At 36.6% G+C, this 111,223-nt stretch carries 132 protein-coding genes, 6 pseudogenes, 1 riboswitch and 1 other annotated feature (2 of these 140 running past the window's edge); of the genes and pseudogenes, 103 read left to right on the top strand and 35 right to left on the bottom strand.

The features are described 5' to 3' along the window. From comGA to ACIQ7L_RS07625, 9 genes and pseudogenes are all read left to right on the top strand, one after another. Positions 1 to 709, top strand: the 3' portion of a protein-coding gene (gene comGA, locus ACIQ7L_RS07665; RefSeq protein ID WP_097896886.1) for a competence type IV pilus ATPase ComGA. The gene continues 335 nt to the left of window position 1, outside the view; the window shows 709 of its 1,044 coding nt (coding positions 336-1,044); its start codon lies beyond the left edge, outside the window; it ends in the stop codon at positions 707 to 709. Then, on the top strand, positions 702 to 1,736 hold the full coding sequence (gene comGB / locus ACIQ7L_RS07660; RefSeq protein WP_400567931.1) for a competence type IV pilus assembly protein ComGB: 1,035 nt from the start codon (positions 702 to 704) through the stop codon (positions 1,734 to 1,736). The genes comGA and comGB overlap by 8 nt, the downstream gene beginning before the upstream one ends. 11 nt (positions 1,737 to 1,747) lie before the next feature. Beyond that, on the top strand, positions 1,748 to 2,050 hold the full coding sequence (gene comGC / locus ACIQ7L_RS07655; RefSeq protein ID WP_097896884.1) for a competence type IV pilus major pilin ComGC: 303 nt from the start codon (positions 1,748 to 1,750) through the stop codon (positions 2,048 to 2,050). Beyond that, positions 2,047 to 2,490: pseudogene (gene comGD, locus ACIQ7L_RS07650) on the top strand (competence type IV pilus minor pilin ComGD); the annotation flags it as partial. The gene comGC and the pseudogene comGD, both read left to right, overlap by 4 nt. Further along, positions 2,471 to 2,788, top strand: a complete 318-nt coding sequence (gene comGE / locus ACIQ7L_RS07645) for a competence type IV pilus minor pilin ComGE (protein ID WP_400567929.1) — start codon at positions 2,471 to 2,473, stop codon at positions 2,786 to 2,788. The pseudogene comGD and the gene comGE, both read left to right, overlap by 20 nt. Then, a complete protein-coding gene (gene comGF, locus ACIQ7L_RS07640) occupies positions 2,775 to 3,236 on the top strand; it encodes a competence type IV pilus minor pilin ComGF (RefSeq protein WP_400567927.1) in 462 nt (153 codons plus the stop codon). The genes comGE and comGF overlap by 14 nt, the downstream gene beginning before the upstream one ends. Beyond that, a complete protein-coding gene (gene comGG, locus ACIQ7L_RS07635; RefSeq protein ID WP_400567925.1) occupies positions 3,233 to 3,607 on the top strand; it encodes a competence type IV pilus minor pilin ComGG in 375 nt (124 codons plus the stop codon). The genes comGF and comGG overlap by 4 nt, the downstream gene beginning before the upstream one ends. Positions 3,608 to 3,754: 147 nt before the next feature. Continuing rightward, a complete protein-coding gene (locus tag ACIQ7L_RS07630; protein ID WP_400567924.1) occupies positions 3,755 to 4,252 on the top strand; it encodes a shikimate kinase in 498 nt (165 codons plus the stop codon). Between the two features lie 38 nt (positions 4,253 to 4,290). Then, complete coding sequence (locus tag ACIQ7L_RS07625) at positions 4,291 to 4,491, top strand: YqzE family protein (protein ID WP_097896878.1); 201 nt, start codon at positions 4,291 to 4,293, stop codon at positions 4,489 to 4,491. Between the two features lie 372 nt (positions 4,492 to 4,863). Here ACIQ7L_RS07625 and ACIQ7L_RS07620 read toward each other — a convergent pair whose 3' ends face one another. Continuing rightward, positions 4,864 to 5,496: a VC0807 family protein gene (locus ACIQ7L_RS07620; protein WP_400567922.1), complete on the bottom strand. Its 633-nt coding sequence runs from the start codon at positions 5,494 to 5,496 to the stop codon at positions 4,864 to 4,866. A 57-nt stretch (positions 5,497 to 5,553) separates the two neighbouring features. Between ACIQ7L_RS07620 and ACIQ7L_RS07615 the strand changes: the two are divergent. The 3 genes and pseudogenes from ACIQ7L_RS07615 to ACIQ7L_RS07605 form a co-directional block, all read left to right on the top strand. After that, positions 5,554 to 5,718: pseudogene (locus tag ACIQ7L_RS07615) on the top strand (TlpA family protein disulfide reductase); the annotation flags it as partial. A 249-nt stretch (positions 5,719 to 5,967) separates the two neighbouring features. Next, a complete protein-coding gene (locus ACIQ7L_RS07610) occupies positions 5,968 to 6,195 on the top strand; it encodes a hypothetical protein (protein WP_016116307.1) in 228 nt (75 codons plus the stop codon). A gap of 91 nt (positions 6,196 to 6,286) precedes the next feature. Beyond that, positions 6,287 to 6,433 (top strand): hypothetical protein, encoded by a 147-nt coding sequence (locus tag ACIQ7L_RS07605; RefSeq protein WP_000064866.1) that lies wholly within the window; start codon positions 6,287 to 6,289, stop codon positions 6,431 to 6,433. 32 nt (positions 6,434 to 6,465) lie between these two features. On the opposite strand, the gene ACIQ7L_RS07600 is transcribed toward ACIQ7L_RS07605, so the two are convergent. Together ACIQ7L_RS07600 and ACIQ7L_RS07595 are read right to left on the bottom strand one after the other, a co-directional pair. Continuing rightward, a complete protein-coding gene (locus ACIQ7L_RS07600) occupies positions 6,466 to 7,260 on the bottom strand; it encodes a YqhG family protein (RefSeq protein ID WP_400567920.1) in 795 nt (264 codons plus the stop codon). Further along, positions 7,247 to 8,929 carry a DEAD/DEAH box helicase gene (locus ACIQ7L_RS07595; RefSeq protein WP_400567918.1) on the bottom strand — a complete coding sequence of 561 codons (1,683 nt, stop codon included), beginning with the start codon at positions 8,927 to 8,929 and terminating at the stop codon, positions 7,247 to 7,249. Before ACIQ7L_RS07595 ends, ACIQ7L_RS07600 begins: the two co-directional genes overlap by 14 nt. 348 nt (positions 8,930 to 9,277) lie before the next feature. Here ACIQ7L_RS07595 and gcvT point away from each other — a divergent pair, with 348 nt between their 5' ends. From gcvT to ACIQ7L_RS07535, 12 genes are all read left to right on the top strand, one after another. Further along, on the top strand, positions 9,278 to 10,378 hold the full coding sequence (gene gcvT / locus ACIQ7L_RS07590) for a glycine cleavage system aminomethyltransferase GcvT (protein ID WP_400567916.1): 1,101 nt from the start codon (positions 9,278 to 9,280) through the stop codon (positions 10,376 to 10,378). A gap of 20 nt (positions 10,379 to 10,398) precedes the next feature. Further along, positions 10,399 to 11,742 (top strand): aminomethyl-transferring glycine dehydrogenase subunit 1, encoded by a 1,344-nt coding sequence (gcvPA, locus tag ACIQ7L_RS07585; RefSeq protein WP_400567914.1) that lies wholly within the window; start codon positions 10,399 to 10,401, stop codon positions 11,740 to 11,742. Then, the gene (gene gcvPB / locus ACIQ7L_RS07580; protein WP_097896870.1) at positions 11,739 to 13,214 is read left to right on the top strand and encodes an aminomethyl-transferring glycine dehydrogenase subunit 2; all 1,476 of its coding nucleotides are present in this window, start codon (positions 11,739 to 11,741) and stop codon (positions 13,212 to 13,214) included. Before gcvPA ends, gcvPB begins: the two co-directional genes overlap by 4 nt. A 269-nt stretch (positions 13,215 to 13,483) precedes the next feature. Next, on the top strand, positions 13,484 to 13,708 hold the full coding sequence (locus ACIQ7L_RS07575) for a DUF3929 family protein (protein WP_400567912.1): 225 nt from the start codon (positions 13,484 to 13,486) through the stop codon (positions 13,706 to 13,708). A 70-nt stretch (positions 13,709 to 13,778) separates the two neighbouring features. Further along, positions 13,779 to 13,970, top strand: coding sequence for a hypothetical protein (locus ACIQ7L_RS07570; RefSeq protein ID WP_400567911.1), 192 nt, complete (start codon positions 13,779 to 13,781; stop codon positions 13,968 to 13,970). A gap of 116 nt (positions 13,971 to 14,086) precedes the next feature. Beyond that, a complete protein-coding gene (locus tag ACIQ7L_RS07565) occupies positions 14,087 to 14,461 on the top strand; it encodes a GntR family transcriptional regulator (protein WP_097896867.1) in 375 nt (124 codons plus the stop codon). A gap of 5 nt (positions 14,462 to 14,466) precedes the next feature. Beyond that, positions 14,467 to 15,339: an ABC transporter ATP-binding protein gene (locus ACIQ7L_RS07560; protein WP_400567909.1), complete on the top strand. Its 873-nt coding sequence runs from the start codon at positions 14,467 to 14,469 to the stop codon at positions 15,337 to 15,339. Further along, positions 15,320 to 15,988 (top strand): ABC-2 transporter permease, encoded by a 669-nt coding sequence (locus ACIQ7L_RS07555; RefSeq protein WP_400567907.1) that lies wholly within the window; start codon positions 15,320 to 15,322, stop codon positions 15,986 to 15,988. The genes ACIQ7L_RS07560 and ACIQ7L_RS07555 overlap by 20 nt, the downstream gene beginning before the upstream one ends. A gap of 18 nt (positions 15,989 to 16,006) precedes the next feature. Further along, complete coding sequence (locus ACIQ7L_RS07550) at positions 16,007 to 16,678, top strand: ABC-2 transporter permease (protein ID WP_400567905.1); 672 nt, start codon at positions 16,007 to 16,009, stop codon at positions 16,676 to 16,678. A 29-nt stretch (positions 16,679 to 16,707) separates the two neighbouring features. Further along, on the top strand, positions 16,708 to 17,304 hold the full coding sequence (locus tag ACIQ7L_RS07545; RefSeq protein WP_400567904.1) for an ABC-2 transporter permease: 597 nt from the start codon (positions 16,708 to 16,710) through the stop codon (positions 17,302 to 17,304). A gap of 14 nt (positions 17,305 to 17,318) precedes the next feature. Further along, positions 17,319 to 17,447 carry a hypothetical protein gene (locus ACIQ7L_RS07540; protein WP_400567902.1) on the top strand — a complete coding sequence of 43 codons (129 nt, stop codon included), beginning with the start codon at positions 17,319 to 17,321 and terminating at the stop codon, positions 17,445 to 17,447. Between the two features lie 248 nt (positions 17,448 to 17,695). Continuing rightward, positions 17,696 to 17,893 (top strand): hypothetical protein, encoded by a 198-nt coding sequence (locus ACIQ7L_RS07535; RefSeq protein WP_400567900.1) that lies wholly within the window; start codon positions 17,696 to 17,698, stop codon positions 17,891 to 17,893. A 20-nt stretch (positions 17,894 to 17,913) separates the two neighbouring features. Here the strand turns inward: ACIQ7L_RS07535 and ACIQ7L_RS07530 are convergent, their stop codons facing one another. From ACIQ7L_RS07530 to ACIQ7L_RS07510, 5 genes are all read right to left on the bottom strand, one after another. After that, positions 17,914 to 18,171, bottom strand: a complete 258-nt coding sequence (locus ACIQ7L_RS07530) for a DUF3975 family protein (RefSeq protein WP_400567898.1) — start codon at positions 18,169 to 18,171, stop codon at positions 17,914 to 17,916. A gap of 15 nt (positions 18,172 to 18,186) precedes the next feature. Next, positions 18,187 to 18,501 carry a DMT family transporter gene (locus ACIQ7L_RS07525; RefSeq protein WP_400567896.1) on the bottom strand — a complete coding sequence of 105 codons (315 nt, stop codon included), beginning with the start codon at positions 18,499 to 18,501 and terminating at the stop codon, positions 18,187 to 18,189. 1 nt (position 18,502) lies between these two features. Next, positions 18,503 to 18,835, bottom strand: a complete 333-nt coding sequence (locus tag ACIQ7L_RS07520) for a DMT family transporter (RefSeq protein WP_400567894.1) — start codon at positions 18,833 to 18,835, stop codon at positions 18,503 to 18,505. A gap of 72 nt (positions 18,836 to 18,907) precedes the next feature. Then, the gene (locus ACIQ7L_RS07515) at positions 18,908 to 19,489 is read right to left on the bottom strand and encodes a TetR/AcrR family transcriptional regulator (RefSeq protein ID WP_400567892.1); all 582 of its coding nucleotides are present in this window, start codon (positions 19,487 to 19,489) and stop codon (positions 18,908 to 18,910) included. A gap of 95 nt (positions 19,490 to 19,584) precedes the next feature. Next, the gene (locus ACIQ7L_RS07510; protein WP_400567891.1) at positions 19,585 to 20,562 is read right to left on the bottom strand and encodes a LacI family DNA-binding transcriptional regulator; all 978 of its coding nucleotides are present in this window, start codon (positions 20,560 to 20,562) and stop codon (positions 19,585 to 19,587) included. A 335-nt stretch (positions 20,563 to 20,897) separates the two neighbouring features. On the opposite strand from ACIQ7L_RS07510, the gene ACIQ7L_RS07505 reads away from it, so the two are divergent. After that, a complete protein-coding gene (locus ACIQ7L_RS07505; RefSeq protein ID WP_400568176.1) occupies positions 20,898 to 21,443 on the top strand; it encodes a DNA polymerase III subunit delta in 546 nt (181 codons plus the stop codon). Between the two features lie 29 nt (positions 21,444 to 21,472). Here the strand turns inward: ACIQ7L_RS07505 and ACIQ7L_RS07500 are convergent, their stop codons facing one another. Further along, on the bottom strand, positions 21,473 to 21,856 hold the full coding sequence (locus ACIQ7L_RS07500; protein ID WP_335360088.1) for a rhodanese-like domain-containing protein: 384 nt from the start codon (positions 21,854 to 21,856) through the stop codon (positions 21,473 to 21,475). A gap of 171 nt (positions 21,857 to 22,027) precedes the next feature. On the opposite strand from ACIQ7L_RS07500, the gene ACIQ7L_RS07495 reads away from it, so the two are divergent. Beyond that, a complete protein-coding gene (locus ACIQ7L_RS07495) occupies positions 22,028 to 22,864 on the top strand; it encodes a lipoate--protein ligase family protein (RefSeq protein WP_400567889.1) in 837 nt (278 codons plus the stop codon). Positions 22,865 to 22,894: 30 nt separating this feature from the next. Here ACIQ7L_RS07495 and ACIQ7L_RS07490 read toward each other — a convergent pair whose 3' ends face one another. The 3 genes from ACIQ7L_RS07490 to ACIQ7L_RS07480 form a co-directional block, all read right to left on the bottom strand. Further along, complete coding sequence (locus ACIQ7L_RS07490; RefSeq protein WP_400567887.1) at positions 22,895 to 23,737, bottom strand: hypothetical protein; 843 nt, start codon at positions 23,735 to 23,737, stop codon at positions 22,895 to 22,897. A gap of 200 nt (positions 23,738 to 23,937) precedes the next feature. Further along, positions 23,938 to 24,609: a DUF1129 family protein gene (locus ACIQ7L_RS07485; RefSeq protein ID WP_400568174.1), complete on the bottom strand. Its 672-nt coding sequence runs from the start codon at positions 24,607 to 24,609 to the stop codon at positions 23,938 to 23,940. Continuing rightward, positions 24,609 to 24,932, bottom strand: coding sequence for a PadR family transcriptional regulator (locus tag ACIQ7L_RS07480; RefSeq protein WP_097896852.1), 324 nt, complete (start codon positions 24,930 to 24,932; stop codon positions 24,609 to 24,611). The genes ACIQ7L_RS07485 and ACIQ7L_RS07480 overlap by 1 nt, the downstream gene beginning before the upstream one ends. Before the next feature lie 239 nt (positions 24,933 to 25,171). On the opposite strand from ACIQ7L_RS07480, the pseudogene ACIQ7L_RS07475 reads away from it, so the two are divergent. Beyond that, positions 25,172 to 25,318 (top strand): annotated as a pseudogene (locus ACIQ7L_RS07475) (spore photoproduct lyase family protein); the annotation flags it as partial. 144 nt (positions 25,319 to 25,462) lie between these two features. Continuing rightward, complete coding sequence (gene mntR, locus ACIQ7L_RS07470; protein WP_097897058.1) at positions 25,463 to 25,891, top strand: transcriptional regulator MntR; 429 nt, start codon at positions 25,463 to 25,465, stop codon at positions 25,889 to 25,891. A gap of 52 nt (positions 25,892 to 25,943) precedes the next feature. On the opposite strand, the gene ACIQ7L_RS07465 is transcribed toward mntR, so the two are convergent. Both ACIQ7L_RS07465 and ACIQ7L_RS07460 read right to left on the bottom strand, forming a co-directional pair. Beyond that, the gene (locus ACIQ7L_RS07465; protein WP_097896849.1) at positions 25,944 to 26,345 is read right to left on the bottom strand and encodes an SA1362 family protein; all 402 of its coding nucleotides are present in this window, start codon (positions 26,343 to 26,345) and stop codon (positions 25,944 to 25,946) included. A 79-nt stretch (positions 26,346 to 26,424) separates the two neighbouring features. Next, complete coding sequence (locus tag ACIQ7L_RS07460) at positions 26,425 to 27,348, bottom strand: DUF1385 domain-containing protein (RefSeq protein WP_400567885.1); 924 nt, start codon at positions 27,346 to 27,348, stop codon at positions 26,425 to 26,427. Between the two features lie 244 nt (positions 27,349 to 27,592). Here ACIQ7L_RS07460 and ACIQ7L_RS07455 point away from each other — a divergent pair, with 244 nt between their 5' ends. Genes ACIQ7L_RS07455 through efp form a run of 4 tightly spaced genes read left to right on the top strand, consistent with a single transcriptional unit; the run spans position 27,593 to position 30,217 of the window. Beyond that, the gene (locus ACIQ7L_RS07455; protein ID WP_400567884.1) at positions 27,593 to 28,078 is read left to right on the top strand and encodes a YqhR family membrane protein; all 486 of its coding nucleotides are present in this window, start codon (positions 27,593 to 27,595) and stop codon (positions 28,076 to 28,078) included. A 53-nt stretch (positions 28,079 to 28,131) separates the two neighbouring features. Then, positions 28,132 to 28,572, top strand: coding sequence for a type II 3-dehydroquinate dehydratase (aroQ, locus tag ACIQ7L_RS07450; RefSeq protein WP_400567883.1), 441 nt, complete (start codon positions 28,132 to 28,134; stop codon positions 28,570 to 28,572). 4 nt (positions 28,573 to 28,576) lie between these two features. Beyond that, positions 28,577 to 29,638, top strand: a complete 1,062-nt coding sequence (pepQ, locus tag ACIQ7L_RS07445) for a Xaa-Pro dipeptidase (protein WP_400567881.1) — start codon at positions 28,577 to 28,579, stop codon at positions 29,636 to 29,638. A gap of 21 nt (positions 29,639 to 29,659) precedes the next feature. Next, positions 29,660 to 30,217 carry an elongation factor P gene (efp, locus tag ACIQ7L_RS07440; RefSeq protein WP_400567879.1) on the top strand — a complete coding sequence of 186 codons (558 nt, stop codon included), beginning with the start codon at positions 29,660 to 29,662 and terminating at the stop codon, positions 30,215 to 30,217. Positions 30,218 to 30,252: 35 nt separating this feature from the next. Here efp and ACIQ7L_RS07435 read toward each other — a convergent pair whose 3' ends face one another. Then, positions 30,253 to 30,573 carry a hypothetical protein gene (locus tag ACIQ7L_RS07435; RefSeq protein ID WP_400567878.1) on the bottom strand — a complete coding sequence of 107 codons (321 nt, stop codon included), beginning with the start codon at positions 30,571 to 30,573 and terminating at the stop codon, positions 30,253 to 30,255. After that, entirely contained in the window at positions 30,570 to 31,133 is a 564-nt protein-coding gene (locus tag ACIQ7L_RS07430) for a GNAT family N-acetyltransferase (RefSeq protein WP_400567876.1), read from the bottom strand. Before ACIQ7L_RS07430 ends, ACIQ7L_RS07435 begins: the two co-directional genes overlap by 4 nt. 206 nt (positions 31,134 to 31,339) lie before the next feature. Between ACIQ7L_RS07430 and ACIQ7L_RS07425 the strand changes: the two genes are divergently transcribed. The 9 genes from ACIQ7L_RS07425 to ACIQ7L_RS07385 are packed head-to-tail and all read left to right on the top strand — an operon-like array spanning position 31,340 to position 36,864. Further along, complete coding sequence (locus ACIQ7L_RS07425; RefSeq protein ID WP_400567875.1) at positions 31,340 to 31,621, top strand: YqhV family protein; 282 nt, start codon at positions 31,340 to 31,342, stop codon at positions 31,619 to 31,621. Positions 31,622 to 31,648: 27 nt separating this feature from the next. Then, on the top strand, positions 31,649 to 32,575 hold the full coding sequence (gene spoIIIAA / locus ACIQ7L_RS07420) for a stage III sporulation protein AA (RefSeq protein WP_097896840.1): 927 nt from the start codon (positions 31,649 to 31,651) through the stop codon (positions 32,573 to 32,575). After that, the gene (gene spoIIIAB, locus ACIQ7L_RS07415; protein ID WP_400567874.1) at positions 32,569 to 33,084 is read left to right on the top strand and encodes a stage III sporulation protein SpoIIIAB; all 516 of its coding nucleotides are present in this window, start codon (positions 32,569 to 32,571) and stop codon (positions 33,082 to 33,084) included. The genes spoIIIAA and spoIIIAB overlap by 7 nt, the downstream gene beginning before the upstream one ends. Positions 33,085 to 33,098: 14 nt before the next feature. After that, entirely contained in the window at positions 33,099 to 33,302 is a 204-nt protein-coding gene (spoIIIAC, locus tag ACIQ7L_RS07410) for a stage III sporulation protein AC (protein WP_098562477.1), read from the top strand. 23 nt (positions 33,303 to 33,325) lie between these two features. Beyond that, positions 33,326 to 33,709: a stage III sporulation protein AD gene (spoIIIAD, locus tag ACIQ7L_RS07405; protein ID WP_097896838.1), complete on the top strand. Its 384-nt coding sequence runs from the start codon at positions 33,326 to 33,328 to the stop codon at positions 33,707 to 33,709. Between the two features lie 10 nt (positions 33,710 to 33,719). Beyond that, positions 33,720 to 34,892, top strand: coding sequence for a stage III sporulation protein AE (spoIIIAE, locus tag ACIQ7L_RS07400; protein ID WP_400567871.1), 1,173 nt, complete (start codon positions 33,720 to 33,722; stop codon positions 34,890 to 34,892). Positions 34,893 to 34,904: 12 nt separating this feature from the next. Next, a complete protein-coding gene (gene spoIIIAF / locus ACIQ7L_RS07395; protein ID WP_097896836.1) occupies positions 34,905 to 35,537 on the top strand; it encodes a stage III sporulation protein AF in 633 nt (210 codons plus the stop codon). After that, positions 35,527 to 36,192, top strand: a complete 666-nt coding sequence (gene spoIIIAG / locus ACIQ7L_RS07390) for a stage III sporulation protein AG (RefSeq protein ID WP_400567869.1) — start codon at positions 35,527 to 35,529, stop codon at positions 36,190 to 36,192. The genes spoIIIAF and spoIIIAG overlap by 11 nt, the downstream gene beginning before the upstream one ends. 12 nt (positions 36,193 to 36,204) lie before the next feature. Beyond that, positions 36,205 to 36,864, top strand: a complete 660-nt coding sequence (locus ACIQ7L_RS07385; protein ID WP_400567867.1) for a SpoIIIAH-like family protein — start codon at positions 36,205 to 36,207, stop codon at positions 36,862 to 36,864. A gap of 38 nt (positions 36,865 to 36,902) precedes the next feature. On the opposite strand, the gene ACIQ7L_RS07380 is transcribed toward ACIQ7L_RS07385, so the two are convergent. Further along, entirely contained in the window at positions 36,903 to 37,100 is a 198-nt protein-coding gene (locus ACIQ7L_RS07380; RefSeq protein ID WP_097896833.1) for a DNA recombination protein RecO, read from the bottom strand. 482 nt (positions 37,101 to 37,582) lie between these two features. On the opposite strand from ACIQ7L_RS07380, the gene accB reads away from it, so the two are divergent. From accB to spo0A, 14 genes are all read left to right on the top strand, one after another. Further along, on the top strand, positions 37,583 to 38,068 hold the full coding sequence (gene accB / locus ACIQ7L_RS07375; protein WP_400567866.1) for an acetyl-CoA carboxylase biotin carboxyl carrier protein: 486 nt from the start codon (positions 37,583 to 37,585) through the stop codon (positions 38,066 to 38,068). Positions 38,069 to 38,084: 16 nt separating this feature from the next. Continuing rightward, on the top strand, positions 38,085 to 39,437 hold the full coding sequence (accC, locus tag ACIQ7L_RS07370) for an acetyl-CoA carboxylase biotin carboxylase subunit (protein WP_400567864.1): 1,353 nt from the start codon (positions 38,085 to 38,087) through the stop codon (positions 39,435 to 39,437). 23 nt (positions 39,438 to 39,460) lie between these two features. Beyond that, positions 39,461 to 39,853 carry an Asp23/Gls24 family envelope stress response protein gene (locus ACIQ7L_RS07365; protein WP_097896830.1) on the top strand — a complete coding sequence of 131 codons (393 nt, stop codon included), beginning with the start codon at positions 39,461 to 39,463 and terminating at the stop codon, positions 39,851 to 39,853. Positions 39,854 to 40,197: 344 nt separating this feature from the next. After that, the gene (gene nusB, locus ACIQ7L_RS07360; RefSeq protein ID WP_400567862.1) at positions 40,198 to 40,590 is read left to right on the top strand and encodes a transcription antitermination factor NusB; all 393 of its coding nucleotides are present in this window, start codon (positions 40,198 to 40,200) and stop codon (positions 40,588 to 40,590) included. A gap of 23 nt (positions 40,591 to 40,613) precedes the next feature. Then, positions 40,614 to 41,474: a bifunctional methylenetetrahydrofolate dehydrogenase/methenyltetrahydrofolate cyclohydrolase FolD gene (folD, locus tag ACIQ7L_RS07355; protein WP_400567860.1), complete on the top strand. Its 861-nt coding sequence runs from the start codon at positions 40,614 to 40,616 to the stop codon at positions 41,472 to 41,474. Between the two features lie 26 nt (positions 41,475 to 41,500). Beyond that, positions 41,501 to 42,859, top strand: a complete 1,359-nt coding sequence (gene xseA, locus ACIQ7L_RS07350; protein WP_400567858.1) for an exodeoxyribonuclease VII large subunit — start codon at positions 41,501 to 41,503, stop codon at positions 42,857 to 42,859. Further along, positions 42,849 to 43,079, top strand: coding sequence for an exodeoxyribonuclease VII small subunit (xseB, locus tag ACIQ7L_RS07345; protein WP_097896826.1), 231 nt, complete (start codon positions 42,849 to 42,851; stop codon positions 43,077 to 43,079). Before xseA ends, xseB begins: the two co-directional genes overlap by 11 nt. Then, the gene (locus ACIQ7L_RS07340; RefSeq protein WP_400567856.1) at positions 43,079 to 43,972 is read left to right on the top strand and encodes a polyprenyl synthetase family protein; all 894 of its coding nucleotides are present in this window, start codon (positions 43,079 to 43,081) and stop codon (positions 43,970 to 43,972) included. The genes xseB and ACIQ7L_RS07340 overlap by 1 nt, the downstream gene beginning before the upstream one ends. Positions 43,973 to 44,320: 348 nt before the next feature. Next, entirely contained in the window at positions 44,321 to 46,213 is a 1,893-nt protein-coding gene (gene dxs, locus ACIQ7L_RS07335) for a 1-deoxy-D-xylulose-5-phosphate synthase (protein WP_400567854.1), read from the top strand. 3 nt (positions 46,214 to 46,216) lie between these two features. Then, the gene (locus ACIQ7L_RS07330) at positions 46,217 to 47,056 is read left to right on the top strand and encodes a TlyA family RNA methyltransferase (RefSeq protein WP_097896823.1); all 840 of its coding nucleotides are present in this window, start codon (positions 46,217 to 46,219) and stop codon (positions 47,054 to 47,056) included. A gap of 142 nt (positions 47,057 to 47,198) precedes the next feature. Further along, entirely contained in the window at positions 47,199 to 47,648 is a 450-nt protein-coding gene (gene argR, locus ACIQ7L_RS07325; protein ID WP_001032579.1) for an arginine repressor ArgR, read from the top strand. A 250-nt stretch (positions 47,649 to 47,898) separates the two neighbouring features. Next, on the top strand, positions 47,899 to 49,638 hold the full coding sequence (gene recN / locus ACIQ7L_RS07320; protein ID WP_400568172.1) for a DNA repair protein RecN: 1,740 nt from the start codon (positions 47,899 to 47,901) through the stop codon (positions 49,636 to 49,638). 121 nt (positions 49,639 to 49,759) lie between these two features. Then, entirely contained in the window at positions 49,760 to 51,058 is a 1,299-nt protein-coding gene (spoIVB, locus tag ACIQ7L_RS07315) for a SpoIVB peptidase (RefSeq protein ID WP_400567852.1), read from the top strand. A gap of 287 nt (positions 51,059 to 51,345) precedes the next feature. Further along, positions 51,346 to 52,140 (top strand): sporulation transcription factor Spo0A, encoded by a 795-nt coding sequence (spo0A, locus tag ACIQ7L_RS07310; protein ID WP_097896821.1) that lies wholly within the window; start codon positions 51,346 to 51,348, stop codon positions 52,138 to 52,140. 341 nt (positions 52,141 to 52,481) lie between these two features. Here spo0A and ACIQ7L_RS07305 read toward each other — a convergent pair whose 3' ends face one another. Beyond that, positions 52,482 to 52,628, bottom strand: coding sequence for a YycC family protein (locus ACIQ7L_RS07305; protein ID WP_042979757.1), 147 nt, complete (start codon positions 52,626 to 52,628; stop codon positions 52,482 to 52,484). 50 nt (positions 52,629 to 52,678) lie between these two features. Between ACIQ7L_RS07305 and ACIQ7L_RS07300 the strand changes: the two genes are divergently transcribed. Then, complete coding sequence (locus tag ACIQ7L_RS07300) at positions 52,679 to 53,407, top strand: glycerophosphodiester phosphodiesterase (RefSeq protein ID WP_400567850.1); 729 nt, start codon at positions 52,679 to 52,681, stop codon at positions 53,405 to 53,407. 34 nt (positions 53,408 to 53,441) lie between these two features. Here ACIQ7L_RS07300 and ACIQ7L_RS07295 read toward each other — a convergent pair whose 3' ends face one another. Beyond that, entirely contained in the window at positions 53,442 to 53,675 is a 234-nt protein-coding gene (locus ACIQ7L_RS07295; RefSeq protein ID WP_097896819.1) for a DUF2627 domain-containing protein, read from the bottom strand. 138 nt (positions 53,676 to 53,813) lie between these two features. Here ACIQ7L_RS07295 and ACIQ7L_RS07290 point away from each other — a divergent pair, with 138 nt between their 5' ends. The 19 genes and pseudogenes from ACIQ7L_RS07290 (at position 53,814) to ACIQ7L_RS07200 (ending at position 72,349) form a co-directional block, all read left to right on the top strand. Further along, a complete protein-coding gene (locus ACIQ7L_RS07290) occupies positions 53,814 to 55,886 on the top strand; it encodes a sigma 54-interacting transcriptional regulator (protein ID WP_400567848.1) in 2,073 nt (690 codons plus the stop codon). A gap of 196 nt (positions 55,887 to 56,082) precedes the next feature. After that, positions 56,083 to 56,982: a phosphate butyryltransferase gene (gene yqiS, locus ACIQ7L_RS07285; RefSeq protein ID WP_400567847.1), complete on the top strand. Its 900-nt coding sequence runs from the start codon at positions 56,083 to 56,085 to the stop codon at positions 56,980 to 56,982. Between the two features lie 35 nt (positions 56,983 to 57,017). Continuing rightward, positions 57,018 to 58,118 carry a leucine dehydrogenase gene (locus ACIQ7L_RS07280; protein ID WP_400567845.1) on the top strand — a complete coding sequence of 367 codons (1,101 nt, stop codon included), beginning with the start codon at positions 57,018 to 57,020 and terminating at the stop codon, positions 58,116 to 58,118. Positions 58,119 to 58,206: 88 nt separating this feature from the next. Continuing rightward, positions 58,207 to 59,310 carry a butyrate kinase gene (buk, locus tag ACIQ7L_RS07275; protein ID WP_400567843.1) on the top strand — a complete coding sequence of 368 codons (1,104 nt, stop codon included), beginning with the start codon at positions 58,207 to 58,209 and terminating at the stop codon, positions 59,308 to 59,310. A 4-nt stretch (positions 59,311 to 59,314) separates the two neighbouring features. Further along, positions 59,315 to 60,736, top strand: coding sequence for a dihydrolipoyl dehydrogenase (gene lpdA, locus ACIQ7L_RS07270; RefSeq protein ID WP_400567841.1), 1,422 nt, complete (start codon positions 59,315 to 59,317; stop codon positions 60,734 to 60,736). Between the two features lie 27 nt (positions 60,737 to 60,763). Further along, complete coding sequence (gene bfmBAA / locus ACIQ7L_RS07265; protein ID WP_400567839.1) at positions 60,764 to 61,765, top strand: 3-methyl-2-oxobutanoate dehydrogenase subunit alpha; 1,002 nt, start codon at positions 60,764 to 60,766, stop codon at positions 61,763 to 61,765. 13 nt (positions 61,766 to 61,778) lie between these two features. Continuing rightward, the gene (bfmBAB, locus tag ACIQ7L_RS07260; RefSeq protein WP_097896812.1) at positions 61,779 to 62,762 is read left to right on the top strand and encodes a 3-methyl-2-oxobutanoate dehydrogenase subunit beta; all 984 of its coding nucleotides are present in this window, start codon (positions 61,779 to 61,781) and stop codon (positions 62,760 to 62,762) included. Positions 62,763 to 62,777: 15 nt separating this feature from the next. Next, positions 62,778 to 64,100, top strand: a complete 1,323-nt coding sequence (locus ACIQ7L_RS07255) for a dihydrolipoamide acetyltransferase family protein (protein ID WP_400567838.1) — start codon at positions 62,778 to 62,780, stop codon at positions 64,098 to 64,100. 545 nt (positions 64,101 to 64,645) lie between these two features. Further along, positions 64,646 to 65,824 carry an FtsW/RodA/SpoVE family cell cycle protein gene (locus ACIQ7L_RS07250; RefSeq protein WP_400567836.1) on the top strand — a complete coding sequence of 393 codons (1,179 nt, stop codon included), beginning with the start codon at positions 64,646 to 64,648 and terminating at the stop codon, positions 65,822 to 65,824. 121 nt (positions 65,825 to 65,945) lie between these two features. Then, the gene (locus ACIQ7L_RS07245) at positions 65,946 to 66,650 is read left to right on the top strand and encodes a DUF421 domain-containing protein (protein WP_400567834.1); all 705 of its coding nucleotides are present in this window, start codon (positions 65,946 to 65,948) and stop codon (positions 66,648 to 66,650) included. A 79-nt stretch (positions 66,651 to 66,729) separates the two neighbouring features. Beyond that, positions 66,730 to 67,203, top strand: a complete 474-nt coding sequence (locus tag ACIQ7L_RS07240; protein WP_400567832.1) for an NUDIX hydrolase — start codon at positions 66,730 to 66,732, stop codon at positions 67,201 to 67,203. Between the two features lie 38 nt (positions 67,204 to 67,241). Continuing rightward, positions 67,242 to 67,373: pseudogene (locus tag ACIQ7L_RS07235) on the top strand (DUF2992 family protein); the annotation flags it as partial. A gap of 152 nt (positions 67,374 to 67,525) precedes the next feature. Further along, positions 67,526 to 67,939, top strand: coding sequence for a BrxA/BrxB family bacilliredoxin (locus tag ACIQ7L_RS07230; protein ID WP_335360372.1), 414 nt, complete (start codon positions 67,526 to 67,528; stop codon positions 67,937 to 67,939). A gap of 273 nt (positions 67,940 to 68,212) precedes the next feature. Next, positions 68,213 to 68,992: a transporter substrate-binding domain-containing protein gene (locus ACIQ7L_RS07225; RefSeq protein ID WP_097896805.1), complete on the top strand. Its 780-nt coding sequence runs from the start codon at positions 68,213 to 68,215 to the stop codon at positions 68,990 to 68,992. Positions 68,993 to 69,029: 37 nt separating this feature from the next. Continuing rightward, entirely contained in the window at positions 69,030 to 69,689 is a 660-nt protein-coding gene (locus ACIQ7L_RS07220; protein ID WP_097896804.1) for an amino acid ABC transporter permease, read from the top strand. Next, complete coding sequence (locus ACIQ7L_RS07215) at positions 69,682 to 70,404, top strand: amino acid ABC transporter ATP-binding protein (protein WP_400567829.1); 723 nt, start codon at positions 69,682 to 69,684, stop codon at positions 70,402 to 70,404. Before ACIQ7L_RS07220 ends, ACIQ7L_RS07215 begins: the two co-directional genes overlap by 8 nt. Positions 70,405 to 70,504: 100 nt before the next feature. Then, complete coding sequence (locus ACIQ7L_RS07210) at positions 70,505 to 71,473, top strand: aromatic acid exporter family protein (protein WP_400567827.1); 969 nt, start codon at positions 70,505 to 70,507, stop codon at positions 71,471 to 71,473. A 16-nt stretch (positions 71,474 to 71,489) separates the two neighbouring features. Next, complete coding sequence (locus tag ACIQ7L_RS07205; protein WP_400567825.1) at positions 71,490 to 72,047, top strand: L,D-transpeptidase; 558 nt, start codon at positions 71,490 to 71,492, stop codon at positions 72,045 to 72,047. Between the two features lie 62 nt (positions 72,048 to 72,109). Continuing rightward, the gene (locus ACIQ7L_RS07200) at positions 72,110 to 72,349 is read left to right on the top strand and encodes a DUF3894 domain-containing protein (protein ID WP_400567823.1); all 240 of its coding nucleotides are present in this window, start codon (positions 72,110 to 72,112) and stop codon (positions 72,347 to 72,349) included. Positions 72,350 to 72,466: 117 nt separating this feature from the next. On the opposite strand, the gene prli42 is transcribed toward ACIQ7L_RS07200, so the two are convergent. After that, positions 72,467 to 72,559 (bottom strand): stressosome-associated protein Prli42, encoded by a 93-nt coding sequence (gene prli42 / locus ACIQ7L_RS07195; protein ID WP_154724613.1) that lies wholly within the window; start codon positions 72,557 to 72,559, stop codon positions 72,467 to 72,469. A 201-nt stretch (positions 72,560 to 72,760) separates the two neighbouring features. Here prli42 and ACIQ7L_RS07190 point away from each other — a divergent pair, with 201 nt between their 5' ends. Next, positions 72,761 to 73,303: a GNAT family N-acetyltransferase gene (locus ACIQ7L_RS07190; RefSeq protein ID WP_400567821.1), complete on the top strand. Its 543-nt coding sequence runs from the start codon at positions 72,761 to 72,763 to the stop codon at positions 73,301 to 73,303. A 126-nt stretch (positions 73,304 to 73,429) separates the two neighbouring features. Beyond that, the gene (locus tag ACIQ7L_RS07185; protein ID WP_097896799.1) at positions 73,430 to 74,548 is read left to right on the top strand and encodes a tripeptidase T; all 1,119 of its coding nucleotides are present in this window, start codon (positions 73,430 to 73,432) and stop codon (positions 74,546 to 74,548) included. A 54-nt stretch (positions 74,549 to 74,602) separates the two neighbouring features. Here ACIQ7L_RS07185 and ACIQ7L_RS07180 read toward each other — a convergent pair whose 3' ends face one another. After that, complete coding sequence (locus ACIQ7L_RS07180; RefSeq protein ID WP_400567819.1) at positions 74,603 to 74,803, bottom strand: hypothetical protein; 201 nt, start codon at positions 74,801 to 74,803, stop codon at positions 74,603 to 74,605. A gap of 162 nt (positions 74,804 to 74,965) precedes the next feature. Here ACIQ7L_RS07180 and ACIQ7L_RS07175 point away from each other — a divergent pair, with 162 nt between their 5' ends. Then, positions 74,966 to 76,204 carry a DNA polymerase IV gene (locus ACIQ7L_RS07175; RefSeq protein WP_400567817.1) on the top strand — a complete coding sequence of 413 codons (1,239 nt, stop codon included), beginning with the start codon at positions 74,966 to 74,968 and terminating at the stop codon, positions 76,202 to 76,204. A 73-nt stretch (positions 76,205 to 76,277) separates the two neighbouring features. Here ACIQ7L_RS07175 and ACIQ7L_RS07170 read toward each other — a convergent pair whose 3' ends face one another. Next, a complete protein-coding gene (locus tag ACIQ7L_RS07170) occupies positions 76,278 to 76,802 on the bottom strand; it encodes a YhcN/YlaJ family sporulation lipoprotein (protein WP_400567815.1) in 525 nt (174 codons plus the stop codon). A gap of 255 nt (positions 76,803 to 77,057) precedes the next feature. Continuing rightward, on the bottom strand, positions 77,058 to 77,309 hold the full coding sequence (locus tag ACIQ7L_RS07165; protein ID WP_400567814.1) for a DUF3932 family protein: 252 nt from the start codon (positions 77,307 to 77,309) through the stop codon (positions 77,058 to 77,060). Between the two features lie 189 nt (positions 77,310 to 77,498). Here ACIQ7L_RS07165 and rnz point away from each other — a divergent pair, with 189 nt between their 5' ends. The 4 genes and pseudogenes from rnz (at position 77,499) to sdaAA (ending at position 80,881) form a co-directional block, all read left to right on the top strand. After that, positions 77,499 to 78,422 (top strand): ribonuclease Z, encoded by a 924-nt coding sequence (rnz, locus tag ACIQ7L_RS07160; RefSeq protein WP_400567812.1) that lies wholly within the window; start codon positions 77,499 to 77,501, stop codon positions 78,420 to 78,422. A gap of 376 nt (positions 78,423 to 78,798) precedes the next feature. Further along, positions 78,799 to 79,175, top strand: a pseudogene (locus ACIQ7L_RS07155) (PTS sugar transporter subunit IIC); the annotation flags it as partial. A 149-nt stretch (positions 79,176 to 79,324) separates the two neighbouring features. Further along, positions 79,325 to 79,984, top strand: a complete 660-nt coding sequence (gene sdaAB / locus ACIQ7L_RS07150) for an L-serine ammonia-lyase, iron-sulfur-dependent subunit beta (RefSeq protein WP_400567811.1) — start codon at positions 79,325 to 79,327, stop codon at positions 79,982 to 79,984. 18 nt (positions 79,985 to 80,002) lie between these two features. After that, on the top strand, positions 80,003 to 80,881 hold the full coding sequence (gene sdaAA / locus ACIQ7L_RS07145) for an L-serine ammonia-lyase, iron-sulfur-dependent, subunit alpha (RefSeq protein ID WP_400567809.1): 879 nt from the start codon (positions 80,003 to 80,005) through the stop codon (positions 80,879 to 80,881). A 56-nt stretch (positions 80,882 to 80,937) separates the two neighbouring features. Here sdaAA and proI read toward each other — a convergent pair whose 3' ends face one another. Next, entirely contained in the window at positions 80,938 to 81,777 is an 840-nt protein-coding gene (proI, locus tag ACIQ7L_RS07140) for a pyrroline-5-carboxylate reductase ProI (RefSeq protein WP_400567807.1), read from the bottom strand. A gap of 168 nt (positions 81,778 to 81,945) precedes the next feature. On the opposite strand from proI, the gene ACIQ7L_RS07135 reads away from it, so the two are divergent. Together ACIQ7L_RS07135 and ACIQ7L_RS07130 are read left to right on the top strand one after the other, a co-directional pair. Next, positions 81,946 to 82,899, top strand: a complete 954-nt coding sequence (locus ACIQ7L_RS07135; protein ID WP_400567805.1) for an MBL fold metallo-hydrolase — start codon at positions 81,946 to 81,948, stop codon at positions 82,897 to 82,899. A 9-nt stretch (positions 82,900 to 82,908) separates the two neighbouring features. Beyond that, the gene (locus ACIQ7L_RS07130; protein ID WP_400567804.1) at positions 82,909 to 83,703 is read left to right on the top strand and encodes an SDR family NAD(P)-dependent oxidoreductase; all 795 of its coding nucleotides are present in this window, start codon (positions 82,909 to 82,911) and stop codon (positions 83,701 to 83,703) included. A gap of 29 nt (positions 83,704 to 83,732) precedes the next feature. On the opposite strand, the gene ACIQ7L_RS07125 is transcribed toward ACIQ7L_RS07130, so the two are convergent. Beyond that, positions 83,733 to 83,918 carry a YqzH family protein gene (locus tag ACIQ7L_RS07125; RefSeq protein ID WP_097896788.1) on the bottom strand — a complete coding sequence of 62 codons (186 nt, stop codon included), beginning with the start codon at positions 83,916 to 83,918 and terminating at the stop codon, positions 83,733 to 83,735. Positions 83,919 to 84,144: 226 nt separating this feature from the next. On the opposite strand from ACIQ7L_RS07125, the gene argC reads away from it, so the two are divergent. The 7 genes from argC to ACIQ7L_RS07090 all read left to right on the top strand — a co-directional run bounded on the left by argC (position 84,145) and on the right by ACIQ7L_RS07090 (position 90,256). Continuing rightward, entirely contained in the window at positions 84,145 to 85,182 is a 1,038-nt protein-coding gene (gene argC, locus ACIQ7L_RS07120; RefSeq protein ID WP_400567803.1) for an N-acetyl-gamma-glutamyl-phosphate reductase, read from the top strand. 13 nt (positions 85,183 to 85,195) lie between these two features. After that, complete coding sequence (gene argJ, locus ACIQ7L_RS07115) at positions 85,196 to 86,419, top strand: bifunctional glutamate N-acetyltransferase/amino-acid acetyltransferase ArgJ (RefSeq protein WP_400567801.1); 1,224 nt, start codon at positions 85,196 to 85,198, stop codon at positions 86,417 to 86,419. Positions 86,420 to 86,431: 12 nt separating this feature from the next. Next, positions 86,432 to 87,199, top strand: a complete 768-nt coding sequence (gene argB, locus ACIQ7L_RS07110) for an acetylglutamate kinase (protein WP_400567799.1) — start codon at positions 86,432 to 86,434, stop codon at positions 87,197 to 87,199. Continuing rightward, positions 87,196 to 88,356 (top strand): acetylornithine transaminase, encoded by a 1,161-nt coding sequence (locus tag ACIQ7L_RS07105; protein WP_400567797.1) that lies wholly within the window; start codon positions 87,196 to 87,198, stop codon positions 88,354 to 88,356. Before argB ends, ACIQ7L_RS07105 begins: the two co-directional genes overlap by 4 nt. Before the next feature lie 12 nt (positions 88,357 to 88,368). Beyond that, positions 88,369 to 89,319, top strand: coding sequence for an ornithine carbamoyltransferase (gene argF, locus ACIQ7L_RS07100; protein WP_400567795.1), 951 nt, complete (start codon positions 88,369 to 88,371; stop codon positions 89,317 to 89,319). A 152-nt stretch (positions 89,320 to 89,471) separates the two neighbouring features. Next, entirely contained in the window at positions 89,472 to 90,023 is a 552-nt protein-coding gene (locus ACIQ7L_RS07095; protein WP_400567793.1) for a DUF2062 domain-containing protein, read from the top strand. 59 nt (positions 90,024 to 90,082) lie between these two features. Continuing rightward, positions 90,083 to 90,256 carry a hypothetical protein gene (locus ACIQ7L_RS07090; RefSeq protein WP_170958150.1) on the top strand — a complete coding sequence of 58 codons (174 nt, stop codon included), beginning with the start codon at positions 90,083 to 90,085 and terminating at the stop codon, positions 90,254 to 90,256. A 23-nt stretch (positions 90,257 to 90,279) separates the two neighbouring features. Here ACIQ7L_RS07090 and ACIQ7L_RS07085 read toward each other — a convergent pair whose 3' ends face one another. Further along, positions 90,280 to 90,726: a MarR family winged helix-turn-helix transcriptional regulator gene (locus tag ACIQ7L_RS07085; protein ID WP_400567790.1), complete on the bottom strand. Its 447-nt coding sequence runs from the start codon at positions 90,724 to 90,726 to the stop codon at positions 90,280 to 90,282. A 140-nt stretch (positions 90,727 to 90,866) separates the two neighbouring features. Beyond that, complete coding sequence (locus ACIQ7L_RS07080) at positions 90,867 to 91,652, bottom strand: GDSL-type esterase/lipase family protein (RefSeq protein WP_400567788.1); 786 nt, start codon at positions 91,650 to 91,652, stop codon at positions 90,867 to 90,869. Between the two features lie 287 nt (positions 91,653 to 91,939). Here ACIQ7L_RS07080 and cpdB point away from each other — a divergent pair, with 287 nt between their 5' ends. After that, entirely contained in the window at positions 91,940 to 94,195 is a 2,256-nt protein-coding gene (gene cpdB / locus ACIQ7L_RS07075) for a bifunctional 2',3'-cyclic-nucleotide 2'-phosphodiesterase/3'-nucleotidase (RefSeq protein WP_400567786.1), read from the top strand. Between the two features lie 133 nt (positions 94,196 to 94,328). Here the strand turns inward: cpdB and nhaC are convergent, their stop codons facing one another. Continuing rightward, complete coding sequence (nhaC, locus tag ACIQ7L_RS07070; protein WP_400567784.1) at positions 94,329 to 95,702, bottom strand: Na+/H+ antiporter NhaC; 1,374 nt, start codon at positions 95,700 to 95,702, stop codon at positions 94,329 to 94,331. Between the two features lie 260 nt (positions 95,703 to 95,962). Then, positions 95,963 to 96,183: a binding site (T-box leader), on the bottom strand. 144 nt (positions 96,184 to 96,327) lie between these two features. On the opposite strand from nhaC, the gene ACIQ7L_RS07065 reads away from it, so the two are divergent. The 8 genes from ACIQ7L_RS07065 (at position 96,328) to ACIQ7L_RS07030 (ending at position 103,085) form a co-directional block, all read left to right on the top strand. Beyond that, entirely contained in the window at positions 96,328 to 96,684 is a 357-nt protein-coding gene (locus ACIQ7L_RS07065) for a hypothetical protein (RefSeq protein WP_400567783.1), read from the top strand. Positions 96,685 to 96,760: 76 nt separating this feature from the next. Continuing rightward, the gene (gene bioA, locus ACIQ7L_RS07060; protein ID WP_400567781.1) at positions 96,761 to 98,194 is read left to right on the top strand and encodes an adenosylmethionine--8-amino-7-oxononanoate transaminase; all 1,434 of its coding nucleotides are present in this window, start codon (positions 96,761 to 96,763) and stop codon (positions 98,192 to 98,194) included. Further along, positions 98,194 to 98,922, top strand: a complete 729-nt coding sequence (gene bioD / locus ACIQ7L_RS07055; protein ID WP_400567779.1) for a dethiobiotin synthase — start codon at positions 98,194 to 98,196, stop codon at positions 98,920 to 98,922. The genes bioA and bioD overlap by 1 nt, the downstream gene beginning before the upstream one ends. After that, positions 98,888 to 100,075: an 8-amino-7-oxononanoate synthase gene (gene bioF, locus ACIQ7L_RS07050; RefSeq protein ID WP_400567777.1), complete on the top strand. Its 1,188-nt coding sequence runs from the start codon at positions 98,888 to 98,890 to the stop codon at positions 100,073 to 100,075. The genes bioD and bioF overlap by 35 nt, the downstream gene beginning before the upstream one ends. Next, positions 100,072 to 100,812 (top strand): alpha/beta fold hydrolase, encoded by a 741-nt coding sequence (locus ACIQ7L_RS07045; RefSeq protein WP_400567775.1) that lies wholly within the window; start codon positions 100,072 to 100,074, stop codon positions 100,810 to 100,812. Before bioF ends, ACIQ7L_RS07045 begins: the two co-directional genes overlap by 4 nt. Further along, a complete protein-coding gene (gene bioC, locus ACIQ7L_RS07040; protein WP_400567774.1) occupies positions 100,778 to 101,635 on the top strand; it encodes a malonyl-ACP O-methyltransferase BioC in 858 nt (285 codons plus the stop codon). The genes ACIQ7L_RS07045 and bioC overlap by 35 nt, the downstream gene beginning before the upstream one ends. Next, positions 101,589 to 102,587 carry a biotin synthase BioB gene (gene bioB, locus ACIQ7L_RS07035; protein ID WP_400567772.1) on the top strand — a complete coding sequence of 333 codons (999 nt, stop codon included), beginning with the start codon at positions 101,589 to 101,591 and terminating at the stop codon, positions 102,585 to 102,587. Before bioC ends, bioB begins: the two co-directional genes overlap by 47 nt. Positions 102,588 to 102,764: 177 nt before the next feature. Then, positions 102,765 to 103,085 (top strand): hypothetical protein, encoded by a 321-nt coding sequence (locus ACIQ7L_RS07030; RefSeq protein ID WP_097896770.1) that lies wholly within the window; start codon positions 102,765 to 102,767, stop codon positions 103,083 to 103,085. 141 nt (positions 103,086 to 103,226) lie between these two features. On the opposite strand, the gene ribH is transcribed toward ACIQ7L_RS07030, so the two are convergent. From ribH to ACIQ7L_RS07005, 5 genes and pseudogenes are all read right to left on the bottom strand, one after another. After that, on the bottom strand, positions 103,227 to 103,688 hold the full coding sequence (gene ribH, locus ACIQ7L_RS07025) for a 6,7-dimethyl-8-ribityllumazine synthase (RefSeq protein ID WP_400567770.1): 462 nt from the start codon (positions 103,686 to 103,688) through the stop codon (positions 103,227 to 103,229). A 32-nt stretch (positions 103,689 to 103,720) separates the two neighbouring features. After that, positions 103,721 to 104,914, bottom strand: coding sequence for a bifunctional 3,4-dihydroxy-2-butanone-4-phosphate synthase/GTP cyclohydrolase II (locus tag ACIQ7L_RS07020; protein ID WP_400567768.1), 1,194 nt, complete (start codon positions 104,912 to 104,914; stop codon positions 103,721 to 103,723). A 12-nt stretch (positions 104,915 to 104,926) separates the two neighbouring features. Continuing rightward, positions 104,927 to 105,571 (bottom strand): riboflavin synthase, encoded by a 645-nt coding sequence (gene ribE / locus ACIQ7L_RS07015; RefSeq protein ID WP_400567767.1) that lies wholly within the window; start codon positions 105,569 to 105,571, stop codon positions 104,927 to 104,929. Next, positions 105,553 to 106,665: a bifunctional diaminohydroxyphosphoribosylaminopyrimidine deaminase/5-amino-6-(5-phosphoribosylamino)uracil reductase RibD gene (ribD, locus tag ACIQ7L_RS07010; protein WP_400567766.1), complete on the bottom strand. Its 1,113-nt coding sequence runs from the start codon at positions 106,663 to 106,665 to the stop codon at positions 105,553 to 105,555. The genes ribE and ribD overlap by 19 nt, the downstream gene beginning before the upstream one ends. A 311-nt stretch (positions 106,666 to 106,976) precedes the next feature. Then, a riboswitch (FMN riboswitch) is annotated at positions 106,977 to 107,121 on the bottom strand. Positions 107,122 to 107,314: 193 nt separating this feature from the next. Further along, positions 107,315 to 107,556: pseudogene (locus ACIQ7L_RS07005) on the bottom strand (CDGSH iron-sulfur domain-containing protein). A 103-nt stretch (positions 107,557 to 107,659) separates the two neighbouring features. On the opposite strand from ACIQ7L_RS07005, the gene ACIQ7L_RS07000 reads away from it, so the two are divergent. After that, on the top strand, positions 107,660 to 107,905 hold the full coding sequence (locus tag ACIQ7L_RS07000; RefSeq protein WP_097896765.1) for a DUF2552 family protein: 246 nt from the start codon (positions 107,660 to 107,662) through the stop codon (positions 107,903 to 107,905). A 16-nt stretch (positions 107,906 to 107,921) separates the two neighbouring features. Here ACIQ7L_RS07000 and ACIQ7L_RS06995 read toward each other — a convergent pair whose 3' ends face one another. Beyond that, positions 107,922 to 108,845, bottom strand: a complete 924-nt coding sequence (locus ACIQ7L_RS06995) for an alpha/beta hydrolase (protein WP_400567765.1) — start codon at positions 108,843 to 108,845, stop codon at positions 107,922 to 107,924. A gap of 86 nt (positions 108,846 to 108,931) precedes the next feature. On the opposite strand from ACIQ7L_RS06995, the gene ACIQ7L_RS06990 reads away from it, so the two are divergent. Continuing rightward, positions 108,932 to 109,408: a GNAT family N-acetyltransferase gene (locus ACIQ7L_RS06990; RefSeq protein ID WP_400567764.1), complete on the top strand. Its 477-nt coding sequence runs from the start codon at positions 108,932 to 108,934 to the stop codon at positions 109,406 to 109,408. 112 nt (positions 109,409 to 109,520) lie between these two features. After that, on the top strand, positions 109,521 to 110,447 hold the full coding sequence (locus ACIQ7L_RS06985; protein ID WP_400567762.1) for a LacI family DNA-binding transcriptional regulator: 927 nt from the start codon (positions 109,521 to 109,523) through the stop codon (positions 110,445 to 110,447). 210 nt (positions 110,448 to 110,657) lie between these two features. On the opposite strand, the gene ACIQ7L_RS06980 is transcribed toward ACIQ7L_RS06985, so the two are convergent. Continuing rightward, positions 110,658 to 111,223, bottom strand: the 3' portion of a protein-coding gene (locus ACIQ7L_RS06980) for an alpha/beta fold hydrolase (protein ID WP_400567761.1). Its footprint extends 436 nt past the window's final position; the window shows 566 of its 1,002 coding nt (coding positions 437-1,002); its start codon lies off the right edge, out of view; the stop codon is at positions 110,658 to 110,660.

The raw sequence follows: 111,223 nt of genomic DNA, 5'->3' as shown, positions 1-111,223 counted from the left end.
TATCCAACCGCTTTCTCACCTCTCTTTATTTCCAAGTTCAGCAAAAAAATTACTCTCTTTTTTACATCATTCTCATGGATTACTGGTTTTTACTGGACCGACTGGATCAGGAAAGACAACAACGATGTATGCTCTTTTAGAAGTGGCTAAAAAAGGACAAACGCGCCGAATTGTTACACTTGAGGACCCGGTTGAGAAAAGAAAGGATGGTCTGTTACAAATTCAAATTAATGAAAAGGCAGGTATCACATATACAACAGGTTTAAAAGCGATTTTACGACATGACCCCGACATTATTTTAGTTGGTGAAATTCGTGACGAAGAGACGGCAAAAGTAGCGGTGCGTGCAAGTTTGACGGGGCATTTAGTGATGACAACACTGCATACGAATGATGCAAAAGGGGCTGTATTACGTTTTATGGATTATGGGATTACAAGACAAGAAATTGAGCAGTCGCTATTAGCTGTAGCAGCTCAGCGGCTTGTTGAGCTGAAATGTCCATTTTGTAAAGGGAAGTGCTCGCCTTTATGTAAAGCAATGCGTCAAGTACGGCAAGCAAGCATTTATGAGCTATTATATGGACATGAATTGAAACAAGCTATTCGCGAGGCGAATGGAGAACAGGTAACCTATCGTTATGAAACATTACAATCGTCAGTGAAAAAGGGCTATGCTTTAGGTTTTTTAGAAGAGGACGTTCATGTTTGAGAGAAAAGGATGGCGATTATATGAACAAGTTTTACTATTAAAAAGACTTGGAGAACTATTAGAAAAAGGATATTCGCTTTTACAAGCGTTGGAATTTTTGCAATTTCAATTATCACCTCAAAAGCGGTTGCAACTACAACATATTACGGAAGAATTAAAAAATGGAAAGAGTTTACATGATGCTTTTCATCAACTCATGTTTCATCCGGATATACTAAGCTATTTGTTTTATGCGCAACGGCACGGTGATATTTCGTTTGCGTTGCAGCAAGGGAGTGTACTTCTTCATCGGAAGGATAAGTATCAAAAGGATATGATGAAAGTGCTCCGTTATCCGATTTTTTTATCTCTTTTTTTAATAGGGATTCTTGCAGTATTTAACCTTGTTTTACTTCCACAGTTTGAAATGTTATATAGCTCTTTACAGGCTTCCTCAGCTTCTTTTACGGATCAGATTATGTCTTTTATTCGAATGCTTCCATATATCATTAGTGGATTTTTTCTCGTTATTATATGTGGAGCCTGTATATACGTATTTTATCTACGAAAACTTCCTCCCGTTCAAAGAGTAAATATTATAATTCGTATTCCTCTTGTCAAAACATTTCTCATCTTAAACAATTCTCATTATTTTTCTGTTCAATTGAGCGGATTACTACAAGGTGGATTGTCGGTACTTGAAGCCTTGAAGTTAATGATCGAACAAAAACATCATCTGTTTTTTCAGCATGAAGCAGCTCGAATTGAAGAACGATTAATTGCAGGAGAACAGTTAGATTCCATTATTATGAAGAGCGGTTACTATGAAAGCGAACTGTCCTATGTAATCGCTCATGGACAAATAAACGGGAGTTTAGCGACAGAACTTGGAGATTATAGTGAATTGATAATTGAAAAGATGGAAGGGAAAATTAACCGTATTTTGGTCATCATTCAACCGTTGTTATTTACATGTATTGGTATAATCGTTGTCCTTATGTATTTAGCGATGATTATGCCGATGTTTCAAATGATGAATTCTATTTAGGAGGCATTTGCATGAAGAATGAAAAAGGATTCACTCTTTTAGAAATGTTATTGGTCATGGTTGTTATCTCGGTGTTGCTGCTATTAATTATTCCGAACGTTATTAAGCAGCGTTCTGCTGTACAAGGAAAAGGGTGTGATGCGTACGTGAAATCTGTAGAAGCACAAGTACAAGCCTATCAATTACAAAACAATAAAATACCAACGGTAGATGATCTTGTGAAAGAAAAATATATTACCTCTGCAACATGTCCAAAAGGTGAACCGATTAATATTTCAAGTGATGATGGTGCGGTATCCGTTGGTAAATCGTGAAACAACATGGGTTTACATTATTAGAAATGCTTCTCGTTTTATTTATCATTTCTTTATTAAGTGTGATCACATACTTTAATGTTGCGCCGCTATATGAAAAGCAAAAGGTAGAGCAATTTCTAAAACAATTTTCACAAGATATTTTGTATATGCAGCAGTTGGCGATAAGTCGCCAGAGTCATTATACATTACGATGGTTCAAGGAAAGACATTTATATAGCATTGGAGAGTCTGGAGCAGAAAAACTCCTCCTCATTCGGGAGTATGACAGTGATATAAAGATTGATTTAAACACTTTTCCGAATCCAATGACTTATAACGCCAGAGGAAATATAAATCAAGGTGGTACAATTTTACTTTCTTATCGTACGCATACTTATGAAATTGTATTTCAACTTGGAAGAGGGAGATTTACGTATCGTGAAGTGCCAAAAAGGATCGGTCATGCTCGAAATGCTCGTAGCGTTAAGTTTGTTAATGATGGCAGTGTCATTGTTGCTTCCACAAACATTACTCGTTATGCAAGAAAGAAAAAATATACAACTCCGTTATAAAGCGCAATTATTGCTGAAGAAGGAATCAGCATTATATATGTATCAAAATGAGCAGATGAGTTCAAAGGAAGAGAAGGTAGATAGCACCGTATATCACACGTATTGGAAAGGAGAAGAAGTTTGTACAACTTGGAGGGATGTCAAACAAAGAAGGATGGAGCAATGTCGTCATGCAAAAAAATAAAAAGCAAGAAGCAGGATTTACATTATTAGAGATGATTTTATGTTTATTGTTCCTCTCTCTTTACTTTCTTCTGGTGCCACGTCTGCATAGTTTATTTATTGAGAAGCCGTATTCGAAGGAATTGAATTACTGGGAATGGGATGTGTTCATGGAACAAGTACAATTAGAATTTCGTGAAGTTCAACGAGGGAAAGTTGTATTACTGGAGAATGAAGTAAATGTTCTGCTGTTTCAACTAGGGAATGGTGATGTTGTAACGTATGAAGGATTAGATCATAATGTCGTGAGAAAAGTAAATAAGTTAGGAAGGGAAATTGCCTTACAAAAGGTAAGTTCAATTTCTTATGAATTGACGCCTTATACGCTATCCATCCATGTGCAAGATATAAGTGGTAAAATGTACCATGGTGTAGCGACGCGTTATATGGCAATTGAGATGACAATATGAGAAAACAAGATGGTTTCGCCATGCCAGGAACATTGATTCTTCTTTTCTTACTATTTTCATTCTTTATATATGAAACGAATATGCTTCTATCCGATAAGAAATTTTACATTGAAGCAGAACAGAAATTTTTTCTTGCAGAGATTGCTGATCAAGCGGTTTTAGATATTAAAAAAGACGTACAGCAAAAAGACAAAAATGATACATTTTCATTTCTATATGAAAACGGAGAAGCAAGGGGGCAATATGTATTTGAAAATGAAGCTGTTTTTGTTTCGCTACAATGTGTGACGAAACAAAAACAGTCTTATAAAGTGAGCTTTCAGTATAATAAAATAAATAAAAGTATTGTAAATTGGGCAGAAGGACGATGAAGTGTTACATTACGTTTTGTTCTGAATCATAGTTGCAGAGCAAAACGTTTTTTCTTATTTTGCCGAGAAAGATACAAAATAAACAACATCTTTCGTTATAATACAAATAATAAATCATGATCTATCTAATAGAAGAGAGGAAACAAGATGAAATCCATTTACATAACAGGTTATATGGGGGCAGGAAAAACAACAATTGGAAAAGCATTAAGTAAAGAACTTGATATTGCTGTTGTAGATACAGATCAAAAAATTGAAGAGAAGCAAGGGAAGTTAATTCGCGATATTTTTGCAGAGGAAGGGGAAAATATATTCCGTCAATATGAAAGTGAAATGCTGCGCTCATTATCAACGAGTAATATGATTATTACAACGGGTGGTGGTATCGTTGAACGTGCAGAGAATCGTCAGTGGATGAAAGAGAATGGAACAGTTGTGTATTTATATTGTGATCCATATGTGATTGCAGAGCGCCTTCGTGAAGATACAACACGTCCTTTATTTCAAAAAGAAAATATAGAAGCATTTGTAAAGAAGTTTGAAAACCGCCGTGCATATTATGAAGAGGCGGATATACATATTGATACAACAAATAAGAGTGTAGAAGAGATTATGGAAGAATTAGAGGGAAAGATTAATGAATAAAAAAGTGGGCATACTAATCAAGTAGGGGTGATGATAATATGTCTACTAATGATTATGTGCGTTTTGTGACGCAACAATTTGTATCATATATGGATGCTCCAAAAGAGGATCGCAAGCAGAAGAAAGCACAGCGCCGTGCTGAAAAAGCGCCATTTTTAAACAGATGGTTTGGTATGATGCCACTTAGCGCTGCTTTATTTTACCAAAATGTAAAGAAGAGAAGAAAAAAATCAAGTTAATACAAATTGGAATGATTTACCGCTAGTAATGATGCTAGGCGGTATAGTACAATTTTTTCGATGAGTGTATACTTGTCATCGATTCGACAGATCAACCTATAAAAAATCCCCTTGTACAATACATGTACAAGGGGATTTTTTATTACTGTTTGTAACTTAGTAATATTCCCATCTCAAAATTTGGCGAAAGCATTGTCCAGCTCTAGCGGCTAGAATCTCCGGTCGTTTCGCCCCCTCGGACGAGGCAAAAAGCGCCTCGTCCGAGGGGGGGCTCCAACGTCCTGCGATTCTGAGCAAGCCGCTTCCGCTTTTCTAAAGAAGTTAAGCGGGAGATGAACTGTCTGTAAAAGACCGATTGATGGAAGTTTCACTTTATTGTGCGGGTTCTTCCTTTTCTGTTACCAGATTTATTTTATTACTAACCCAAACAAATCCTACCCCGAGACAAATGGAAATGCCCCAACCAACTGCGGTCATAATAACTCTCATTTCGCCATATCCATCTACTCCAAAAACAGAAATAAAATAGATTTTTAAAAAGCTTTTTGCAATGAACTGGAGACCGAAAAATAATGTTAAATATTGCAAGGCTGGGTATATGCGTTTATCACGATAAAGAGTACGGCTTTCATTTCGGTCATGTCCTTGCAGTGCCGCGATATCGGCTGCGAAGTATAACATGAGTGGTTTTTTAATAAAGATCGTACAGATGACAATTAATCCGAGAACGATATGATAATATACGTCGTTCCAAAGCATTCGCTCAGCAGAACCAGATAGTAAGTCAACTGTCGTGTTTGCGATAAGGGTAATGAGAATAAAGAACCCTGTCACATGGAATTGCTTTTCTTTTTTAAAGCAGTAAAGTGTATAAAGAATTCCCGGTACCGAGGAAATAAGCATTGCATAATAAGGATCAATATGTGTTTTTGCGAATTTCCAAATGAGAAAAGGGAAGACGAGATAAAAGACAATATCGAATATAGCTTTTTTGTTTTGATTCATTGTAATCCTCCTTAAGTAATAGGTATATTTTACAATAGAATTTCTGAATATTGTACAATTTTAGTTGATAGTAAACATGTAATTACAGATGCCTTTGAAAATAAATATGTTTCTGCTTACTATATATTTGATAAAGAAGGTAAACTTCGTCATTTCCAAGCAGGTGGAAGCGGTATGCCAATGCTTCGCAAACGCCTTGAGCGTGTGCTGAATGAAGCGTAAATGATTGCTTAGTGGAATGAAAATAAAAAAGATTGCCCCTAGCGTGGTAATTTTTTTTAGTATATAATAATTAAAACGCTTTCATTTTTGGAAAAATGTTCACAAAATTGACGAAAACATAAGTTATTCCTATTGTCATGTTGTTTTATAATGAAACTAATCACCTATACATGCATACAATATTGTGAAATAAATAACATAGATAATTTATATAAATGTAAACGTTATCAAAAAAGGGAGGTGGAGACCATGAGTAAATTTTTCTTTAATCATAATCCAGCAACATTAGAAGACGGAAGACTTGTAGAATATGCTGAAATTATTTATGGAGAAGGTGGCCGTTCAGTACTAGAAAATTTAATGGTGAAAGCATCTATCAGATTGCGTGATCGTTATCCGCACAAATCTGACGAACAGATCTCGCACCTCGTAAATCAAGGCTTACATGATATGTTTCAGAAATATGTGAAGGAATAAGAGGAGCGAAAAGCTTCTCTTATTTTTGTATAAGGATCGCTTCTCTAGCTGAAAATAAGAGTGACTTTGAAAAGCGTAAGGGGTGAAAGAGATGAGTAATGGGGTAGGACGTTCGAAAAAGAATCTTCCAACAGACGCAAACCATGTGAGTGCAAAAGATCGAGAATATCAAAAGCGCATGACAGAAAAGCAGCAACAAGAGCACAATGATGGCAGAAAGTATAATGGGAAAATATAAGAAAAGCTCCTTCTCAAATGAAGGGGCTTTTCTTACGAAAGAAAATGATTAGCCGTAACATAGAAGAGACCACCATTTATAATTTGCATTGTAATACGAGGTTCATATTGCTCTTGTAATGCTTGTTTTTCTATTTCATAGCTTTCGGGAAGCTCTTCACTTTCTTCGTAAAATCGATTTAGAAGCGCTAAATCATGATTCCAGCGTACCCGTGCTTCTTCAGCCCATGTATGATCATCTGCTACGATGAGATTTTTTAATGCATCTTCTACTCGCTGCAATCCACTTTGTGGCTTAATAATTGGAGTAAGTGTAAAACTGAAATCTGGTATTTTTGGCGTGAGTCGGATTTTTGCTAGTGTTTCATGAAAATTTGTAATCATCGTTCCAGAAATAAGATGAATCCCAATGGAATGAAGCATGTCTTTCTTTCGATCGCATTGATAACATACTTTTATGTTAATACCAAGCCATGGGTGAAGTGGTGTATGAGTTGTGCCACCTGGATTCACTTCTTCAAATAAACGTATGTAGGAGCCGAGTTCTTTTGTTGTTTGAAAGATTTGATGCAGACGTGGAGAGCCGTAGTGAATCAGCTCACCTTCCTCTTCCTCACTCTCTGAATTTGTAATGAGAGTCAGGCGCATTGGGTTTGGTATGCCCCCAGTTTGCTCAAGATAATGCCAATAAAAAGGGCGATTCATTAATAATTTATCCATTTCAATTGTTAACTGTACATCTAATAAATGCGGGGAACGCCGCAAAATCTCGCAGTCGTTTGCTTCAAAAAAATTTTGTAAGTAATGATGAATTTCATGTTGCTGCATAGCCTTGCACCTCAGCTTCGTTTCGCTTTGCAAAGTCGATGATAGATGTTAAATTTTCCATCTTAATCCGAATCTCTCCTTCACTTTTTGACCCTGCGAAAATCTCTTGAATATGCTCATCGATATTTTTCATATTGATTCGCGTTAAAATTTCATCTAACTCACCGATGACTCGCTCAAATAAATTGATTTTTTCATACAGAAGTTTCAAAATATGTTCTTCTACTGTATATTTTGTTGCTAAGTTATAAATGTGAACATCATTTTTTTGTCCAAGGCGATGAATACGTCCAATTCGTTGTTCGAGACGCATTGGATTCCAAGGTAAATCATAGTTAATCATATGACTACAAAATTGTAAGTTAATCCCTTCGCCGCCAGCTTCGGTTGCAATTAATACTTGTGCATGTTGTTGGAACAATTCTTTCATCCAATCTTTTTTTCCGCGTTTAAATCCACCGCGAAACGGGACAGACGAAATGCCATGTTGTTTTAAAAACCATTGTAAATACATTTGCGAAGCTCTGTATTCTGTAAAGATGACGACTTTATCATCAATTTCTTTTATAAGCTGTAATGCTTGATTTGCTTTTGAATTAAAAGGAATATGATTAATTTTATCCATTAAAACATCGATATATGGATCTGCTATGTAATTTTCGTTATCTTTTTGCCTTTTTTCCACATGTTTTTTGAGTGAGTAGTAAACAGCTTCTCGGCTACTACATACTTCACGTTTTAAAGTTAAGGATGAAAAGGCAGAGGTAAAAGCATCTTGTCCTTTCCAATGTTCAATTGCGTTGTATAAAGCTCTTTCTTCCTCATTAAAATCAACAAATATGGTTCGAACATGCCTTTTAGGCCACTCAATCCCTGTACCATTTCTCCGATTTCTTACCATTACTTTGTTAATAAGTGCTTTTAAATCCTCATCGGACTCTGCTGAACGATTTTTAGAAGCATAATATTCTTCGAAGTTAGATTGATTTCCTAAATGTCCTGGTTTTAATAAGGAAACAAGATTAAAGATTTCATCGATTTTGTTTTGGACAGGTGTTGCAGTTAGTAATAAACAAAACCTCTTTTTTAAACGCTGTGCAAATTCATAGTTTTTTGTTTTATTATTTTTGAGTTTATGTGCCTCATCAATAATGATGAGATCATATTCTAAGTTTAAAACGATATCACGGTGCGGAGAACGCTTCGCTGTATCAATGGATGAAACAATGACGTCAGCTTGTTCCCATGAGTAGCTTTTTCTCTGGGCAACAGCAGGAATAAAAAACTTTGTATTGAGTTCATATGCCCACTGTGAAACGAGGGAAGCTGGAACGAGTATAAGCACTTTTTTCACAAGACCGCGCACCATGTATTCTTTTAAAATAAGGCCCGCTTCAATTGTTTTTCCAAGTCCAACTTCATCTGCTAGTATCGCTTTTCCATTCATTTGTTCAATAACAGTTTGGGCTACTTCTAACTGATGAGGAAGCGGTGTGAAATGGGATAAATGTTTCGGGGCTTGTAAGCCATCAAATGTAGGGACAAGTAATGATTTTTCTGTTTTATAAGCTAAATCATATAGTTCCCAATTTGTCCAAGGGCCGTCTTCATCAATTCTTTTTAAAAAATTATTTTGCCATGTTCGATCTACGGAAATATCGACATTCATTGAAACTTTCCCCCTTCTGTAAACGAAAATGCTTATTGGTATATCCCTCGCCCAAAACTTTCATTTCTAGCATTTTAAGGTAAAGTTTTTTTGGCAAGTGTGAGAATGAAAAATTCTAAATTATTTTTTATGCTAGAATATTGATGAAATAGATCGAAAAATGTTAGGATAATGGTGTGAAATGTGTGGAATCTTTCGTATTTTATCCAAGAAAGTACTTTTTTATTTACGCTTTCATAAAAAAATATATTGAGATTCCGTATATCCTATCTTTTCAGAATAAAAATGTTTAGATACGGGAAGCCAACTTTTATTGATTTGTCACAGACAGCATAAGGGGGAAAGAACATGATTACATTACAACGTACACCGCTATTTGATGTATACGCGAAGTATGGTGGAAAAACAATCGATTTTGGTGGTTGGGAATTACCAGTTCAATTCTCAAGCATTAAAGAAGAACATGAAGCTGTTCGCACAGCTGCAGGCCTGTTTGATGTATCTCATATGGGAGAAGTAGAAGTAACGGGTGCAGATAGTTTAGCATTTTTACAACGTGTTGTTACAAATGACGTATCTACCTTAAAGGTAGGGGGCGCACAATATACAGCAATGTGTTACGAAAATGGCGGTACAGTAGATGATTTATTAATCTATAAACGCGGTGAAGAAGACTACTTATTAGTAATCAATGCATCGAATATCGAAAAAGATTACGAGTGGTTAGCAAGTCATGTTATTGGCGATACGAAAGTAGTCAATGTTTCTAGTGAAATTGCACAGCTTGCAATTCAAGGACCAAAAGCAGAAGGCATTTTACAAAAAGTTGTGTCAGAAGATTTGAAAGAAATTAAGTTCTTTAAATTTAAAAACGATGTTCTTGTAGATGGTATTCCTGCACTTGTATCTCGTACAGGTTACACAGGTGAAGACGGGTTTGAAATTTATTGCAAGCGTGAAGCTGCTACAAAACTTTGGGAGAAACTTCTTGAAGTTGGAGCAGAAGACGGCTTAAAACCATGTGGTTTAGGAGCACGTGATACACTTCGTTTTGAAGCAACACTTCCACTTTATGGTCAAGAACTATCGAAAGATATTACACCAATTGAAGCTGGAATTGGTTTTGCTGTAAAAACAAATAAAGAGGCAGATTTCTTTGGAAAAGAAACATTAAAAGAATACAAAGAAAACGGTGCACCTCGTAAATTAGTCGGCATCGAAGTAATTGAACGCGGTATTCCTCGTACACACTATCCTGTATATGTAGGAGAAGAAAAAATCGGGGAAGTAACAAGTGGTACACAATCTCCAACGTTAAAGAAAAGTATTGGTTTAGCATTAGTTGATGTAAAATACGCAGCAGTTGATACAGAAGTAGAAATTGAGATTCGTAATAAACGCGTCAAAGCAGTAGTTGTTCCAACACCATTTTACAAACGTTCAAAGTAACGGGGAGAGGGGTAGATTTCATGTTGCATCGTTATCTTCCAATGACAGAAGAAGACAAAAAAGAAATGTTACAAACGATCGGCGTTCAAACGATCGATGAATTATTTTCTGATATTCCAGAAAGTGTTCGTTTCAAAGGGGAATTAAACATTAAACAAGCGAAATCAGAACCAGAACTTTTAAAAGAACTGTCTGAGCTTGCTAGTAAAAATGCAAATTTAAAAGAATACGCTTCATTCTTAGGAGCAGGTGTATACGATCATTATGCACCAGTAATTGTTGATCATGTTCTTTCTCGTTCAGAATTTTATACAGCTTATACACCATACCAACCTGAAATTTCACAAGGGGAATTACAAGCAATCTTTGAATTCCAAACAATGATTTGTGAATTGACAGGAATGGATGTAGCAAACTCCTCTATGTATGACGGAGGTACAGCGTTAGCAGAGGCGGCAATGCTAGCAGCAGGTCATACTCGTAAAAAGAAAATTCTTGTTTCTAAAGCAGTTCATCCGGAATCAAGAGCAGTGCTTGAAACATATGCAAAAGGTCAACATCTTGAAGTTGTTGAAATTGATCATAAAGACGGTGTAACAGATTTAAATGTATTACAAAGTGAAGTAGATGATACTGTCGCTTGCGTAATCGTTCAATATCCAAACTTCTTTGGACAAGTGGAGAAATTAGCTGATATTGAGAAAATCGTTCATCAGCAAAAATCATTGTTTATCGTTTCTTCCAATCCGTTATCATTAGGTGCATTAACACCACCAGGTAAATTAGGTGCTGATATTGTAATCGGTGATGCACAACCATTTGGTATCCCAACACAGTTTGGTGGACCACACTGCGGTTATTTTGCAACAACGAAAGCATTTATGCGTAAAATCCCAGGACGTCTTGTTGGACAAACTGTGGATTCAGATGGCAAACGCGGCTTCGTTTTAACATTACAAGCTCGTGAACAACACATTCGTCGTGATAAAGCGACATCTAACATTTGTTCAAACCAAGCATTAAATGCATTAGCAGCGTCTGTTGCAATGACAGCACTTGGTAGACAAGGTGTGAAAGAAATGGCACGTCAAAACATTTCTAAAGCACAATATGCAAAACGTCAATTTGAAGCAAAAGGTTTCAAAGTAACATTTGCTGGACCATTCTTCAATGAGTTTGTTGTCGATTGCAAACGTCCAGTACAAGAAGTAAATGATGCATTAATTCAAAAGAATATAATTGGTGGTTATGACTTAGGTCGTGATTATAAAGAATTAACAAATCATATGCTTTTAGCGGTAACAGAACTTCGCACAAAAGAAGAAATTGACACACTTGTAAACGAAATGGGGGCTATCCAATGAAGAACCAAGACCAAGCACTTATTTTTGAAATGAGTAGAGAAGGACGCGTAGGATATAGCTTACCCCAATTAGATGTAGAAGAAGTAAAGTTAGAGGATGTGTTTGAGAGCGATTATATTCGTACTGAAGATGCAGAGCTTCCAGAAGTGTCTGAACTCGATATTATGCGCCATTACACAGCGCTTTCAAATCGTAACCACGGCGTTGATTCTGGATTCTATCCACTAGGATCTTGTACGATGAAGTACAATCCAAAGATCAATGAAAACGTGGCACGTTTCCCAGGCTTTGCACACATTCATCCACTTCAAGATGAAAAGACAGTGCAAGGTGCAATGGAATTAATGTACGATTTACAAGAACATTTAATCGAAATTACAGGTATGGATACTGTTACACTTCAACCAGCTGCTGGTGCACATGGAGAATGGACAGGATTAATGTTAATCCGTGCATACCATGAAGCAAATGGTGACCATAACCGTACAAAAGTTATTGTTCCTGACTCTGCGCATGGAACAAATCCAGCATCTGCAACAGTAGCAGGATTTGAAACAATTACGGTAAAATCAAATGAAAATGGTCTTGTTGACTTAGAAGATTTAAAACGTGTTGTGAATGAAGAAACAGCAGCGCTTATGTTAACAAATCCAAATACACTTGGTTTATTTGAAGAAAACATTTTAGAAATGGCGGAAATCGTTCATAATGCAGGTGGTAAATTGTATTATGATGGCGCAAACTTAAATGCAGTATTAAGTCAAGCACGCCCAGGAGATATGGGATTTGACGTTGTACATTTAAATCTTCATAAAACATTTACAGGTCCGCACGGCGGCGGTGGTCCAGGTTCTGGTCCAGTAGGTGTGAAAGCTGATTTAATTCCATTTTTACCAAAACCAGTTTTAGAGAAAACAGAAAATGGCTATCACTTTAACTACGATCGTCCACAAGCAATTGGACGCGTGAAACCATTCTATGGAAACTTTGGTATCAATGTTCGTGCTTATACGTATATTCGTTCCATGGGTCCAGATGGACTGCGCGCAGTAACAGAATATGCTGTATTAAATGCCAACTATATGATGAGAAGATTAGCACCGTTCTATGATCTTCCATTTGATAGACATTGTAAGCATGAATTTGTATTATCAGGTCGTCGTCAAAAGAAACTTGGTGTACGTACACTAGATATTGCAAAACGCCTGCTTGATTTTGGCTACCATCCACCAACAATTTACTTCCCATTAAATGTGGAAGAGTGTATCATGATTGAGCCAACAGAAACAGAGTCAAAAGAAACATTAGACGGTTTCATTGATAAGATGATTCAAATTGCAAAAGAAGCAGAAGAAAATCCAGAAGTTGTACAAGAGGCACCACATACGACGGTAATTAAACGTCTAGATGAAACAATGGCTGCTCGTAAACCAGTTTTACGTTATCAAAAGCCAGCTCCTGTACAAGTTTGATTGAATAGGAAAAAGAACTCGCGCTATGAGCGGGTTCTTTTTTTTTATGGAGAAATGGTGCAGAAGTTATGAAAATAATGTTGAAGATTTATATTTTTTGTGCGACATTGCAGTAAAAAGGGAGTTTCTTAGGCGTTTTTGTTGAAAAAATCGGTTTGATAAAATTGTGTATTTTTGTTAGAATTTTATTGAAATTAAGAGGGTGTAATGAGGCAGAAATAACTCATTTTTACGTATATGTGAAAAAACAAACAAGGTGGGGTGAAAGCATGGGCTATAAGTGTTATAGGATGGTATACTATTTGGAAAATGGAGAGATGATTAAAGACATAAAAGAATTTTGTTATCGAGATCATGGGAAAATGTTAGAACGTGTAGCACATCGTGTGATGGACAATGAAGAGGTAACAGCGATTGATAAACAAGGAACGATCATTTCAATAGCTTGTGATGACATCATAAAGGTAGAACTTGATTACATACAAGAAAGTTAGCCTTGAGTCATATCGAATTATTCGATAAAATATACTGTTGAATGGTGAAGTGAGAAGAGAGGAGTTTATCATGGGTAGTACAAGACACTTTTATATGTTTATTTTGGCATTTGTACTTGTTGTGGCGTTAACGATATATTTAATTATTGATAGCAGCTGGTACAATGCGGTGCATCCGGCATTTCTTATTTTTATGTATGTAGGAATTGCGGTTGTTAGCTTTGGGATGAGAGATGAAATGCTAGATCGCTTTGAAAAGTGATACATATATAGAAGACCAACAGGAAAATGTTGGTCTTTTTTTCTTGCAAAAAATAGGGTACTGTGTATATACTGTGTATATAAAGTATGTACAGTATATACACAGTGGAGGAAAACATGAATATTATTATTTCAAATTCTTCCCCAGACCCTATTTATGAGCAAATTAGTAAGCAATTGCGGCAGCTTATTTTAAATGGTGGTTTAAAGGGTGGAGATCAATTGCCGTCTATCCGCAGCTTAGCGAAAGAACTACAAATTAGTGTAATTACGACGAAACGAGCATATGAAGAGCTTGAAAAAGAAGGTTATATTGAAACTGTTGCGGGAAAAGGGACGTATGTCTCCGTGCAAAATAACGAGCTGATACGCGAACAAAGATTGCGCTTATTAGAAAGTAAAGCGGAAGAAATCGTGAATGAAAGTAAATTTTTGCAGCTTTCACTGGAAGAATTACAACAGATGATTGCGTTTCTATATAAGGGGGAATAAGAGCCATGTTAGAGTTAAAAAACGTTTGTAAAAACTATCAAGATTTTTCAGTGAGAAATGTAAGTTTTACATTGCCACGTGGATATATTATGGGATTTGTCGGGCCAAATGGTGCCGGGAAAAGTACGACCATTAAAATGATTATGAATTTAGTAAGACGAAATAGTGGGGAGATTATCATTTTCGGTAAGGACAATCAAAAAGCAGAAAAAGAAATTAAGCAAAATATCGGATTTGTATACGATGAAAATCACTACTACGAAGATTTAACATGTGAACAAATGAAGAAGATTATTGCACCTTTATATAAGAATTGGGATGAAGCGCAATATCAAACATATATGGAGAGATTACAAGTTCCAAAAAGCAAAAAGATTAAGCAACTATCAAAAGGGATGAAAATGAAATTTGCGATTGCGATGGCATTATCACATCATGCGAAGCTCATCATTATGGATGAACCAACATCAGGATTAGATCCTGTTGTCCGTAGTGAACTGCTCGATATGCTGCAAGAAATTGTAATGGAAGAAGAAATATCTGTATTATTTTCGACGCATATCACAACAGACTTAGAGCGTATTGCGGATTACATTACGTTCATAAACGAAGGAGAAATCGTCTTTACAGGAGAGAAAGATGAGATATTAGAAAATCATGTAATCGTAAAAGGAAGCAATGATTTATTAGATCCAGAAGGGAAAGAACTCTTTATCGGATTACGTAAAAACAAATTTGGATTTGAAGGATTAGCTAAGGATAAACAAGCGATTGAAAATTGGTTTGGGAGTGAAGTTGTACTGGAGAAACCGACTTTAGATGATGTTGTTGTATATACGGCGAAGGGGAGAAGAGTTAATGCGTCAGCTCATATTTAAAGAGTTATATATGCAGCGATTCCTGTTTGTTGCATATATTATTTTATCAGGATTTGCTTTCGGTTTTGATATGAAATCACAAAATGGTTTTTTAATAAGTTGTATACTGCTTTCTATCTTTGCAATGTTTACATCATTACATATTGATGAGAGAAACAATAGTGATCGTATATTGAACAGCCTACCTTTATTACGTAAACATGTAGTAATTGCAAAATATATTTCATTTGTTTTGTTTATATTAATAAGTGTATGTATAACTGTTTTTGTTTCATTCGGTTTCTATGTAATTGGTCAATTCGATAGAGCAGTAGCGGAGTATTATCCTCTTTTTGGTGGTGCGATACCATGGAATTTAGCGGTAGTAGGTCTCGGAGTAACTTTATTGTACGCAATTTTACTACTACCTATTGTATTTACATTTGGAGGGAAGATAGCTGCTTATGCTTCGATGATATTGCCAATCATTATAATGATATTTAATAGACACATATTACCTCAAATTTTAAATGTATTAATGTTTGTAGAACATGTACTTGGGAACATACCGAAATGGACTTTATGGGGAATAGGAATTTTCTTATTCGGTTTGTTAACTAGTGCGTCAATCAGTGTATCTATTCAATGCTATCAAAGACGTGATTTGTAGTGAGGAGGAAGAGAACATATGGGACAGCTCATATTGAAAGATATTTTTTTGCAAAGATACATGTTCATTCTTTATTTTGTTACTTCTGTACTTATATTTATTTCAATGGCACCAGAGCAAAATGGATTTGTTAGTAGTTGTATGACATTGGGGGTTATGGGGGTTAGTGTTTCTATGTATATAGAAGAGCGAAATAAGAGTGAAAGTGTACTTATTAGTTTGCCTCTTTTACGTAGAGATATTGTTATAGCGAAGTATATATCCACTTTAATTTTTCTTATCGTTTCCATTGCTATTACATATTTTATCGTTTTTTGTATAGGTCAATTCAATAATTGGAAGGAAGGGACGATTTTTAAATCCATTACTGTAGATATTCCGTGGCATGTTGTTCTTACTGGTATACTTTGTCCTATTATTTTTAGCGCTTTTAGGCTCCCTGTGCAATACCTAGCTAAGTATCAAGTTGTCAGGGCATTATCTATACTTGTTATATTTCCAATCGTTATGCTATGTGGGATATTCGGAAATATCCCAGCTGAAAAAGTAGGGCCGCTATCAGAATGGATAACAAATTTAGATCGACTAATTAGTTTGCTTGTTATTATAGTTGGCGTAATAAGTTTATATGTGTGTTCTTTGTTTTTTTCGATTAAGCTATTTCAGGATAAAGATTTATATAATGAGTGAATCATTTAAACTAGGGGGTAAATAGTACGATGAAACAACTCATACTAAAAGACTTTGTTGTACAATGGAAATTTTTGATTTGGTATTTACTGTATCCTCTTTTACTATATGCAATCAGTCAAGATAGTCGAAGTGTATTCACTGCTATCATCATAATTATCCCATTCTTGGCTACAATGACTACGTTTCATAATGATGAGAAAAATAGTAGTGGGAAAATATTAAATAGCTTACCAGTGACGCGGAAACAGATTGTGTTAGCAAAGTATGTATTTACATTTTCAATTCTTAGTATGAGCGTTATCATTGCTAGTTCTATAATCAGTATTGAGTTTGGAGTAGGAGCGATAAAATTCATAAAAGAAACGGTTGTTAGCAGCATTGATCTTGTTGTGATTTATTTAAGTATTGTGATTCCAATCTATTTTGTATTCGGATATCAAAAAGCTAGATTCATCGCATTTATTATATTACTAGCACCAGTAGTGATCGGAGAAGTTTTCTTAAAAGTAAATGTTGAACAAATAGTATTTCAATCTAGTGTCTTATTGTCAATATGTGCAATATGCGTACTAGCTATATCCATTTTTGTTTGTACAAAATTATATGAGCGAAGAGATATATAAAGGGAGATGTAATGATGAAAATTATAGGGCACCTTTTTATAATCGTCGGTTGTCTCCTTATCATTGGAACTGGTATATTGTTCGGAACAGTTTTTGTAACATCAGGAAGTATCATACGTAAAAAAGAAGATCAAAAGTTATGAGAAGGTGTCTTATCAAAAGACACCTTCTTCAAGAGGAGAAATAATACAAGAGTAACTGATAAACAGAAACGGTGCTCGGCATATCTTTTGGTGTATGTAATATAAGGCTGAAACATATAACAACGAAAAGAAATAAGAAAAATAACAATAGGATATGTTTATGTATAGAATTTTGCATATAATCAGCTCCTTTATATGTAGTATGTCCAAAAGAAGGATGGATATGAAATTTTCTAGGGGGAAATATGATGGTACAACAAAAGCTAAAAAGAAAAATGTTATTAGGAATCGGATCAATATTATTCTCTCTTGGACTTATATTGTCAAATGTTTACTCGGACATTCAAGTGTTGCCAAATATGAACAAAGGTATCGGTATTAGCGTTTTGATTGTTGGGATACTATACCTTATCGCATCAAATTTTTATAGAAAATCTAATCACTAGGTAAACGCGAAAAAGGACAGTTACTTCTTTTCAGAAGAACTGTCCTTTTTCAATAGTTTGTTCCAAAGCTTGGCGATACTCCAAATAATAATGATTATAATGGATGCAATAATTGACCAGGCAAGGGATGCAACTTCAAGTGCCATGTTGGGAAGGAATGTAAGAATAGCGATTACTTTATGGAATAGCCATTCTATAATATGAAAGCCTACTTGTAGTAGAATAACGATTCCAATTATAATCCCTGTTAGGATTTGTTTCCCTTTTTCTTTCCACATGACATTCACCTCACGTTAGCTCATTAATTTTAGGCCAACTGCACCGCATAAAATGCAGCTTAAAAAGGCAAGGCGACGCCAATCAGCTGATTCGCCGAAAACCAAGATGCCGAGAAGCGCACTTCCGGCAGTTCCAATTCCAGTCCAAATCGCGTAAGCTGTTCCCATCGGCAATGAGTTCATTGCAAGTGATAAGAAGAAGAAGCTTACACCGAAGTTGGCAATCAAAATAAGTTTTGGTGCCCAGCCTTTCTTTTTCGTGGCTACTTTCATAAACAGTACACCAACAATCTCACAAATACCAGCAATAATTAAAAATACCCATGCCATTTTATGCAGCCTCCTTCTCTTCTTGTTCACCCGTTACTCGTTTTAAACCAATTACACCAAAGAAAATTAAAGCGATAAATAGAATTTTTACAATGGAAAAAGGTTCGCCGAAGATGAAAATCTCTGTAAGAACGATTCCGCCAGCTCCAATTCCTGTGAACACAGCATATACAGTTCCAACAGGTAAATCTTTATAAGCTTTAAACAATAGGATAAAACTAATTGCGATTATAAGAGCGACACCGATCCATTCAATTGGTGTTTTTGCGTGTTTGAGTCCAATCACCCAAAAAATTTCAATAATACCAGCTAAAATTACATAAATCCATGCCATATGTTATTTCTCCTTCCTACCAGTCGTTAGGTAAAGGGCTGAAAAACGACGCATTGCTAAATAAGCAATCCGTCATTTTGAAAGGCCGTTCCAAAATACTTTCCAAGAGGCGTTTAAGCGGGTCTTAAAGCGATTTAAACCTGCGAATAATAGTTCAACCATAAGACCGTCAATTAAGCATAAATAAGCCTCTAAAGCGTCTTTTATTTCAATGTTATGCAGTTCACCTTGCTCATTTGCTCGTTTGAATACAGGAAATAAAAGTTCTCTAATGTTTTCAATGTGAGCATTTGCTTTTTCAATAATTTGCTCACGAAATGCATCGGGCGGAAAATAAGAAGTGCGTAGCCAAAACATTGATTCTTCACTTTCACCAAATCGCTTTGCGTAACCCTTTAATAAGTTTACAAGCAATACCTCAGTAGATGATTCTGAAAATTTTTTTATATCATCTGTAAAGCATTGTAAATCTTTGTGCAGGGCTGATTCTAAGCAGATAAAATATAATTCTTCTTTTCCCTTAAAGTGTGCGTAAATCGATGGTTTTTTAATCCCGACCTCTTGAGCAATATTTGCTAATGAAGTCCCTTCATAGCCGTAGCGTGCGAAATGAGAAAGTGCTACAGCTTTAATGCGGTTTGCTGTCATTTTCATCCCCTACCTACCGTTCGTTAGGTTGATTATAAAAGAGAATAAACATAAAGTCAATGAGTCGAATGATTGAAAAAGAGTACCTGAATTGGCACTCTTTATACAGTTTTTCGTTCAATTAAATGGAAAGGGAGTTCCTCTGAGCTACCTATAATTTGTTCGGCCTGTATTTGCTTATGAAATAAAGAAAAGGCGCGAGCACCCATTGTTAGACCAGGATGTTCAATTGTTGTAATCTCTAATGCTTTCGAGATTTCATGGTTATCAAAGCCGAGAATGGCGAGATCTTCTGGTACACGTAGGCCGTGTTTTCTTGCTTCAGTTATTAAACCAGCGGCTACTTGATCATTGGCGGCAAAAATAGCAGTTGGACGCTCTTCCATGTTTAAAATACTGTGCAGAACTTTTGCCCCATCTTGCATATTGTAACATTGGTAAAACATCCAATCGGGTTGTATTCTTTTTTTGGCAGTATGAAGAGCGTCGGAAAAGGCTTTTTCACGCTGCTTTGTATTTACGCTATTCTGCCTTGCTAAACAAAAACCAATCTTCTCATGACCTTTACGCAATAAATATTCTGTACCAATCCGAAATCCTTCATAATGATCAACATAGACGGATGAAATGAGGGGATGTATCATTTTTTCACATGAGATGATAGGAGCAAATTTTGCGAATGGTTCAATTTGCTCCCAAGAGCTTGTTCGAGAGCATATAATCATGCCGTCGAATTGTTTCATTTTCATCATTTCAAGAACTCGAATTTCTTCGATACTATCGTAATTTGTTTGGCATAAATTAATGTGGTAACCAGCAGCTAATGCCTCGTTTCCAATCCCCTCAATAATCGTGCTGAAGTAGGGTAAATTGATAAAAGGAAGCATGACACCAATTGTAAATGTTTTTCCTTTTATTAAGTGAACCGCATTTATATTTTTTGCATAATTTAATTGTTCAACAGCGTCTAAAACGCGTTCGCGCTTTTCTTCACTTACATAGGGATGATCATTTAATACGCGTGAAACCGTTGTTATGGATACGCCAGCGGTTTTTGCAATTTGTTTTATATTTACCATATGTATCACCTCTTAGCTTATATTATAAAGGCAAATAGATAAAAATGGAAAGAAAGTGAAAAAAGCTTGACCTGAAAAGCTTTTCACAATCTATGTTATAAAAGGGCTTTCTGCTATTCGCGTAACCTTTTCGTTTGGGCGTAAGAATAGTGGAAAGTCTTTTTTTGTCTAAAAAGATACGATATCCTATGTCAAAAAGTGTGAGAATAACGAGGAAAGTTTTCAAAGGGAGAGTGAGAACAAGAAGCGAATATGAACAACATATAAACGCTTCGTTCGTTAAGAGAGCGATATGAAAGGGCGGAAACAAATTGAAAAAAGGGCTCATTTGTTTCGTGTTTTCGAGTGTGTTACTTAGCTCATGTTCGTTTCAGCAAACGATGAAGGAAGAAAAGCAATTTGTGGAAAGTGCAGGAGGGGCTGTAGATCGTATACCTGGTCCTATTGTATTACAGGATGTTTCTAAATATTTTCCAGCACGTTTTAAAGTTCCAACGTTTTTACCGTATGACATTACAAGTGATGTCAAAGGAGAAGTAAGAACGATTGGGAAGAAAAACGCTGTCTTAACGATTAAATATAAGCAACAAGAGAAAGGGCGCAAAGATTATGTAGAATTAACAGTTGCGAACTTTTCCTACAGTTTTCCTTATATTGTGGAACAAAATCGATTTCAGGAACAAATGAAGTTAAATAATGGAGCAGCTGCCTATTTTAAAAATAGAGATGACGGTGAACGAGGAGAAGAATTTGCAACGCTGATATGGAAAGAGAAAGGACTAGAATATCAGTTGTTGTATCGAAATGCGACAGTACAAAATGAAGAAGTAATCAAACAGAACTTATTATATATTGCCAACAATATGGAAGAAAAGAACTAGCTGAGATTTTCAGCTAGTTCTTTCGCATATTATTTCTTTTTAACTTTTCCAGTCCAAGATTTAAATCCGCCCTGTAGTTGGTAAAAATCTTTGTAACCTTGTTTTTTTAGATATTGAGCTGCACGGCCTGTACGGAAGCCATTTTGGCAATATAAATAAACTGGTTGATCTTTGCGAAGCTCTTTGTAACGAAGGCGAATTTGTGATAATGGAATGTTACGAGCACCTAAAATATGCCCTGCGTTAAATTCATCTGCTTCACGAATATCGATAAGCTGTGCTTTGCGGTAGCCAGCGCGAAATTCTTCTTCTGAAAGTGTTTTAATTAATTTTTTCTGATAGAAAAACATCCATACAGAGTAGCCGATGATTCCTACGATCACCGACAATATAATAATCAAATTTGTTGACACGATTCTATCGCTCCCTTTTTTCTTATCCTACTTTCAATATTATAATGCCCATATGTATTTATGCAACAGATTCATGTGGGTATAAGAAGAAATTTCGTATTCTTTCACAAATTTTGTCGAATTTGATAGACTAGAGATTGTGAAAAAATAATTGGTTATATGAGGTGCAGGATGGGAAAAGAAAAATGGTGTTATATTAACTCTGGTCAATGTTCGCCGGCATTTAATATGGCGTTAGATGAATGTTTATTAAATTGGCAAAGCGAAAAGAAAATGCCTCCAACCATTCGTTTTTATGAATGGGAAGTGCCAACATTAACAGTGGGGTATTTTCAGCGTGTAGAAAAAGATATCAATATGGATGTAGTAAATGAAAAGAAATATGGCTTTGTTCGCCGACAAACAGGTGGTAGGGGCGTATTGCATGATAAGGAATTGACGTACAGTGTGATCGTCTCTGAAGATCATCCCGATATGCCTAAAACAGTTACAGAAGCGTATCGCGTCATTTCGCAAGGGCTGCTAGAAGGTTTTAAGGCGCTAGGATTAGAAGCGTATTATGCGGTTCCAAAAACAGAAGCGGATCGTGAAAATTTAAAAAATCCACGTTCAGGTGTATGTTTTGATGCACCGTCCTGGTATGAAATTGTCGTTGAAGGTAGAAAAATTGCAGGAAGCGCTCAAACGCGTCAAAAAGGTGTAATTTTACAACACGGATCGATTCCATTAGAAATCGACTTAGATGAGCTGTATGATTTATTCTTATTCCCAAATGAGCGAGTGAAAGAGCGTATGAAGAGCATGTTTTCTTCTAAAGCTGTCGCAATCAATGAATTAACAGATCGTACGTTTACAATCGAACAGTTGATTGAAGCGTTCCAAGCTGGATTTGAAAAAGGCTTACATGTAGAACTTGTACCGTATGAATTAACAGAAGAGCAGCTTCATGAAGTAGAAACATTAGCAAAAGAAAAGTATGAAAGTGATGAATGGAATTATAAAAAATAAGGAGATGGCAATTGCCACCTCCTTATTTTTTTATAATAAATTAAATACTTTTTCTACTTTGATTCCTTTTTCTTGTAAAGAACGAAGACGATTTACAACATCCATAATTTCTTTATCGAATGTAACACTAATTCCTTGGCTCTGTAATTCTTCTTTTAAAGTTTCAATAGAATCATCTATATCGATGCCAAGCTCATAATCTTGACACACTTCAATTGTCTTTTTTACAAGCTTTACATAATTTTCTTGTAATTTTGAATTGGTCTCAGTTGTAGCTGTTTGCTTCGGTTTTGTAGGTATAGCTGCAACCGTTTCTTGCTTTGTAACAGGAGTCGGTACTTCCTTTTTTACAGGTGCTGGAGTAGGTGGTTCTACAACCGTTTCTGAACGCACTGGCTTCGGCGCTGGTGCCGGAGTAGGTTTAGGAGCTACAGCAGGTTGTTCAACGCGTGTAACAGGTTTTGGAGTAGCTGGGACTACTTTAGGAGCCTCTACGACTACTTCTTGTTTGGGAGCTGTTTCTACAGGTGTTACGTCCTGTTCAGCAGCTTCTTTATTTTCTTTACTCCACATAACGCGTTCAATTTCTAGGGAAACATTGTTTTTGTTCATTGCTGTTAATGTAACTTTACCAACTTCAGCGTTACCTGTGAAATCGACAATTTTATAAATTACACTTTTGTTCCAATCCACATTTCCGCTCAAAAATAATTCTTCGTTACATTTCGGCGTTAAGCCCTCGATTTTAATTTCTGCGTTTACACCGTTTTCACTATATACCATAATTAGCGAAGCACTTATATCTTCATCTGCTAACATTAGTTCACGTACCATTTTGCCGGTGCGTACTTGCGTTTTCTTCTTAAGTGACATCAAATTTCCCCTCTCAAAAATTCAGTAATAATAAAAAAATCGTATAACGAAAAATAATTGCTCACGAAGAAATATGATACCGATAATAAAAGCATCACGTCAACAATTTACGTTAATTATTTTGCATTTTTCTTTTTTTCTTTATGAAATTTTTCAATTTGTAAAATTATACAGAAGAAAAACAGCCTTTCAAAAGGCTGTTAAAAGTTTGATTTTTTATATAGCAGTTTATATACAATATAAAAGAAAATAGCGATTAAAGCATTTTGCCAAGTTGTTAAATGATAAGAAAGATAAGGTTGTTTTTTAAAGTAAATGTTTATAAATACCGCTGAGCAAAATGGAATAGAAAATGCGAGTCCGAACAGAATTCTTCTTTTCCAATTCATTGTTTGATTAAAGGAATAGCGCTTTAGTAAATATAAAATGAAAAGTATGCCTAATATAATAATTAAAATGGAAAAAGTAGTTCCAGGAATACTAAATGATGGGCCTGTCAATTGAGTTGTTTTTTCAAAAAGTAAAATAAAAAATGAAACAATTGTATCCATCCCAAATTGTATAGCAAGTAACAAACTAATAGCAAAACCAATCATGGATGTTTTTGCTAATTTTGTTTGGTTAGGTAAAGCTAGTATGAGCTCATCACAATAAGATTGCAAGTTATCACCAAAAATATCATAAGCATTCTTACCATCTTTTTGAGCTTCAATAAGATGGTCTAAAATTTCTAGTAATAGCTCCTCTACTTGTTGCTCTGGAACATTAGCTAATCGTAGGTATACCAACATGTCCCCATAAGCAACTTCATTTTCAGGTGTTAGAAGCTCACGTTTTTTGTTATTAAGTTCTACCAATTCGTTTGCGTTCATCATTCAGACTCTCCCCGCAATAAATTATTTACCGTTGTTGAAACCATCCCCCAGCTCTTTTTAAACTCTTCTAGCTGTTCGAATCCTTTATCCGTTACATGGTAATATTTTCGCTTTGGACCAAGGCTTGAAGCTTTTAATGTACCAGCAATGAGTTTTTCTTTTTGCATTCGTAATAAAAGGGGATAAATGCTACCTTCGCTTACGAATGTAAAACCATGTTGGTTTAATTTCGTACTTAGTTCGTACCCATACACCTCTTCTTGGGAGATGATGTATAAAATGCATCCTTCGAGCACACCTTTTAGCATTTGACTATGCATGAGTTCACCACTTCCTAGTAACTTGTTGTGCAAGGTAGCTGTTATTTGAATTATAGCACTTCAGTAACTTGCTACGCAAGTTACTGAAGTGCTAAACTTTAAAAAGTGGTAATCTTTCTCTGCTATCCATACTAAAAAAGGGGGATTGTATGAAGCTGTTTATGCCAAATCTCGTTTATTTCGAACCAAAGGCGTTTGAATACCCGTTTGGAAAAGAGCTATATGAGAAATTTACAAAGGATGAAGAAAAACGAAAATATAAGTGGGAACGGTGTGGAATCGGAAAATATGTGTATCAAAAAGATGATGCGGTGAGGCTAGAAGAAAAGATTAGAGGTTATATTCATAAATCTTTCCCTAATGCGGAAATTCAATATTTTACATGAGAGAATCTGTAGATGAATACAGATTCTTTTTTGTTTTATATATTTAGGCTTGTTTCCACCCTTGTCACGTTATTCTTTCTGGTGTATCATTTTATTGATTGCTTAGTGCGGAATACACAAAATGAAATTGGATGGTGGAAACCGATGCCTACCCCTAGTATGGAAGATTATATTGAACAAATTTATTTGTTGATTGATGAAAAGGGATATGCCCGCGTATCTGATATTGCTGAAGCGCTTAGTGTGCATCCATCCTCTGTAACAAAAATGGTACAAAAATTAGATAAAGATGAATATCTAATTTATGAAAAATATAGAGGGCTTGTATTAACAACAAAGGGTAAAAAAATCGGAGAACGTCTTGTATATCGTCATGAATTACTAGAGCAATTTATGCGTATTATCGGTGTGGATGAAGGCAAGATTTATAATGATGTAGAGGGAATTGAGCATCATTTAAGCTGGGAAGCAATCGATCGTATTGGTGATTTAGTACAATATTTTGAGCAAGATGAGCTTCGAATTGAAACACTTCGCGGTGTTCAAAAAGCAAATGAAGAGCAGGGGAAGTAAAGGGAACGAAATGCGTTTCCTTTTTTGTTTGAAAAAAGAAAGACCGTATTTCCTAAAAGGAAGCACGGTCTTTCTTTTTATTTTTTTTACCTTCAATTACGGTTAAATGAGATTGCTTTCGTTTCCGTTTTAACGAAGTTGGATTTCCTTTCTTCCCTTTGTCATCGGAAGCGTTTCGTTTTAAGAAAGAATTGCTTAGGGGTGCTACATTTTGTTTTCCATATTTGCGGTTCGATTGTTTCGCAGCACGCTTATAGGAGTTTTGCGAATTGGCTGAACCACTGGAGTTTGTGAACATTTTGTATAGCAAGTAAAAAATACCAACAACAAGTAACATAATACCAATGTTTTGTAACATTCCTTTCGGATCTGTAATTGCAGATGAAACGAGACCAAATATTGCTAAACCAATAATAAGCACAAATATAGCGAACATAAACGAACGACCGTTCATAAGGAACACCTCCTAAAAACATATATTAAAATTAGTATATTAGCGATGAGGAAAGGAGTTGAACATCATTTTTAAATAATTATTGTTGTTTATTTTCTAAACGTAATAATTCTTCAAATGATGCGATTGCAACTTCAACTTGATCATCTGCAGGTTCTTTTGTTGTTAATAGTTGAAGCCATAACCCAGGGTATCCTAATAGGCGTAAAACCGGAATATCTCGCAAACGATTTGTAAACTGCAAGACTTCAAAAGAAATACCAAGAACAACTGGAATCAATAAAATACGGTTTACAACTCGGATCCAAAGAGGATCAGTTGGAACAAGAAAGTAGATGAACATTCCGATAATGACTGTAAATATAATAAAACTACTTCCGCAGCGATAATGGAGGCGGGTTTGTTTTTGAACATTTTCTACAGTCAGTGGCAGGTTATTTTCATAAGCATTAATTACTTTATGTTCCGCACCGTGATATTGAAATACCCGCTTAATAAGTGGGGTTAGTGAAACAAAGTATATATAGCTCAGTAATAGAACGAGCTTAATGATGCTTTCGACAATGATTTGCCCAGTATGAGATGGGAAAATCGGCCTTGTCAATTCCGCTAAAAGTGCCGGAACCGCCGTGAAAATGACTTTACCGAATATAAATGATAACACCCCGACTGCTGCTACTCCTAATATCATCGTTAATTTTGACTGTTCTTCTTTTTGGTGTGCAAGTTGTTCATCATTTTCTGGATGAACGTCGAATCGTTCAGAAGCAAAGTTTAAATGCTTTGCTCCATTGGCACTTGCATCAATAATAGCGGCGATGCCTCGTAAAAAGGGAACTTTCTTTAGTACGGTTAATACCTTATTACGAACGCGTGGCAATCGATAAAATTCGATTGATTCATCTTTACGACGAACCGCTGTAACAGTATATTCTCTACCGCCAAACATAACTCCTTCTATGACCGCTTGCCCACCATATATTTGTTTTGACTCTTCTGCCATGTTAACACCAACCTGTATTTGTTTCTCTCTTATTATAGAAAAGAGGTAATTGTCATACTTGGTTCTGTCATTGTGAGATTTGACAATCACCGAGTTTCCTATATTTTATCGAGAAATACAAGCGGATGACAAGAAAAAATATTACGAGAGTAGGACATTTCTTATTCTTTTTATAGACAAATTTCGCATGATTTAAACATGCTTCAAAATAGTTTCGGGCATACTAGTAAGCGGAGGTGGCAACGTGAAGCAAGAGCAATCAGGAATAAATAAATTTGTACAGATTGGTTTATTTGGTGGTGTTTTTTGGGGAAGTATATGGTATTTTCTTCATTTTTTTTCATTTACAGAAGCTGGACCAAACTATTTGCTTTTACCATTTGCCCTTGGGAATTGGAAAGAAGGAGCTTGGGGAAATGTATCGGGTATAGCCTGTATGGGGCTTCTTTCTATTTTAGTGGCGTTTCTCTATAAGGCTCTTTTCAAAAGATTTGAAGGGGTACTACCTGGAATGTTGTATGGACTTTTTTGGTGGAGCATTTTATTTTTCGGGCTTGGTTCTATTGCACCTGTTATTAAAAATGCACTTCATTTACCGAAAGAAACAATTGTTACAACGATATGTATTTTTATTTTATATGGTGTATTTATTTCATATTCTGTTTCGTTTGAAGCGAATAATGAGAATCGAGGAGAAGGTACAGAGAAGACAAACTATTCAAATAAGTGATTCCTGTGTTAGAATGTTGTATAGACATTCTTTATATTAAGGAGTTTAAGAAGATGAAAAAATTACTCCTCGTAAACGGTCCTAATCTAAATCGCCTCGGTGTTCGAGAGGTGAATGTATATGGAAAAGGAACGTTAGCGACGCTTGAAACAGAGATAAAGCAAGAAGCAGAGAAATTGGGAGTGGAGTTAGAGTGTTTCCAATCGAATCATGAAGGTGCTCTTATTGATATCATTCATGAGGCTGATGATATATATGAAGGAATCATTTTAAATCCAGGAGCATTTACGCATTATAGCTACGCGATCCGAGATGCGATTGCGAGTATTTCGATTCCCGTTATTGAGGTACATATTTCTAACATCCACCAGAGAGAATCGTTTCGTCATGAATCGGTGACGGCAGCTGCCACGGCAGGACAAATTGTTGGATTTGGTTTTTATGGCTACAAGTTAGCGTTATTTGCATTATTGGAGAAACTTAGGGAGGCATAAACTGATGGAAAAAATCACGAAATTAAGAAGTGCATTTAATGAAGCTGGTATTGATGGTATTTTATTAACGAATGAGTATAGCCGTAGATACATGACGAATTTCACAGGGACAGCTGGTGTCGTACTTATTTCTAATGAGCGTGCGCTGTTTATTACAGATTTCCGCTACGTAGAGCAAGCTGGTAAACAAGCTGTTGGCTATGAAATTGTACAGCATACAGGACTAATTCTTGATGAAGTTGCCAAACAAGTGAAAGAATTAGGAATTCAAAAGCTTGGCTTTGAGCAAGATACTCTTACATATAGCTCTTATACAGCACATAAAGAAGCCGTTGAAGCGGAATTTGTTCCAACTTCTGGGCTTGTAGAAAAGTTACGCTTGATTAAGACGGATTCAGAGATTAAGATATTAAAGGAAGCTGCACAGATTGCAGATGCTGCCTTTGAACATATTCTATCATTCATTCGCCCAGGAGTATCTGAAATTGAAGTGTCAAATGAACTTGAATTTTTCATGAGAAAACAAGGAGCAACATCTTCTTCGTTTGATATTATCGTTGCTTCAGGTCTTCGTTCGGCATTACCGCACGGCGTGGCATCTGAAAAAGTGATAGAAACAGGAGATTTCGTTACATTAGACTTCGGCGCTTATTACAAAGGATATTGCTCTGATATTACTCGTACGATTGCAGTCGGTGAACCATCTGATAAATTAAAAGAAATTTACAGTGTCGTTTTAGAAGCGCAGCTGCGTGGTGTGAACGGCATTAAAGCTGGTTTAACTGGCCGTGAAGCTGATGCATTAACACGTGATTACATAACGGAAAAAGGATACGGTGAATATTTCGGTCACTCTACTGGTCATGGAGTGGGTCTTGAGATTCATGAAGCACCAGGCTTAGCATCTCGCTCTGAAACGGTACTTGAGCCAGGCATGGTTGTGACAGTAGAGCCGGGTATTTATATTCCAGGTGTTGGTGGTGTACGTATTGAAGACGATATCATCGTAACAAGTGAAGGTAATGAAGTAATTACGAAATCACCAAAAGAACTTATTATTTTGTAATACACAGGAGGATTTTTTTACATGATTTCAGTAAACGATTTTCGTACAGGTTTAACAATCTCAGTGGACAATGCCCTTTGGCAAGTAATGGATTTCCAACACGTAAAGCCAGGTAAAGGTGCTGCATTCGTTCGCTCTAAACTACGTAACCTTCGCACAGGATCTGTTCAAGAGAAAACATTCCGTGCTGGTGAGAAAGTAGAAAAAGCACACATCGAAAACCGTCGTATGCAATACTTATACGCGAGTGGTGAGTCTCACGTATTTATGGATAACGGAACTTATGAGCAAATCGAACTTGGTCAAGCTCAAATCGAGCACGAACTAAAATTCTTAAAAGAAAACATGGAAGTATCTATTATGACATACCAAGACGAAGTACTTGGTGTTGAACTTCCAAATACTGTTGAGTTAAAAGTTGCAGAAACAGAACCAGGTATTAAAGGTGATACAGCTTCTAACGTAACAAAACCAGCTACATTAGAAACTGGTCTTGTTGTACAAGTACCAATCTTCATTAACGAAGGCGAAATGCTTATCATCAACACAGGTGAAGGTAAATACGTTTCTCGTGCATAGTTAGAAAAAGCACTCGTGATTATCACGAGTGCTTTTTACATGTAATAAGGTAAATAATAAATAATGGTCGCAATAAGACTAATGACGACAAGAGACAGAGTACCAGTTATGTATGGATTTAAATTGATTTGAAATGGCTTTATCTCTCCCGTTTCAACACCCGTCAAGCCTTTATATACAGCATGATCCATATTGGCATTCCTTGATGTACTCATGATAATGAACCATATAACCGCAAATATACCTAAACTTCCTAGAAAAAAGGTCTCTATAAATGACCAACCAACTAGTTTTGAAAAGAGGTAGATACCAACAAGCTCTAATACAATTGTCATAAAGAATTTAACTTTCTTCATTTTGATACCTCCTCGTTCTTTCCTTTCATCCAATTTAAAAAGTTTTCTCGAGAGACAACGTGTAGTGTACAAGGAGACTTTGTTTCCTTTTCTAATGCAGCGTGTTCATCTGGAAATTGCTGTTCTACGTGTAGTGACATATAAGGTAATTTCTCCTGCGCTTTTAAAGAACGGATATTCGTAGTTTTGGCACCAGCAAATACATGTTTTAGATGTAATTCTTCAAATGCGATTTTTAAAATCTCCTTTTTAGCAGCCTCATTATATCCTTGTCCCCAATAAGGATAACCTAGCCAACTACCGATATGAGATTGTCTTTTTTCATAATTGATGTGCTTGAGGGTAGTGATGCCAATTACTTCTTCTTTTTCATTTACAATCACTCTTGATAGAGAATGCTTTTTCTGTTCTTCTGCCATTGTAAAACGAATAAATGCTTTCGTGTCTTCGATAGTCTCCACTTTTAGACCTAGGCTGTCTTTTACATGTGGATCGCTTGATAATGTAAAAATGATTTCTGCATATTGTAAATCGAGTGGCAATAATAGGATATGTTTCATAAACTATCTCCTTTCTTTTAAATATAGCATAACTAGTGTGAATTTTCGGATTTTAACGATAATTAAAGTAGAAAAATTATGTTTTTACTTCTGAAATAGACAACCTCTGCATATGGTTGTACAAATCTATTCTTTTTGAAATACGGCTTTTTCAGTAAGTTTAAGAAGCTGCTTGAAACGTAATTGTTAGGGGAGAAGGTGGAAGAATGAAACAGTGGCTGGCGGCAATGGAAACATCCGTGCTTGTCATGGGATTGCTTCGGCTGTTTTCAGGTAGTGCGGAGATATTCGCCGCTTTGCTTATGCTCTATGTGAATGATGTGAAAAAGGCATTGTTTATAAACGGTATGTTGGCATTTGTTGGACCGACTGTATTAATCATAACGATGTCAATCGGCATTGCGAGCGTCGCAAGTGAAATTTCTTTTTTGAAACTTTTTTTTCTAACTCTTGGAATTGGCTGCATTTTTATTGCAGTGTTGAAATAGTAAGTCAATTATGGTGGGGAGAAGCCGATGAAGGAAGTATTAGAGGTTTTACCAAAAACGATGAAACAGTTCATCGAAGGCTGTAAACAATATCATGAATTAGAGGAAATCCGGGTTCGAATTGGAAGGCCGCTCGAATGTATCGCATACGGAGAGGTGTTTTTTTATGATTATATCGTCACAGCAGAGGATGCCATTTATTTATTAAATAAGCTGAGTCAATATTCAATTTATACGATGGAAGAAGAGTTAAAACGCGGGTATGTTACGCTGCGTGGTGGTCATCGGATTGGTTTGGCGGGAAAAGTAATTACAGAGAAAAGTGCAGTGAAGATGATCCGAGATGTTTCATCATTTAATATTCGGATTGCTCGTCAAAAAATGGGAATTGCCGAACCTCTTCTTTCCTATTTGTATGAATCACGTTGGTTAAATACGATGGTAATTGGACCGCCACAAACAGGGAAAACAACACTTCTCAGGGATGTGGCACGTTGTATGAGTCAAGGGGTCCGTCCTCATGAAATTCCTTCTTGTAAAGTGGGAATTGTTGATGAACGCTCAGAAATTGCGGGATGTGTAAAAGGGATTCCGCAATATGAATTTGGTCCACGGGTTGATGTGCTGGATGCTTGTCCAAAAGCAGAAGGAATGATGATGATGATTCGTTCTATGAGCCCGGATGTATTAATCGTTGATGAAATTGGGCGCATGGAAGATAGTGAAGCAATTATGGAGGCAGTCCATGCTGGTGTTCAGCTTTTTATAAGTGCGCACGGATTTTCTTTTGATGATGTAATGAAGCGGCCATCTTTAAAGGCTGTAATGGAGCTTGGTGTGTTTGATCGCTTTATTGAACTATCAAAAGCAAAGGGTCCTGGAACGGTTGTTCAAGTGAAGGATAGAGATGGAAAGCCTGTTCAAAGGCGAGGGAAGGTTCAAAGCGTATGGTAAAAATATTTGGTGCGGTGTTAATTGTAGCAGTTACTACTTTCTTTGGTTTTTCGTACGCCAAAAGATATAGTGAACGTCCGCGTCAACTGAGGCTTTTAAAAGCAGCGCTTCAATCGTTAGAAGCTGAAATTATGTATGGGCATACACCTTTATCTGAAGCGGCAGAACGCTTAGTAAAGCAAATGCCGAGGCCACTACATTGGATATTTCAAAGTTTCTCTAAGCGGCTAGAGAGCGGTGAGCAGACAGTTAGAGAGGCTTGGCTTGATAGTTTACAAGAAAATTGGAAACTAACTGCATTTAGACAAACCGAATATGAGATTTTGCAACAATTCGGTGAAACGTTAGGGCAGCATGATCGTGAATCGCAGCAAAAACATATTCGCTTATGTATTACACATTTAGAAAGAGAAGAGGGAGAAGCGAAAGCGCTGCAACTTCAATATGAAAAGATGATAAAAAGCTTAGGTGTGTTAGCAGGACTACTCATTGTAATTTTACTGCTATAGGGGGGAGAAAGGCGATGTCCATTGATGTTGAATTAATATTTCAAATCGCCGGAATCGGCATTGTTTTAGCTTTCATTCATACCGTATTAAAAGAATTAAAGCGAGAAGATATTGCAAACTGGGTTATTCTCGTTGGGTTTGTCGTTATTTTATTTCATGTTGCATTTCTGATTAATACTTTGTTTGACAAGATAAAAAGTGTCTTTCTCTTCCAGTAAAGGAGGCGGTTCGAATCGAGATTATACAAATTGTCGGATTAGGCCTCGTCGCAACTTTTTTAGCTGCTGTTTTGAATCAACATAAATCTAGTATCACGTCGTTGTTCATTGTGTTCATTGGTAGTGTAATGTTTCTTTTATTAATCGATCAAATCCATTCTATTTTAAGGATGATTGAGAGAGTTGCAAGTGAAGCGAAGGTAAGCAATGTATACGTAGAAACGCTGCTAAAAATCATTGGCATTGCTTATATTGCCGAATTTGGTGCTCAAATTACAAAAGATGCTGGCCAAGGGGCGATTGCTTCAAAGATTGAATTGGCAGGGAAAATTTTAATCCTTGTCATGGCTATTCCGATTTTGACAGTTGTAATTGAAACAATCCTTGGTTTTTTACCTACGGGATAAGGGGGAGTGAATGTTGCGAAGGTTTGGAGCTAAGCTACTGTTTGCTTGCTTCCTTTTCTTTTCTTTACCAATTGTTGTACAAGCTTCTCCTTTAGAAAAAAACGTCGTAGATCAGCAATTAGATAAACTCGGAATCGAAGATGTGAAGCAGTATTGGGACGGGCTTGTCACAAAATATGGAGGCTATTTACCAGAGAGTCAAAAGGGAAGTTTTATGGAATTTGTAAAGGGAGAAAAGGAATTTTCTGTAAAAGAGTGGATGACAGGGCTATTGAAATATTTGTTTCATGAGCTTGTTGCAAATGGAAAATTACTTGGGACGCTCATTATGCTCACAATTTTTAGTGCATTATTACAGTCCTTACAATCCGCTTTCTCAAAGAGCAGCGTGAGTAAAATTGCTGATGCAGTTGTATATATGGTGCTGATTATTTTCGCTTTAAATAGTTTTTATGTAGTCATGACGTATGCGCGAGAAACAATTCAAACGATGGTAGATTTCATATTAGCTCTACTTCCTATTTTACTAGCACTCATAGCGACAGGGGGCGGGGTTGTATCGGTATCATTCTTCCATCCGATTATCATTTTTTTAATGAATACAAGTGGGATGCTCATGAACTATATTGTACTTCCTCTTTTATTGCTTGCGACGATCTTAAGTATTGTGAGTACAATGAGCGATCAATATAAAGTTACGAAATTGTCCAAGCTCCTGCAAAATGTAAGCGTTGGGATTATTGGTATCTTTTTAACTGTTTTTCTCGGTGTATTATCAGTGCAGGGGACAGCAACAGCAGTTGCTGATGGGATAGCAGTTAAAACAGCGAAGTTTGTAACAGGCAACTTTATTCCGGTGGTAGGAAGGATGTTTACAGAAGCGGCAGATACTGTGATTAGTGCTTCTGGGTTGTTAAAGAATACAGTCGGGATTATCGGGCTTGTTATTTTATGTTTAATCGTTGCGTTTCCGGCGATTCAAATCTTTTGTATTGCATTTATTTATAAATTTGCCGCGGCAGTACTACAGCCAGTTGGCGGGGGAGCTATTATTCAGTGCTTGGATATTATAGGACGAAGTATTATCTATGTATTTGCTTGCTTAGCTATCGTATCGTTTATGTTCTTTTTAAGTATTACCATTATTATTGCCGCGGGGAACATTACCCTTATGATGCGATAGGAGGTGGCGAGTATGCAATTTGTTACAGAGTGGATTAGAAATATTATCGTTTTTTTACTCTTGGCGACAATGCTTCATCTTATCCTTCCTAATTCAAATTTACAAAAGTATGTCAAATTTGTTGTGAGCTTATTGTTAGTCGTTTTAATCTTGACGCCGCTATTTAAGTTATTACAAACAGATGTAAATGAAGTGATTGCGAATTTTAATCAAGAAAAGTATGTAACAGATGGATCGGTAAAAAATTCAATTGATACAAAGAAAAAAGAAATACAAGCTCTCACACGTGCATATAGTTTAGAAGAGATGGCTGTCAAAATGAAAAAAGAAGTTGGAAAAGAGTTTGAGAAAAAGTATGGTGTGACAGTGTCTGAAATAAAAGTAATTGCACCAGAAACGAAAGAAGAAGTAAAAACAGCAAAGGATATCCAATCTGTCATTGTGACACTAAAAGAAGCTGAACCGAAGAAAAATGATGCAATTGAAACAGTAAAACCAGTTGAAATTAATACGAAAGAACCACGGAAAACTTCGGAAGAAACAAATGTAGAAATGAAAGAGTTCTTTTCAAACAAATGGCAGCTAGAGGATAAACAAATCCAAGTTCAAATGGAAGGAGGGACAGGTAGAGTAAATGGACAATAAAGATAAAAATTCAAAATTCTCGTTTTTTCGAAACTTATTGAAAGGGGACGAAAAAGATGATAAGGAGAAGGGGAAAAAGGTAACACCAAAGTTTTTGCTTGTCCTACTTATACTTGGAATTTTGCTTATGTTTTCTAGCAATTTCTTTCAAACAAAAAAAGAAGAAGTGCCTGTGTTCAAAGAAAAGACAAGTCAAGATTCAGGAAAAGATGTGCCGACCTTTGGGCAAAAAAATAGCGACAACATGTCAATTGTAGAAAAATACGAAAAAGCGTATGAGCAAGAATTGAAATCTGCATTAGAAGATATAACAGGGGTAAAAGATGTATCTATTACAGTGAATTTAGATTCATCTGAGGAAAAAATACTTGAAAAAAATACTGTGAAGCGTTCGCAAACAACAAGTGAAACCGATAAAACAGGAGGCACAAGAAAAGTGGAAGATGAGTCTCTTGATGAAAAGACGGTCATTATACGCGAAGGTGATAAAGAAACTCCAGTTATTTTACGAACAGAGAAACCGAAAGTACGTGGTGTCCTTGTCGTAGCAAAGGGAGTGGATAATATACAAATAAAAGCAATGGTAAAAGAAGCAGTGACGCGTATGTTAGATGTACCATCTCACCGCGTTGCAGTATTACCAAAAAAGGGCTAGGGAGGAAATAAAGTGTTGAAAAAACAAACAGTTTGGTTATTAACGATGTTAAGTTTAGTTGTTGTGCTATCTGTTTACTATGTAACAACACCAGAGAAAATGAATAATGTAACGCCGACAGCGAGCGAAAAGATGGGACAAGAAAAGCAAGGAACTGAAAAAGAAACTACAAAAGAAACTTCAAATAATGAAGCTGGTAAAAAAGAAACTGCAAATAAAGAAACAGATAAAAAGGACAGTGGCAACAAAGGAACAAGTAGCAAAGAAACAAGTAACAAAGAAGTGAGCAAAAAAGAAAGTAATGTAACAGTTCAATCAAGCGATGAGAACTTCACAGCTTTACGTATGCAAATGGAGGATCAACGTAGTGCAGAGAAAGAAAAGTTACAAGATGTGATGAAATCAACAAAATCTTCAGCTGAGGAAATTAGTAAGGCAAAAGCTGATTTTGATGCAATCAATACAATGCAAACAAAAGAAGGGTTGCTTGAAACGGTTATTAAATCTCAAGGTGGTTACAAAGACGCACTTGTAAGAGCTGAAGGAAGTGATATTAAGGTAACTGTAAAAGCGGCAAAGCATTCACAGAAAGAGGCAAATAAAATTATCCAACTTGTGCGAAGTGAAGCTGGATCTAAAGATGTAGGTGTTAAATTTGATCCGGTTAAGTAAGATGAAGCCCATTATGCAACAAGAATACTAGAAAAAAGCTATCGTTTTCGATAGCTTTTTTCTAGTTCATTTTTATAGTCGTTTTGGATGTTTTCAATTGGGAATGGAGAAATGCGCTGAGAGTAAAAAATTAAGGGTTCGTGGTAATGGTGATTGCTTTTCCCGGATTTCAGGTGGATAAAGAGAACAACAAACCAAATGATGACAGCTGGTAGGAATAGAATGAGCCATATCATATTTCCACACCTCGCTACACTATATTTTCGTTCACTTTGAACATACTATTCTTATGTGAAGGAAGAATGACCGGCTTGTAAACAAAAAAATAATATTTGGTAAAAATATGTTTGTTTAAATGAATAGCATAAAGTGAGGATGGTAAATACAAGCTTTACATTATACATTTCAAAGAAAGAGAAATATGTTTTTTTAGGAAGTGGTCTTGCCAATTTTGTGTGAAACTTGGTATTATTACTAGGTGATAAACTATTCGGTGGAATAATATTTTTACAGGAGTTTCGATTTATCATAAAGAAATATAGAGTTGGAATGTTAAGACTATTTATCGTAAGATAGGAATAGTAAATATTTTTATTAGTAAGGATTATAGAAATGGCCTTTCTAGTAGAGTGCATCGTATTTTTACAGTCAATACAATTTTCTATATGTTGTGTATCTGTAAAAACGAGACAAACAAGTGTATGGGAGTGGATTTTATATGTTTAAAATTCAAGAAGTTCGTGAATTAATTAAATTAATTGATAGCTCTAATATTGATGAATTTGAATACAAAAAAGATGGTACAACCATTAAAATGAAAAAACGTGGTAATGAAGTAGTTTCTGTGCAAGTTCCAGTAGCGAAGCAAGCAGTGCAAACACAAGCTGTAGAAGTTGAAACAGCGGTAGCTCCAGCTCGTGTAGAAGCACCGAAGCAGGAAGAGAAGAAAGCAGTTCAAGATGAGAATTTACATAAAATCACATCGCCAATGGTAGGAACATTCTATGCTTCTTCTTCACCTGATGTACCTCCATATGTAAGTGTTGGAGATCGTGTATCAAAAGATTCTATTGTATGCATTGTTGAAGCGATGAAGTTGTTTAATGAGATTGATGCAGATGTAGAGGGAGAAATTGTTGAAATTCTTGTTAACAACGGACAACTTGTTGAGTATGGACAACCGCTATTTCTTGTAAAAGCGTAATAAGGGAGTCTTTGTGATGATAAAAAAAGTATTAATCGCCAATCGTGGGGAAATTGCTGTACGAATTATTCGTGCTTGTAAAGAGATGAATATTGAAACAGTTGCTATTTATTCAGAAGCAGACAAAGAATCACTTCATGTGCAAATTGCAGATGAAGCGTATTGCGTTGGGCCAACGATTTCAAAAGAAAGCTATTTAAATTTGACGAACATTATAAGCGTTGCAAAACTAACGGGTTGTGATGCAATTCATCCTGGATATGGATTTTTAGCGGAAAATGCAGATTTTGCAGAACTATGCCGTGAATGTAATTTGATTTTTATCGGACCAAGTCCAGAAGCTATTTCAAAGATGGGCACAAAAGACGTTGCTCGTGATACAATGAAAGAAGCAGGGGTTCCGATTGTACCAGGTTCACAAGGGATTATCAAAAACACGGAAGAAGCGATTGAGCTTGCGAATGAAATTGGATATCCTGTTATCATTAAAGCGACTGCAGGCGGCGGCGGAAAAGGAATTCGTGTTGCACGTCATGAAGAGGAACTTGTAAAGGGAATTCAAATTACACAGCAAGAAGCTAGTACCGCTTTTGGAAACCCTGGTGTATACTTAGAAAAGTACGTTGAAGATTTCCGCCATGTTGAGATTCAAATAATGGCAGATACACATGGAAATGCCATTCATTTAGGAGAGCGCGATTGTACAATTCAGCGCCGTTTGCAAAAACTATTAGAAGAAAGTCCTTCGCCTGCACTTGATGCGAACATTCGCAAACAAATGGGTGAAGCGGCAGTAAAAGCAGCGGTAGCGGTCGATTATACAGGTGCTGGTACGGTTGAGTTTATTTATGAATATAGAACGAAAAGCTTTTACTTTATGGAAATGAACACACGAATTCAAGTAGAACATCCGGTTACTGAGATGGTAACAGGAATGGATTTAATTAAAGAGCAAATTCGCGTTGCTTCTGGAGAAAAGTTATCGTTACAGCAAGAAGAAGTACAATTTAATGGTTGGGCAATTGAATGTCGAATTAATGCGGAAAACCCTGCCAAAAAATTTATGCCATCCCCAGGTAAAGTAGAAATGTATTTACCACCAGGAGGATTTGGTATTCGCGTCGATTCAGCTGTTTATCCAGGTTATTCAATTCCACCGTACTATGATTCGATGGTTGCAAAATTAATTGTTCATGGAAAAACACGTGAAGAGGCAATTGCAAAAATGAAGCGAGCGCTTAGTGAATTTGTCATTGACGGCGTACATACGACAATACCGTTCCATTTACAATTGCTAGATCATCCTGATTTTGTAAAAGGTGAATTTAATACGAAATTTTTGGAAGAACATGAACTTGTGACGCAGTGATACATTTAAAGGAGGTTTTTTTCATGGCTGAACATATGTTAGATATGGGTCAAGATACAACTCTTGGAAAAGTAGAAATTGCACCGGAAGTAATTGAAGTAATTGCAGGCATCGCAGCTGCTGAAGTGGATGGTGTAGCGGCAATGCGTGGCAATTTTGCTACAGATGTTGTTGAGAAGTTAGGAAAGAAAAATCATGGTAAAGGTGTAAAGGTTGAATTAGCAAGTGAAGATATCATCGTTGACGTTTATGTGATTATGTACTTCGGTGTTGCAATTCCAGTTGTTGCACAAAAGATTCAAGATAATATTCGCCAAGCGCTCTTTACAATGACAGGTCTTGAGCCGAAAGAAGTGAATGTTCACATCGTTGGCGTAACATTCGAAACACAAAAAACAGAAATCGAGCCAGTGTAAGAATGAAAGGTGCCTCGTGAAACAGGCACCTTTTTTCTCGTTTCATCCCTTCATGCATAAGACTTCTTAATTGTTATACTATTTTAAAAAGTATGAAATATAAAGAAAGATGATATGTTTTTCCAAAAAACGTACATTGTGATAGGGTATGGAACTTGAAGTTAATCTTTTTGTTATTTTTCAGCCTTGTAACCCGTGTGTGAAACGATAAATTGTGTTATTATCATTGTATTATAAGGTTGAAAAATCAATGAAAACTGCAAGAGTAAGTAAATTGACGGCTTATAAATTATAATAATATAACAAAACATAAGGAAAGACTTGAAGTATAAAGGAGAGTTACAATGAAACGTAGGACGGCTAGAGAAAGAGCCATGCAAGCATTATATCAAATGGATATTACTGGAGAATTAGAGCCGAAAGTAGCGGTGGAAAATACGCTAGAAGAAGGCGAAGAAACAAATGAATTTTTAGATTCACTTGTTGTTGGTTTTGTAGAACATAAAGAAGCAATTGATGAAGTGATTCGTCAAAATTTAAAAAAGTGGAAATTAGAACGTATTAGTGTTGTGGATCGCAGTATTTTACGTTTAGCTGTGTATGAAATGAAGTACATGGAAGAAATTCCACACAATGTAACAATTAACGAAGCAATTGAAATTGCTAAAATATTTGGGGATGAGGAATCTCGTCGTTTTATTAACGGCGTTTTATCTAATATAAAAGATACACTGTAATTTCTTTAAGGGGGAATCTTAAAATGGTAGCAGTAATCATCAAAGGAAATGAAGTTGCGGAGAAAAAACGAACACAATTAAAAGAAGAAGTTGTGAAGTTGAAAGAGCAAGGAATTGTCCCAGGATTAGCAGTTATTTTAGTTGGCGAAGATCCAGCATCTCGTTCTTATGTAAAGGGAAAAGAAAAAGGCTGTGAACAAGTTGGGATCTATTCAGAGCTAATTGAGTTTCCAGAGACAATTACAGAAGAGCGTTTGCTTGCTGAGATTGATCGCTTAAATGAGGATAACCGTATTAATGGAATATTAGTACAATTACCTTTGCCAAAACATATTGAAGAGAAAGCTATCATTGAAAGAATTTCACCTGAAAAGGATGTAGATGGATTTCATCCCATCAGCATTGGTCGTATGATGACGGGGCAAGACACATTTCTGCCATGTACACCACACGGTATTGTAGAATTAGTAAAAGAAACAAATCTTGATATTTCTGGAAAACACGTTGTTGTAATTGGCCGAAGTAACATAGTTGGGAAACCAGTGGGACAGCTATTTTTAAATGAAAATGCGACTGTAACATACTGTCACTCCAAAACAAAAAATATAAAAGAATTATCAAAGTTAGCTGATATTTTAGTTGTAGCTGTTGGAAGACCGAAAATGGTAACGGCTGACTATATAAAAGAAGGTGCAGTTGTAATTGATGTTGGTGTCAATCGTTTAGATACAGGGAAATTATGCGGTGATGTTGACTTTGAAAATGTACTGGATATTGCAGGATACATCACGCCAGTACCAAAAGGAGTCGGTCCAATGACAATTACAATGCTCCTTCATAATACAGTTGAATCTGCAAAACGCGCAGGAGTTGTTTGTAAATAGTTTGAATCGGCTATGAGGAGAGAGAAATGGAAAAACAATATTTAACCGTTACAGCATTAACACGCTATATGAAAACAAAAATAGAGTATGACCCGCATTTACAGTCTGTTTGGTTAAAAGGAGAAATTTCGAACTTTAAATATCATAGCCGTGGCCATATGTATTTCACATTGAAAGATGAAAATGCACGAATAGCAGCGGTTATGTTTGCGGGTCATAATCGCAGTATAAAGTTCAGACCAGAAAATGGAATGAAAGTACTTGTAAAAGGGAAGATTTCTGTCTATGAGGCGAGTGGTTCCTATCAAATTTATGTTCATGATATGCAGCCTGATGGTATCGGGAATCTTCATTTAGCTTATGAGCAATTAAAGGTTCGATTAGAGGAAGAAGGGTTGTTTTCTCAAGTTTATAAACAGCCGATTCCTCCATATGCCAAAATAATTGGTGTCATTACATCACCAACAGGAGCGGCGATTCGAGATATTATAACAACGATTAAACGTCGTTATCCAATCGGAAATGTGATTGTATTTCCGGTACTTGTACAAGGGGAGTCAGCAGCTCCCTCGATTGTACAAGCGATTCGCGAAGCAAATGAGATGGCCAATATAGATGTATTAATTGTTGGTCGTGGGGGTGGCTCGATTGAAGAATTATGGGCCTTTAATGAGGAAATGGTTGCGCGGGCAATTTTTGCAAGTGAGATTCCAATCATCTCAGCTGTTGGACATGAAACAGACTTTACGATAGCTGATTTTGTAGCGGATTTACGTGCACCAACGCCAACTGCAGCGGCAGAACTTGCAGTACCGAATATTCTTGAGTTACAAGAGAAGGTGTTACAAAGAACCCTTCGCTTACAAAGAGCCATGCGAGAGATGCTACATAAAAAACAAGAACGATTACAAGTATTACAAAAATCGTATGCGTTCCGTTACCCAAGGCAAGTGTATGAACAAAAGGAAGAACAGTTAGACCGTGCTCTTGAACAGCTTGTTTTAGCAAAAGAGCGTTATATAGAGAAAAAGGTAAACCAATTAAAGCAACTTTCATTTTACTTAGAGAAGCATCATCCTTCTCAAAAAATTTCACAAACTAAGACAACGATAGAAACACTGCAAAAGCAATTGCAACGTGAAATGCAAACATTAATGCAAACGAAAGAGTTTGCATTTATAAGGACAGCTCAAAAACTAGAAGCATTAAGTCCGCTTAAAGTCATGATGAGAGGTTATGGGCTTGTGTATAGTGAGAAGAAACAAGTGTTAAAGAGCGTGAAAGATGTCGGCCTTGGAGATACAGTTTCAGTACAATTACAAGATGGAATATTAGATTGTAACGTATCGGGCATAGAGGAGCGTGAATTGAATAATGGAAAATAAATTAAGCTTTGAAGAAGCGATTTCGCAGCTTGAACATCTCGTTTCTAAGCTTGAACAAGGTGATGTTCCTTTAGAAGAAGCAATTTCATACTTTAAAGAAGGTATGGAGTTGTCTAAGCTCTGTGATGAGAAATTGAAAGATGTACAAGAACAAATGGCAGTTATCCTAGGGGAAGATGGAGAACTTGCACCATTTACTGCTTTAGGAGATGAAGCATAGTGGCATATGTAGCTTTTGATACTTTTGTGAAAGAGAGTAAAATTTTTGTAGAAGAGCAGCTTGTCCGCTATGCAAATGAATTACAATGTCCAAATGTACTTCGTGAAGCGATGGTATATTCATTGGAAGCGGGTGGAAAGCGTCTCCGCCCGTTACTTTTATTTGCAACATTGCAAGCATTTGGAAAAGAAAGAGATCTTGGAGTAGGAGCAGCTTGCGCTCTTGAAATGATTCATACGTATTCATTAATTCATGATGATTTACCATGTATGGATGATGATGATTTAAGACGCGGAAAGCCGACAAATCATAAAGTATTTGGTGAAGCGATGGCTGTTTTAGCAGGAGACGGCTTGTTAACGTATGCTTTTCAAGTAGTCACAGCACACTATCACGAAGAAATTTCTGCAGAAACAAAATTGCGACTTGCATTTGAACTTGCGAAAGCAGCGGGACCGGAAGGAATGGTTGCTGGACAAGTAGCGGATATGGAAGCGGAAGGGAAGCAGCTCACGCTTAGTGAATTAGAATATATTCATAAACACAAAACAGGCCGATTATTAGAATTTGCTGTGCTTGCAGGAGCTATGCTTGCAGGGGCTACACTAGAACAAGAAGAAAAACTGCTCGCATTTGCGAAATATATCGGTCTAGCTTTTCAAATTAGAGATGATATTTTAGATGTAGAGGGTACAGAAGAAGAGATTGGAAAACCAATTGGTAGTGATGCTTCAAATGAAAAAAGTACATATACAACGTTATTTGCTATAGACGAGGCAAAAGATATCCTAGAAGAAACAATTGTCAAAGCAAAAGATGCGATAGCGTCTTTACAATTACAAGATGAATATTTACTATCCATCTGTGATTTAATCGCAAAGCGTAATAACTAGTATAACAGCGTTTTCATTTGTTGAGTCATTCATCATTTTGTGGTATAAATGTAGAAAAAGGTTTTTCTTTTCTTGTTATTGGCAAAAATATATCTAGATTACATTGCCGTTATCACTTTGTGTTAGCGGCTCTTTTTTCATCGCACAAGGCAACATGATTTATGATATGGTAAGTCAGTTACATTTTTATAGAAAATAGATGTCTCGTAAAGAAAAATGGAAGTATTTTCTGAAACAGGACAAGATAAAAATAATAGAAAAGATAATGAAGAATTTCTTGTATTGTGTAAATATTTTTTATAACATTTGACATGTTGACAGATTATGAAATGAAAGTGAGTGATCCATGTGGATCTAACGCAAATTCAAAACCCTAGTTTTTTGAAAGGTATGTCTATCAGTGAACTAGAGGAATTGAGTGAGGATATTCGTAAGTTTTTAATTGAAGAGCTCTCTCAAACAGGTGGACATATTGCTCCTAACTTAGGTGTAGTAGAACTCACAATTGCTCTGCATAAACTATTTGATAGTCCAAAAGATAAATTTTTATGGGATGTAGGACATCAATCCTATGTACATAAAATTTTAACAGGCCGTGCAAAAGAGTTTGGTACATTAAGACAGTATAAAGGGTTGTGTGGTTTCCCAAAACGCTGTGAGAGTGAACATGACGTATGGGAAACAGGTCACAGTTCAACATCATTATCTGCCGCGATGGGAATGGCACTGGCACGTGATTTAAAGAAAACGAAAGAATATGTTATACCAATCATAGGGGATGGTGCTTTAACGGGCGGAATGGCTTTAGAAGCATTAAACCATATCGGGCATGAAAAAACAGATATGATTGTTATTCTTAATGATAATGAAATGTCGATTGCACCGAATGTTGGAGCGCTTCATAATGTACTTGGTCGCTTACGCACTGCTGGGAAATATAAGTGGGCGAAAGATGAACTAGAGTATTTGCTTAAGAAGATTCCAGCGGTTGGCGGGAAAGTTGCAGCGACAGCTGAAAAGATAAAAGATAGCTTAAAATATTTACTAGTATCAGGTGTCTTTTTCGAAGAATTAGGTTTTACGTATTTAGGTCCAGTTGACGGACATGATTATGAAAAACTATTTGAAACGTTGCAATATGCAAAGAAAACAAAAGGGCCAGTCCTAGTTCATATCATTACGAAAAAAGGAAAAGGTTATAAACCAGCTGAGAGTGACGTCATTGGAACTTGGCATGGAACAGGTCCGTATAAAATTGAATCAGGAGACTTTGTGAAACCGAAAGAAGTTGCACCGGCATGGAGTTCTGTTGTAAGCGAAACGGTTCGTAAGCTGGCGAGAACGGACGAGCGTATCGTTGCGATTACCCCAGCGATGCCGGTTGGTTCTAAGCTCGAAAAGTTTCAACAAGAGTTTCCAGATCGGATGATTGATGTAGGGATTGCTGAGCAACATGCAACAACGATGGCAGCGGGAATGGCAACGCAAGGAATGAAGCCGTTCTTAGCGATTTATTCAACATTTTTACAACGGGCATATGACCAAGTTGTTCATGATATATGTCGTCAAAATTTAAATGTTTTCATTGGAATAGATCGCTCAGGTTTAGTTGGAGCAGATGGTGAAACGCATCAAGGTGTATTTGACATTGCGTTTTTACGTCACTTGCCAAATATAGTGCTTATGATGCCAAAAGATGAAAATGAAGGTCAACATTTAGTATATACAGCAGTGCAATATGAAGATGGACCAATTGCACTGCGTTATCCGCGTGGAAATGGACTTGGAGTTCACATGGATGAAGAATTGCAAGCTATCCCTATTGGTACATGGGAGACATTAAAAGAAGGTACACAAGCGGCAATTTTAACGTTTGGTACAACAATTCCAATGGCAATGGAAGCAGCGGAGCGCCTTGAGAAAGCTGGTGTTTCAGTGAAAGTAGTGAATGCTCGCTTTATTAAGCCAATGGATGAAACGTATTTACATGAACTCTTGGGTAAAAATATGCCGATTTTAACAATTGAAGAAGCTTGCTTAATCGGTGGATTTGGAACAGGGGTAGTTGAATTTGCTACTGATCACGGATATCATGGTGCTTTAATTGAGCGAATGGGTATTCCTGATCAGTTTATTGAGCATGGTAGCGTTACAAAGCTGTTAGAAGAAATCGGTTTGACAACAGATGCTGTTGTAGATCGGATTCATACAATGATTCCATCAAAACAAAAAAGGGCGTAACAAATGAGTGTAAAAAAAGAAAGAGTAGATGTACTATTAGTAGAACGAGGGCTTATAGAAACGCGTGAGAAGGCAAAGCGCGCTGTTATGGCGGGGCTTGTATATGCAAATGAAATGAGACTCGATAAGCCAGGGGAAAAAATTCCACAAGATACACCAATTACGGTAAAAGGGCAAGTCATGCCATATGTGAGCCGTGGTGGCTATAAATTAGAGAAGGCATTAGAGACTTTTCACCTTGATTTACAAGATAAAATTATGTTGGATATTGGTTCATCAACTGGTGGCTTTACAGATTGCGCACTGCAAAATGGAGCGAAGTTATCTTATGCTTTAGATGTAGGATACAATCAATTGGCATGGAAGCTTCGCCAAGATGAGCGCGTTGTTGTTATGGAACGTACGAATTTCCGTTACGTAACACCGGCAGATTTAGAACGCGGATTACCGCAATTTGCGAGCATTGATGTTTCGTTTATATCATTAAAACTCATTCTTCCAGTTTTAAAAACGATTCTTACTCCAAATGGTGATGTTGCAGCATTAATTAAGCCGCAATTTGAAGCTGGGCGAGAGCAAGTTGGGAAGAAGGGAATTGTTCGTGATCCGAAAGTACATGAGGCTGTTGTAGAGATGATTGTCGACTTTGCTATAAAAGAAGGATATGATGTGGAAGGTTTAACATTCTCTCCAATTACAGGTGGAGATGGAAATATTGAATTTTTAATTCATCTAAAATGGCATGGTGAACGTGAAAGTGGCGAAAATCATTCTCTAATTTCTGTAGAACAGGTTGTTGCGGAAGCACACGGAGTCTTAAAGCAAAAAGGGAAAGGGGAATAACATTTGTTGTTCCTCTTTTTGTTGGAATTGTATAATGATTGTAAAAACAATTGTGTACAAGTAAACGATTATACGTTAACATAAATAAGTGAAGTATACCAATGTTTAAACTATGGTAAGAGATAGTGTGAGGTGCAAATGTATGAATAAAGGTCAGCGCCATATTAAAATCAGAGAAATTATCGCGAATAAAGAAATTGAAACACAAGATGAATTAGTTGATATTTTACGTAATGAAGGGTTTAATGTAACGCAAGCAACTGTATCACGTGACATTAAGGAATTGCACTTAGTGAAAGTGCCATTACATGATGGCCGCTATAAATATAGCTTGCCAGCAGATCAACGATTTAATCCGTTGCAAAAATTAAAACGTAATCTAGTCGATTCGTTTGTGAAATTAGACACAGCAGGACATATGCTTGTGCTAAAAACATTGCCTGGTAACGCGCATGCGCTTGGAGCACTTATTGATCATTTAGAGTGGGATGAGATTATTGGAACCATTTGCGGTGATGATACTTGCTTAATTATTTGCCGTACGCCTGAAGATACAGGTGTTGTATCAGATCGTTTCTTAAATATGTTGTAACAAAAAGAATCTTGTTTACCTTTTTGCCAAAAGCGGAAAGTAAACAAGATATTTTTTATTATGGGAAAAATAGTATTTACTTAGAATAAGCTTAGGAAATAGATGGATTGACCCGTAAAACAAATGTTTGGTACAATGGAGCGGGCTAGAAGATTAAATTATACATCCTATATATATAGGATAACTATTTGAGTAATACTCAATGAAAGCCCTTAATAGGGGATTAGTTTATAACGAGGTGAATGGAGCATTGTTATCGGAATTATCGATTAGAAACTTTGCTATTATTGAGTCATTAAATATTTCTTTTCAAAAAGGTTTAACTGTTTTAAGTGGTGAAACAGGGGCCGGAAAGTCAATTATTATTGATGCAATTAGCTTACTAGTTGGTGGCCGCGGTTCAGCAGAATTTGTTCGATATGGGACAGAGAAGGCTGAAATCGAGGGGTTATTTTATGTAGAGGATGACAAACATCCATGTATTGCGAAAGCTGAAGAATTGGATATTGAAATTGAAGATGGCATGATGATTTTAAAACGTGACATTGCTGCAAATGGAAAAAGTGTATGCCGTGTAAATGGTAAGCTTGTCACATTAAGTATATTAAAAGAAATTGGAAAAACACTGGTTGATATTCATGGACAGCATGAAACGCAGGATTTAATGAATGAGGAACGTCATTTATTTATGCTCGATCATTTTGATGGAGATCGAATTGTGAATCAGTTAGAAATATATCAAAGTGTATACGCTAAGTATGAGCAGTTAAAAAAACAACTTAAATCTTTAACAGAGAATGAACAGCAGATGGTGCATCGATTAGATTTAATTCAATTCCAGCACGAAGAAATTCGTAAAGCGGATTTGAAAGTAGATGAAGAAAATGAATTAACCGAAGAACGATTAAAAATCTCCAATTTCGAAAAGATTTATAAAGCTCTAGGTGATGCATATCGTTCCCTAAGTGCAGATGGTCAAGGGCTGGATCATGTACGAAACGCAATGGGACAAATGGAGAGTATTACGCATTTAGATGAGGCATATCAAGAAAATCATGATTCGATTGCGAATAGTTATTATTTGTTAGAAGAAGTAGCCTATCAGCTTCGAGAAAAGTTAGATATGATGGAATATGATCCAAATCGTTTAGATGAAATTGAAACACGTTTAAATGAAATTCGTATGCTAAAGAGAAAGTATGGAAATACTGTAGAAGAGATTTTAGTGTATGCTGATAAAATAGAGCAAGAAATATTTACGATTGAAAATAAAGATGTGCATATTGAAACGACGAAAAAGGAATTAAAAGAATTAGAAAGCGTAATTTTGAAAGAAGCAACGTTGTTAAGCGATATGCGTCATGGACTTGCAGATCACTTAACAAGTGCAATCCATCAGGAATTAAAAGAGCTGTACATGGAAAAAACGAAATTTGAAGTGAGAATTACGAAAAGAGAAGGCAACACAGAAGATCCTCTTGTAGAAGGAACGCCGGTGAAACTTACAGTAGATGGATATGATCAGGTGGGATTTTATATTTCAACAAATCCAGGGGAACCGTTAAAACAACTTTCAAAAGTGGCTTCTGGCGGAGAATTGTCTCGTATTATTCTAGCTTTAAAGAGCATTTTTTCTAAGCATCAAGGTGTTGCATCTGTCATTTTTGATGAGGTGGATACAGGCGTGAGTGGCCGGGTTGCACAAGCAATCGCAGAAAAGATTTATCGTGTATCAGTAAACTCACAAGTACTTTGTATTACGCATTTACCTCAAGTAGCTTCGATGGCGGATTCACATTTATTTATCCGTAAACAAGTTGCGAATGATCGGACGATTACATCAGTTACTGTATTAAGCACAGATGATAAGGTAACAGAAATTGCTCGCATGATTTCTGGCGTGGAAATTACCGATTTGACGACAGAGCATGCGAAAGAGTTACTTACACAAGCGCATCATTTTAAACAGACAGCAGAGGCTATCCAATAATGGATAGCTTTTTTGTTCAAATGATGATATTTCTTAATTCTTCCGGTTATAAACAAAGCGTTGCAAGGAGAAATTAAAAGATGAAGCCAAAGAGGCTGAATGTGGGGTAGGAGCGAGGAGAGTGAACGAATTGAAATTAGAACGATTCCGAAAAATAATAGGGATTTGTCTCCTTGTTTCGTTAATTTTTATCGGATGTTTTAAACCGCTGCGTACGTTTATTTCATCCCCAAAGCAACTCGTTATTTTTGAAGGGCAACAATCAGAAATAGCATCATTACCAGTTTTTCAGGCTTCATCTACAAATCATAATGTTTTTACAGTAAGTTCAGATAAAGAAGCGCAAGGGCTTATGGTAAATTCGCATCAAAACGGTGAAGCGGATATGGTTTTTCAACTTGCTGGTTTTCCGGTAAAAAAAGTAAATGTCAAAGTATTAAAAGATTTTAAAGTGATCCCAGGTGGACAATCCATCGGAGTGAAGTTGAATACGAAAGGTGTACTTGTTGTAGGGCATCATTTAATTCAAACCGAAAGAGGGAAAATATCTCCAGGAGAAGTAGCTGGTGTACAAGTTGGAGATATGATTACTGAAATTAATGGAAAAACAATTGAAAGAATGAGTGATGTAGCACCGTTTATTCATGATAGTGGAGAAACAGGTGAACCACTTAATCTTGTTTTATTAAGAGATGGTAAGTATATTCGAGCAAAACTAACACCTCAAAAAGATAGTGGCGAGTCGTCTTATCGAATTGGTTTATATATTCGTGATTCGGCAGCTGGTATTGGAACGATGACTTTTGTTCATCCAGATTCTATGAAATATGGAGCCCTTGGCCATGTTATTTCTGATAATGATACAAAAAAACCAATTCAAGTGGAAGACGGACAAATTATGCGTTCAACGGTTACTTCTATTGAACGCGGTAGTCATGGAAATCCAGGAGAAAAATTAGCAAGATTTTCACCAGATCGCGAAGTAATTGGTAATATTACAACGAATAGTCCATTCGGTATTTTTGGTAAATTAAATACAGATATGAAAAATGGAATCATGGATAAAGAAATGCCGATTGCGTTATCTCATCAAGTAAAAGAAGGGCCGGCAAAAATATTAACAGTAATCGATCAAGATAAAGTAGAAGCATTTGATATTGAAATTGTAAGTACAGTACCACAAAAGTTCCCAGCTACAAAAGGAATGGTTATAAAAGTTACAGACAAGCGCTTGTTAGCGAAAACAGGCGGTATTGTGCAAGGGATGAGTGGTAGCCCGATTGTTCAAGATGGAAAAGTAATTGGTGCAGTCACACATGTGTTTGTGAATGATCCAACTTCAGGATATGGTGTTCATATTGAATGGATGTTACACGAGGCAGGAATTAACATTTATGAGCAAGAGAAAAAAGCAAGCTGATGCATGTCAGCTTGCTTTTTTTATTGAGAAATTCGTTGGAATTTTGTAAAAGTTCCGCAAGAGCTGTTTTTTGTTGTAAAATAAAAGAAAAGAGTGAACGTTTCGTTGTAATTCTATGATGGAATGTAGTACGAAAGAAAATAAATGAACGATAAACATATTTTTTTGTGATTTTATCGGAAATTAAGAAACTTTAAAAGGGAAATTTCACACAATTGTCGAACAATTCATGTAGCCTAGAAGCTTACACATGTCGGGAGAATCGATTCGGTAAGGGAGGAAAAGCTGTGGAGAAAATTAAAGTATGTCTTGTGGATGATAATAAAGAGTTGGTATCAATGTTAGAAAGTTATGTTGCTGCTCAGGATGATATGGAGGTAATTGGTACTGCTTATAATGGCCAAGAGTGTTTAAACTTATTAAAAGAAAAACAACCTGATGTACTCGTTTTAGATATTATTATGCCACATTTAGATGGGTTAGCAGTATTAGAGAAAATGCGACATATCGAACGATTGAAACAACCAAATGTCATTATGTTAACAGCATTTGGACAAGAAGATGTGACAAAAAAAGCAGTTGATTTAGGTGCTTCTTATTTCATATTAAAACCATTTGATATGGAGAATTTAACGAGCCACATTCGTCAAGTAAGCGGTAAAACGAATGCTACAATTAAACGTCCACTACCATCTTTCCGATCAGCAACAACAGTAGATGGAAAACCGAAGAATCTAGATGCAAGTATTACAAGCATTATTCACGAAATTGGTGTACCTGCTCATATTAAAGGATACATGTATTTACGAGAGGCGATTTCTATGGTATACAATGATATCGAACTACTTGGGTCTATTACGAAAGTATTATACCCAGATATCGCAAAAAAATATAATACAACAGCAAGCCGTGTAGAACGTGCAATTCGCCATGCGATTGAAGTAGCGTGGAGCCGTGGGAATATTGATTCTATCTCGTCCTTATTTGGTTATACGGTATCCATGTCAAAAGCAAAACCTACGAATTCAGAATTCATCGCAATGGTTGCGGATAAGTTAAGGCTTGAACATAAGGCTTCGTAAATGTTGATATAGCAGGGTGTTAAGCGTATTTCATAACAAAATGCAATAGCCAATGAATTATGTACGCAGGCAATAAAGTACATAATTCATTGGCAGCTAATTTTAAAACCTTTTATTTATTAGATTGAAGAGCTTAGTCTGATAGATAGGAGGTTTTTATTGCGTTGTGCTGGAAATAAGAGGGGAAAGAGAGGTATCTTTTTAGAAAATAGAAAAAGGAGTATAGAGAGAATATCTTACTGGCTTTAACATTGCCAATTTAAGTGAAATTGCTCAGTGATAAAATGAATTAAAAAGGAATAAATTGAGGATAATAAAAAGCCCTGCAAAACAGGACTATATTATTCTTCATCTTTATTTTGTTTTTCTAATTCAACTAATTTTTGAATTAAAATATGTTGTGGCATATGCATAAGCTGTTCAAGCGGAACACCTAGAGCCTTTGATAGACGAATTGCAGTATCTGGAGAAATTTGTAATGGTCTCATAGAAGTACCTCCTTTTTCGTATAGTATAGCATAAGAATGGGGGAGTGAGGATGACTCTTATATTTGCACACCGCGGTGCGGCGGGGACGTATCCGGAAAATACAATGATTTCATTCGAAGCTGCGGAATCTTTTCAAGCAGACGGGATTGAATTAGATGTTCAATTAACGAAGGATGGAAAAATTGTTGTGATTCATGATGAAACGGTTAACCGGACAACAAATGGAAAAGGTGAGGTCCGGAATTATTTGTATGAAGATTTGCGGAAGTTAGATGCGAGTTATAAGTTTGGTGAAAAAGTAGGATTTTGCCATATTCCTTTATTAAAAGAAGTGTTGGAGTGGTTACAGTCCAATCAATTATTGCTCAATATTGAATTAAAAAATAATAAAATTCCATATCGAGGTTTAGAAGAAGAAGTGATTACTCTTGTGCGGAAGTTTAATTTGGAAGAACGAGTGATTTTCTCTTCGTTTAATCATTATAGTATGAAAAAGTGCCATATGATGGCGCCAGATATTCAGACAGCCATTTTATATCGAGAAGGGTTACATAGCCCGTGGGCATATGCGCAAAAAATGGGGGCTACTGGGGTTCATCCGAACTATCGCTATCTTCAAGATGCAATTGCAGAACTAACAATGGAGTGCGGAGTGGATGTCCGGCCGTATACAATTAATGATGAAACAGTTATACGTAAGTATTTTGATATGAATATATCAGCTATTATTACTGATTACCCGGAAACAGCTAGAGCGTTATTACAAGTAAAAAAATGAGACCTTTCATAAGAGAGGCCTCATTTTTTGTTTTTTATCTTTTGAATCGGGCTTGTACTTTATTTCGTTTCCGATCACGATGTAAAACGAAGCCCCCAAAGATATAAAAACCGATTGCAAAGCAGAATGCACCAATCAAAAATTGTAGCCATAATACAGGGATTGGAGAGAAAAGAATGCCGAATACAGTATCTCTCATTAATTTGATACCTAGCACGGCTAATGAAATAGGAATAAGTGCTAGTAGAAGGGCAAGGTAACGCTGCATAGATAACGCTCCTTTTCAGATAATTTTGTATATATTAAATGATGTGATATGGAAAGGTGATTTGTCAAGAAGTTGCTGAACGAGTAAGATAAAGGTGTGAAAAAATTTGCAGAGATACTTCGAGAGGAAGTGCAATGTATGAAACAAAAGGTATTAATTATTGGGGCGGGCGAAGGTGGAAGTACGCTTCTTAGTTTGTTGCAAAGTTCAAATATATTTAAAATTATAGGGATAATTGATATAAACCCAAAGGCAAAGGGATTGCAGCTTGCAAAAGAACAAAATATTGCAACTGGAGATGATATAACGCCGTTTCTTGAAGCGAATCTTGATGTGATGTTTGATATGACGGGTGATTATCATTTACATAAAGTCCTCTTAGCGAAAAAACATGAAAATACACTTCTTATACCAGGAGATATTGCGAAAATTGTTACGAAATTGGCGTATGAGAAAGAAGATTTAATTGAAAAGCTGAAAGAACAAACGCAGCAAGGAGATTTAATCTTAAATTCTACACATGACGGTATGATTGTTGTTGATAAAGATGGAACTATAAAGTTGTTTAATAAAAGTGCAGCGCGAATGACGGGCTATAAAACGGGGGAAGCAATAGGGAAATATATTTTAGAAGTTATTCCAACGAGTAAGTTACTTCGGATTGTGCGAACGAAGCAATTGGAAATAAATCAGGAACTTACATTGGATAATGGAAAGAAGATTATTACAACGCGCATTCCTATCTTAAAAGAAGATGGAGAGGTTCAAGGGGCGTTTGCAATCTTTAAAGATATTACAGAAGTTGTAGATTTAGCAGAAGAAGTTACGGATCTAAAAGAAATTCAAACTTTACTGGAAGCGATTATTCAGTCGTCTGAAGAAGCGATTTCTGTTGTAGATGAGAAGGGAAGAGGTCTTGTTATAAATCCTGCTTACACGAAATTAACTGGTCTTTCAGAGGATGACATTATTGGGAAACCTGCGACGACTGATATTGTAGAGGGCGAAAGTATGCATATGAAAGTGCTTCGGACGCGTAGAGCAGTGCGAGGAATTCATATGAAAATTGGTCAGAAAAAACGTGATGTTATTGTAAATGTTGCACCGGTTATTGTGGATGGCATATTGAAGGGAAGTGTTGGTGTTATTCGTGATGTGTCAGAAATTCGGAAGTTAACGCATGAATTAAATCGGGCGCGACAAATTATTCGGACGCTAGAAGCGAAATATTCTTTTGATGATATTGTAGGAACATCTGATGAAACGATGGCGGCAATAGAACAAGCGAAGCTCGGAGCGAATACACCAGCGACAGTATTGCTTCGCGGAGAGTCAGGGACTGGTAAAGAGTTATTTGCACACGCTATTCATAATGGGAGCAATCGAAAATATAATAAGTTTGTTCGTGTAAACTGTGCTGCTATCTCTGAAAATTTATTAGAAAGTGAACTGTTCGGTTATGAAGAAGGTGCGTTTTCTGGTGCAAGAAGAGGCGGTAAACGCGGATTCTTTGAGGAAGCGAACAATGGGAGCATTTTTTTAGATGAAATTGGTGAGTTATCTGCCAGTACGCAAGCGAAGTTACTACGTGTACTACAAGAGAAAGAAATTGTAAAAGTAGGCGGAACGAAAGCGATTCCTATTAACGTCCGAGTTATTGCGGCGACACATGTAAATTTAGAAAAAGCAATTTTGAAAGGGGAATTTCGAGAGGACTTATATTATCGCTTAAATAAAATTCCGATTCAAATTCCATCTCTTCGTCAACGGAAAGAGGATATTGCTGTTATATCAGAACGATTGATTCAAAAAATTAACCAAGATTACGGTCGTAATGTAGAAGGATTAACGAAATCTGCGATTGAGTACTTGCAATCGTATGATTGGCCGGGAAATGTTAGGGAACTTGAGAATATTTTGGGACGGGCTATTATTTTTATGAATTATAACGAAGCGTATATTGATGTACATCATTTACCTCCTTTACATAAAGAAGATCAGATGGATTTAAAAGTAAGCAGTTTACTACCAGAATTAGAAGAAAAATCTCTGGATCATTTGATCACGGAATTTGAAGGGAATATCATTCATGAATATTTAGAGAAATTTGAAGGAAATAAAACAAAAACAGCAAAAGCCTTAGGAATTTCGGTTCGAAATTTATATTACAAGTTAGAGAAGTTTGAATGCGCAAAAAATAGCATGCAATAAATTGCGTACCGTGCAATTTATTGCATGGTATACAAAAGGTGACAATTTAAGACGGAATATTCTATGAATTTATAAAGTGTTGATTTTATCGCGTTTTGTATGCGTTTTCATAATTGGTATGACCACTTTAAAAAGTTGGCACGGTATTTGCTTATTAGAATAGACGAGGGACGACGGAAAGGGTTGATTACAAAATATGAAGTTAAAACAACTAATTGATCGAGTAGCAGGACAGCCGAATAAAACTGTGGCTGTAGCAGTAGCTGAAGATCATGAAGTAATTGAAGCAGTAGCGAAAGCAATTCAATTACAGTTAGCTCAATTTCGTCTATATGGAAATCAAGAAAAAATTATGGGTATGCTACAAGAACATGGCTTACAAGCTTCAGAACATATCCAAGTGATTGCGGCAACATCAAGTAGCGAAGCTGCGGAACTTTCTGTTAAAGCTGTAAGAAATGGTGAAGCAGATGTACTTATGAAAGGGAACATCCCAACAGCAAGTATTTTAAAAGCAGTGTTAAATAAAGAGTGGGGGCTTCGTAAGGGCGGTGTACTTTCGCATGTTGCAGCGTTTGAAGTTCCAAATTATGATCGCTTTATTTTTGTCACAGATGCAGCGATGAATATTGCACCTGATGTAGGACAAAAAGCTGCTATTATACAAAATACTGTGGAAGTTGCCCGGGCAATAGGTATTGAATTGCCAAAAGTAGCTCCGATTGCAGCGGTAGAAGTTATTAATCCAGCAATGCAAGCAACAATTGATGCAGCGATGCTAACACAAATGAATCGCCGCGGACAAATTAAAGATTGTATTGTTGATGGACCGCTTGCTTTAGATAATGCTGTATCACAAATTGCAGCAGAGCATAAAGGCATAGTAAGTGATGTAGCAGGTAAGGCAGATATTTTACTCGTCCCAACGATTGAAGCTGGAAATGTGCTATATAAATCACTCGTATATTTTGCAAATGCAAATGTAGGAGCGATGATTGCAGGCGCGAAGGCACCGATTGTGTTAACATCTCGTGCTGATTCAGCGGAAACAAAAGTATATTCATTAGCTTTGGCAGTTGCGACTGCTTCTAAATAAACCAAAAAGGGTAAAACAAATAGGGGGAAATGACAATGGCATTAGAAATCTTCGAATACTTAGAAAAATATGATTATGAGCAAGTGGTATTTTGTCAAGATAAAGAATCTGGCTTAAAAGCAATTATTGCAATTCATGACACAACGCTTGGACCAGCCCTTGGCGGAACAAGAATGTGGACATATGATTCTGAAGAAGCGGCGATTGAGGATGCTCTGCGTCTTGCAAAAGGGATGACATATAAAAATGCAGCAGCTGGTTTAAACCTAGGTGGTGCAAAAACAGTTATTATCGGCGATCCACGTAAAGATAAAAGCGAGGCAATGTTCCGAGCACTAGGACGCTACATTCAAGGGTTAAACGGTCGCTATATTACTGCAGAAGATGTTGGTACAACAGTTGATGATATGGATATTATCCATGAAGAAACTGACTTTGTAACAGGTATTTCACCTTCATTCGGTTCTTCTGGTAACCCATCTCCAGTAACTGCATATGGTGTTTACCGTGGTATGAAAGCAGCTGCAAAAGAAGCATTTGGTACAGATAGCTTAGAAGGTAAAGTAATTGCTGTTCAAGGTGTTGGTAACGTAGCGTATCACTTATGTAAACATTTACACGCTGAAGGCGCACAATTAATTGTTACAGACATTAATAAAGAAGCGGTACAACGTGCAGTAGAAGAATTCGGTGCAGCAGCAGTTGAGCCAAATGAAATTTATGGTGTAGAGTGTGATATTTATGCACCATGTGCATTAGGTGCAACAATCAATGACGAAACAATTCCACAATTTAAAGCAAAAGTAATCGCAGGTTCTGCAAATAACCAATTAAAAGAAGATTGTCACGGTGATACAATCCATGAAATGGGTATTGTATACGCACCAGACTATGTAATTAATGCAGGCGGCGTAATTAACGTAGCGGATGAATTATATGGATACAATAGAGAACGTGCACTAAAACGTGTAGAGTCTATTTATGACACAATTGCAAAAGTAATTGAAATTTCAAAACGTGATGGTGTACCGACTTATGTGGCAGCAGATCGTCTAGCTGAAGAACGTATTGCAAGCTTAAAAAATACTCGCAGCACGTACTTACGCAACGGTCATGACATTATTAGCCGTCGCTAATCCTTTCATATACAACTTCTACAAAAGCTGTGGTTACCTCTTATGAGGTTTCCACTGCCTTTTGAATTTATAGGTGGAGGTAGCAACATTGTCCTTAAATCGAATTCTTGTTATTAATCCGGGTAGTACATCCACAAAAATAGGTGTTTTTGATAACGAGAGGCCTGTTTTAGAAGAAACTATTCGTCATGATGAAGAAAAAATTGGGAAATACAAACGAATTATTGATCAATATGAATTTCGAAAAGAAACAATTTTGGAAGTTCTACATTCTCATGGCATCAATATTTCAAAATTAAATGCTGTTTGCGGACGCGGAGGATTACTTCGTCCGATTGAAGGCGGCACGTATACAGTGAACGAAGCAATGTTAGAAGATTTGAAAAATGGATATAGTGGACATCACGCTTCAAACCTTGGAGGTATTTTGGCGTATGAAATTGCTTCTGGATTAAACATTCCAGCATTCATTGTCGATCCAGTTGTTGTGGATGAAATGGAGCCAATCGCTCGCATTAGCGGAATTTCGGGTATGGAGCGAAAAAGTATCTTTCATGCGTTAAACCAAAAAGCGGTGGCGCGTAAAGTTGCAGTAGAACTAGGCCACAAATATGAAGATTTAAATCTATTAATTGCCCATATGGGCGGCGGAATTACAGTTGGTGCTCATAAAAATGGAAAAGTCATTGATGTAAATAATGGTTTAAATGGAGAAGGTCCATTTAGTCCAGAACGTGCTGGAACAGTACCAGTTGGTCAATTAATAGAAATGTGTTTCTCTGGTGATTATTACCGCGATGAAATGATGAAAAAGATTGTTGGACAAGGTGGATTAGTGAGTCTCATTGGTACAAACGACGCAATTAAGGTCGAAAACATGGTTGAGAAAGGTGATCCTGAGGCGACTCTTATTTATAAAGCAATGGCATATCAAGTTGCTAAAGAAATCGGTGGAGCTAGTACTGTTCTTCATGGGAAAATAGATGCTATTATTTTAACGGGAGGACTTGCGTATAGCAAGATTCTTGTTGATGAAATAAAAGAGCGTGTGCATTGGATTGCAGATGTCATTGTGCATCCTGGAGAAGATGAATTACAAGCATTAGCAGAAGGAGCACTTCGTGTATTACGAGAAGAAGAAGCTCCAAAAGAGTATGTTGTACGAGAAAAAGAAACGGTAGCTAGGGGTTGAGAGAATGGCAAAAGAATATGATTTAGTCATCGTTGGCGGCGGTACAGGTGGATATGTTGCTGCTATTCGTGCATCACAATTAGGGTTAAAAACAGCACTTGTTGAAAAAGATAATCTTGGCGGCACTTGTTTACACAAAGGTTGTATTCCTAGTAAAGCTCTTTTGCGTAGTGCAGAAGTATATGCAACTGCAAAAAAGGGAGAAGAGTTTGGCGTTGTAGCAAGTAATGTGGAATTAAATTTCGCAAAAGTGCAAGAGCGTAAAGAAAAAATTGTAACTCAGCTTCATAAAGGCGTTCAACATTTAATGAAGCAAGGTAAAATTGATGTGTTTGAAGGTATCGGCCGAATTCTTGGACCATCTATCTTCTCTCCAATGCCAGGTACAATTTCAGTTGAGCTTGCAAGTGGAGAAGAGAATGAAATGCTTATTCCAAAAAATGTTCTGATTGCGACAGGTTCTCGTCCTAATTCATTACCGGGATTAGAATTAGATGGAGAATATGTTATGTCTTCGGATCATGCTTTAAAAATGGAAGTGCTTCCTAATTCTATTATTATTGTCGGCGGCGGTGTAATAGGAATTGAATGGGCATCGATGCTTGCTGACTTCGGTGTAGAAGTTACTGTATTAGAATACGCAAAACATGTTTTACCACTTGAAGATCAAGATGTTTCAAAAGAGATGCAACGTCTCTTGAAGAAAAAAGGTATTAAAGTGGTGACAGGTGCGAAAGTATTACCAGAAACATTGGTAAAAGATAATGGGGTAACGATTCAAGCAGAGCATAATGGTGAAAATAAAGAGTTTAAAGCAGAAAAAATGCTTGTATCTGTCGGAAGACAAGCAAATACGCAAAATATCGGTTTAGAGAATACAGATATTATTGTGGAAAAAGGATACATTCAAACAAATGAGTTTTATCAAACGAAAGAATCACATATTTACGCAATTGGTGATGTAATTGGCGGCTTACAACTTGCACACGTTGCTTCTCATGAAGGTATTGTTGCAGTGGAGCATATTGCTGGAAAAAAAGTTATGCCAATTGATTACTCTATGGTATCGAAATGTGTATATAGTAGTCCAGAAGTAGCTTCTGTTGGTTTAACAGAACAAGAAGCAAAAGAAAAAGGCTATAAGTTAAAAGTAGGTAAGTTCTCATTCCGTGCCATCGGAAAAGCACTTGTATATGGAGAATCAGATGGTTTTGTGAAACTTGTAGTTGATGAAGAAACAAATGATATTCTTGGTGTCCATATGATTGGCCCACATGTAACAGATATGATTTCTGAAGCAGGTCTTGCAAGAGTGCTTGATGCAACACCTTGGGAAGTGGCACATACAATTCATCCACATCCATCATTATCAGAAGCGATTGGTGAAGCTGCATTAGCGGTAGATGGGAGAGCGTTACACGCATAAAAATGTGGATTTAGGAGGTTATGAAAAATGGCAGAAGTAAAAGAAAAACGCCATGAAGAACTTGGCTTAAGTGATGAGCAAGTATTAGAAATGTATCGTACGATGTTGCTTGCACGTAAAATTGACGAACGTATGTGGTTATTAAACCGTGCAGGGAAAATTCCATTTGTAATTTCTTGTCAAGGACAAGAAGCTGCCCAAGTTGGAGCAGCATTTGCACTTGATCGTGAGAAAGATTACGTGTTGCCATACTATCGTGACATGGGTGTAGTATTAGCGTCCGGTATGACAGCAGAAGAGCTTATGCTTTCTGGATTTGCAAAAGCGGGAGATCCAAACTCAGGTGGTCGTCAAATGCCTGGTCACTTCGGTCAGAAGAAAAACCGTATTGTGACAGGTTCATCACCAGTTACAACGCAAGTACCACATGCGGTTGGTATTGCGTTAGCTGGAAAGATGGAAAAGAAAGATTTAGTAACGTTTGTAACATTCGGTGAAGGTTCTTCTAACCAAGGTGACTTCCACGAAGGTGCGAACTTTGCTGGCGTACACAAATTGCCTGTTATTTTCATGTGTGAGAATAACAAATATGCAATTTCTATTCCTGTTGAAAAGCAATTAGCATGTAAGAATGTATCAGATCGTGCAATTGGTTACGGTATGCCAGGATACACAGTAGACGGAAATGATCCACTTGCAGTATATAAAGCTGTAAAAGAAGCAGCTGATCGTGGTCGCCGAGGAGAAGGTCCAACTTTAATTGAAACAGTATCATATCGTTTAACAGCACACTCTAGTGATGACGATGATCGTGTATATCGTGATAAAGAAGAAGTAGAAGAAGCAAAGAAAAAAGATTCAATCTTTACATTTGCCGCTTATTTGAAAGAAATTGGCGTGTTAACAGAGGAATCTGAAAAACAAATGTTAGACGAAATTATGCATATCGTAAATGAAGCAACAGAATATGCAGAAAATGCTCCGTATGCAGCACCTGAAGATGCATTGAAGCACGTATACGCAGAATAGGGGGGAACGTTTCATGGCTGTAATGTCTTATATTGACGCGATTACATTAGCAATGCGCGAGGAAATGGAACGCGATGAGAAAGTATTTGTATTAGGAGAAGACGTTGGTAAAAAAGGTGGCGTATTTAAAGCGACGACGGGATTATATGATCAATTTGGTGAAGACCGTGCGCTTGATACACCACTTGCAGAATCTGCAATTGCAGGGGTAGCAATCGGAGCAGCAATGTATGGTATGCGTCCAATTGCTGAAATGCAATTTGCTGATTTTATTATGCCAGCAGTGAACCAAATTGTTTCTGAAGCAGCGAAAATTCGTTACCGTTCTAATAACGACTGGACTTGTCCAATTACTGTGCGTGCACCATTTGGTGGCGGTGTTCACGGTGCTTTATATCATTCACAATCAGTAGAAGCATTATTTGCAAATCAACCTGGTTTGAAAATTGTTATTCCTTCAACACCGTATGATGCAAAAGGATTATTAAAAGCAGCAATTCGTGATGAAGATCCAGTGCTATTCTTTGAACATAAACGTGCATATCGTCTTATTAAAGGTGAAGTGCCGGAAGATGACTACGTATTACCAATTGGAAAAGCAGATGTAAAACGTGAAGGTGATGATATTACCGTTATCACATACGGATTATGTGTTCACTTTGCTCTTCAAGCAGCTGAAAAGTTAGCACAAGATGGCATTTCTGCACACATTCTTGACTTACGTACTGTGTATCCATTAGATAAAGAAGCAATTATTGAAGCAGCTTCAAAAACAGGTAAGGTTCTTCTTGTAACAGAAGATAATAAAGAAGGAAGCATCATGAGTGAAGTAGCAGCTATTATCGCTGAAAATTGCTTATTCGATTTAGATGCACCAATTGCACGTCTTGCAGGCCCAGACGTTCCAGCAATGCCATATGCACCAACAATGGAAAAATTCTTTATGGTAAATCCAGATAAAGTGGAAAAAGCAATGCGTGAACTTGCGGAATTTTAATCGGGGGGACTATACATGGCTGTAGAAAATATTACAATGCCTCAGCTCGGGGAGAGCGTTACAGAGGGTACAATTAGTAAATGGCTCGTAAATGTTGGCGATCATGTAAATAAATATGATCCGCTTGCAGAAGTAATGACTGATAAAGTGAATGCAGAAGTACCATCTTCTTTCACTGGAATTGTAAAGGAATTAGTCGCTGCTGAAGGCGATACACTTGCTGTAGGTGAAATCGTTTGTGTGATTCAAGTAGAAGGCGCAGATGAAGTAGCTGCGACCGCTGTAGAAGAGAAAACAAAAGAGGAACCAAAAGCAGCAGTGGCTTCAACTGAAAAAGCACCAAAAGTGAAGCAACCAACTGATGGAAAACCACGTTTTTCACCAGCTGTATTAAAACTTGCAGGTGAGCATAATATTGATTTGAATTTAGTAGAAGGTACGGGAGCAAATGGCCGTATTACACGTAAAGATATTTTGAAATTAGTGGAATCTGGAAATATTCCACTAGCAGGTGCGAAGAAAGAAGAAGCAGTTGTATCTATGCAGGCACCTCAGGAAGCGTCGAAACCAGCTGTGCCAGCAACGGCAGCACCAAAAACAGAAGCGGTAAAACCAGTTTCTGTACCGACAGTACCTGGTGATATCGAAATTCCGGTAACAGGTGTGCGTAAAGCAATTGCTGCAAATATGTTACGCAGTAAGCATGAAGCACCTCACGCTTGGATGATGATCGAAGTAGATGTGACGAATCTTGTGTCATATCGTAACTCAATCAAAGGTGAATTCAAAAAACGTGAAGGTTTCAACTTAACATTCTTTGCATTCTTCGTAAAAGCAGTTGCACAAGCTTTAAAAGAATACCCACAAATTAACTCAATGTGGGCTGGTGATAAAATCGTTCAGAAGAAAGATATCAATCTTTCTATCGCGGTTGCAACGGAAGATGAATTATTTGTACCAGTTATTAAACAAGCAGATGAAAAAACAATTAAAGGAATCGCTCGTGAAATTACAGAGCTTGCAGGAAAAGTCCGTACAAAATCATTAAAAGCGGACGAAATGCAAGGTGGTACCTTCACAATTAATAACACAGGATCATTTGGTTCTGTTCAATCTATGGGCATTATTAACCATCCACAAGCTGCTATTTTACAAGTAGAGTCTATTGTAAAACGTCCAGTGATTATGGATAACGGTATGTTTGGTGCACGTGATATGGTTAACCTATGTCTATCACTTGACCACCGCGTACTTGATGGCTTGATTTGCGGTAAGTTCTTAGGACGCGTAAAAGAAATTCTTGAAAATGTATCAGCGGATAATACATCTGTATATTAATAAAAAGCTCGCTTTTGCGAGCTTTTTATATTCTTTAAAAGATTCATGTCTTCTATTTTCTATATATACATCAATTAAAAAACCGACATAAAACCCCTCTTTTTAGGTGGGAGAGAGCATCTGGCTATGCATAGAAGCGGTCAGGGCCTTTTTCTGCCACATGCGAAGTAAAAACAGAAAGAGTAAACGAGTGCAGGTTACTTTTTATCCTACATAGCAGAGATTTAGATGTCGAAAAATTAAAATGGATTTATATAGCCCACATAAAAATAAACATTTTCCCAGTAATCTGACAATGAAATACAATGTATTATGAATTTACGAAAATACATTGCTGATATCTGGTATATAGATATAAAATAAGAAAAGAATAATTTTTTGGCAAATCTTACTGAAGAAACTGTAGTATAATATATTGTATTGTATGAAAAAGAAAGTTATTCTATATAAGTGTTTTATAGATTATGTGCAATCAGTCGTCAAAACATGAAGAGTGTTGACTCCTGGTTTTTTATTTTGCCGTAACAATGTTTCAGGAGGATGTCATGAAGAGAAGTACGGAGTTTCTAAAGAGTTTAGATGTAAAATTGATTTTAATTTTGTGTGTATTATGTGTCACGAGTATAGCTGCTATATATAGCAGTCAGCAAACAGGTCAATATGGAGCGGAAAATTTTGCTCTGAAACAAGGCGTTAACTATATAATAGGTACTGTACTGTTACTTCTTGTTGCAAGCATTGATTTAGATCAATTACAAAAATTATCTTGGCCGTTTTATATTGTTACATTTGCTTCGATTATCATACTGAAGATATTACCCGTTTCAAGTTTGACACCAGAAATATTAGGTGCAAAAAGATGGTATAGGTTTCCAGCAATTGGAGCTATCCAGCCATCAGAGTTTTTCAAAATTGCATTGGTCATGTTAGTCGCAAGTTTAGCAGTAAAACATAATGCAAAATATATGGTACGTACATTTCAAACAGATTTAATATTAGTAGGAAAGGTCATGTTAGTATCGCTTCCACCAATGGCGATTGTATATAGTCAGCCAGATACAGGGATGGTTTTCTTATATGCAGCAGCGATTGCATGTATCATTTTTATGTCTGGTGTTCAGAAGAAATTAATCGCGCTATGTACAGTGATTCCGGGAGCTATATTATCTGCGTTAATATTTATATACGTAAAATATCCAGATTTTTTCTTCAATAAGTTAGTTACTTTATTAAAGCCTCACCAACAATCACGAATTTTGGGTTGGCTCGATCCATTTGAACATGTGGATCAAGGTTATCAAACACAGCAATCTATTTTAGCTGTTGGTAGTGGGGGAATGGACGGTAAAGGGTTTGGATACGGAAACGTCTATATCCCAGAAAAACACACCGATTTCATTTTTGCTACAATTGCTGAAGAAGGTGGATTTTTAGTTGCTGCTCTTGTTGTGTTTATGTTTCTTTTACTTCTTTATCGTACAATTATCATTGGATATTCAGCAGATAATCTATTTGGGACATTGATTTGTGCGGGAATAATTGGAATTTTAACATTGCAAATCTTCCAAAACATCGGTATGATTGTTGGATTGATGCCTGTAAAAGGGATTGCACTTCCGTTTCTATCATATGGGGGAAGTTCCTTGTTTTCAAATATGATGATGATGGGACTCGTCTTATCGGTACGGAAAACATATAAAAAGTATATGTTTTCAGTTAAGTAAAGCCTGTTTAGTAAAAAAAGCTGATTCGTTCTCAAACGAATCAGCTTTTTTACATATATGTCTTAAATCATCACAAACTAAAGAAAATGTTGTAGTTGTGATGATTTAGGGGGGCGGAGTCATGCATATGCATATTTTTGAAGGAACACATCATCTTTCTATTATAGAATGGGTGATTCGAGCTATAATAGCGTATATTTTTTTAATTTTTGTTGCTAAAGCAATGGGACAACGCTCCATTGCACAGCTTCGTTTTTTAGATGTCGTATTAGTGCTATTGTTGGAAGGAAATCTTTCTAACGCGCTATCTGATGAAAAAGTCGGTTTACTTGGATCGATGATTACGACGTTTATGCTCATTGCTCTTCATATTGTAAGTTCGGTTGTAACGTTGAAATGGGATCGATGGAGACGTTTTTTAGAACCATCGCCCATTATCCTTATACATAATGGATTAATTGATTTTAGTAATTTGAAAAAAGCAAGAATTACAGTAGAGTATTTATTCTCTGAACTACGCTTGCAAAATGTTAGTGATGTTGAAACGATAAAATTAGCATTATGGGAGGCAAGTGGTGCCATCTCGGTGTTTCAGTATCCAGAATATGAGACGATATCTCGGCTGGATATGAAAGTAGCTGGTAAAAAATCACCTATTTCCTTTATTCTTGTAAAAGACGGGAAAATTCAAAAGGATGTGCTCACTTTATTGGGGAAAACGGAAACATGGGCAAAAGAGGAATTATCAAAAAAAGCATCAATTGAATTGATTCAATTAGCAACGATAGATGAAGTGGAAAAAATAAATATTTTGTTAAAAAAATGAAATGAATACGCATTTTACCATTTTGTGCATATGATACAATAGTGTGGACAACGAAATAAAAAAAGAAGGGTTTGTTTCGATGGGATATGTAGAAGAATTACGAAAAGTAGTTGGTCATCGCCCTTTAATTTTGGTTGGTGCTGTTGTTCTCGTATTAAATGAAGATGGACATGTTTTATTACAACAACGAACAGAACCGTATGGAAAATGGGGATTGCTTGGCGGCTTAATGGAGCTTGGTGAATCGCCAGAAGAAACAGCCTACCGTGAAGTGTATGAAGAAGCAGGAATTCATGTGAAAAATTTACGTTTAATTAATGTGTTCTCTGGGGCTAACTACTTTACAAAATTAGCAAATGGTGACGAGTTCCAATCAGTCACGGCAGCCTATTATACAAATGAGTATGAAGGCGCTTTGTCTATAAATAAGGAAGAAGCAGTCGCACTTAAGTTTTTTTCGATAACAGAGCTTCCTGACTATATTGTGGGATCACATAAAAAAATGATTGAAACATATGAGAAAATAGAAAAAGGAAGTAGTAATAGTATATAATAGCTATAGAAATGCAAAATCACAGTTCCGGTTGGTAAGCAATTCGTTTATCATACGAATTGCATAAACAAGAGAAACGAGTGCATGCTAAGGAGCAACGTGAAGCAGAAAAGCAGAAAAAACGTCTTATTAAAGTGCAAAAAGCAAAGCGAAAGCATCGTGGTCATTAAGAAAAAAATCTTAGAGCTCTTGCTCTAAGATTTTTTTGTTTATATTTAGAAAGAAAACAAGTAAGTTTACTTGTATTTCTGAAACGGTTACTGGTAAGATACAAATAGGTAGATTTAGAGGAGGGAAAACCTTGGTTAACTTTAATTTTTTTATGAATGATGTTGTTCGTCAAGCGCGCGAAGAAATCGTGTCTGCTGGATATACAGAATTAACAACACCTGAAGCGGTTGATGAAGTATTTAAAAAAGAGGGTACAACACTTGTAATGGTAAACTCAGTATGTGGTTGTGCAGGTGGTATTGCTCGTCCTGCTGCTGCACATTCTGTACACTATGATAAACGTCCAGATCATCTTGTAACAGTATTCGCAGGGCAGGATAAAGAGGCAACGGCACGTGCACGAGAATATTTTGAAGGATATCCACCTTCATCCCCATCTTTTGCATTATTAAAAGATGGAAAAATTGTAACGATGGTCGAACGCCATGAAATTGAAGGACATGAACCAATGCAAGTTATTGCAAAATTACAATCGTATTTTGAAGAGCATTGTGAAGAACTATAATAAAGTGATAAAAAACGGTATGTACATGTGAAAATGTGCATACCGTTTTTTTGTTTTCGTTACTCTTTCATTTTGTATGATGAGGGAATATGTATAAGATGTTTATTTTATGCAATGTTTTATACATTTAAAAGGCTGTTATTATAGTTTTTGTGGAATTTTTAATTTATTTTTATTTTATTTATTGCATAAAAATAAAAACACTGTTACAATACGGGTAACGAATAAAAATTCTATAAAACTTTTAAATATACATTATTAGGGGGAAGAAACATGAAGAAGTTATTATCTATTTCATTTGCACTTATTTTAATCGTAAGTATGTTTAGTGCTTGTAGTAAGGGAGAAACAAAAGAAGCGAATACAAACAAAAAAGTACTTGTTATGGGGACTTCAGCGGATTATAAACCGTATGAATATGTAGAAGCTTCAAAAAGTGACGCAATTATTGGTTTTGATATAGATATTGCAAAATATATTGGAAAAGAACTTGGTTATGAAGTGAAAGTGAAAGATATGGATTTTGGGGGATTACTAGCATCACTTAGCTCAGGAAAAGTTGATTTTGTTATGGCTGGTATGACACCTACTCCAAAACGTAAGGAAAATGCAGATTTTACAGATATTTATTTTGTTGCTAAAAATATGATCATTTCGAAAAAAGATTCTGGCATTAAGTCATTACAAGATTTAAAAGATAAAAAAGTGGGGGTACAAACAGGTTCTATTCAAGAAGAAAAAGCAAATGAATTTAAAAAGCAAGTGAACTTCCAGACAGAGGGGCGTGACCGTATACCAGAAGTTGTGCAGGAAATTCAAGCGGGACGTTTTGATGCTGCTATTTTAGAAGATACAGTTGCTAAAAATTATTTAGAAAAGATGAAAGATTTACAAGGAATTGAGATTCAAGAAGCTCCGGAAGAAGTAGGAGCAGCAATTGCCCTTCCAAAAAACAGTGATAAAACAGCGGAATTTAATAAAGTGATTAAAAAAATGCAAGAGAATGGCGAGATGGATAAATTAGTGAAGAAATGGTTTGGCAGCGAGAAATAAGCTGCCTTTCTATTTTCTGTGAGAGGAATGACAAAAGATGAATCTAGATTTTTCGGCAATTACTCCGTCGATACCATATATATTAAAAGGTTTAGAAGTAACATTAAAAATTGTAGCTGTATCTGCTTTGGCTGGTTTTGTGTTAGGAACGTTATTGGCACTTTGTAAAATTGCTAGAATAAGAGTTTTAAATATCGCTGCTGATTTATATACATCGATATTTCGTGGTACACCACTTGTCTTGCAATTAATGATTATTTATTTCGGTGTTCCGCAAATGACTGGATATGATATACCAGCCTTTTTAGCAGCAGTACTTGCATTTAGTTTAAATTCGGGTGCATATATGTCAGAGATAATACGTGCAGGGATTCAAGCAGTTGATAAAGGACAGACAGAAGCTGCGATGGCACTAGGTGTTCCATATGGAAAAATGATGCGAAATATTATTTTGCCACAAGCATTAAAAAATATTTTACCAGCACTTGTGAACGAATTTGCAACACTTACAAAAGAATCGGCAGTAGTGACAGTAATTGGTGCTACAGACTTAATGCGCCGTGCGTATATTGTAGGCGGTGAAACATTTAAGTACCTTGAACCGTTACTATTTGTCGGACTTGTTTACTATATTCTAGTGATTATTCTTACAGTGATTGGGAAAGCAATTGAAGGGAGAATGAAGAAAAGTGATTAAAATTGAAAACCTTCATAAAACATTTGAACAGAATGAAGTATTAAAAGGGATTACAACAACGATTGAGAAGGGAGAGGTTGTTGCAATTGTGGGACCATCAGGATCGGGAAAATCAACATTTTTACGTTGTATGAATGTACTAGAAACACCGACAAGTGGTCAAATCTGGATTGGTAATGAAGAAGTGACAAATCCAAGAACAAATATTATGAGTGTTCGTGAAAATGTAGGGATGGTGTTTCAGCATTTTCATTTATTTCCTCATATGACGGTGTTAGAAAATATTACGTATGCACCTGTAAATGTAAAAGGGATAGCAAAACAAGATGCAGAGAATAAAGCGAAGGAACTACTTGAAAAAGTAGGACTATTGGATAAAAAGGATGCATATCCAAATCGTCTTTCAGGTGGACAAAAACAACGTGTAGCCATTGCGAGAGCGCTTGCTATGGAGCCGGAAGTCATGCTATTTGATGAACCGACGTCTGCGCTTGATCCTGAGATGGTAAAAGAAGTACTAGAAGTAATGAAATCTTTAGTGACTACTGGAATGACAATGGCGATTGTAACCCATGAGATGGGTTTTGCGAGAGAAGTAGCCGATCGTGTACTTTTCTTAGATGCTGGGAAACTAGTTGAAGACGCGAATCCAGAGCAGTTTTTTACAAGCCCAAAGAGCGAACGAGCACAAGAATTTTTACAAAAAATATTGTAACATATAAAAATTAAGTGAATAATAAGGGAAAAGGATGACAGTTTGTCATCCTTTTTTTTATACTTATTGTAAATACATTTATACATATAGGAGTAGTGATATGTTTAGAATTGGATACCGTACAGTGAAAACAGCAGTCGGAACAGGGATAGCAGTCTTTATGGCGCAGCTTTTAGGATTAGAATTTTATAGTTCTGCGGGGATCTTAGTTATTTTATGTGTGCAGAATACGAAGCGAAAATCACTGCAAGTCTCTTTGCACCGATTTTTAGCGTGTTTATTATCAATGGTGTTTTCGTTTTGTATTTTTGAAACAATTGGTTATACACCATTTGCAATTAGCTTGCTACTGCTTACCTTTATCCCGACAGCTGTTATGTGTAAAATTCAAGAAGGGATTGTTACAAGTTCTGTTATTGTTATGCATTTATATTCATTAAAATATATTACATGGTCAGCGATTGGAAATGAAGTTGCAGTTATAACAATCGGAATTAGTGTAGCTTTATTAGTGAATATGTATATGCCAAGTGCGGAAAAGAAATTAACAAGGTATCAGGAACAAGTGGAAGTAAATTTTAAGAAGATTTTATATGAGATGGCGGCCTATTTGCGGAATCGAGATAGCACTTGGGATGGAAAAGAATTAATTGAAACAGAGGAGATATTGAAACAAGCGAAGGATTTATCCTTTAAAAAGCTTGAAAATCAATTTATGAGAGAAGATGACTATTATTATCGGTATTTTGATATGCGCATGCAACAATTTGAGATTTTAGAAAGAATTATGCCATTGGCAGCTTCCTTATCATGGTCATATGAGCAGGCTGATATGATTGCGGAAGTGATTACAAATGTGGGGAATTCGATTCGTCCAGAGAGTACGGGGCTTATTTCACTTAGACAATTACAAGAAATGAGAGAGATTTTTAGAGAGATGCCTCTTCCGAAAACACGAGAAGAATTTGAAATGCGTGCCAAACTTGTTCAACTTGTGTATGAAATGGAGCAATATTTACTTATTAAAAGTCGTTTTAAGGGAAAGGATAATATAAAAGAACTTATATAGAAGGTAGGAAGTACTTATGTCGTATCTTCTGTCTTTATTATTATTTGTTTCTCTTTCACCTATTTGGCCTCTTGGTGATAATCCACGCGCTGGAGATCCCTTTATTATTGTAAATAAAGAGACAAATAAGCTTGCTTATATTAATGATGGAAAGATTCAAAATGTTTTCCCTGTCGCGACGGGAAAAACAAATGAGTTAACGCCAGAAGGGACTTTTGATATTGTAATGAAAGCGAAGAACCCTTATTATATTGCGAAGAATATCCCCGGTGGATCGCCAAAAAATCCACTTGGATCTAGATGGATGGGTTTTAACGCGTGGGGGACTGATGGTAGTAAGTATGGTATTCATGGCACAAACCAACCAAGTTCAATTGGAAAATATATTTCACAAGGATGTATACGGATGAAGAAACAAGATGTGGAATATTTATTTGACCGTATTCCAATCGGAACAAAGGTGTGGATTGTGAAATCAAAAAGCACATTTGAGCAGCTTGCAAAAGAAAAAGGAGCAATTGTTTATGAAAAAGTCAACACAAAGTGGCTTTTTCTCACATTTAACTTGTCTTGACATGTGTACATATTCATGCGTTAATGAGAATATACAAAGACGATAAGAAAGGGCTTGCTTATATGCATTTGAATTCAAAGATTTCTTATATGCAATTTTTGGTTGGCTTTTTATTCATTGTTACTTTCATATTGGCAATTTTTAATATATGCTCTTTTTTTGTATCAATTATATTTATGGTATTGCTGAATGTAACCTTTGTAATTGGGGCGTTCCAAGAGAAACATTATACCAGCTTTGTGATGGCTCTTATGATGGTATTTTCATTTAGTATTGTAGCGATTTTATTCGTCATAAAATAGATGTACATGATGTATTGGTTGTGATTGAACAGGCTGTTTATTTTCTATCTAGGAGAATAAACAGCCTGTTTGTGTATGCGTGTAGGAAGTAAAAAAAGGACGAACATGTCGTCCTTTTTACCAAAACATACTTGCACCAGCAAGTAATGTTGTTACAAGCATGGAAATTAGCATGATATATACCATTATTTTTTGTGTTTTTTTATTCATATCGAGCCTCCTTGCAATCGTTACAACTTCATTGTAACGAGAAATGAAAGCAGGGACAAGGGGAGAGTATGAACAAAATGCGAGAAGTGTATCTAAAATGGAACAGGAAAATTCGAAATGTATAGAGAATATAAACAAGATGGAAAGTAAGTTTTTTTGTCTTTTAAAAAGTTTTGCAAGCTGAAGAATGGAGATACGATGATGAGAATATACGAAACAGAGCGTTTGCAATTGAGAGAAATTGATGAGTCGTATGCAGAACAAGTTCTTCAATATTACGACAAAAATCGTGAGTTTTTAAAAGCATGGGAAGAATATCGACCAGATGATTTTTTTACATTAGATTATCAAAAGAAACGTTTGCAAAAAGATAAAAAAGAGTTTGCAGAAGGAAAAATAATTCGATTATGGATTTTTAAAAAAGGTGATGATTCAAATATTATTGGTTGTATTTCTTTCAGTTTAATTGTGCGTGGGATTTATCAGTCTTGTGTTCTTGGTTATAAGCTGGATAAAGATGAATTAAATAAAGGATATACAACAGAAGCGCTTAGAAAAGCAATTGATGTTGCTTTTCAAGAATTCCATTTACATCGTATAGAAGCACCGATTATGCCTCGTAATTTAGCATCTATACAAGTTGTAACGAAGATTGGTTTTCAATATGAAGGTGTGTCTCGGAAAATGTTAATGGTGAATGGGATTTGGGAAGACCATATGCGCTGGGTGCTTTTAAATGAGTAGAGGAAAACAGATCGTTATCTAGATGTGTGAACTATCTGTTTTTTGTCTTGTCTTTCGAAAGTTTTACGAAATTCTGTTATAATAAATGTTGTTACATACTTAACGCAGTGCAGGAGGCGTATTCTGATGATTAATCAAGAACGTTTAGTAAATGAATTTATGGAGTTAGTGCAAGTAGATTCTGAAACAAAATACGAAGCAGAAATTTGTAAAGTGTTAACAGAGAAATTTACTGCTTTAGGTGTTGAAGTATTTGAAGATGACACAATGGGTGTGACTGGACATGGTGCAGGTAACTTAATTTGTACTTTACCAGCAACAAAAGAAGGTGTAGACACAATTTACTTCACTTCTCATATGGATACAGTAGTTCCTGGTAAAGGAATTAAGCCTTCTATTAAAGATGGTTATATCGTATCAGATGGTACTACAATTCTAGGATCAGATGATAAAGCTGGATTAGCATCTATGTTTGAAGCAATTCGCGTTTTAAAAGAGAAAAACATTCCTCATGGAAAAATCGAATTTATTATTACAGTTGGTGAAGAATCTGGTCTTGTTGGTGCGAAAGCATTAGACCGTGAGCGTATTACAGCAAAATACGGTTATGCATTAGATAGCGATGGAAAAGTTGGCGAAATCGTAGTTGCTGCTCCAACGCAAGCGAAAGTGAATGCCATTATTCGCGGGAAAACAGCTCATGCTGGTGTAGCACCAGAAAAAGGTGTATCCGCAATTACAATCGCAGCAAAAGCAATTGCAAAAATGCCACTTGGTCGTATTGATTCTGAAACAACTGCAAACATCGGTCGTTTCGAAGGTGGTACACAAACAAATATCGTTTGTGATCATGTACAAATTTTTGCAGAAGCTCGTTCTTTAATAGATGAAAAAATGCAAGAGCAAGTTGCCAAAATGAAAGAAGCATTTGAAACAACTGCAAAAGAAATGGGCGGTCAAGCAGATGTTGAAGTAAAAGTTATGTATCCTGGATTTAAATTTGCTGATGGGGATCATGTTGTAGAAGTTGCAAAACGTGCAGCTGAAAAAATTGGTCGTACGCCTTCTCTTCACCAAAGTGGTGGCGGAAGTGATGCAAACGTAATTGCTGGGCATGGTATTCCAACAGTAAACTTAGCAGTTGGTTATGAAGAAATTCATACAACAAATGAAAAGATTCCTGTTGAAGAATTAGCAAAAACAGCTGAATTAGTTGTGGCAATTATTGAAGAGGTAGCAAAATAATTGTAAGTAATATTAAGGGAGCGTGTAACCTATAGTAGGTTTACACGCTCTTTTTCATTTAGATTCAATTGCCTTCACAAGGCGAATGAACCAATATAAAAAAATCCATGGAAGTATATATGTTGTTGCGACGTGTACTGTGTGAGGTAGAAGTGCAGCGGAATTAATGTTAAAAATTGGAAGTATTAAATAGTTAATAGCAATAATCAATATAATAACTAGGAATGTGTAATTGAGTTTATTATGGCTTTTCATCTTACTCTCTCCTTTTACATAATTATCCATACTTAATTTGAGTATATCAAAAAATATAATTGGAAAGAACGTGTTTTTATATTTGAAAAGCTCCACTGTTTCCATGAAATTTGATATAATAAAAATTAGAACAAATGTTCTTTTTTATTAGGGGTGAAAAACATGAAAGAAATGTATCCAAAAAACGGTCGTGTCATTCTACATGTTGATATGAATTGTTTTTTTGCATCAGTTGAAATTGCGCGTGATCCATCGTTAAAAGGAAAGCCATTAGCAGTTGCAGGAAATGAAAAAGAGCGAAAAGGAATCATTGTAACATGCAGCTATGAAGCAAGAGAATACGGGGTACGAACAACAATGCCACTTTGGGAAGCGAAACGATTATGCCCAGGATTAATTGTGAAGCACCCAAATTTCAAATTATATCGCGAGGCGTCATTTGAGATGTTTCAAATTCTTTCACGTTTTACTGAGAAGATACAGCCTGTTTCTATAGATGAGGGTTATTTAGATATAACAGATTGTTATGGATTAGGATCTCCCCTTGAGATTGCTAAGATGATTCAGCAAGCGTTATTAACGGAGCTACAACTACCGTGTAGTATTGGAATAGCTCCTAATCTTTTTCTCGCAAAAACAGCGTCAGATATGAAAAAACCGCTGGGTATTACCGTGTTCCGGAAACGAGATATTCAGGAGCTACTTTGGCCGCGTCCTGTTGAAGCAATGCATGGAATTGGTGAGAAAACAGCGGAAAAACTAAAAGAAATTCATATACATACAATTGGTCAGTTAGTAAATGGAGAAGAGCATGTGATTCGTGCGAAAATAGGAAAGCATGGTGTTGATTTACAAAAACGAGCAAAAGGTATGGATGATAGGGAAGTCGATCCAAATCAAATGGGGCAGCATAAAAGCATTGGAAACTCAACGACATTTTCGAAGGATATGGATGAAGAGAAGGAATTGCTTGATATGTTAGAGCGATTATCGAAATCAGTTAGCAAAAGGCTACAAAAACGTACCCTTGTCAGCTATAACATCCAAATTATGATCAAATACTACGATCGGCGTACAGTAACGCGGAGTAAGCAATTAAAAAATGCAATTTGGGAAGAACGTGATATTTTTCAAGCGGCCTCACGCTTATGGAAAGGGCATTGGGATGGAGATCCAATTCGACTTCTTGGTGTTACAGCTACCGAACTAGAATGGAAAACGGAATCAATTAAACAACTAGATTTATTTTCATTTGAAGAAGATGCGAAAGAAGAGCCATTATTAGCTGTAATTGACCAGATTAATGATAAATATGGAACCCCAATTTTGCAAAGAGGGAGTCAATTATTTCGAAAGCAGGAGAAATCATTTCAGCAGAAATTAGAGAATAAATTTATGTAAAAAGTGTCATGGTAGTTTAGCACCTATGACACTTTTTATTTTTTAATAACTTAAATAGGAATGTGTTGCTTTATTATCGAGCATTAGGGAATACTCTTCGAACGGTTTCGGTAAATTCTTCAAATAGCCCTGTTACTGGTTTGCCTTGGTTAATTTTGACCGTATAGTCTCTCATGCGGTTTACAAAATCAGGATTTGAAGATACAAACACATGACGAATATTTGGATCGGTAGCTCTAACTTGGTCGGCAACTTTCTTTTCTAATTGTTTTGTGACTTCGCCTTTTACGTTTTCACGTAAAACAACTGCAACATAGGCATTTCGATTTGTGACGATTACATTTGCTTTGTCTATTTCTTCTAGTTCAACGATTCGATCTGCCGCTTCATTTGCTATGTGTAGTTTTGTTTCGTTGTTCGTGACATCGCTTGGATTAGTTCTTACTCTTTGAGTATTCGTATTATTCTCCTCATATGTAACATTTTGTACGTTATTGTTTGGCCGATTATCCAATGCTTTATTTTTTTGATTTCCTGCACATCCAAACAATGAAATAGTTGCCAAAGAAATGATTGAAAGAGTCTTTAGTTTTTTCAATGGTATTCCTCCTTTACGATACTATGTTTTTAAAATGACCAGTTGTGTATTTATTATGCATCGTGAAAATAGGGTGATATAATGTTTAGCAAGTAAGTGTGGCAGGAAGCATGGCGTGGAGCAAAGTAATCTGAGTCATAGGATACAAGATCTTTGTATAAAAACAAAAAAGCACCGTTTCCGATGCTTTTTTTATTTTTATTTTGCTATTTGTGGGCAGTAAGACTCCTGCTGATTAAAGTTTCATTTTATAGATTAGGAGATAGAATGGTTTTCATAAATTACAATCTCTGAATGGTTTGCTGTTGAAATACGTTGTGCATAATATGTGATAGAAGAAGAAATGTATTCCGGCAACGTTTGATTTGTATGCAATGCTGTGTGCTCATGGATTAACTCTTTTAAAGTCGTCCATTTTAGTTGCGTTGGGTGATCAGAAACGAAGGAACTTACCCAGCGGTCAAATGAAGATGAAAAATCAGTTTGTAAACGAAATACTTCTTTCATGGTTAAATGCTCCCTTTATTTATGATACAATCATTTTACTACAAGGCACGAACGATTACTAAATTTTTTATTTGTAACGTTCGTTATATATAGTTGTCCAGATGGGCGGTTAAGGAAATTTGATTTGCCATTTGAAATAACATTCCGTAAGATGAAAGATAGATTCTATAAAGAGCTGGAGGAAAGAAAGTGGAATTTGTGTTTTTAGGAACTGGTGCAGGCGTTCCTTCAAAAGGAAGAAATGTCTCGGCAATTGCTTTGCAGTTGTTAGAAGAACGAAGTGAAACGTGGTTATTTGACTGCGGTGAAGCAACGCAACATCAAATTTTACATACATCTGTACGTCCGCGTCGCATTGCAAAAATATTTATTACGCATTTACACGGTGATCATATTTTTGGTCTACCTGGTTTATTAGGAAGTCGTTCTTTTCAAGGTGGGACAACATCATTAACGGTGTATGGTCCAAAAGGGATTAAGCAATTTATTGAAGTAGCATTATCAGTGAGTACAACACATGTGAAATATCCGCTTGAAATTGTGGAAATTACTGAGGAAGGTATTGTTTTTGAAGACGAACAATTTTATGTAGAAACGAAGAGGTTGTCACATGGAATTGAGTGCTTTGGATACCGCATTGTTGAGAAAGATATACAAGGACATCTTCTTGTTGAGAAACTGCTAGAAGCAGGAGTGAAACCAGGGCCAATTTTTAAACGCTTAAAAGACGGTGAGGTAGTTGAATTAGATGATGGAAGGATTCTAAATGGAAAAGATTTTATCGGCCCACCTCAAAAGGGAAGAATCATTACAATTTTAGGGGATACGCGTTACTGTGAGGCGAGTAAATGTCTTGCGCAAGATGCAGATGTACTTGTACATGAGGCGACATTTGCAGCAGCAGATGAAGAGCAGGCACATGATTATTTTCATTCGACAACAGAACAGGCAGCTCGTATTGCGCTGCAGGCGAATGTGAAACGGTTAATATTGACTCACATTAGTTCTCGTTATCAAGGAGATACATATAAAGAATTGGTACAAGAAGCACAATCGCTGTTTACGAATACTGAAATAGCGATGGATTTAAAATGTTTTCCAGTAGAACGGTAATATTTCACAAACAATGGCAACGTAGGTTTGCCATTGTTTTATTTTTTACAAAAAATTTTTCTCTATCATATAGATATAACTGTTATCATTTAATAACTTTATGATATGATACAGGGATTTTAAAGTTTTTGAACATACAGTAAGAAAATATAAAATATCGCTTGTTTTGAAAAACTGTTATATAAGCAAATTTATATATTATTGATACAAGAAAGATAAATGAATTTGAAATCAGAAATTTTAAAATTCACCAAAAGTAAGCGTTTTATAAAAAACAAGCTATAATGAGGGCACATTACAATTCATCGTGAGTTACAGCGTGCCTTTTAGTCATTTTTCGTAACGCAACGAAATTGACTAAAAGGGAGAGGGCAACATGGAGATTATTAAGGGAACCGTACTATTATTAGTTGTATTAAGTCTTTTTTCACTCTTTAGTTTTAAAGCACCAAATGGTATGAAGGCAATGGGAGCTTTAGCCAGTGCAGCAGTTGCAAGTTTTTTAGTTGAAGCGTTCCAGTTATACGTTGGTGGAGATTTAATTGGTATAGACTTTTAAAAGAGGCTGGGAAGTCAGCTGGTAGCCTAGGCGGGGGTGCTGGTGCGACTCTTGTTGCATTAGCTATGGGAGTATCACCTGTTTATGCTATGCTTGTAGGGGCTTCTGTGTTAAACTTTGGATTGCTACCAGGATTTATTGCTGGTTATCTTATATCGTTTTTAGTAAAACAAATTGAAAAACGTGTACCAGAAGTATCTGGTCTTGTTTCAGGATATATTGGCTCGCTTGTATTCAAAAACTATCCAATTCGTACAGCTGAGCAAATTCGTGGTACGGTTGGGAAAGCAACAGATGCGGTAGCTTAATAGAATAGTAGTAAGTAATTTTAGGGGGAATTATGATGAAATATCGCTCAGTATTTGATATTATCGGTCCAGTTATGATCGGTCCGTCAAGCTCACATACAGCAGGTGCGGCAAGAATGGGGCAAGTTGCTCGTCAATTGTTCCGTCATGAACCGGAAAGAGTTACGATTTCGTTATATGGATCGTTTGCGAAAACATATCGTGGTCACGGTACAGACGTAGCATTGGTCGGTGGAATATTAGGCTTTGAAACAGATGATACACGTATACCAAGTGCGCTAGAGATTGCAAAAGAGCGTGGGATTGAAGTGGATTTTATTGAAGAAGAAGCAAATGCTCCTCATCCGAATACAGCGAGAATTCGTTTGTATAAAGGAGAGGAAGAAATCGAAGTCGTTGCTTGCTCAATTGGTGGCGGAAAGATCGAAGTGGTGGAGTTAAATGGATTTGATTTACAACTATCAGGAACAAGTCCAGCACTTCTCATCGTGAATAATGATCGCTTTGGGGCAATTGCATCTGTAGCTTCTATACTTGCCAAACATGAAATTAACATTAGTACAATGAGTGTTTCTCGTAAGGAAAAAGGAAGAAAAGCACTTATGGTCATTGAAACAGATGAATTATTGGCTGAAGAAGTTATTGAAGAAATCGAAGGACAATCAAATATTTGTCAAGTAACTATTATGGATTAATTGCAGGGGGGACACACCATGTTTCGGAACGCAGCGGAACTAGTGGCACAAGCTAAAGAACAGAATGTAAAAATTGCAGAAATTATGATTCAATGTGAAATGAAAACAAGAAGTATCTCTCGTGAAGAAGTACTTGCCGGAATGGAAAAGAACTTAGTCGTGATGGAACAAGCAGTAGAACGTGGTATTCGCGGTGTGAAATCACCGACGGGTTTAACGGGCGGAGATGCTGTGAAAGTGCAAGAGTATATGAAAAGTGGAAAAGGCTTATCTGGCCACACTATTTTGGACGCAGTGAGCAAAGCGGTTGCAACAAATGAAGTAAATGCAGCAATGGGAATCATTTGTGCAACACCAACAGCTGGATCAGCTGGGACGGTACCGGGTGTATTGTTTGCACTTAAAGAAAAATTACAGCCAACACGTGAAGAAATGATTGAATTCTTATTTACAGCAGGAGCATTTGGTATGGTTGTTGCCAACAATGCTTGCATTTCCGGTGCAGCTGGAGGATGTCAAGCTGAGGTTGGTTCAGCAAGTGGAATGGCAGCGGCAGCTGCTGTTGAAATGGCTGGTGGAATGCCAGAGCAAGCAGCTACAGCAATGGCAATTGCTTTAAAGAATATGCTAGGATTAGTATGTGATCCTGTTGCTGGACTTGTAGAAGTGCCTTGTGTAAAACGTAATGCTGCGGGTGCTTCAAATGCGATGATTGCAGCGGATTTATCATTAGCTGGCGTAACAAGTACGATTCCATGTGATGAAGTTATTGAAGCTATGTTTAGAATTGGGCAAACAATGCCAGTTGCTCTTCGTGAAACAGCGGAAGGTGGACTAGCGGCAACACCAACAGGACGTCGCCTGCAAGAAGAGATTTTTGGAAAGAGTAGCAAATAAGGAAATAATATTATGATAAAAAGCGGAGCTCAGATTCATTTTCTGAGCTCCGTTTTTTATTTTTCTTTTGTTAATTGTTCTAATGTTTTTCCAAGGTCATATGATCGTTTTGTAGCTTCTGTAATACATGATATGAGTGCTTGTTGAAAATCAAAGCTTTGCAGAACCTCGATGCCTGCCTCTGTTGTTCCCCCAGGAGACGTAATTTCTTTTCGTAAGATAGAAGGGTGTTTTGTATTGGCTTTAAGCATTTCAGCTGCACCGATCATTGTTTGTAAAATAAGTGATTTCGCTACAGACTCTTCTAAGCCGATTTGTTTTGCAGCTTCTTCCATTGCTTCAACGACGTAATATATGTATGCAGGACCGCTTCCAGATAGTGCAGTAACAGCGTGCATATCATCTTCAGCTACTATAGAAACGAGGCCGATTGTTTCAAATAAAGATTTAGCAATGCGAATATGTTGTTCTGTTGCATGTAAGGATGGAGATATAGCGGTAGCAGACTTTAAAATAGCAGCAGATGTATTTGGCATTGCCCGGATAATCGGAATATTTTTTTGAAGCAAGTTCGTAATAGAATGAGTAGAAACGCCTGCTAATAATGAGATAACGAGTTGCTTACTCGTTATATAACTTTTAAGAGGTACAATTGCTTCCGCAATATCCTTTGGCTTCATTGCTAGAAAAATTACATCTGCATGAGCAAGTAATTCTTGTTTGTTATGAGTTCCTTTGACACCATATTTTGTATGTAATTCCTGTAATCTTGTTTCATTTGCGCGATTGCTTACTGTAATTTGATCACCCTTTACGACGTTTGCATCTAATAAACCAGCAATAATTGCTTCGGCGATAGATCCTGCACCGAGAAAGGAAATATTTTGAATAGACATGATGTTCCTCCTTTATTTTTTGTAAAAAAACTTATAAATGTACATACATTCGTTTTTAAATAGAAAACACCTCCCTTTTATCTGAAAATAATGACAAATTTTCATGGAAGTTGTAAACTGAAGAGGAATTCATTTTTGAACCGGAGAAGAGAGACAGGGGGTATAAACATGGTGACAATTCATCGAATGGAGATTCCTGTTCCATTTGCAGTTGAGACAGTGAATGTGTTTTTAGTTGAGGGGGAGACATTAACATTAATTGATACAGGGACAAATACAGAAGAGGCTAAGAAGGCGTTAGAAAGTCAATTAGGGGTTTTAGGACATAAGATAGAAGATATTGAAACAGTAGTAATTACACATCATCATGCTGATCATTGTGGACTTTTGAATATATTTTCCGAGAATACAAATATTGTTGGGCATCCTTGGAATGAGCCATGGATTACAAAAAATCCTCAGTTTTTGCAACGTTATCAACAATTTTTTAAAGAGGCTTCATTGCAATTTGGCGTTCCAGAAGCATGTTTGAATGATGAAGCATTACTTATGACGCAAACACTTAAATATTCCTGTAATAGATCGTTAACTCATACTGTACGAGAGGGAGATGAAATTGAATCGTTACCGGAATTTACAGTTATTGAAACGCCTGGTCATGCTTCCACTCATATTTCATTATACAGAGAGCGTGACGGATTATTAATTGGTGGGGATGCTTTAATTAGCCATGTTTCTTCAAATCCGATATTAGAGCCACCATATGAAGGACAGACGGAACGAGCACGGCCCTTACTACAATATAATCAAACATTGAAACGTTTAAGTGAAATGAATATTTCGCGTGTCTTATCCGGTCATGGAGAAGACATTGTAAATGTGAACGTGCTAATAGAGGGAAGGTTACAAAAGCAAGAAACCCGTGCATTTAAAGTATTGGAGTTGCTAAAGGAAAAACCGATGACAGCTTTTGAAGTATGTGTAAAGTTATTTCCTGTACTATATAAAGAACAATTGCCACTTACGATTTCAGAAACAGTTGGACAATTGGACTATTTAGCATATAATCATCAAGTGATGATTGATGAATCGTCACCACAATTGATTTATTATGCAAAGTAGGTGACAACAATGACAGGACGTTTACAAGAAAAAGTAATCGTCATTACGGGTGCTTCTAGTGGAATCGGAGAACAAGTTGCGATGCAAGTTGCAGCACAAGGCGCAATCCCTGTATTAATGGCTCGAACGGAGAAAAAATTACGAACATTAACACAAACGATTAAAACGACTTATAATACGCCTTGCTATTATTATGTGTTAGATGTAAGTAAAGAGGCTGAAGTAGAAGCTGTTTTTTCAAAAGTCTTACAAGATGTAGGGCATATTGATATATTGGTAAATAATGCAGGATTTGGTATTTTCAAAATGTTTGAGGAAGCATCTATGACAGAAGTGAAAGATATGTTTCAGGTCAATGTATTTGGATTAGTCGCTTGTACGAAGGCTGTATTATCTCATATGGTAGAGAGAAATAAGGGGCATATTATTAATATTGCTTCGTTGGCGGGGAAGATTGCGACGCCAAAATCTAGTGCGTATGCTGCAACGAAACATGCGGTATTAGGATTTACGAATAGTTTACGTATGGAGCTCTCAAATACAAACATTCATGTAACAGCAATTAATCCAGGACCAATTGATACAAACTTTTTTGAACTTGCCGATCAATCGGGTACATATGTAAAAAATATGGGGCGTTATATGTTAAAACCGACATATGTAGCAGAGCAAATTGTTAAAGCAATGGAAACGAAAAAGCGTGAAGTGAACTTGCCGAAATGGATGAGTATAGGACCGAAGCTTTTTGCGCTATGTCCAGGGTTATTTGAACGTATAGCAGGTAAATCATTAAGTAAAAAATAGGAGGTTTCCATTTGGAAATCTCCTATTTTTTATTTACCTGTAACATATTCATAAACGATATCTTCAATTGTCTCATACACATCAACATCAGGGTCTGAACCAATCATTGTTTGGATACTTTGAATTAAAACTTCCTGATCCTCTTTTGAAACAGGTGTACATTGGTATTGCCTAAAACTTTTTATCATCATCTTCTCAATTAGTTTTTTATTCATGTTTTTCCTCGCTCATATGTATAAATGTATTGTTTTTATTGTACTTGAAGGATAGGGAAAATGCTAGTATACATTATTCTTGTATAAACAATCATGTTATTATATTATTTTTCTAGTAAAATTAAGGATTTTTAACTTTTTAAAATTAATAAATATTTAATTGACTTTATAAATATACAATATTATAATCATACTTAATTTACAGAATCGATATAAGGAGGAACATATGAAAGTCGCGATCATTGGAGCCACAGGGTATGGAGGAATCGAATTAATTAGGTTGTTACATCAACATCCATACTTTTCAATCACATCCCTTCACTCTTTTTCACAAGTAGGAGAACACATAACAAATGCGTATCCCCATTTGCGAAATGTTCTTGTTCATACATTGCAAGAGATTGATGTGGATGTAATAGGGAAAGAAGCGGATATTGTATTTTTAGCGACACCAGCAGGGGTTTCGGCAGAGCTGACGCCTCAGCTTCTAGCAGCTGGTTTAAAAGTGATTGATTTATCTGGTGATTTTCGTATGTTGAATCCTGCTACATATGAAATGTGGTATAAAAAGCCTGCTGCAAATGAGGAAACTCTTCAAAAAGCAGTATATGGATTAAGTGAATGGAAAAGAGCGGCGATTCAAAATGCTCAATTGATTGCTAATCCGGGTTGTTTTGCCACAGCAGCATTGCTAGCGGCAGCACCATTAATGCGAAATGGAATGATTGAGGAAGATTCGTTGATTATTGATGCGAAATCTGGTGTATCAGGAGCGGGGAAAACACCAACAACAATGACTCATTTTCCAGAGCTATATGATAATTTTCATATTTATAAAGTAAATGAACATCAGCATATTCCAGAGATTGAACAAATGTTAACTGAGTGGAATGAACGGACAAAACCAATTACATTCAGTACACATTTAATACCAGTATCGAGAGGAATTATGGTTACTCTCTATGCGAAAGTAAAGCGAAATGTTCCGGTGACACAGCTTCAGCATTTATATGAAAAAGAATATGAAGACTCTCCTTTTGTTCGGGTTCGTTCTAAAGGGGAATTTCCAAGTCCAAAAGAAGTAAGGGGCTCAAATTATTGTGATATTGGAACATCTTATGATGAACGAACGAGAAGAATTATAGTGATTGCTGTTATTGACAATATGATGAAGGGAGCAGCAGGGCAAGCAATCCAAAATGCAAATCTATTAGCAAGATTAGAAGAAACAACCGGATTAGAGTATATACCGCTGTATCCATAAGGGGGAGAGAAGAGTGATTAAAACAGATTTTATTATAAAAGTAGAGAGCGGATCAATTGTATCGCCGAAAGGTTTTACGGCAATTGGGACTGAGGTAGGATTGAAAAAAGGAAAAAAAGATATGGGAGCGATTGTTTGTGAAGTTCCAGCTAACTGCGGGGCTGTGTATACAACAAATCAATTTCAAGCTGCGCCAGTGCAAGTGACAAAAGAAAGTATCGCAGTGGAAGGGAAGTTACAAGCAATAGTCGTAAATAGTGGAAATGCAAATGCTTGTACAGGAACGAAAGGATTACAGGATGCGTATGAAATACGAGCGTTAGCAGCAAAACAATTTTCTATAAAAGAGCATCATATAGCGGTTGCTTCAACGGGTGTCATTGGAGTACCTTTGCCGATGGAGGTGATTCGTGCTGGAATTCCATCTCTTGTACCAACAAAAGAAAAAAAGAAAGCAGACTCTTTTTATGAAGCGATATTAACAACGGATCTTATGACAAAACAATCATGCTATCAGCTAGTGATTGAAGGAAAAGAAGTGACCATCGCAGGAGCTGCCAAAGGATCTGGAATGATTCATCCTAACATGGCAACGATGCTTAGTTTTATTACAACTGACGTAAATATAGAGCAAGAAGCATTGCAAAGAGCATTATCACAGGTTACGAATCATACATTCAACCAAATTACAGTGGATGGAGATACGTCTACAAATGATATGGTCGTTGTGATGGCAAGTGGATTATCAGAAACGACTGCTATTAACGCAAATCATGCAGAATGGGAAAAGTTTATCATCGCTTTGCAAAAGGTATGTGAAGATTTAGCAAAACAAATTGCAAAAGATGGTGAAGGCGCTACGAAATTAGTAGAAGTAAACGTGTACGGCGCTCGAACTATTGAAGAGGGAAATAAGATTGCTAAGCAAATTATTGGTTCAAGTCTTGTGAAAACAGCAATGTATGGTGAAGATCCAAACTGGGGCCGCATTATTAGTGCGATTGGTCAAAGTGAAGTGGCAGTTACGCCCCATGCTGTTGATATTGCTGTTCAATCTATCGTTGTGTTACAAAGCAGTGAGCCAAAAACGTTTTCTGCAGAGGAAATGAAGCAAAAGTTAAAGCAGCCTGAAATTATAATTGATGTGAATGTGCATCTTGGGGACGAGAAAGGAACTGCTTGGGGTTGTGACTTAAGTTATGACTATGTAAAGATAAATGCCTGTTATCGTACATAAGGAGCGAAAGAGATGAGTGAGTATATCGTAGTAAAATGTGGCGGAAGTATGTTAGAGCGTTTAGACAGTGTGTTTTTTACATGCATAGAGCAACTGAAGAAAAACTACCAAGTTGTTGTCGTTCATGGCGGCGGCCCAGATATTGATGAAAAGTTAAAGGAGTTTCATATTCCGATAGAAAAGAAACATGGACTACGTGTAACGCCAAAAGAAGTTATGGATGTTGTTCAGATGGTTTTATGCGGGAGTACAAATAAGAAATTAGTGATGAATTTTCATAATCATGGCTTACATGCAATTGGAATTTCTGGGTGTGACGGGAATTTACTTCAAGTTCAGCCACTTAATGCGGATATTGGATACGTTGGAGAAGTTAGTCGTGTAGAAACGTCATTACTAAAAGGATTGTTAGATTTGAATTATATTCCGGTTATCGCTCCGATTGGGATACAGGGGGAACATGTTTATAACATAAATGCAGATACTGCTGCAGCTGGAATTGCAGCTGCACTTGGAGCAAAAGAACTCATCTTTATAACAGATGTAGATGGGGTAATGTGTGAAGAAGAGTTGTTAACGAAAACGAATGAAATGGAGATCCTTCATTTGATAGAAACAGGTGTGATTACAGGTGGAATGATTCCGAAAGTACAAGCGGCACTCACATCATTAAGGATGGGGGTGCCGAATGCCAGCATTGTGAATGGTACAAAGAATTTTGCTGGAGTAATGGGAGAGTCGATTGGAACCACGGTAACAAAAGGAGTGAGCATTGTATGAAAAGTCATATTTTTCCGACATACGGAAGACGAGGAATCGAGATTGTAAAGGGAAGTGGAACAAAAGTTATAGATAGTAGCGGTAAGCAATATTTAGATTTTACTTCTGGCATTGCAGTATGCAATTTAGGGCATTGTCATCCTGTACTTGCAGAAAAAGTAGCAAAGCAATTAGGGGAAATGTGGCATATATCAAATCTCTTTCCTCATCCAATTCAAGAAGAGGTAGCAGCACTCCTAACAGAGGGGAGTGAATTAGATTATGTGTTCTTCTGTAATAGTGGAGCTGAAGCGAATGAGGCGGCTTTGAAGCTTGCACGTAAGTATACTGGAAAGTCTCTTGTTTTAACATTTCAGCAATCCTTCCACGGTAGAACATTTGGTACGATGAGCGCAACAGGACAAGAGAAAGTGAAAAAAGGATTTGGACCACTTCTTCCATCCTTTTTACATATTCCTTTTAATGACATAGAAGCACTCAGAGAGGCAATGAGTGAAGAGGTTGCTGCAGTTATGGTGGAAATCATCCAAGGAGAAGGCGGAGTATTACCAGCTGATCTTTCCTTTTTACAAGAAATTGAGCAGCTATGTAAAGAGTATGGTGCTCTTTACGTAATCGATGAGGTGCAAACAGGAATAGGGAGGACGGGAACATTGTTTGCTTATGAACAGACCGGAATATCTCCAGATATCGTGACAGTGGCAAAAGCGCTTGGAAATGGTATTCCAGTTGGAGCGATGATTGGTAAGAAAAAGCTTCTCCCTTCTTTTACAGCGGGGACACATGGTTCAACATTTGGTGGAAATTACATTGCGATGACTGCGGCAAAAGAAGTGTTACAAATGATAAAACAGTCTTCATTTTTACAAGAAGTAAAAGGAAAGGGAGAGTATGTACTCCGAAAATTAAAACAAGAATTATTGGATGTTGAATGGGTTCATGATATTCGCGGGAGAGGACTTATGATAGGAATCTCTTGTAAGGGTGATGTTACACCTTTTATAGAACAGTTAGAAAAAGAGGGACTTCTTGTATTACAAGCAGGGCCAAATGTTGTGCGGCTTTTACCACCGCTTATTGTAACGAATGAAGAACTAGAGCAAGCAGTATGTATGATAAAAAAAGTGATTTGTACAAAAAAATTATCGAGTGTATAAGGAGGGAATTTTATGTCAACTGTACAAGTGCCAAAATTACAAACGAAAGATCTTTTAACATTAGAAGAACTGACGCAGGAAGAAATTCTTTCATTGATTGAATTTGCGATATATTTAAAAAAGGGTAAGCATGAACCGCTGTTAGAAGGGAAAATATTAGGATTAATTTTTGATAAACATTCAACTCGTACACGTGTTTCTTTTGAAGCGGGGATGGTACAACTGGGTGGGCATGGAATGTTCTTAAATGGAAAAGAAATGCAACTTGGAAGAGGAGAAAGTGTTTCAGATACAGCAAAAGTATTATCTCATTATATTGATGGAATTATGATACGTACATTCTCGCATGCGGATGTAGAAGAGCTTGCGAAAGAAGCGAGTATTCCTGTTATCAATGGACTAACAGATGATCATCATCCATGTCAGGCATTAGCAGATTTGATGACAATTTATGAAGAAGTTCATACATTTAAAGGGGTTAAACTCGCGTATATAGGGGATGGAAATAATGTATGTCATTCTTTATTGCTAGCGAGTGCAAAAGTCGGTATGAATATGACAGTGGCGACTCCACCAGGCTATGAACCGAATGAGCAAATTATAAAAAATGCGTTAGAAATTGCAAATGAGACGGGTGCAAAGATTGAAATTTTGCATGATCCTGAGCTGGCAGTGAAAGAGGCAGACTTTATTTATACTGATGTTTGGATGAGTATGGGCCAAGAAGGAGCAGAAGAGAAGTACACATTATTTCAACCGTTTCAAGTAAACGAGAAGCTCGTTCAGCATGCTAAGACAACGTATCGTTTCTTGCATTGTTTACCTGCCCACCGTGAAGAAGAAGTGACGGGTGAAATTATAGATGGCTCTCATTCTGTTGTTTTTGAGCAGGCTCACAATCGATTACATGCTCAAAAAGCGTTATTAGTAAGTTTGTTCCAAAATATCAAAAAACCTTCCTAATGGGGGAGGTTTTTTTGTGATGAAATGTCTGATGTATACTTGGTGAATCATCTTTATATCCTTTATAATAAGGAAAAGATGAATAAGTTTGTTTTCTAGTAATAGGTAAGAGCATACTAGGAAGAGAAAATACGATTAAAGAGATGATAATTGTGCACACAAATAAAAAAACATATTCGTTTTTTCAGCGAATCTGGAGAGTACTGAAATTTTATTATTATAACTTGCTCCGTTCACCAGAAGGAGCGAGGAAAGTGTCATTGGGATTTGCAATTGGATTTGGTCTGGAAATGTTAGTAATTTATACGGCATCGCTCGTGTATCTTATGTTTTATCCAATTGTACGCTTAGCGAAAGGGTCTTTTCCAGCAGCAGTTATTGGCAATCTTATTGGAAAGATATCATTTCTTCCGGTATTTTTGTTTCCGGTTGGATATGCGTTAGGAAAATTTTTATATCCGTTTGAAGTAAAGGTCATTCATCATAAACCGTATACGATATCTGATCTGTTCTCGAGCAATATTTTTACTATGTTAAAGAGTTTATTACAGAGTGAAGTATATGTATTAATTGGAATGACGATTTTAGGAGCTGTGTTTGGGGTAATATCTTATTTTGTCGTATATTATTTATATGAAAAGAACCGTAAGTTACGTTTGAAAAAAAGAAAAAAACGTGTGAGAGAACCACTCGTACAAATATAAAGAATGTCACATTCATTTTCCACCTTGAATATGCTTAAGAAAGAAGGAGGAGAGAATGAATGTATTATTACTATGTACCTCAAGTATATCCATATGTGAATTATTACCATGTTCCGTATGCAAGGCAACAGTTTGAAGCATACCAGCAAGCGCAGCCTTCTCAGGAGCGAAAACCATACTTAACAACATGGCCGTATTCAAATGTATACTATGGAAACTATTATGAATCGTAAAGCTGCTTCTTTTTGAAGCAGCTTTACACATTTGTTTTCAAAATTAAATTTTGAATCGTTTGAAGAGAGTGGATGAGCTGTTCGCGCTCTTCAAATGATAATGTTTGAAAATTTTCTTTAAGTTTGTTTAAAATGAATTGCTGATATTGCCCTACTAGCAACTTCCCTTCAGCTGTAAGAGAAATTAAAATGACCCGTCGATCTTTTTCGCTATAGTGACGCTCTATAAGTTCTTCTTGAATCAATTTATTTAATAGAGGTGTCATGTTGGGCCTTGAAATCGCTAACCGCTTTCCGATTTCTGACACTGCTAATGTGCCACGTTCATGCAATAGCAGTAACACCTGTGTATGCGATGGTGGCATGTGCCTTTGAGAAGAAAACTCTCCAGGAAGCATAAATTTACGATAAAAAAGAGGCACTAACGAAAGAAGATGATCAACAATACGTTCCCACTCGCGTGATTCCATATAAAGGCCCCCTTCCATTATCATTGTAACAAAAAAAGTATTGTATAAAAATAGAATTGTTTAGCTTAGCCTTCATATTTATCGCGCAAAACACCGATTGATGAGGGGTAATAATTAGTAGGAGATGAAGCACCCGCTGATTAAAGTTTCACTTTATAAGATAATACTTGCTCTGTAAATGCATTAGCAATAATCGCATAGCCTTTATCGTTTGGATGTACTTGATCATACAGTAATTCTTTTTTATCATTGGATATTAACTTCCGAATGGGCAAAACAATAGATGGAGGATTTGCTTTGGAAATAGAATAAATTGAGTCATTCCAGCCATCTAAAAACATATCTGCATAGGAAGCGATTGAATCATCAAGTTGTAAAGGATTATAAAGCTCAGATAGAATAAGTAAGGCATTTGGGTTGAGAGTTCGAATTGTTGATACAATGTTTTTTACATCTGTTTCAAAATGAGTTTTTTCTTTATTTAACATTTTAATTCCATCTACAACCCCTACATTACGGTTTAAGCGAAATAAATTATTTCCTCCTATATTAATAGTAATTAAATTTGCCTCTTTAATTTTTTGTTGTACTTCTTCTGATTGAATCTTTTCAACGAGCCGATCTGTTGTTAAGCCATTTACACCGAGATTTTCTACTTTAATGGGTTTATGAATTTTTTCTTCTATTTGCTTTGAGGCTAACTCAGCATATCCCCCTTGTGTAGAACCGTATCCTTTTGCGAGTGAATCGCCTAGCACAAGATGATAAAAAGAATCATTTGTTTGATTATCAATCCAATGAGCAGTAGCTGTTTTTGCTGTTTTTTCTCTGCTTTCTTTTTGTTTTGTCTCATCGTTCTTTTCAAAAGATGAATAAGAAATGATCAGAAGGAGGAGACATACAATAGTTAAGATGACTTTTTTCATAAATTTATCCTCCTTGTAATTGGTAATTGTATCATATTCAGCAGTATAAGCAATGGAAGGGCATATTATATCTTTATGAAAAGTTTACAATAACTTTACAGAAAATTTGTAGAAGGATGTCAAAAAATATTGACGTTATGAAAGTATGTTCGATATGATAATGTCAGATAAGTGACGATGTATCGCTCTAATGTGGGGAAAGAAGAGAGTAATAATATAGAGAATACCTTATTAGAGTTTGATGAGAACTTATTTTATTAGGGACAATGTTATAAGGGGGATTTTTTGTGAAAAAATCAAAGAAGGTGTTAGCAGGAGCAACTCTGGCATTAGGCGTTATGGCTCCGCAAGTATTGCCAACAGCTGCCTATGCAGAAGGACAAGCAGAGGAGAGTACAGTTAACTTACGAATTCTAGAAACATCAGATATTCATGTTAACTTAATGAACTATGACTATTATCAAACGAAAACAGATAATAAAGTCGGTCTTGTTCAAACTGCTACTCTTGTTAACAAAGCACGTGAAGAGTCGAAGAACTCTGTCCTATTTGATGATGGGGATGCGATACAAGGAACGCCGCTTGGGGATTATGTGGCGCAAAAAGGCTTGGATGGAAACTACGTACATCCACTATATCGTTTAATGAACTTAATGAAATATGACGTCATCTCTCTTGGAAACCATGAATTTAACTATGGTTTAGACTACTTAAATAAGGCAATTAGCAAAACAGAGTTCCCAGTTATTAACTCGAACGTCTACAAAGACGATCATGATAATAATGAAGAGAATGATGAAAATTATTTTAAACCATATCATATTTTGGAAAAAGAAGTAGAAGATGAAGCTGGTCAAAAACAAAAAGTGAAAATTGGTGTAATGGGTTTTGTACCACCACAAGTTATGGGGTGGGATAAGGCGAACTTAGAAGGAAAAGTAAAAGCGAAGGATATTATCCAAACGGCTAAGAAAATGGTTCCGAAAATGAAAGCAGAGGGTGCGGATATTATTGTTGCATTAGCACACTCTGGTGTTGATAAAAGCGGTTACAATGTTGGGATGGAAAATGCATCGTTTTATTTAACAGAAGTTCCAGGTGTTGATGCAGTATTGATGGGACATTCGCATACTGTAGTAACAGATACGTTTAATGGTGTTCCAGTTGTAATGCCAGGGGTTTTCGGTAGTAACTTAGGTATTATTGATATGCAATTGAAAAAAGTAGACGGCAAGTGGGAAGTGCAAAAAGATAAATCTGTTCCAACAGTTCGTGCGATTGCTGATAGTAAAGGAAATGCATTAGTGGAGTCTGATCAAAGATTAGTTGATGAAATCAAAGATGATCATGAAGCGACAATTAAATATGTAAATACACCTGTTGGCACAACAACAGCACCGATTAATAGTTATTTTTCACTTGTACAAGATGATCCATCTGTACAACTTGTGACAAATGCACAAAAATGGTATGTAGAAAAGCTATTTGCCGAAAATGGAGAGTACAGCAAATATAAGGGAATCCCAGTATTATCTGCAGGAGCACCGTTTAAAGCAGGTGGACGAAATGGTGCAACTTATTATACGGATATTCCAGCAGGAACTTTAGCGATTAAAAACGTTGCTGATTTATATGTATATCCGAATACTTTATATGCTGTAAAAGTAAATGGTGCACAAGTAAAAGAATGGCTTGAAATGTCTGCAGGCCAGTTTAATCAAATTGATCCAGCTAAATCAGAAGAACAGCCATTAGTGAATATAAACTATCCTACATATAACTTTGATATTTTAGATGGTGTGAAATATGAAATTGATGTTACACAGCCAGCAAAATATGATAAAGATGGAAAAGTAGTAAATCAAAGTGCAAATCGTATTGTGAATGTAACGTACGATGGAAAACCGATAACTGATGATCAAGAATTTATTGTTGCAACAAACAACTATCGTGGTAGTAGCCAAACATTCCCTGGTGTAAGTAAAGGTGAAGTGGTATATCAATCCCAAGATGAAACACGTCAAGTTATTGTGAAGTATATGCAAGAAACACCTGTTATTAATCCGACAGCAGATCAAAACTGGACATTTAAACCAATTGCTGCTGAAAAATTAAATACTACATTTGATTCTTCACCAAATGCACAAAAGTATATTCCGAAAGACGGAAAAATCTCTTATGTTGGTCCATCTGAAAATGAGTTTGCGAAATATGCTATTGATCTAACGAAAAAGAATGATAATAATCAAGCAACAGGTGAAGAGAACGGTGGGGATAGCTCAACACCACCAACGACAGGTGAAGGTAATAATTCAAATGAACAAAAACAAGATGGAAATCAAACTGGAACAGAGACAACTGCTGAAACAGGAAATAAAGATAAAACAGAACCAGCAAAAGTAAGTGAAGATAAAAAAACAAACAAAGTAGATCGTGACTTGCCAAAAACAGGAGCAAACGTCTTTTCTACAATTGGAGCAGGACTTGCATTTGTGGGAGCAGGTATGTTCATGCTATTTAGAAGAAAAAAAGCAAATAGATAATACGACATGTAAAGAGCAGAATAAAGAAAAAGAGGATTCCTGGTGGTGGTAATCCTCTTTTTCTTTATAATTTTATCATTTTAACCGAGAAGCCCCCTTCTTCTAAATGAAGTGAAGGCGGGGGGGAGTTCAATTAAGAAACGGTAACAGATTGTTCTTTCTTCCATGAAAGTCCGAATCCTGTGAATCCAACAATAATTGTAACGACCGGACAAGCTAGGCAGAAGATTGAGTAGGGAACATAATCAACTGTTGGGACGCTTAGTACGTTTGCCAAGAAGACGCCACTTACACCCCATGGTACAAGCGGATTAATAACTGTACCAGCATCTTCTAGTACTCGTGATAAATTACGTCGTTTTAAACCAACTTCATCGTATTTATTAGCAAATGCTTGTCCTGTTAAAACGATGGATAGGTATTGTTCACCAAGCAAGAAGTTAACACCAATTGCTGTTGAAGCAGTAGAAATAATTAAACGTGTACTCGTCTTAACAAAATTAGAAATGATGTTCATAAGCTGTGTGATAATACCCATTCCTTGTAGCAATCCGCCCATACAAAGAGCAAGGAAAATAAGTGCAATTGACATCATCATACTCTGTAAACCACCACGTGATAATAAACTATCAATATCTTTTACACCTGTATTAGACACATAGCCGTCTTGCATAATCTTCATTAAATCGGCAAGTGAAGTACTTGGCTTGAAAATAAAGAGGATGATAATGCCAGCTACGATTCCAGCAAGTAGTGTTGGAACAGCTGGGGCCTTTTTGAAAGCGAATAAAAACAGTAATAGAATCGGTGTGAGTGTAACAATTGAGATAGTTGCATTTTTTTCTAATGTATTTGTAAAAGTAGAGAAATCAACATTTCCTGAAGATCCACTTCCCAAAATGAAAAAAGCAATAAAGGCAATAATGAAAGCAGGAATCGTTGTCCAAAGCATGTTTCGAATATGTTCAAATAAATCTACACCTGTTACAGCCGGAGCTAAGTTTGTTGTATCGGATAAAGGAGACATTTTATCTCCAAAGAAAGCCCCGGAAATAATTGCCCCGGCAATAAGGGATGGATCGTATCCAAGAGCAGTACCCATTCCCATAAAAGCAAGCCCTACTGTTGCTGCTGTTGTAAAGGCACTACCAATACTTGTACCAACAATTGAACAAACAACAAAGACTGTCGGAATGAAAATTTTTGGTGATACAAGTTGGAAGCCGTATACCATTAGTGTTGGAATAGTCCCAGCTGCAATCCAGACACTAATTAATACACCAACAAGTAAGAAAATAAAAATAGATGGAATACCAGCTGAAATACTACTTATCATTCCTTTTTCCATATCAGACCAAGAGATTTTTTTAATAAATCCAAATGTCAACAATACAATAATGCCAAATAAAATAGGAATATGTGGTGAAGTTTCTAATTTAATAACGCTAAAGCCAATACAGAAAAAGATGAACACTGTTAAAAGAATAGATTCAATTTTTGAAACCATTGTTTGCTCCTCCTAATAAACTAAAATAGTTTTCTTTTTTATATAAAATTCGCCAATATTGCATATTTCCTTTTAAAATTTTGAATTTTTTGACAAATTACCGGTAATTGTTTAACATCATAAAAATAAAAAACGCCCCTGCATATACATGCAGGGACGAAAAAAATCGCGGTACCACCCTAGCTTGTGAAATGAAGGTAACACAAAATAAAGGGAGGAAATACACACCAAAGGAAATAAAAAAACGCCCCTGCAATATATGCAGGGACGAAAAAATCGCGGTACCACCCTAAATTGTGAAACAGTTTCATTTCACCACTCTGTAGAAATAACGGTTCATAACCGTCTTTTACTACTCCAAACGTTTCGTAAAAGAAGCTCCAGGGGGTAATTCATAATTCGTTCTGTACTGGTTCGCACCAACCACCAGCTCTCTGAAATCAGGAAACGAAATACTACTAAATCCTATCATCGCCGATTCATATGATGTTAGTTAAATTTTTATCACATATCTATCTCATATGTCAACAAATATATTTATTGTTTTTTTAAAGAAAATAATGGGAGAATGTTTTTTAACTACCTCATTTGTGCGTTATAATGAAAATGAAAAGGGGGAAAGTGAATGAAGAAAAAAGTACTTCTTTTTACAACCTTACTTATTCTTGGCGGCAGCGCGGGGATTTATACAGCACTTGCAGCATCACCAGATCAATCGAAACAAAAAAATGTACAGAAAGCAGAAACAAAGGAATTAGAAAAGGTGAAGGAAGAACAGAATAAGGAGAAAACAGCGGCTAAATTAGGGGTTTCTCTTGAAGGGAAAACAGAGAAAGAGATTCAAAAAGAGTTAAATACAGCGAGGTTTGAGAAGCGTCACGAATTGTTAATAGAACATGCAAAGCAACTTGGAATTGATACAGAAGGAAAGAAAGATGAGGAAATTATTTTGGAAATCGGAAAGATTCAACATGGAGAGTAAAACGACTTATCTTATGATAAGTCGTTCTTTTTTAAGAACCAAATAATTTAAAATAATTGACAGTGTTCTGGTTTTAATGTTAACTATATTTATATTAAAGTTAACATTAGGGGTGACAATTGTGACTGTTAGTAGTAATACAAGTAAAAGAATAACTTATACATATGAAGATTTAGCAGAAAAGAATAAAGCGTATGTATGGCATCCATTTACACAAATGAAAGATTACCTAGCGGAGGATCCCGTTATTATTGAACGAGGAGAAGGACGTAAACTATATGATGTAAATGGCAATGGTTATTGGGATGGTGTTTCATCGATTTGGCTCAATGTTCATGGCCATCATGTTCCAGAATTAGATGAGGCAATTCGTGAACAATTAAATAAGGTTGCCCATTCTACTATGTTAGGACTTGCTAATGTACCATCTATTTTACTTGCAGAAAAGATCATTGATGTTGTTCCGGAAGGTTTGAAAAAAGTATTCTATTCAGATTCTGGTTCTACAGCTGTTGAAATTGCGATTAAGATGGCTTTTCAATATTGGCAGCATAAAGGAAAACCTGAAAAACAAAAGTTTGTTACATTAAAAGAAGCATACCATGGAGATACAATCGGGGCGGTTTCAGTAGGAGCGATTGATTTGTTTCATCAAGTGTATAGTTCGCTCTTATTCGATGCGATAAAAATGCCTTATCCATATACATATCGTTCTCCTTATGGAGATGACAAAGAACAAATTGTTCAAAAGCATTTGGAAGAAATGGAAGCACTATTGAAAGAAAAGCATGAAGAGATTGCAGCAATCATTGTAGAGCCATTAATGCAAGGTGCTGGTGGCATGATTACAATGCCAAAAGGATATTTGAAAGGCCTTCGCGACCTATGTACAACATATAATGTTTTATTCATTACAGATGAAGTAGCGACAGGATTTGGCCGTACAGGAAAAATGTTTGCTTGTGAACATGAAGAGGTTACACCTGACATTTTAACAGCTGGAAAAGGATTGACAGGTGGTTATTTGCCAGTGGCTATTACTGTGACAACAGATGAAATTTATAATGCTTTTTTAGGTGACTATGAAGAGCAAAAAACATTTTTCCATGGTCATAGTTATACAGGTAATCCATTAGGGTGCGCTGTGGCGATTGCGAATTTAGAACTTTATGAAAAAACAAATCTAGTAAAAGATGTTGCATACAAAGCAGACCATGTAGCAAAAAAATTGGAAGGACTGTATGAATACAAGCATGTTGGAGATATTCGTCAGTGTGGATTGATGATTGGTATTGAATTGGTGAAAAATAAGGAAACGAAACAGCCATTTGATTGGAATGAGCGAGTAGGTATGGAAGTTTGTAAACGCTCAAGAGAACTAGGAATGATTTTACGTCCGCTCGGTAACACAATTGTATTTATGCCACCGTTAGCATCTAAGATAGATGAGATTGATGAAATGTTGCGCATTTTATATCAAGCAATTGCAGATGTTACGGAGGGAGAATAATGAGCGGCTTTTTTATAACAGCAACGGATACGGAAGTTGGGAAAACCGTTGTTACAGGCGCTTTAGCAGGAGTACTTAGAAATCGTGGATATAACATAGGGGTATATAAACCTTTGCAAAGCGGACATATTGCCTCGAACCCAGAAGGTGACGCAGCTAGATTGAAAGCTGCATCAGGAGTAGTGACAGAGACTCATAGGATTTGTCCTTATTCTATTGAAGAACCTCTTGCACCAAGACTTGCCATGAAACGAGCGGGAAAAACTGTAACGTTGGCACAAATTACATCTCATTATAATGAATTGATAGAAGAATTCGATAGTTTATTTGTAGAAGGAGCAGGTGGTCTTGCAGTTCCATACACAGAAGATGCTTTAGTTGTTGATTTTGCAAAGGAATTAAAACTACCACTTATTATTGTGGCACGTCCGACATTGGGGACTGTGAATCATACGGTTCTAACGATTTCCTATGCGAAAGCACATGGTTTAACAGTTATTGGTGTTATTTTATCTGGTTGCAAAGAATGTGAGATGGAACGAGTGCAGGAAAATAAAGAGATGATTGAAGAATTAAGTGGTGTGCCAGTTCTTGGATTACTACCAGAGCTTAGAGAAGGGTTTACGCGCGAGGAATTATTAGAAGCAGCGAAGGACCACATTATGATTTCAAAATTAGAGGAGTTCATCCAAAATGGATCAAACGTGGCGCGCACATCTTCAATCTAAGATAGAGCATCTAAAGGAACGAGCACAGTATCGTCGTTTATATGTAACGGAGCAGTCCGAAGAAACATGGCTGATTCGAAATGATCAAAGGATGTTGAATTTAGCATCGAATAATTATTTAGGGTTAGCAGGAGATGCAAGGTTAAAAGAGGCCGCTATGATAGCGACAAATCGATATGGCACTGGAGCAACGGCATCACGTCTTGTTGTAGGGAATCATCCATTATATGAAGAGGCTGAAACGAGTATATGCAATTGGAAAGAAACTGAAAAAGCAATAATTGTGAATAGTGGATATACTGCAAATGTTGGAGCGATTTCTTCTTTAGTGGGTCGTCACGACATTGTTTTTAGTGATAAGTTGAATCATGCAAGCATTGTTGATGGGATCGTACTTAGTGGCGCAGAACACAAAAGGTATCGTCATAATGATTTGGAACATTTAGAGAAATTATTACGAATCGCACCACTTACAAAACGGAAATTAATTGTAACAGACACAATTTTTAGCATGGATGGTGACGTTGCACACCTGAAGGAGTTAGTCATGCTAAAAGAAAAGTATGGAGCACTTCTCATGGTTGATGAAGCACATGCAGGTGGAATATACGGGAAAGATGGCGCCGGTTTAGCGCATATGGAGCAAGGGCTTTCTGAGGGAATTGACATTCATATGGGAACGTTTAGTAAAGCATTAGGGTGTTATGGTGCATATTTGGCAGGAGATGCAATTTGCATAGATTATATGAAGAATATGATGAGAAGCTTTATTTTTACCACCGCTTTACCACCAGGAACACTCGGTGCAATGAAGAAGGCAATTGAAATTGTTAAAGAAGATGGGAAGAGACGACTTCAACTTTTAGAAAACGGAACATATTTCCGCAATGCTTTGCAAGAAGCAGGCTTTAACATTGGTGATAGCTCAACGCATATCGTCCCTGTTATTGTTAGATCGAATGAAACTGTGATGCGTTTTAGTGAGAAATTACAGGAAGTCGGTATTGCAGCGATTGCAATTCGGCCACCAACAGTTCCGCAAAATAGTTCGCGAATTCGATTTGCGGTTACCTCTCAGCACTTAAAGTCTGATTTAGAATGGGCTATTGAGCAGATTATTCGAATTGGTAAAGAAGAGGGGATCTTGGCATGAGACAGCTAAAGCTTATTTTTATTCCTGGATGGGGCATGGAAGAAGAGGTATATACCGCATTATGCTCATACTTTCAAGATTATTCTGTTCAAGTTATTTCATGGCGTAATATGAAAACAGATCGTGATTTTGCAGAGCGAGTGATAGAAGGGGCAGCCGGACAAGAGGTGATTTTAGTTGGCTGGTCACTCGGCGCATTGGCTGCTCTACAAGCTTGCAAACAAGTACGGACGAAAGGAATGGTTTTACTAGGTGGTACGGCTAAGTTTACAGTAGCTGAAGACTATGCGAGTGGATGGAACAGTTCTTTTGTAGAACGAATGAAAAGAAATTTGACAAAGCGAAAAGACGATACATTGAAGCGCTTCTATACAAGTATGTTTGCAAAGCAAGAGATGCGTGATAGAGAAACATTTGAAAGGATTGCAGAGCGTTTTCTAGGTGATTCCACAGAATCTTTACAGCTTGGACTTGATTATTTAATAGAGGCGGATATGAGAAGTCAATTGGAGCACCTAAAGATGCCGCTATTACTTCTTCATGGAGAAAAGGATACGATATGTCCACTTTCCGCCGCTTATTATATACAAGAGAATACGAATGCAACACTCAGAGTCATAAATGGAGCGGGGCATGCACTTTGCGTAACGAATTTTGAATATTGCGTAAATGAAATTAACAAGTTTGTAGAGGGGATACAAAATGATCAACAAAACGTTATTACAGAAACGATTTAATGGAGCAGCTGTATCCTATGATCAACATGCAAATGTCCAAAAAAAGATGGCTCATTACTTACTTTCTAGGTTAAAGGAACAGTATAACGAGATGTCTTCAATCCGTATTTTAGAGCTGGGGTGCGGGACAGGGCATGTAACAGAACAGCTAGCGATTTCATTTCCAAAAGCTCATATTACAGCTATTGATTTCGCTGAAAGTATGATTGCCGTTGCAAAAACAAGACGTCATGTGGATGCTGTTACATTTCGGTGTGAAGACATTGAAAATCTTATAGTAGATGAATCGTATGATGTCATTATTTCAAATGCAACATTTCAATGGTTAAATGATTTACAAGCAACGCTCGGAAATTTATATCGTTATTTGTCCAATGGTGGTTTGTTATTGTTTTCAACGTTTGGAAATCAAACATTTCAAGAGCTTCATGCAGCATTTCAACGTGCTAAAGAAGAAAGAAATATACAAAATAGTGTCTCTGTTGGACAACGCTTTTTAACAACAGAACAGTTGCAAGATGTATGCGAGATTGGAACAGGGGATGTTCATGTTTCTGAAACATGTTACATAGAAAGATTTGCTGAAGTTCGAGAGTTTCTGCAATCCATTCGGAAAGTAGGCGCGACGAATAGCAATGAAGAATCTTATTGTCAAAGTCCTTCTATCTTTCGAACAATGATTCGTATATACGAAAGAGATTTCACGGAAGAAGGGGAGATTGTGGCAACGTATCATGCTTTATTTGCCTATATTGAAAAAGAGGGGAAGAGAAAGAATGAAACAAGTACAAACAAGAACAGATTGGAAACAAATTGCATCTGAAGTAGTAGAGGGTAGACAGATAACGAAAGAGGAAGCGATAGCGATTTTAGAAGCCGATGATACAGAAGTATTAGAAATTATGAATGCAGCTTATATCATTCGCCATCATCATTTTGGTAAAAAAGTGAAATTAAATATGATTATTAATACGAAATCTGGATTATGTCCAGAAGATTGTGGGTACTGTTCGCAGTCTATCGTTTCAGAAGCCCCAATCGATAAGTATGCATGGTTAACACAAGAAAAAATTGTTGAAGGAGCACACGAAGCAGTTCGTCGTAAGGCGGGCACTTATTGCATTGTTGCATCCGGACGTCGTCCAACGGATAAAGAAGTAAATCATGTGATTGGAGCAGTAAAAGAAATCAGGGAAACAACAGATTTAAAAATTTGCTGCTGCTTAGGATTTTTAAATGAGGACCAAGCAGGGCGCTTAGCAGAAGCAGGTGTTCATCGTTATAACCATAACTTAAACACACATGCAAACAATTACGATAGCATTTGTTCAACACATACGTATGATGATCGCGTGGATACAGTAGAAAAAGCGAAGCAAGCTGGTATTTCTCCATGTTCTGGTGCAATCTTTGGAATGGGAGAAACGCCAGAACAGCGTGTTGAAATTGCATTTGAATTACAACGTTTAGATGCGGATTCTATTCCATGCAACTTCCTTGTTGCTGTAAAAGGGACGCCGCTTGAAGGACAGAAGGAATTAACGCCGGTAGAATGCTTAAAAGTGTTAGCGATGATGCGCTTTGTGAATCCGTCAAAAGAAATTCGAATTTCCGGTGGTCGCGAAATTAATTTGCGTTCTGTACAGCCTCTTGGTTTATTCGCAGCAAATTCAATCTTTGTTGGTGATTATTTAACAACAGCTGGCCAAGAGCCAACAGCAGACTGGGGTATGATTGAAGATTTAGGATTTGAAATTGAGGAATGTGCATTATAAAATGTGAAAAACAAGCTCCTTGCCGGGCTTGTTTTTTTGTAAATAAACTGTAATAAAATGCTTAGAAGCCTTTATGGAAGCGAGTTTCCCTAAAAAATATAAAATGTGTGGACGAATTTTCCAACCTGTAATTGTACATAGTAAAAGTGTAATTCATATTGGGTTGGAGGATCTTACATGCATAAATATATACTAGCTATTATGACTCTTCTTATTTTATTAAAAGCAATTAGTGCTGATCCAGTGAAAGCAGCAAAAAATCCTGAACAGAAAGAAATGCAACAAAGAATAGAACAACATTTTCGAACAAAAGCGGAACATTTTGGTATTGAGACTGAGGGAAAAGACTTAAAGGAAGTGCGGAAAGAAATTCATATTGTAGAGGAAGAAAAGAAGAGAGAAAATGTTTGGAAAATCGCCCAAAATCTTCGTATTAAAACAGAGGGTAAAACGATGGATGAATTGATAAAAGATGTGCGGAAAAAAGTGAAGAAATAACAATTTATGGGCAGTCATACCCCCACAATAACATGTAGTGAAAGTAAAGGCTAGGTGGGGGATGAACGACCCGTAAAGCTCGATTGATGAGGACTAATAATCAGTGAGAATGAAGAAATCGAGACTGCTTAAAGTTTCACTTTAAGCCCATTGTTTTGATAAATGTGCCATTTCAATAGCGGCAACTGCAGATTCGTATCCTTTATTTCCTGCTTTTGTACCTGCACGTTCGATCGCTTGTTCAATTGTCTCAGTTGTTAATACACCAAAGATAACCGGAATTCCTGTTTGCAGTGATAGAGAGGCAACACCTTTTGCTACTTCATTACAAACATAATCATAATGCGATGTAGCACCACGAATTACTGTACCAAGTGTAATGACTGCATCGTATTTACCGCTATTTGCCATCTTTTTAGCGATTAATGGAATTTCAAATGCACCTGGAACCCATGCAATATCAATATCGTTTTCTGCGACACCATGGCGCTTTAATCCATCTAATGCACCGCCTAATAGTTTACTCGTAATAAATTCATTAAAACGTCCAACAACAACCCCGACTTTTAATCCTGTACCAACTAAATGACCTTCGAATACCATAATATATCTCTCCTTTAATTATAATGAATAGATTATAAGTTTAATAAGTGACCCAATTTTTTTACTTTTGTTTGTAAATATGTTTTGTTTTCTTCTTTTGTTGGCATTTGCAATGGTACGCGTTCAACAACTTCTAATTCATAACCTTGCAAGCCAGCAATTTTTCTTGGATTATTCGTTAATAGTCGCAGCTTTTGTAAACCTAAATCTTTTAAAATTTGTGCACCAATGCCGTAATCGCGAAGATCTGCTGGAAAACCCAGCTTTTCATTTGCCTCTACAGTATCTAGTCCTTTTTCTTGTAACTTGTATGCACGGAGTTTATTAAGCAATCCAATTCCGCGGCCTTCTTGCCTCATATAAAGAAGAACACCTTTTCCTTCACGTTCAATTTGAGCAAGAGCAGCATGAAGTTGTGGGCCACAATCGCAGCGGCATGAGCCGAAAACATCGCCAGTTAAGCATTCGGAATGAACGCGTACGAGAACGGGTTTATCTGTTGAAATCTCTCCTTTTACAAGAGCGATATGTTCTTTTTGATCTAATGAATTAGAGTAGCCGATTGCATGAAATGTACCGAAATCTGTTGGTAATGTAATTTCAACCTCTCTTGTTACGAGCGTTTCATGGTGGCGGCGATAGGCGATTAAATCTTCAATGGTAATCATTTTAATATCAAATTGTTTTGCAACTTGGAACAGGTCAGAAACACGCGCCATTGTACCGTCTTCATTTATAATTTCACAAATGACACCTGCCGGTTCTGCACCGCACAATTTCGCTAAATCAACAGCTGCTTCGGTATGTCCTGCACGCCGAAGAACGCCACCATCTTTTGCAATTAACGGAAAGATATGCCCAGGACGATTAAAGTCGCTTCCTTTAGATGCTGGATTTAATAATTCGCGCACAGTTGCCGCACGTTCATGGGCACTAATACCTGTTGTTGTAGAAATATGATCAATGCTTACTGTGAACGCAGTATGATGAGAATCTGTATTATGGGACACCATAGGCTCTAGTTGTAAGCGCTCTGCATATTGCTCCGTAATTGGTACACAGACGAGACCCCGGCCATGTGTAATCATAAAATTAATTGTTTCTGGTGTAATGTACTCTGCTAAAGCAATAAAATCGCCTTCGTTTTCGCGGTTTTCATCATCACATACAATAACGACTTTTCCTTGTTTTAAATCTTCTAGTGCTTCTTCAATCCGATGAAACATTGTGTATCCCCCTTATAGAAATCCGTTTTCTTGTAAAAAGCTTTCTGTAACTGAACTACCTCGTTTTGCTGGCTTTGAAATAAAATGCTCGATATATTTTCCAATCATGTCACATTCAATATTCACAATATCTCCAGCTACCTTTTCACCAATAATAGATTCGCTTACTGTGTGCGGGATGAGTGAGATTGTAATGGAAGACTCATCTATATCAAATATTGTTAAACTTGTGCCATCAACAGCCACAGATCCTTTTTGTAAACAATACCGGAGTAAATCATTTGGAATTCCAATTTTGTAATATATAGCATTGAAGTGCTGTTTTTTACTTACAATGGTACCGACTCCATCGATATGACCTGTGACAAAGTGCCCACCGAAGCGTCCGTTTGCAGCCATTGCTCGTTCTAAATTCACTTTAGAACGAGGCTGTAGCATACAAAGTGACGTTGATTTCATTGTTTCAGGCATGGCATCAACAGTAAAAGAAGATGCGGTAAAAGAAGTAACGGTTAAACAGATTCCGTTAACAGCGATACTATCACCTAGTTTGACGTCGGATAAAATCGAATTTGCATGGATGGTTAGTTCCATTGCTTCTCCGCTTTGCTTTATATTCGAAACAGTTCCTAGCTCTTCTACAATCCCTGTAAACATGTAGGCACCTCACTTCGCTTACTTGCAATGATTTTTATATCATCGCCAATTTGTTTCATCTCTTGAACTTCTAAGGAAAGTGCATCTTGCAGTTTTATAAAACCAGTACCACCAAACCAAGTTGGTGCATCTTTTCCACCAATTAATTTTGGACTTATATAGGTCACGATTTCATTGAAGCATTTAGCTTCTAAAAAGCTTGCATGGACCGATTGTCCCCCCTCAATAAAGAGTGAAAGAATTTGCTTCTCTCCAAGAAGAGAGAGGAGGTCCCGTATTTCAATTTGACTCTTTTTCATCTGAAATACAGATACATTTTGAGATTCATAAGCATCTATTTTTTCTTTTTTTACATCTTTTCCAACAATGATCCATGTTGGCGCTAACCTATCAGTAATGACATGAGAAGACTGCGGAATTCGTAAATGTGTATCTAAAATAATTCGAATCGGATTTTGTCCACCGTTTGGAAGCCTGGTTGTTAAATGTGGATTATCGGTTATCACAGTATTTACGCCAACAAGAATGGCATCGTGTGTATGACGGTATTGATGAACGTCCTTACGAGCTTTTTCACCTGTAATCCATTTACTTTCTCCAGTAACGGTCGCTATTTTTCCATCCAAACTCATTGCGGTCTTTATTGTTACAAATGGCTGTTTTGTTTTCATGTAGTGAAAAAAGTATCGGTTTAATGAGAGGGCTTCCTCTTCAAGAACACCAGTCGTGACATGGATCCCTGCATCTTGTAACCGTTTTTTGCCACTACCTGAAACAAGTGGATTGGAATCGAGAGAAGCAATTACAACACGTTTTACTTGCTTCTCAATGAGCAACTCACAGCATGGCGGTGTTTTTCCAAAATGACTGCATGGCTCAAGGGTTACGTATACAGTAGCGTCATACGCCTGATCGCCTGCCATTTGAAGGGCATGAACCTCTGCATGCTCTTCACCTGCACGGAGATGGGCACCCATTCCGACGATGTTTCCATCTTTTACAACAACAGCACCGACCATTGGATTTGGACTCGTTTGCCCCGTAGTACTTTGTGCCAACTGTAGGGCAATCCTCATATATTCTTGGTCTGTCATTCTCTTCACCTCTCCTAAGAAAAAATCAAAAAACCCCAAGGATATTATTATCCTTGGGGTTTGGGAGACGTGATTTCTAGAAATATAGTTCGAATACGAAAGTATAGGAAAGAAACCTAACGATGCTTGATATTTTTGCATTAGAAAGAAGCCTAGCAAACTATCAATTTTTCATACGCTAGTCGTATCTTTTTATTTCAGCATAAAAACATAGGTATATGAAATAAAACATATACAGTAATGTAAAGAGAACCTTTAAAAATGTGTATGCCAAAATAAGAGTGTATTCGCTATATATAAGCACTAGAAAACATATCCTTCTCCCATCCAGACTATACTGTCGGCCCTAGAGTTTCACTAGATCCACCGTTTCCAAACCTGAAAACGGGTCACGGACTTAGAAGTGTGCACTTCATCACCGCCGGTTGGGAATTTCACCCGACCCCGAAGGATGCTGTTTGCTCACATTATAGCACAAAAAAGAAAAAAGGATAGTAAAAAATATTTGAATGTGAAGAATTGTATGAAAATGAAGGTCGGAAAAAACCATTGATAGATGAGAGAAGGAAAACAATATTTAGTAGGAAATATTGTTTTCTACGGGACATATAAAAAGCATGTACAAATGAATGTACATGCTTCTTAATGGTTATTTTGTTTCTGGAGCGCGAACGATAGATTCAAAGTTCCCTTTATGTGAAGCATCACAATAAGGCATGTTTTTTGATAAACCGCAGCGACATAAAGAAAATGCAGGTTTTGCTGGGAATACATTCCCTTGTGAATCAACTAATTCCACATCCCCTGTAATGCGAAACGAGCCATTATCATTCACTTTAATTTGTACTTTTGCCAACGTTATCCCTCCTTCCAAACGCTTAAGTCTATCATATAATTGGAGGGGGAACTTGACAATAAAAAAACCTCTCTTTGTCTCAAGCAGAGGAGAGTGTTATAATAACGTTTATAATTGACTATAGTAAGGTGACGAAACATGGATAAACAATTACTTACACTACAAAATATCGCAAATGAGCGCACTTGGGCATCATTTTTGAATGATAACCATCCATACAGTTTACTTCATTGGTCGATTGCAGGTGTGGGACAAGAGCAGAAAGATGTGTGGCTGCTTCAAGATGAGGTAACCTTTCAAACGACGGAGTTCCCAACGCTTGATGAGGCAGTAAAGTGGATTGCGGAAAATATGGAACAAGTTACAGATGTTTTAGCGCAGTAACATGAAAAAAACAGGCTTACGCAAGCCTGTTTTTTGTTTCTTTTACATATGTTCCTAAAAATTGATCGATTGCAGCTTCGTATTCTTGCTTGTTTTCATTGTAAGAGCAAGCGTGTGCACCATGCTCTGCAATATAGAGTTGCTTATTGTTCTCTTTTGCTTCATAGAGTGCTTTTGTCATATCGCATAAAATGTAATCATCGTCTTTACTGTGAATAAAGAGAACGGGATTGTTTATATTCTTTATACAATCGATTGGTGAAACTTCACGTATCGTATAGCCATCACGAACTTTTAAAAATGCATTTGCTAAAGGCAATAATGGCCATTTTGGTAAATGGAATTCAGCCTTTAAACGGTGTTGTAGCTGCCCGTAAAAATCAGAGAAAGGACAATCTGCAATATAGAAATCGGCGCCGTCTTCTACGAGTCCTGCATATTGAAGAAGTGTTGCAGCTCCCATCGATTCGCCATGAATACCTAAGATAATGTTTTTTCCAAAGCGATTTTTTAGCCAGTCAACTACAGACTTTAAATCGTGTTTTTCATAATAACCATAGCTCGTCGTTTTACCACCTGTTTTACCGTGGCGACGATGGTCATAAATAAATACGTTATATCCTCTACTTAAAAATAAGTTTGCATATTTGACAGAGTTTATTTTGTTTACAGTTACACCGTGACAAAAAATCATAAATTTATTGGAATGACCAGCAGGAATGTAATATCCGTGAATATCATATCCAAATTGAGAAGGAATGTGAATTTCTTCTTTTGGAACCGCGTTAAAATCTTCTAAACGAAAATGTTTTTTCGTTTCACGCTCTAAAATTTCTTCCTCTGTTTTTTTCTTTAAATACATTACTTTATTGGTAAAGAAAATACCAATGCCAATTAACGCACCTAGTATAGTGAGTAATGCTGTGAAAAAACGTTTCATACCTTACCTCATCCTCCAAATACCTTTCCATCATTGTGATACACTTATATTGTATCACAATGATGGAAAAAGGGGAGAAGTAGAGCATGATTCACATACAAAAAATTACAGAAGAAATGAGAGAAACAATTCGGCTGTTTATGTGTGAGAATTGGGGAAGTACACTGATGGTTTCAAGGGGAAGAGCTCATCGCTTAGACGAATTACCTGGTTTTGTTGCAGTTGAAAATAACAGAATAGTAGGAATTATAACCTTCGAATTAACAGGGAGTATTTGTGAGATTGTATCATTGGATAGCCTTGAAGAAAAGAAAGGAATTGGAACAAAGCTTGTAGAGTGTGTAATTGAGATGGCTCGGGAACAATGTTGTAAAAAGGTATGGTTAATTACTACAAATGACAATACAAATGCACTTCGTTTTTATCAGAAGCGTGATTTTACAATGACAAATTTGTATATTGATGCTGTGAAAGAGGCACGAAAGATAAAGAAAGAAATTCCATTTGTTGGCTATGATAACATCGAAATCTTGCATGAAATCCAACTAGAATGTAAGTTGTAAAAAGTTTATTTTATGTAACAATTTTCAGAAATATAAAACAATTCCCTTGACGAATGTCATATTTTGTTTTAGTTTAAAATTGTAAGCTATTACCATATTAAGGGGTGACGATGTGGCAACCATACGTGATGTTGCAAAATTGGCCGGTGTTTCAGTCGCAACCGTTTCACGAGTAATTAATGAAAAAGGGTATGTTCATGAAGATACAGTAAAACAAGTAAAGCAAGCAATTGAGGAATTACACTATAGACCGAATGGGGCAGCAAAAGCATTATTTAAAAAGTCCTCAACAATGATTGCTATACTCGTATCAAATTTACGTGATCCATCATACATAACTTTGCTTCGTTCAATAGAGGAAGCTGCATATAAAGAAGGCTATCAAATTATTGTTTGTAATATAGAAAATAAGAATGGATATATAGATATACTGATACAAAATGATATTGCTGGTGCTATTATGACGCGCGATGTATTTCGGCATCTGGGAAAACTATCGATTCCATTTGTTGTACTTGACGAAATAGTATCTCCTTTGGATTATTACGAAAGTGCTAGAAAAGCTGTAATGTTGCTAAAAGAAAAGGGTTGTCATTTTCTTGTTTATATTGGAGAAGAGACAGAAGATGAAGAAATGGAAGAACATGTATCTGGTTTTTTAGATACTGTTTGGAAAGAAGAACTTGCTTATCGAGAAGCAAGTCTCAAGGGATGCGAAGAAAATCAGCTCATTGAACTGTTACGAAAGTATCCTTACATAGATGGGATTGTAGCTTCAAGTGATATAGTCGCAATTTCGGCTATTCGGGCGGCAATTGCTCTTGGTATCGATATACCAAAGCAGTTGCAAGTTGTTGGATTTAAAGGGAGTTTACAAGGGGAATGGGTTACTCCGTCATTGACAACGATTGAAAGCTCTTGTGAAAAGAAAGGGATATTGGCATTACGGCAGTTAGTCGGAAAAATAAAAAAGAAACACGTACAACAAGAAGCATTAGAAACAGAGTTTGTATTTGTTGAGAGAGAATCTACAAAGTAAAAAGGTGCGTTCAGTAAACGCACCTTTTTTATCATGTAATCGTAACGGTGATTGGGACACGCTACAAACTAAGCAGTAACATCACTGCTATTGCGATGAGTACAGCACCCTAATCTTTATTCTGGTTGTACAATCTTTTACGAGCGATCTGTTCACTAACCGAGTGAAGTTGCGACACATCATTATAAAATGTAAAAGGAGCACCGCCTGTTATTTATGTGAAAAAGATAACTCTTGTTTTATAGAGCTTAAAGATTCTGCGAACAGTTCAGGCTCTTCCAAATTTGGAGAGTGAGCGGAATTGGGGAACCAAATCATTTTTTTTATGGGCGCTTGAATCATATCGCAATATTGCTGGACAAGTGCATAAGGAGTTTGATAATCAAAGCGTCCAGAACAGAAATAAACAGGTACAGAAAGGCTTGAAATGGTAGAAAAGAAATCCACCGTAAGCATTTCTTCCCATAATGTTCCAGACTTCATGTTTCCTGCGAGAAATTTTAGCCAGTCTAGCCACGTATATTCTGAAGAAAGTAAGCCTTTGCGAATAAAAGAAAACGAGGATCCATTTTGAACTGCACCTCCAAATGTACTAAGCCATCTTCTTTGAATAATAAGACGCTTCATATCTAGAAAAGGTGGTTTCCCTAGTTTCGTGAGTGAAGCTAATGCACGTGTGTGTCCGTGTTTTTTTGCGGAATGAATTAAGTGTTGGTACAATAGTTCCTCATTTTGTTTCATATGTACAATTTGACCAATGCCAATGTAGGCTTCGA

It is taken from the genome of Bacillus sp. NPDC094106, from assembly GCF_044764345.1.
Classification (GTDB): Bacteria; Bacillota; Bacilli; order Bacillales; family Bacillaceae_G; genus Bacillus_A.
This window is presented reverse-complemented; position numbering and strand designations above follow the sequence as displayed.

Excerpts from the sequence above, each read along its gene's own strand:
- comGB (WP_400567931.1), top strand. The coding sequence starts at position 702 with ATGTTTGAGAGAAAAGGATGGCGATTATATGAACAAGTTTTACTATTA.
- comGC (WP_097896884.1), top strand. The coding sequence starts at position 1,748 with ATGAAGAATGAAAAAGGATTCACTCTTTTAGAAATGTTATTGGTCATG.
- comGF (WP_400567927.1), top strand. The coding sequence starts at position 2,775 with ATGCAAAAAAATAAAAAGCAAGAAGCAGGATTTACATTATTAGAGATG.
- comGG (WP_400567925.1), top strand. The coding sequence starts at position 3,233 with ATGAGAAAACAAGATGGTTTCGCCATGCCAGGAACATTGATTCTTCTT.
- ACIQ7L_RS07630 (WP_400567924.1), top strand. The coding sequence starts at position 3,755 with ATGAAATCCATTTACATAACAGGTTATATGGGGGCAGGAAAAACAACA.
- ACIQ7L_RS07625 (WP_097896878.1), top strand. The coding sequence starts at position 4,291 with ATGTCTACTAATGATTATGTGCGTTTTGTGACGCAACAATTTGTATCA.
- ACIQ7L_RS07620 (WP_400567922.1), bottom strand. The coding sequence starts at position 5,496 with ATGAATCAAAACAAAAAAGCTATATTCGATATTGTCTTTTATCTCGTC.
- ACIQ7L_RS07610 (WP_016116307.1), top strand. The coding sequence starts at position 5,968 with ATGAGTAAATTTTTCTTTAATCATAATCCAGCAACATTAGAAGACGGA.
- ACIQ7L_RS07605 (WP_000064866.1), top strand. The coding sequence starts at position 6,287 with ATGAGTAATGGGGTAGGACGTTCGAAAAAGAATCTTCCAACAGACGCA.
- ACIQ7L_RS07600 (WP_400567920.1), bottom strand. The coding sequence starts at position 7,260 with ATGCAGCAACATGAAATTCATCATTACTTACAAAATTTTTTTGAAGCA.
- ACIQ7L_RS07595 (WP_400567918.1), bottom strand. The coding sequence starts at position 8,929 with ATGAATGTCGATATTTCCGTAGATCGAACATGGCAAAATAATTTTTTA.
- gcvT (WP_400567916.1), top strand. The coding sequence starts at position 9,278 with ATGATTACATTACAACGTACACCGCTATTTGATGTATACGCGAAGTAT.
- gcvPA (WP_400567914.1), top strand. The coding sequence starts at position 10,399 with ATGTTGCATCGTTATCTTCCAATGACAGAAGAAGACAAAAAAGAAATG.
- gcvPB (WP_097896870.1), top strand. The coding sequence starts at position 11,739 with ATGAAGAACCAAGACCAAGCACTTATTTTTGAAATGAGTAGAGAAGGA.
- ACIQ7L_RS07575 (WP_400567912.1), top strand. The coding sequence starts at position 13,484 with ATGGGCTATAAGTGTTATAGGATGGTATACTATTTGGAAAATGGAGAG.
- ACIQ7L_RS07570 (WP_400567911.1), top strand. The coding sequence starts at position 13,779 with ATGGGTAGTACAAGACACTTTTATATGTTTATTTTGGCATTTGTACTT.
- ACIQ7L_RS07565 (WP_097896867.1), top strand. The coding sequence starts at position 14,087 with ATGAATATTATTATTTCAAATTCTTCCCCAGACCCTATTTATGAGCAA.
- ACIQ7L_RS07560 (WP_400567909.1), top strand. The coding sequence starts at position 14,467 with ATGTTAGAGTTAAAAAACGTTTGTAAAAACTATCAAGATTTTTCAGTG.
- ACIQ7L_RS07555 (WP_400567907.1), top strand. The coding sequence starts at position 15,320 with ATGCGTCAGCTCATATTTAAAGAGTTATATATGCAGCGATTCCTGTTT.
- ACIQ7L_RS07550 (WP_400567905.1), top strand. The coding sequence starts at position 16,007 with ATGGGACAGCTCATATTGAAAGATATTTTTTTGCAAAGATACATGTTC.
- ACIQ7L_RS07545 (WP_400567904.1), top strand. The coding sequence starts at position 16,708 with ATGAAACAACTCATACTAAAAGACTTTGTTGTACAATGGAAATTTTTG.
- ACIQ7L_RS07540 (WP_400567902.1), top strand. The coding sequence starts at position 17,319 with ATGAAAATTATAGGGCACCTTTTTATAATCGTCGGTTGTCTCCTTATC.
- ACIQ7L_RS07535 (WP_400567900.1), top strand. The coding sequence starts at position 17,696 with ATGGTACAACAAAAGCTAAAAAGAAAAATGTTATTAGGAATCGGATCA.
- ACIQ7L_RS07530 (WP_400567898.1), bottom strand. The coding sequence starts at position 18,171 with ATGTGGAAAGAAAAAGGGAAACAAATCCTAACAGGGATTATAATTGGA.
- ACIQ7L_RS07525 (WP_400567896.1), bottom strand. The coding sequence starts at position 18,501 with ATGGCATGGGTATTTTTAATTATTGCTGGTATTTGTGAGATTGTTGGT.
- ACIQ7L_RS07520 (WP_400567894.1), bottom strand. The coding sequence starts at position 18,835 with ATGGCATGGATTTATGTAATTTTAGCTGGTATTATTGAAATTTTTTGG.
- ACIQ7L_RS07515 (WP_400567892.1), bottom strand. The coding sequence starts at position 19,489 with ATGAAAATGACAGCAAACCGCATTAAAGCTGTAGCACTTTCTCATTTC.
- ACIQ7L_RS07510 (WP_400567891.1), bottom strand. The coding sequence starts at position 20,562 with ATGGTAAATATAAAACAAATTGCAAAAACCGCTGGCGTATCCATAACA.
- ACIQ7L_RS07495 (WP_400567889.1), top strand. The coding sequence starts at position 22,028 with ATGGGAAAAGAAAAATGGTGTTATATTAACTCTGGTCAATGTTCGCCG.
- ACIQ7L_RS07490 (WP_400567887.1), bottom strand. The coding sequence starts at position 23,737 with ATGTCACTTAAGAAGAAAACGCAAGTACGCACCGGCAAAATGGTACGT.
- ACIQ7L_RS07485 (WP_400568174.1), bottom strand. The coding sequence starts at position 24,609 with ATGAACGCAAACGAATTGGTAGAACTTAATAACAAAAAACGTGAGCTT.
- ACIQ7L_RS07480 (WP_097896852.1), bottom strand. The coding sequence starts at position 24,932 with ATGCATAGTCAAATGCTAAAAGGTGTGCTCGAAGGATGCATTTTATAC.
- mntR (WP_097897058.1), top strand. The coding sequence starts at position 25,463 with ATGCCTACCCCTAGTATGGAAGATTATATTGAACAAATTTATTTGTTG.
- ACIQ7L_RS07465 (WP_097896849.1), bottom strand. The coding sequence starts at position 26,345 with ATGAACGGTCGTTCGTTTATGTTCGCTATATTTGTGCTTATTATTGGT.
- ACIQ7L_RS07460 (WP_400567885.1), bottom strand. The coding sequence starts at position 27,348 with ATGGCAGAAGAGTCAAAACAAATATATGGTGGGCAAGCGGTCATAGAA.
- aroQ (WP_400567883.1), top strand. The coding sequence starts at position 28,132 with ATGAAAAAATTACTCCTCGTAAACGGTCCTAATCTAAATCGCCTCGGT.
- pepQ (WP_400567881.1), top strand. The coding sequence starts at position 28,577 with ATGGAAAAAATCACGAAATTAAGAAGTGCATTTAATGAAGCTGGTATT.
- efp (WP_400567879.1), top strand. The coding sequence starts at position 29,660 with ATGATTTCAGTAAACGATTTTCGTACAGGTTTAACAATCTCAGTGGAC.
- ACIQ7L_RS07435 (WP_400567878.1), bottom strand. The coding sequence starts at position 30,573 with ATGAAGAAAGTTAAATTCTTTATGACAATTGTATTAGAGCTTGTTGGT.
- ACIQ7L_RS07430 (WP_400567876.1), bottom strand. The coding sequence starts at position 31,133 with ATGAAACATATCCTATTATTGCCACTCGATTTACAATATGCAGAAATC.
- ACIQ7L_RS07425 (WP_400567875.1), top strand. The coding sequence starts at position 31,340 with ATGAAACAGTGGCTGGCGGCAATGGAAACATCCGTGCTTGTCATGGGA.
- spoIIIAA (WP_097896840.1), top strand. The coding sequence starts at position 31,649 with ATGAAGGAAGTATTAGAGGTTTTACCAAAAACGATGAAACAGTTCATC.
- spoIIIAB (WP_400567874.1), top strand. The coding sequence starts at position 32,569 with ATGGTAAAAATATTTGGTGCGGTGTTAATTGTAGCAGTTACTACTTTC.
- spoIIIAC (WP_098562477.1), top strand. The coding sequence starts at position 33,099 with ATGTCCATTGATGTTGAATTAATATTTCAAATCGCCGGAATCGGCATT.
- spoIIIAE (WP_400567871.1), top strand. The coding sequence starts at position 33,720 with ATGTTGCGAAGGTTTGGAGCTAAGCTACTGTTTGCTTGCTTCCTTTTC.
- spoIIIAF (WP_097896836.1), top strand. The coding sequence starts at position 34,905 with ATGCAATTTGTTACAGAGTGGATTAGAAATATTATCGTTTTTTTACTC.
- spoIIIAG (WP_400567869.1), top strand. The coding sequence starts at position 35,527 with ATGGACAATAAAGATAAAAATTCAAAATTCTCGTTTTTTCGAAACTTA.
- ACIQ7L_RS07380 (WP_097896833.1), bottom strand. The coding sequence starts at position 37,100 with ATGATATGGCTCATTCTATTCCTACCAGCTGTCATCATTTGGTTTGTT.
- accB (WP_400567866.1), top strand. The coding sequence starts at position 37,583 with ATGTTTAAAATTCAAGAAGTTCGTGAATTAATTAAATTAATTGATAGC.
- accC (WP_400567864.1), top strand. The coding sequence starts at position 38,085 with ATGATAAAAAAAGTATTAATCGCCAATCGTGGGGAAATTGCTGTACGA.
- ACIQ7L_RS07365 (WP_097896830.1), top strand. The coding sequence starts at position 39,461 with ATGGCTGAACATATGTTAGATATGGGTCAAGATACAACTCTTGGAAAA.
- nusB (WP_400567862.1), top strand. The coding sequence starts at position 40,198 with ATGAAACGTAGGACGGCTAGAGAAAGAGCCATGCAAGCATTATATCAA.
- folD (WP_400567860.1), top strand. The coding sequence starts at position 40,614 with ATGGTAGCAGTAATCATCAAAGGAAATGAAGTTGCGGAGAAAAAACGA.
- xseA (WP_400567858.1), top strand. The coding sequence starts at position 41,501 with ATGGAAAAACAATATTTAACCGTTACAGCATTAACACGCTATATGAAA.
- xseB (WP_097896826.1), top strand. The coding sequence starts at position 42,849 with ATGGAAAATAAATTAAGCTTTGAAGAAGCGATTTCGCAGCTTGAACAT.
- ACIQ7L_RS07330 (WP_097896823.1), top strand. The coding sequence starts at position 46,217 with ATGAGTGTAAAAAAAGAAAGAGTAGATGTACTATTAGTAGAACGAGGG.
- argR (WP_001032579.1), top strand. The coding sequence starts at position 47,199 with ATGAATAAAGGTCAGCGCCATATTAAAATCAGAGAAATTATCGCGAAT.
- ACIQ7L_RS07305 (WP_042979757.1), bottom strand. The coding sequence starts at position 52,628 with ATGAGACCATTACAAATTTCTCCAGATACTGCAATTCGTCTATCAAAG.
- ACIQ7L_RS07300 (WP_400567850.1), top strand. The coding sequence starts at position 52,679 with ATGACTCTTATATTTGCACACCGCGGTGCGGCGGGGACGTATCCGGAA.
- ACIQ7L_RS07295 (WP_097896819.1), bottom strand. The coding sequence starts at position 53,675 with ATGCAGCGTTACCTTGCCCTTCTACTAGCACTTATTCCTATTTCATTA.
- ACIQ7L_RS07290 (WP_400567848.1), top strand. The coding sequence starts at position 53,814 with ATGAAACAAAAGGTATTAATTATTGGGGCGGGCGAAGGTGGAAGTACG.
- yqiS (WP_400567847.1), top strand. The coding sequence starts at position 56,083 with ATGAAGTTAAAACAACTAATTGATCGAGTAGCAGGACAGCCGAATAAA.
- ACIQ7L_RS07280 (WP_400567845.1), top strand. The coding sequence starts at position 57,018 with ATGGCATTAGAAATCTTCGAATACTTAGAAAAATATGATTATGAGCAA.
- lpdA (WP_400567841.1), top strand. The coding sequence starts at position 59,315 with ATGGCAAAAGAATATGATTTAGTCATCGTTGGCGGCGGTACAGGTGGA.
- bfmBAA (WP_400567839.1), top strand. The coding sequence starts at position 60,764 with ATGGCAGAAGTAAAAGAAAAACGCCATGAAGAACTTGGCTTAAGTGAT.
- bfmBAB (WP_097896812.1), top strand. The coding sequence starts at position 61,779 with ATGGCTGTAATGTCTTATATTGACGCGATTACATTAGCAATGCGCGAG.
- ACIQ7L_RS07255 (WP_400567838.1), top strand. The coding sequence starts at position 62,778 with ATGGCTGTAGAAAATATTACAATGCCTCAGCTCGGGGAGAGCGTTACA.
- ACIQ7L_RS07250 (WP_400567836.1), top strand. The coding sequence starts at position 64,646 with ATGAAGAGAAGTACGGAGTTTCTAAAGAGTTTAGATGTAAAATTGATT.
- ACIQ7L_RS07245 (WP_400567834.1), top strand. The coding sequence starts at position 65,946 with ATGCATATGCATATTTTTGAAGGAACACATCATCTTTCTATTATAGAA.
- ACIQ7L_RS07240 (WP_400567832.1), top strand. The coding sequence starts at position 66,730 with ATGGGATATGTAGAAGAATTACGAAAAGTAGTTGGTCATCGCCCTTTA.
- ACIQ7L_RS07230 (WP_335360372.1), top strand. The coding sequence starts at position 67,526 with ATGAATGATGTTGTTCGTCAAGCGCGCGAAGAAATCGTGTCTGCTGGA.
- ACIQ7L_RS07225 (WP_097896805.1), top strand. The coding sequence starts at position 68,213 with ATGAAGAAGTTATTATCTATTTCATTTGCACTTATTTTAATCGTAAGT.
- ACIQ7L_RS07220 (WP_097896804.1), top strand. The coding sequence starts at position 69,030 with ATGAATCTAGATTTTTCGGCAATTACTCCGTCGATACCATATATATTA.
- ACIQ7L_RS07210 (WP_400567827.1), top strand. The coding sequence starts at position 70,505 with ATGTTTAGAATTGGATACCGTACAGTGAAAACAGCAGTCGGAACAGGG.
- ACIQ7L_RS07205 (WP_400567825.1), top strand. The coding sequence starts at position 71,490 with ATGTCGTATCTTCTGTCTTTATTATTATTTGTTTCTCTTTCACCTATT.
- ACIQ7L_RS07200 (WP_400567823.1), top strand. The coding sequence starts at position 72,110 with ATGCATTTGAATTCAAAGATTTCTTATATGCAATTTTTGGTTGGCTTT.
- prli42 (WP_154724613.1), bottom strand. The coding sequence starts at position 72,559 with ATGAATAAAAAAACACAAAAAATAATGGTATATATCATGCTAATTTCC.
- ACIQ7L_RS07190 (WP_400567821.1), top strand. The coding sequence starts at position 72,761 with ATGAGAATATACGAAACAGAGCGTTTGCAATTGAGAGAAATTGATGAG.
- ACIQ7L_RS07185 (WP_097896799.1), top strand. The coding sequence starts at position 73,430 with ATGATTAATCAAGAACGTTTAGTAAATGAATTTATGGAGTTAGTGCAA.
- ACIQ7L_RS07180 (WP_400567819.1), bottom strand. The coding sequence starts at position 74,803 with ATGAAAAGCCATAATAAACTCAATTACACATTCCTAGTTATTATATTG.
- ACIQ7L_RS07175 (WP_400567817.1), top strand. The coding sequence starts at position 74,966 with ATGAAAGAAATGTATCCAAAAAACGGTCGTGTCATTCTACATGTTGAT.
- ACIQ7L_RS07165 (WP_400567814.1), bottom strand. The coding sequence starts at position 77,309 with ATGAAAGAAGTATTTCGTTTACAAACTGATTTTTCATCTTCATTTGAC.
- sdaAB (WP_400567811.1), top strand. The coding sequence starts at position 79,325 with ATGAAATATCGCTCAGTATTTGATATTATCGGTCCAGTTATGATCGGT.
- sdaAA (WP_400567809.1), top strand. The coding sequence starts at position 80,003 with ATGTTTCGGAACGCAGCGGAACTAGTGGCACAAGCTAAAGAACAGAAT.
- proI (WP_400567807.1), bottom strand. The coding sequence starts at position 81,777 with ATGTCTATTCAAAATATTTCCTTTCTCGGTGCAGGATCTATCGCCGAA.
- ACIQ7L_RS07135 (WP_400567805.1), top strand. The coding sequence starts at position 81,946 with ATGGTGACAATTCATCGAATGGAGATTCCTGTTCCATTTGCAGTTGAG.
- ACIQ7L_RS07130 (WP_400567804.1), top strand. The coding sequence starts at position 82,909 with ATGACAGGACGTTTACAAGAAAAAGTAATCGTCATTACGGGTGCTTCT.
- ACIQ7L_RS07125 (WP_097896788.1), bottom strand. The coding sequence starts at position 83,918 with ATGAATAAAAAACTAATTGAGAAGATGATGATAAAAAGTTTTAGGCAA.
- argC (WP_400567803.1), top strand. The coding sequence starts at position 84,145 with ATGAAAGTCGCGATCATTGGAGCCACAGGGTATGGAGGAATCGAATTA.
- argB (WP_400567799.1), top strand. The coding sequence starts at position 86,432 with ATGAGTGAGTATATCGTAGTAAAATGTGGCGGAAGTATGTTAGAGCGT.
- ACIQ7L_RS07105 (WP_400567797.1), top strand. The coding sequence starts at position 87,196 with ATGAAAAGTCATATTTTTCCGACATACGGAAGACGAGGAATCGAGATT.
- argF (WP_400567795.1), top strand. The coding sequence starts at position 88,369 with ATGTCAACTGTACAAGTGCCAAAATTACAAACGAAAGATCTTTTAACA.
- ACIQ7L_RS07090 (WP_170958150.1), top strand. The coding sequence starts at position 90,083 with ATGTATTATTACTATGTACCTCAAGTATATCCATATGTGAATTATTAC.
- ACIQ7L_RS07085 (WP_400567790.1), bottom strand. The coding sequence starts at position 90,726 with ATGGAATCACGCGAGTGGGAACGTATTGTTGATCATCTTCTTTCGTTA.
- ACIQ7L_RS07080 (WP_400567788.1), bottom strand. The coding sequence starts at position 91,652 with ATGAAAAAAGTCATCTTAACTATTGTATGTCTCCTCCTTCTGATCATT.
- nhaC (WP_400567784.1), bottom strand. The coding sequence starts at position 95,702 with ATGGTTTCAAAAATTGAATCTATTCTTTTAACAGTGTTCATCTTTTTC.
- ACIQ7L_RS07065 (WP_400567783.1), top strand. The coding sequence starts at position 96,328 with ATGAAGAAAAAAGTACTTCTTTTTACAACCTTACTTATTCTTGGCGGC.
- bioA (WP_400567781.1), top strand. The coding sequence starts at position 96,761 with ATGTTAACTATATTTATATTAAAGTTAACATTAGGGGTGACAATTGTG.
- bioD (WP_400567779.1), top strand. The coding sequence starts at position 98,194 with ATGAGCGGCTTTTTTATAACAGCAACGGATACGGAAGTTGGGAAAACC.
- bioF (WP_400567777.1), top strand. The coding sequence starts at position 98,888 with ATGGATCAAACGTGGCGCGCACATCTTCAATCTAAGATAGAGCATCTA.
- ACIQ7L_RS07045 (WP_400567775.1), top strand. The coding sequence starts at position 100,072 with ATGAGACAGCTAAAGCTTATTTTTATTCCTGGATGGGGCATGGAAGAA.
- bioC (WP_400567774.1), top strand. The coding sequence starts at position 100,778 with ATGATCAACAAAACGTTATTACAGAAACGATTTAATGGAGCAGCTGTA.
- bioB (WP_400567772.1), top strand. The coding sequence starts at position 101,589 with ATGAAACAAGTACAAACAAGAACAGATTGGAAACAAATTGCATCTGAA.
- ACIQ7L_RS07030 (WP_097896770.1), top strand. The coding sequence starts at position 102,765 with ATGCATAAATATATACTAGCTATTATGACTCTTCTTATTTTATTAAAA.
- ribH (WP_400567770.1), bottom strand. The coding sequence starts at position 103,688 with ATGGTATTCGAAGGTCATTTAGTTGGTACAGGATTAAAAGTCGGGGTT.
- ACIQ7L_RS07020 (WP_400567768.1), bottom strand. The coding sequence starts at position 104,914 with ATGTTTCATCGGATTGAAGAAGCACTAGAAGATTTAAAACAAGGAAAA.
- ribE (WP_400567767.1), bottom strand. The coding sequence starts at position 105,571 with ATGTTTACAGGGATTGTAGAAGAGCTAGGAACTGTTTCGAATATAAAG.
- ribD (WP_400567766.1), bottom strand. The coding sequence starts at position 106,665 with ATGACAGACCAAGAATATATGAGGATTGCCCTACAGTTGGCACAAAGT.
- ACIQ7L_RS07000 (WP_097896765.1), top strand. The coding sequence starts at position 107,660 with ATGGATAAACAATTACTTACACTACAAAATATCGCAAATGAGCGCACT.
- ACIQ7L_RS06995 (WP_400567765.1), bottom strand. The coding sequence starts at position 108,845 with ATGAAACGTTTTTTCACAGCATTACTCACTATACTAGGTGCGTTAATT.
- ACIQ7L_RS06990 (WP_400567764.1), top strand. The coding sequence starts at position 108,932 with ATGATTCACATACAAAAAATTACAGAAGAAATGAGAGAAACAATTCGG.